The 115,343-nt window shown below is 47.9% G+C and carries 101 protein-coding genes, 2 pseudogenes and 3 riboswitches (2 of these 106 running past the window's edge); of the genes and pseudogenes, 83 read left to right on the forward strand and 20 right to left on the reverse strand.

All coding sequences use genetic code 11. From position 1 onward, the window contains the following. The 6 genes from K0036_RS07880 to K0036_RS07905 form a co-directional block, all read left to right on the forward strand. Window positions 1-233: the final stretch of an ATP-dependent Clp protease proteolytic subunit gene (locus tag K0036_RS07880; protein ID WP_173693140.1), read on the forward strand. It extends 358 nt beyond the left edge of the window; 233 of the gene's 591 nt are visible here — the last part of the coding sequence; its start codon lies off the left edge, out of view; the stop codon is at window positions 231-233. Window positions 234-354: 121 nt separating this feature from the next. After that, on the forward strand, window positions 355-696 hold the full coding sequence (locus K0036_RS07885) for an antibiotic biosynthesis monooxygenase (RefSeq protein WP_025643881.1): 342 nt from the start codon (window positions 355-357) through the stop codon (window positions 694-696). Between the two features lie 23 nt (window positions 697-719). Beyond that, on the forward strand, window positions 720-1,136 hold the full coding sequence (locus K0036_RS07890; RefSeq protein ID WP_220431097.1) for a pyridoxamine 5'-phosphate oxidase family protein: 417 nt from the start codon (window positions 720-722) through the stop codon (window positions 1,134-1,136). 35 nt (window positions 1,137-1,171) lie between these two features. Then, window positions 1,172-2,005, forward strand: coding sequence for an AraC family transcriptional regulator (locus K0036_RS07895; protein WP_220431098.1), 834 nt, complete (start codon window positions 1,172-1,174; stop codon window positions 2,003-2,005). Window positions 2,006-2,094: 89 nt separating this feature from the next. After that, the gene (locus tag K0036_RS07900; RefSeq protein ID WP_259283414.1) at window positions 2,095-2,688 is read left to right on the forward strand and encodes a DUF1062 domain-containing protein; all 594 of its coding nucleotides are present in this window, start codon (window positions 2,095-2,097) and stop codon (window positions 2,686-2,688) included. A 123-nt stretch (window positions 2,689-2,811) separates the two neighbouring features. After that, window positions 2,812-3,573: a nitroreductase family protein gene (locus tag K0036_RS07905; RefSeq protein ID WP_259283415.1), complete on the forward strand. Its 762-nt coding sequence runs from the start codon at window positions 2,812-2,814 to the stop codon at window positions 3,571-3,573. 84 nt (window positions 3,574-3,657) lie between these two features. Here K0036_RS07905 and K0036_RS07910 read toward each other — a convergent pair whose 3' ends face one another. From K0036_RS07910 to K0036_RS07925, 4 genes are all read right to left on the reverse strand, one after another. Further along, on the reverse strand, window positions 3,658-5,004 hold the full coding sequence (locus tag K0036_RS07910) for an MATE family efflux transporter (protein ID WP_220431099.1): 1,347 nt from the start codon (window positions 5,002-5,004) through the stop codon (window positions 3,658-3,660). 334 nt (window positions 5,005-5,338) lie between these two features. Further along, window positions 5,339-6,082, reverse strand: coding sequence for an ABC transporter permease (locus tag K0036_RS07915; protein WP_220431100.1), 744 nt, complete (start codon window positions 6,080-6,082; stop codon window positions 5,339-5,341). Next, the gene (locus tag K0036_RS07920; RefSeq protein WP_173693145.1) at window positions 6,075-6,803 is read right to left on the reverse strand and encodes an ABC transporter ATP-binding protein; all 729 of its coding nucleotides are present in this window, start codon (window positions 6,801-6,803) and stop codon (window positions 6,075-6,077) included. Before K0036_RS07920 ends, K0036_RS07915 begins: the two co-directional genes overlap by 8 nt. A 132-nt stretch (window positions 6,804-6,935) precedes the next feature. Next, complete coding sequence (locus K0036_RS07925; protein WP_025643867.1) at window positions 6,936-7,688, reverse strand: MerR family transcriptional regulator; 753 nt, start codon at window positions 7,686-7,688, stop codon at window positions 6,936-6,938. 212 nt (window positions 7,689-7,900) lie between these two features. On the opposite strand from K0036_RS07925, the gene K0036_RS07930 reads away from it, so the two are divergent. From K0036_RS07930 to K0036_RS07940, 3 genes are read left to right on the forward strand one after another with little or no spacing between them, the layout of a single operon-like run. Further along, window positions 7,901-8,764, forward strand: coding sequence for an AraC family transcriptional regulator (locus K0036_RS07930; protein ID WP_173693146.1), 864 nt, complete (start codon window positions 7,901-7,903; stop codon window positions 8,762-8,764). A 31-nt stretch (window positions 8,765-8,795) separates the two neighbouring features. After that, the gene (locus K0036_RS07935) at window positions 8,796-9,296 is read left to right on the forward strand and encodes a GyrI-like domain-containing protein (protein ID WP_220431101.1); all 501 of its coding nucleotides are present in this window, start codon (window positions 8,796-8,798) and stop codon (window positions 9,294-9,296) included. 36 nt (window positions 9,297-9,332) lie between these two features. After that, window positions 9,333-9,824: a hypothetical protein gene (locus K0036_RS07940; protein ID WP_220431102.1), complete on the forward strand. Its 492-nt coding sequence runs from the start codon at window positions 9,333-9,335 to the stop codon at window positions 9,822-9,824. Here K0036_RS07940 and K0036_RS07945 read toward each other — a convergent pair. After that, the gene (locus K0036_RS07945; protein ID WP_220431103.1) at window positions 9,816-10,259 is read right to left on the reverse strand and encodes a MarR family winged helix-turn-helix transcriptional regulator; all 444 of its coding nucleotides are present in this window, start codon (window positions 10,257-10,259) and stop codon (window positions 9,816-9,818) included. The two genes, K0036_RS07940 and K0036_RS07945, sit on opposite strands and share 9 nt — an antisense overlap. Before the next feature lie 165 nt (window positions 10,260-10,424). Between K0036_RS07945 and K0036_RS07950 the strand changes: the two genes are divergently transcribed. The 8 genes and pseudogenes from K0036_RS07950 to K0036_RS07985 all read left to right on the forward strand — a co-directional run bounded on the left by K0036_RS07950 (window position 10,425) and on the right by K0036_RS07985 (window position 20,269). After that, the gene (locus K0036_RS07950; RefSeq protein WP_220431104.1) at window positions 10,425-12,125 is read left to right on the forward strand and encodes an FUSC family protein; all 1,701 of its coding nucleotides are present in this window, start codon (window positions 10,425-10,427) and stop codon (window positions 12,123-12,125) included. Between the two features lie 109 nt (window positions 12,126-12,234). Further along, the gene (locus K0036_RS07955) at window positions 12,235-12,921 is read left to right on the forward strand and encodes a response regulator transcription factor (protein ID WP_220431105.1); all 687 of its coding nucleotides are present in this window, start codon (window positions 12,235-12,237) and stop codon (window positions 12,919-12,921) included. Next, entirely contained in the window at window positions 12,908-13,897 is a 990-nt protein-coding gene (locus tag K0036_RS07960) for a sensor histidine kinase (protein ID WP_220431106.1), read from the forward strand. The genes K0036_RS07955 and K0036_RS07960 overlap by 14 nt, the downstream gene beginning before the upstream one ends. Window positions 13,898-14,193: 296 nt before the next feature. Continuing rightward, window positions 14,194-14,922 carry a ribose-5-phosphate isomerase RpiA gene (gene rpiA, locus K0036_RS07965; RefSeq protein ID WP_220431107.1) on the forward strand — a complete coding sequence of 243 codons (729 nt, stop codon included), beginning with the start codon at window positions 14,194-14,196 and terminating at the stop codon, window positions 14,920-14,922. Beyond that, window positions 14,912-15,898 (forward strand): beta-propeller fold lactonase family protein, encoded by a 987-nt coding sequence (locus K0036_RS07970; protein ID WP_220431108.1) that lies wholly within the window; start codon window positions 14,912-14,914, stop codon window positions 15,896-15,898. The genes rpiA and K0036_RS07970 overlap by 11 nt, the downstream gene beginning before the upstream one ends. 31 nt (window positions 15,899-15,929) lie before the next feature. Continuing rightward, a pseudogene (gene gndA / locus K0036_RS07975) lies at window positions 15,930-17,346 on the forward strand (NADP-dependent phosphogluconate dehydrogenase). Next, window positions 17,339-18,730 (forward strand): glucose-6-phosphate dehydrogenase, encoded by a 1,392-nt coding sequence (gene zwf, locus K0036_RS07980; protein WP_220431288.1) that lies wholly within the window; start codon window positions 17,339-17,341, stop codon window positions 18,728-18,730. Before gndA ends, zwf begins: the two are co-directional and overlap by 8 nt. Before the next feature lie 174 nt (window positions 18,731-18,904). Beyond that, the gene (locus tag K0036_RS07985) at window positions 18,905-20,269 is read left to right on the forward strand and encodes an MATE family efflux transporter (RefSeq protein ID WP_220431109.1); all 1,365 of its coding nucleotides are present in this window, start codon (window positions 18,905-18,907) and stop codon (window positions 20,267-20,269) included. 3 nt (window positions 20,270-20,272) lie between these two features. On the opposite strand, the gene K0036_RS07990 is transcribed toward K0036_RS07985, so the two are convergent. The 4 genes from K0036_RS07990 to K0036_RS08005 are packed head-to-tail and all read right to left on the reverse strand — an operon-like array spanning window position 20,273 to window position 22,387. Continuing rightward, complete coding sequence (locus tag K0036_RS07990; protein WP_220431110.1) at window positions 20,273-20,695, reverse strand: DUF2871 domain-containing protein; 423 nt, start codon at window positions 20,693-20,695, stop codon at window positions 20,273-20,275. Window positions 20,696-20,701: 6 nt separating this feature from the next. Then, window positions 20,702-21,373: a hypothetical protein gene (locus tag K0036_RS07995; protein WP_173693158.1), complete on the reverse strand. Its 672-nt coding sequence runs from the start codon at window positions 21,371-21,373 to the stop codon at window positions 20,702-20,704. Continuing rightward, window positions 21,345-21,812 (reverse strand): hypothetical protein, encoded by a 468-nt coding sequence (locus tag K0036_RS08000; protein WP_025643846.1) that lies wholly within the window; start codon window positions 21,810-21,812, stop codon window positions 21,345-21,347. The genes K0036_RS07995 and K0036_RS08000 overlap by 29 nt, the downstream gene beginning before the upstream one ends. A 17-nt stretch (window positions 21,813-21,829) precedes the next feature. Then, window positions 21,830-22,387 (reverse strand): TetR/AcrR family transcriptional regulator, encoded by a 558-nt coding sequence (locus K0036_RS08005; RefSeq protein ID WP_025643845.1) that lies wholly within the window; start codon window positions 22,385-22,387, stop codon window positions 21,830-21,832. A 184-nt stretch (window positions 22,388-22,571) separates the two neighbouring features. Here K0036_RS08005 and K0036_RS08010 point away from each other — a divergent pair, with 184 nt between their 5' ends. The 24 genes from K0036_RS08010 (at window position 22,572) to K0036_RS08120 (ending at window position 47,348) form a co-directional block, all read left to right on the forward strand. Then, window positions 22,572-23,018, forward strand: coding sequence for a MarR family winged helix-turn-helix transcriptional regulator (locus K0036_RS08010; protein ID WP_173693159.1), 447 nt, complete (start codon window positions 22,572-22,574; stop codon window positions 23,016-23,018). Beyond that, entirely contained in the window at window positions 23,011-24,420 is a 1,410-nt protein-coding gene (locus K0036_RS08015) for an MDR family MFS transporter (protein ID WP_220431111.1), read from the forward strand. Before K0036_RS08010 ends, K0036_RS08015 begins: the two co-directional genes overlap by 8 nt. Window positions 24,421-24,512: 92 nt before the next feature. Beyond that, window positions 24,513-26,006, forward strand: a complete 1,494-nt coding sequence (locus K0036_RS08020; RefSeq protein WP_025643840.1) for an IMP dehydrogenase — start codon at window positions 24,513-24,515, stop codon at window positions 26,004-26,006. Continuing rightward, window positions 25,978-26,112, forward strand: a complete 135-nt coding sequence (locus K0036_RS19095; protein WP_256147848.1) for a hypothetical protein — start codon at window positions 25,978-25,980, stop codon at window positions 26,110-26,112. The genes K0036_RS08020 and K0036_RS19095 overlap by 29 nt, the downstream gene beginning before the upstream one ends. 28 nt (window positions 26,113-26,140) lie before the next feature. Then, on the forward strand, window positions 26,141-28,315 hold the full coding sequence (locus K0036_RS08025) for a GGDEF domain-containing protein (RefSeq protein WP_220431112.1): 2,175 nt from the start codon (window positions 26,141-26,143) through the stop codon (window positions 28,313-28,315). A gap of 213 nt (window positions 28,316-28,528) precedes the next feature. Beyond that, window positions 28,529-29,704: a DUF6070 family protein gene (locus K0036_RS08030; RefSeq protein WP_220431113.1), complete on the forward strand. Its 1,176-nt coding sequence runs from the start codon at window positions 28,529-28,531 to the stop codon at window positions 29,702-29,704. Window positions 29,705-29,853: 149 nt separating this feature from the next. Beyond that, window positions 29,854-32,682, forward strand: a complete 2,829-nt coding sequence (locus K0036_RS08035; RefSeq protein ID WP_220431114.1) for an ATP-binding protein — start codon at window positions 29,854-29,856, stop codon at window positions 32,680-32,682. Window positions 32,683-32,718: 36 nt separating this feature from the next. Next, a complete protein-coding gene (locus tag K0036_RS08040; RefSeq protein WP_220431115.1) occupies window positions 32,719-33,546 on the forward strand; it encodes a deoxyribonuclease IV in 828 nt (275 codons plus the stop codon). Window positions 33,547-33,561: 15 nt separating this feature from the next. Beyond that, entirely contained in the window at window positions 33,562-34,272 is a 711-nt protein-coding gene (gene tsaA, locus K0036_RS08045) for a tRNA (N6-threonylcarbamoyladenosine(37)-N6)-methyltransferase TrmO (protein ID WP_220431116.1), read from the forward strand. A 104-nt stretch (window positions 34,273-34,376) separates the two neighbouring features. Then, window positions 34,377-34,505, forward strand: a riboswitch (FMN riboswitch). Window positions 34,506-34,569: 64 nt separating this feature from the next. Next, window positions 34,570-35,232, forward strand: coding sequence for an ECF transporter S component (locus K0036_RS08050; RefSeq protein WP_025643830.1), 663 nt, complete (start codon window positions 34,570-34,572; stop codon window positions 35,230-35,232). Window positions 35,233-35,245: 13 nt separating this feature from the next. Beyond that, window positions 35,246-35,731: a pyridoxamine 5'-phosphate oxidase family protein gene (locus K0036_RS08055; protein WP_025643828.1), complete on the forward strand. Its 486-nt coding sequence runs from the start codon at window positions 35,246-35,248 to the stop codon at window positions 35,729-35,731. A 144-nt stretch (window positions 35,732-35,875) separates the two neighbouring features. Continuing rightward, the gene (locus K0036_RS08060; RefSeq protein ID WP_025643826.1) at window positions 35,876-36,178 is read left to right on the forward strand and encodes a metal-sensing transcriptional repressor; all 303 of its coding nucleotides are present in this window, start codon (window positions 35,876-35,878) and stop codon (window positions 36,176-36,178) included. Between the two features lie 10 nt (window positions 36,179-36,188). Then, window positions 36,189-38,714: a heavy metal translocating P-type ATPase gene (locus K0036_RS08065; protein WP_220431117.1), complete on the forward strand. Its 2,526-nt coding sequence runs from the start codon at window positions 36,189-36,191 to the stop codon at window positions 38,712-38,714. Window positions 38,715-38,829: 115 nt separating this feature from the next. Next, window positions 38,830-39,267: a MarR family winged helix-turn-helix transcriptional regulator gene (locus K0036_RS08070; RefSeq protein ID WP_025643825.1), complete on the forward strand. Its 438-nt coding sequence runs from the start codon at window positions 38,830-38,832 to the stop codon at window positions 39,265-39,267. 1 nt (window position 39,268) lies between these two features. Next, entirely contained in the window at window positions 39,269-40,039 is a 771-nt protein-coding gene (locus K0036_RS08075; protein ID WP_025643824.1) for a sulfite exporter TauE/SafE family protein, read from the forward strand. Between the two features lie 60 nt (window positions 40,040-40,099). Beyond that, window positions 40,100-41,341, forward strand: a complete 1,242-nt coding sequence (locus tag K0036_RS08080) for a [Fe-Fe] hydrogenase large subunit C-terminal domain-containing protein (protein ID WP_025643822.1) — start codon at window positions 40,100-40,102, stop codon at window positions 41,339-41,341. 63 nt (window positions 41,342-41,404) lie between these two features. Then, complete coding sequence (locus tag K0036_RS08085; RefSeq protein ID WP_025643821.1) at window positions 41,405-42,325, forward strand: tRNA dihydrouridine synthase; 921 nt, start codon at window positions 41,405-41,407, stop codon at window positions 42,323-42,325. 54 nt (window positions 42,326-42,379) lie between these two features. Then, window positions 42,380-42,486, forward strand: a riboswitch (TPP riboswitch). A gap of 212 nt (window positions 42,487-42,698) precedes the next feature. Beyond that, window positions 42,699-42,899, forward strand: coding sequence for a sulfur carrier protein ThiS (gene thiS, locus K0036_RS08090; protein ID WP_025643820.1), 201 nt, complete (start codon window positions 42,699-42,701; stop codon window positions 42,897-42,899). 3 nt (window positions 42,900-42,902) lie between these two features. Then, window positions 42,903-43,559, forward strand: coding sequence for a sulfur carrier protein ThiS adenylyltransferase ThiF (gene thiF / locus K0036_RS08095; protein ID WP_025643819.1), 657 nt, complete (start codon window positions 42,903-42,905; stop codon window positions 43,557-43,559). Between the two features lie 15 nt (window positions 43,560-43,574). Continuing rightward, window positions 43,575-44,354, forward strand: coding sequence for a thiazole synthase (locus tag K0036_RS08100; RefSeq protein ID WP_025643817.1), 780 nt, complete (start codon window positions 43,575-43,577; stop codon window positions 44,352-44,354). Window positions 44,355-44,363: 9 nt separating this feature from the next. After that, window positions 44,364-45,581 (forward strand): 2-iminoacetate synthase ThiH, encoded by a 1,218-nt coding sequence (gene thiH, locus K0036_RS08105; protein ID WP_025643815.1) that lies wholly within the window; start codon window positions 44,364-44,366, stop codon window positions 45,579-45,581. After that, window positions 45,574-46,200, forward strand: coding sequence for a thiamine phosphate synthase (locus K0036_RS08110; RefSeq protein ID WP_044955497.1), 627 nt, complete (start codon window positions 45,574-45,576; stop codon window positions 46,198-46,200). Before thiH ends, K0036_RS08110 begins: the two co-directional genes overlap by 8 nt. A gap of 85 nt (window positions 46,201-46,285) precedes the next feature. Beyond that, entirely contained in the window at window positions 46,286-46,840 is a 555-nt protein-coding gene (locus tag K0036_RS08115; RefSeq protein ID WP_004605009.1) for a helix-turn-helix domain-containing protein, read from the forward strand. Window positions 46,841-46,856: 16 nt separating this feature from the next. After that, a complete protein-coding gene (locus tag K0036_RS08120; protein ID WP_004605010.1) occupies window positions 46,857-47,348 on the forward strand; it encodes a prolyl-tRNA synthetase associated domain-containing protein in 492 nt (163 codons plus the stop codon). 685 nt (window positions 47,349-48,033) lie between these two features. Here K0036_RS08120 and thiT read toward each other — a convergent pair. Beyond that, window positions 48,034-48,597 (reverse strand): energy-coupled thiamine transporter ThiT, encoded by a 564-nt coding sequence (gene thiT, locus K0036_RS08125; protein WP_025643808.1) that lies wholly within the window; start codon window positions 48,595-48,597, stop codon window positions 48,034-48,036. After that, window positions 48,594-48,696, reverse strand: a riboswitch (TPP riboswitch). It overlaps the preceding gene by 4 nt. Before the next feature lie 121 nt (window positions 48,697-48,817). Here thiT and K0036_RS08130 point away from each other — a divergent pair. The 8 genes from K0036_RS08130 to tsf all read left to right on the forward strand — a co-directional run bounded on the left by K0036_RS08130 (window position 48,818) and on the right by tsf (window position 61,567). Next, window positions 48,818-49,801, forward strand: a complete 984-nt coding sequence (locus K0036_RS08130) for a CPBP family intramembrane glutamic endopeptidase (protein ID WP_227035887.1) — start codon at window positions 48,818-48,820, stop codon at window positions 49,799-49,801. Window positions 49,802-49,928: 127 nt separating this feature from the next. After that, window positions 49,929-54,464: a glutamate synthase large subunit gene (gene gltB / locus K0036_RS08135; RefSeq protein ID WP_173693175.1), complete on the forward strand. Its 4,536-nt coding sequence runs from the start codon at window positions 49,929-49,931 to the stop codon at window positions 54,462-54,464. Window positions 54,465-54,477: 13 nt separating this feature from the next. Continuing rightward, window positions 54,478-55,977, forward strand: coding sequence for a glutamate synthase subunit beta (locus K0036_RS08140; protein WP_025643804.1), 1,500 nt, complete (start codon window positions 54,478-54,480; stop codon window positions 55,975-55,977). 147 nt (window positions 55,978-56,124) lie between these two features. Next, entirely contained in the window at window positions 56,125-57,210 is a 1,086-nt protein-coding gene (locus K0036_RS08145) for an NlpC/P60 family protein (RefSeq protein ID WP_220431118.1), read from the forward strand. A 33-nt stretch (window positions 57,211-57,243) separates the two neighbouring features. Continuing rightward, on the forward strand, window positions 57,244-58,314 hold the full coding sequence (locus K0036_RS08150; protein WP_220431119.1) for an NlpC/P60 family protein: 1,071 nt from the start codon (window positions 57,244-57,246) through the stop codon (window positions 58,312-58,314). A 144-nt stretch (window positions 58,315-58,458) separates the two neighbouring features. Continuing rightward, on the forward strand, window positions 58,459-59,658 hold the full coding sequence (locus K0036_RS08155; protein WP_252998019.1) for a C40 family peptidase: 1,200 nt from the start codon (window positions 58,459-58,461) through the stop codon (window positions 59,656-59,658). Window positions 59,659-59,846: 188 nt separating this feature from the next. Further along, window positions 59,847-60,593 (forward strand): 30S ribosomal protein S2, encoded by a 747-nt coding sequence (gene rpsB / locus K0036_RS08160; RefSeq protein ID WP_025643796.1) that lies wholly within the window; start codon window positions 59,847-59,849, stop codon window positions 60,591-60,593. 38 nt (window positions 60,594-60,631) lie between these two features. Continuing rightward, the gene (gene tsf / locus K0036_RS08165; RefSeq protein ID WP_025643794.1) at window positions 60,632-61,567 is read left to right on the forward strand and encodes a translation elongation factor Ts; all 936 of its coding nucleotides are present in this window, start codon (window positions 60,632-60,634) and stop codon (window positions 61,565-61,567) included. 624 nt (window positions 61,568-62,191) lie between these two features. Here tsf and K0036_RS08170 read toward each other — a convergent pair. The 6 genes from K0036_RS08170 to K0036_RS08195 all read right to left on the reverse strand — a co-directional run bounded on the left by K0036_RS08170 (window position 62,192) and on the right by K0036_RS08195 (window position 68,157). After that, complete coding sequence (locus tag K0036_RS08170; protein WP_025643792.1) at window positions 62,192-62,878, reverse strand: ABC transporter ATP-binding protein; 687 nt, start codon at window positions 62,876-62,878, stop codon at window positions 62,192-62,194. A 20-nt stretch (window positions 62,879-62,898) separates the two neighbouring features. After that, a complete protein-coding gene (locus K0036_RS08175; protein WP_220431121.1) occupies window positions 62,899-65,361 on the reverse strand; it encodes an ABC transporter permease in 2,463 nt (820 codons plus the stop codon). 22 nt (window positions 65,362-65,383) lie between these two features. Beyond that, window positions 65,384-65,758 carry an FMN-binding protein gene (locus K0036_RS08180; protein WP_220431122.1) on the reverse strand — a complete coding sequence of 125 codons (375 nt, stop codon included), beginning with the start codon at window positions 65,756-65,758 and terminating at the stop codon, window positions 65,384-65,386. A 100-nt stretch (window positions 65,759-65,858) separates the two neighbouring features. After that, window positions 65,859-67,271: a sensor histidine kinase gene (locus tag K0036_RS08185; protein ID WP_220431123.1), complete on the reverse strand. Its 1,413-nt coding sequence runs from the start codon at window positions 67,269-67,271 to the stop codon at window positions 65,859-65,861. Continuing rightward, window positions 67,272-67,976 carry a response regulator transcription factor gene (locus K0036_RS08190; protein ID WP_330627278.1) on the reverse strand — a complete coding sequence of 235 codons (705 nt, stop codon included), beginning with the start codon at window positions 67,974-67,976 and terminating at the stop codon, window positions 67,272-67,274. It lies immediately after the preceding gene. Next, window positions 67,966-68,157 (reverse strand): helix-turn-helix domain-containing protein, encoded by a 192-nt coding sequence (locus K0036_RS08195; RefSeq protein ID WP_173693183.1) that lies wholly within the window; start codon window positions 68,155-68,157, stop codon window positions 67,966-67,968. Before K0036_RS08195 ends, K0036_RS08190 begins: the two co-directional genes overlap by 11 nt. A 163-nt stretch (window positions 68,158-68,320) precedes the next feature. Here K0036_RS08195 and K0036_RS08200 point away from each other — a divergent pair. Beyond that, window positions 68,321-68,609: pseudogene (locus K0036_RS08200) on the forward strand (transcriptional regulator). 573 nt (window positions 68,610-69,182) lie between these two features. On the opposite strand, the gene K0036_RS08205 reads toward K0036_RS08200, so the two are convergent. Next, on the reverse strand, window positions 69,183-70,973 hold the full coding sequence (locus K0036_RS08205) for a BlaR1 family beta-lactam sensor/signal transducer (protein WP_220431125.1): 1,791 nt from the start codon (window positions 70,971-70,973) through the stop codon (window positions 69,183-69,185). A 5-nt stretch (window positions 70,974-70,978) separates the two neighbouring features. Next, window positions 70,979-71,362 (reverse strand): BlaI/MecI/CopY family transcriptional regulator, encoded by a 384-nt coding sequence (locus tag K0036_RS08210; protein WP_025643783.1) that lies wholly within the window; start codon window positions 71,360-71,362, stop codon window positions 70,979-70,981. A gap of 140 nt (window positions 71,363-71,502) precedes the next feature. Between K0036_RS08210 and K0036_RS08215 the strand changes: the two genes are divergently transcribed. From K0036_RS08215 to mobB, 16 genes are all read left to right on the forward strand, one after another. Next, window positions 71,503-72,759 carry a DUF6070 family protein gene (locus K0036_RS08215; protein WP_220431126.1) on the forward strand — a complete coding sequence of 419 codons (1,257 nt, stop codon included), beginning with the start codon at window positions 71,503-71,505 and terminating at the stop codon, window positions 72,757-72,759. Between the two features lie 137 nt (window positions 72,760-72,896). Beyond that, window positions 72,897-74,756, forward strand: coding sequence for a glycerophosphodiester phosphodiesterase family protein (locus K0036_RS08220; RefSeq protein WP_220431127.1), 1,860 nt, complete (start codon window positions 72,897-72,899; stop codon window positions 74,754-74,756). 103 nt (window positions 74,757-74,859) lie between these two features. After that, the gene (locus K0036_RS08225; RefSeq protein ID WP_220431128.1) at window positions 74,860-76,395 is read left to right on the forward strand and encodes a serine hydrolase; all 1,536 of its coding nucleotides are present in this window, start codon (window positions 74,860-74,862) and stop codon (window positions 76,393-76,395) included. A gap of 94 nt (window positions 76,396-76,489) precedes the next feature. Then, on the forward strand, window positions 76,490-78,544 hold the full coding sequence (locus K0036_RS08230) for an FAD-dependent oxidoreductase (protein WP_220431129.1): 2,055 nt from the start codon (window positions 76,490-76,492) through the stop codon (window positions 78,542-78,544). A gap of 16 nt (window positions 78,545-78,560) precedes the next feature. Further along, window positions 78,561-79,853 (forward strand): aconitase X, encoded by a 1,293-nt coding sequence (locus K0036_RS08235; RefSeq protein WP_330627279.1) that lies wholly within the window; start codon window positions 78,561-78,563, stop codon window positions 79,851-79,853. After that, complete coding sequence (locus tag K0036_RS08240; protein WP_173693191.1) at window positions 79,850-80,308, forward strand: aconitase X swivel domain-containing protein; 459 nt, start codon at window positions 79,850-79,852, stop codon at window positions 80,306-80,308. Before K0036_RS08235 ends, K0036_RS08240 begins: the two co-directional genes overlap by 4 nt. Beyond that, a complete protein-coding gene (locus tag K0036_RS08245; protein ID WP_220431130.1) occupies window positions 80,301-81,179 on the forward strand; it encodes an MBL fold metallo-hydrolase in 879 nt (292 codons plus the stop codon). Before K0036_RS08240 ends, K0036_RS08245 begins: the two co-directional genes overlap by 8 nt. 211 nt (window positions 81,180-81,390) lie before the next feature. Further along, on the forward strand, window positions 81,391-82,215 hold the full coding sequence (locus K0036_RS08250; protein ID WP_220431131.1) for an acyltransferase domain-containing protein: 825 nt from the start codon (window positions 81,391-81,393) through the stop codon (window positions 82,213-82,215). A 77-nt stretch (window positions 82,216-82,292) separates the two neighbouring features. Next, window positions 82,293-83,600 carry an ABC transporter substrate-binding protein gene (locus tag K0036_RS08255; RefSeq protein ID WP_025643775.1) on the forward strand — a complete coding sequence of 436 codons (1,308 nt, stop codon included), beginning with the start codon at window positions 82,293-82,295 and terminating at the stop codon, window positions 83,598-83,600. Between the two features lie 66 nt (window positions 83,601-83,666). Then, window positions 83,667-84,545 (forward strand): carbohydrate ABC transporter permease, encoded by an 879-nt coding sequence (locus tag K0036_RS08260; protein ID WP_173693194.1) that lies wholly within the window; start codon window positions 83,667-83,669, stop codon window positions 84,543-84,545. Further along, window positions 84,542-85,378, forward strand: a complete 837-nt coding sequence (locus tag K0036_RS08265; protein WP_173693195.1) for a carbohydrate ABC transporter permease — start codon at window positions 84,542-84,544, stop codon at window positions 85,376-85,378. Before K0036_RS08260 ends, K0036_RS08265 begins: the two co-directional genes overlap by 4 nt. Window positions 85,379-85,413: 35 nt before the next feature. After that, a complete protein-coding gene (locus K0036_RS08270) occupies window positions 85,414-87,093 on the forward strand; it encodes a DUF4091 domain-containing protein (protein WP_220431132.1) in 1,680 nt (559 codons plus the stop codon). Next, a complete protein-coding gene (locus K0036_RS08275) occupies window positions 87,090-89,180 on the forward strand; it encodes a molybdopterin-containing oxidoreductase family protein (protein ID WP_220431133.1) in 2,091 nt (696 codons plus the stop codon). Before K0036_RS08270 ends, K0036_RS08275 begins: the two co-directional genes overlap by 4 nt. Beyond that, the gene (locus K0036_RS08280; RefSeq protein ID WP_220431134.1) at window positions 89,167-89,586 is read left to right on the forward strand and encodes a 4Fe-4S dicluster domain-containing protein; all 420 of its coding nucleotides are present in this window, start codon (window positions 89,167-89,169) and stop codon (window positions 89,584-89,586) included. The genes K0036_RS08275 and K0036_RS08280 overlap by 14 nt, the downstream gene beginning before the upstream one ends. 20 nt (window positions 89,587-89,606) lie before the next feature. Next, window positions 89,607-91,385, forward strand: coding sequence for a gephyrin-like molybdotransferase Glp (gene glp / locus K0036_RS08285; protein ID WP_259283417.1), 1,779 nt, complete (start codon window positions 89,607-89,609; stop codon window positions 91,383-91,385). Beyond that, window positions 91,367-91,798: a molybdopterin-guanine dinucleotide biosynthesis protein B gene (gene mobB, locus K0036_RS08290; RefSeq protein ID WP_220431136.1), complete on the forward strand. Its 432-nt coding sequence runs from the start codon at window positions 91,367-91,369 to the stop codon at window positions 91,796-91,798. The genes glp and mobB overlap by 19 nt, the downstream gene beginning before the upstream one ends. Window positions 91,799-91,846: 48 nt before the next feature. Here the strand turns inward: mobB and K0036_RS08295 are convergent, their stop codons facing one another. Next, complete coding sequence (locus K0036_RS08295; RefSeq protein WP_220431137.1) at window positions 91,847-93,934, reverse strand: EAL domain-containing protein; 2,088 nt, start codon at window positions 93,932-93,934, stop codon at window positions 91,847-91,849. A 150-nt stretch (window positions 93,935-94,084) separates the two neighbouring features. On the opposite strand from K0036_RS08295, the gene K0036_RS08300 reads away from it, so the two are divergent. The 8 genes from K0036_RS08300 (at window position 94,085) to rseP (ending at window position 103,159) form a co-directional block, all read left to right on the forward strand. Continuing rightward, window positions 94,085-96,487: a hybrid sensor histidine kinase/response regulator gene (locus K0036_RS08300; RefSeq protein ID WP_220431138.1), complete on the forward strand. Its 2,403-nt coding sequence runs from the start codon at window positions 94,085-94,087 to the stop codon at window positions 96,485-96,487. A 153-nt stretch (window positions 96,488-96,640) separates the two neighbouring features. Further along, the gene (locus K0036_RS08305) at window positions 96,641-97,984 is read left to right on the forward strand and encodes an MATE family efflux transporter (protein ID WP_025643767.1); all 1,344 of its coding nucleotides are present in this window, start codon (window positions 96,641-96,643) and stop codon (window positions 97,982-97,984) included. A gap of 86 nt (window positions 97,985-98,070) precedes the next feature. Beyond that, window positions 98,071-98,769, forward strand: coding sequence for a UMP kinase (pyrH, locus tag K0036_RS08310; protein WP_025643760.1), 699 nt, complete (start codon window positions 98,071-98,073; stop codon window positions 98,767-98,769). 19 nt (window positions 98,770-98,788) lie between these two features. After that, on the forward strand, window positions 98,789-99,340 hold the full coding sequence (frr, locus tag K0036_RS08315; RefSeq protein WP_004607195.1) for a ribosome recycling factor: 552 nt from the start codon (window positions 98,789-98,791) through the stop codon (window positions 99,338-99,340). A gap of 58 nt (window positions 99,341-99,398) precedes the next feature. Then, window positions 99,399-100,130, forward strand: coding sequence for an isoprenyl transferase (locus K0036_RS08320; protein ID WP_259283438.1), 732 nt, complete (start codon window positions 99,399-99,401; stop codon window positions 100,128-100,130). Next, on the forward strand, window positions 100,123-100,929 hold the full coding sequence (locus K0036_RS08325) for a phosphatidate cytidylyltransferase (RefSeq protein ID WP_025643756.1): 807 nt from the start codon (window positions 100,123-100,125) through the stop codon (window positions 100,927-100,929). The genes K0036_RS08320 and K0036_RS08325 overlap by 8 nt, the downstream gene beginning before the upstream one ends. A 47-nt stretch (window positions 100,930-100,976) precedes the next feature. Next, complete coding sequence (locus tag K0036_RS08330) at window positions 100,977-102,119, forward strand: 1-deoxy-D-xylulose-5-phosphate reductoisomerase (RefSeq protein WP_173693204.1); 1,143 nt, start codon at window positions 100,977-100,979, stop codon at window positions 102,117-102,119. Between the two features lie 8 nt (window positions 102,120-102,127). Further along, window positions 102,128-103,159, forward strand: a complete 1,032-nt coding sequence (rseP, locus tag K0036_RS08335; RefSeq protein ID WP_025643752.1) for an RIP metalloprotease RseP — start codon at window positions 102,128-102,130, stop codon at window positions 103,157-103,159. 85 nt (window positions 103,160-103,244) lie between these two features. Here the strand turns inward: rseP and K0036_RS08340 are convergent, their stop codons facing one another. After that, window positions 103,245-104,510, reverse strand: coding sequence for a peptidoglycan-binding protein (locus tag K0036_RS08340; protein WP_025643750.1), 1,266 nt, complete (start codon window positions 104,508-104,510; stop codon window positions 103,245-103,247). 166 nt (window positions 104,511-104,676) lie between these two features. On the opposite strand from K0036_RS08340, the gene K0036_RS08345 reads away from it, so the two are divergent. From K0036_RS08345 to K0036_RS08385, 9 genes are all read left to right on the forward strand, one after another. Then, window positions 104,677-105,885: a transglutaminase domain-containing protein gene (locus tag K0036_RS08345; RefSeq protein ID WP_220431140.1), complete on the forward strand. Its 1,209-nt coding sequence runs from the start codon at window positions 104,677-104,679 to the stop codon at window positions 105,883-105,885. A 202-nt stretch (window positions 105,886-106,087) separates the two neighbouring features. Continuing rightward, window positions 106,088-107,158: a carbamoyl phosphate synthase small subunit gene (locus K0036_RS08350; protein ID WP_025643747.1), complete on the forward strand. Its 1,071-nt coding sequence runs from the start codon at window positions 106,088-106,090 to the stop codon at window positions 107,156-107,158. Further along, a complete protein-coding gene (gene carB / locus K0036_RS08355; RefSeq protein WP_025643746.1) occupies window positions 107,158-110,355 on the forward strand; it encodes a carbamoyl-phosphate synthase large subunit in 3,198 nt (1,065 codons plus the stop codon). Before K0036_RS08350 ends, carB begins: the two co-directional genes overlap by 1 nt. A gap of 162 nt (window positions 110,356-110,517) precedes the next feature. Beyond that, on the forward strand, window positions 110,518-111,036 hold the full coding sequence (locus K0036_RS08360; protein WP_025643745.1) for an RNA polymerase sigma factor: 519 nt from the start codon (window positions 110,518-110,520) through the stop codon (window positions 111,034-111,036). Continuing rightward, window positions 111,033-111,830 (forward strand): hypothetical protein, encoded by a 798-nt coding sequence (locus K0036_RS08365; RefSeq protein WP_220431141.1) that lies wholly within the window; start codon window positions 111,033-111,035, stop codon window positions 111,828-111,830. The genes K0036_RS08360 and K0036_RS08365 overlap by 4 nt, the downstream gene beginning before the upstream one ends. After that, on the forward strand, window positions 111,811-112,698 hold the full coding sequence (locus K0036_RS08370; protein WP_025643741.1) for an ABC transporter ATP-binding protein: 888 nt from the start codon (window positions 111,811-111,813) through the stop codon (window positions 112,696-112,698). The genes K0036_RS08365 and K0036_RS08370 overlap by 20 nt, the downstream gene beginning before the upstream one ends. Continuing rightward, window positions 112,695-113,930, forward strand: coding sequence for an ABC transporter permease (locus K0036_RS08375; protein ID WP_220431142.1), 1,236 nt, complete (start codon window positions 112,695-112,697; stop codon window positions 113,928-113,930). Before K0036_RS08370 ends, K0036_RS08375 begins: the two co-directional genes overlap by 4 nt. A gap of 144 nt (window positions 113,931-114,074) precedes the next feature. After that, window positions 114,075-114,713, forward strand: a complete 639-nt coding sequence (locus K0036_RS08380; protein WP_025643737.1) for a cell wall hydrolase — start codon at window positions 114,075-114,077, stop codon at window positions 114,711-114,713. 92 nt (window positions 114,714-114,805) lie between these two features. Then, on the forward strand, window positions 114,806-115,343 hold the 5' portion of the coding sequence (locus K0036_RS08385; protein ID WP_025643735.1) for a response regulator transcription factor. The gene runs 137 nt beyond the window's last position; only the first 538 of its 675 coding nucleotides appear in the window; its start codon is at window positions 114,806-114,808; its stop codon lies off the right edge, out of view.

The raw sequence follows: 115,343 nt of genomic DNA on the forward strand, positions 1-115,343 counted from the left end.
TTATGATCCATCAGCCGGCTATGCACGGCAATGGGATTCAAGGGCCCGCCAGTGACATCAAAATTATGTCAGACTATATGCAAAACAGTAAGAAACGGTTAAATCGCATCTTAGCAGAAAATACAGGCCATACGGTGGAAGAGATTGAACGGGATACAGATCGGGATCATTTTATGAGTGCTGATGAAGCCCTAAAATATGGCCTGATTGATACGATTATATCAAATAGATAGAATATGGAACGCCATAAGAGTGCGTTCCTTTTTTAGTTTCAGATATATTGATTGACAACTTGATATCCCGATATCTATTATTGTAAGAGAGGCTTTATAAATACCTAGAGGAGGTCTGATTATGGACAAAACTTTCTGCGAAGTTAAATTATTTCAGGTAAAGCCTGATAAGCTAGATGAATTTGAAAAATTGATTGCTGTTGTTGCTAAAGAGCAAAAACAGCAAAAGGGTTGTATTGATATTAAATATTTAAAAAGGTTTTATGTATTTGATGACATCAAAGAGCAGCCAAGAGAACTCACCAGAATCGTTAAATGTGTAAAATATTATTCTTACTGGGACTTTGACACTTTGGAAAATTATTCAAATGCAACTCATTGGCTTTTTGAAAAATATTCGAAGGAAATATTTAAGCTGCTGATTATGCCTTTTGACATAAATTGCGGATATTCAATTAGCTGAACTGAAAACATAAGGAGATAATAATGATAAAGTTAAGCCAGGAAGCAGAAAAAATAATGCTTGAGCGTTTTGGAAGAGATTCTATTGTTGCTTTGGCAACAGTAGAAAATGAAATTCCATATGTGCGAAATGTAAATGCTTATTATGAGAATGGTTCATTCTATATTATTACATATGCACTTTCAAATAAGATGAAGCATATAGAAAACAACCCAACTGTTGCAATAGCGAGTGATTGGTTTACCGCACATGGTAAAGGCATCAATTTAGGATATTTTGGCAAAACAGAAAATCTTGAGATTGCTGAAAAAATGAAAAATGCCTTTAGCGAATGGATTGACAATGGGCACAATAATTTTGATGATGAGAACACAATAATTCTATGTGTAGAATTAACGGATGGCTTGTTACTTTCGCATGGCACAAGGTATGAGTTTTAATTAAGAATTAATGGTACAGATGTGAATGGAGATATATGGATAGAAATCAACTGGTCAATCAGAGTATTGACTATATTATGCAGCATTTAGATGAGGACTTGTCGGTGGAGTCGGTGGCTGGCCAGTTTTTTATATCGAAATACCACTTTTCCCGCATATTCAAAGCAGTGACTGGCGAATCTGTCTATGCATTTATGAAACGCTGCAAGGTAGATCAAAGTGCGGTTGATATGAAATTAAATCCGGAAAAATCGATTACAGACATTGGCCTGGACTATGGATACAGTTCTTCCAACTATAGTTCGGTATTTAAAAAGCATCATGATGCTTCACCAGTGAAGTTCAGGCAGTCCATACCAACCTCTGACATGCCGGTTCCCTTTACCCCGGAGCGTACCGCCCATTTCAAGACTGCGCAGGAATATGCCTCCAGAATCGAGATTCAGGAGTTGTCTGACTTTTTTGTGCTCTATGAGCGGTTCATAGGGAATTATGTAGAACTGGAAAAGCACTGGTACCGGTTCTTGGATCTGTATCAAGCCTATTTGCAGGAAGAAACCATTTTAGTGGAACGTTTTTTCAATGATCCGGCCATCACAAATTCATCGCAGTGTATCTGTGATATCTGCATGACAGTGGGAGAAGAGTGTGGATTGGATAATCTTATGCGGATTCAGGGCGGAAGATGGGTTGTATATCACTTCGATGGAGAAATCAAAGATATTTTTGAGACGCTGCAGGGGATTTTCAATGTCTGGCTGCCACGAAGCGGCTATCGCATGGCACAGCGCTATGGCCTGAATATTTATCGCCACATCGACCGGGAGAAACACAGAGTTCGTATGGATCTGTGCATTCCAATTTCATAAGAGCAAGAATTCAGAAGCCAGCAGGGCGGCCTTCTTTCTATAATCAAGAGGTATTTTAGAAATGCTTCGAAAGAAAGGAGGCCATTTTTGTGTCCGATAAAATAGCCGAAGAAAACCATGTCATTTGGAAAATAGAGTATTGCGCGCCGCCTGCCGTGCTGCGTTACTGTAAAAAATGCGGAAAAAAAGAGGAGTATCTATGTTCCGGAGAGTTTCGCGTCAATGCACAGCAAAAAAACCTGGACATATGGCTGATCTACAAATGTATCCACTGCAATACAACATGGAACAGCGCGATCTATTCCCGCGTATCACCACAGAAGCTAGGTGCAGATCTGCTTGAGAGATTCTACAAGAATGATGAATCATTGGCAATACAGTATGCGATGGATCTTTCACTGTTACATAGAAATGGCGTGGAAGCGAAAATGCCAGAGTATACGATTATTGGGGAGGATGTTTCGCTGGAGAAGACTGTTAATATAAAAATTCAGAGCAAATACCGTCTGCCATTGAAGATATCTGCTATTTTGCGTAAGAAGCTTGGCATCACGCAGCGCGAGCTGGATGAACTCATCTTAAGCAACCGGATATGGAGCAGCACGGGGCAAGACATAAGAAAATGCAGGCTATCATCTCAAGAAACCACGATTACGATATCGAATGGAACTAAGAGGAATTAATAATGCAAACTGATTTTTTAAAAATATCATGATATAATAGGACTAATCAAGACGATAGGATAGTGCTTACCGATATTAACGATTAAAATTAGAATTCGATAGAGGAAAGGAACTCCAATTTATATGAACATGAATAAAGAGTTATACAATATGATCTTTAAAAGAAAATCATTCCATCTTTTCCGCAACATTGGAGAGGAGAGTATTTCTACAAATGAAGTGGAACAGATTGAAAGGGTTTATCGCACATTGATACCGCTATGTCCTGAGATTAAGACTGCAATCAGAATTGTACCTGCGGCTGAAACGACTTGCAAGCGTGAACAACAGTACTGCATTTTACTTTACAGTGAGAAAAAAGATGATTATTTACAAAACATTGGATACCTGGGAGAGCAATTGGATCTATATCTTGTGTCACAAAACATTGGGACGCTTTGGTTTGGTATTGGAAAGACAGACGAACCCTCCTATGAAGAACTTGATTTTGTGATTATGATTGCAATTTCGAAAATTGATGATGAGAAGAAATTCCGCAAAGATATGTATAAGAGCAAGCGAAAACCCATCGATGAAATCTGGATAGGAGAACCAATCAAGGGGATTAGCGACATTGTAAGATTTGCACCAAGCGCTTGCAATACACAGCCCTGGATTGTAGAGCACGCAGATTCTACGCTCAAGGTCTACCGATATAAGAAACAAGGCAAAAGAGGAATCATGCCAGCGGATAAGGTAACCTTCTATAATCAAATTGATATTGGAATATTCTTATGCTTTCTGGATCTCTGCCTGCAGCATGAGGCAATACCATATGAAACGCAATTATATACAGATAATGGTTTAGATCATGAGAAAACAATGAATGCAGTATATAAAATGTAGGGAACCAAACATGGAATGCTATAATGTGCATTCTTTTAACGACGCTGGCCGGACTGCTGTTTGCTTATAGCAGCCCGACAGCGTTTAAATTTTCTTCTTTTCCCAGTTCGTGCTTTTAAAATAGGCCCAGCCGACGATGAAGGGTAAGAGCGGGGAAAGGGCCTGCCCGATATATACGCCGGGGAATCCGATGGGAACTAGAAAGGCCAGGAGCCAGCTGACAGGAAGCCGGACGATGGCAGCGTCTAACAGCGCATTTATCATGGCTACATTTGCAGATCCTATGCCGATGGCAAAAGAATCGAAAGTATACATTGCCGCATATATCAGACTGTTGATTCCGCAGCATATTCTTAGGTAAAGGATTCCGGCCTCAATCATTTCCGGACTTGCCGGATCAAACAGCATGATGATCCGTCCTGCGAATATCTGTACAAATATTACTAAGGCAAAAGTAATCGAAAGATTCAGGCACAGTCCGATCTTTGTCGTCTTTTTTACTCGATCGATATGATGCGCACCTATATTCTGTCCAACCATGGCGGTTACGGCCTGGCCGATCGCCCAGCAGGGCATCCCTGCAAAGGTATTGACTTTCAGCCCGATTCCGGATGCGGCGGCAACGGACACGCCAAAATTATTAAGCATGCCTGTGATCAGAAGATAAGAGATATTGACGACTGCCATTTGAATCGCCGTGGGCAATCCGACTCTTAAGATGGCAGTCAGTTTATCTGGCTTAATGGCAAAGTTTTTCAGCCTGAATTGGAATATAAAGTCTTTTCCCTTGAGATGGATCAACGATATTGTAAGGGAAATGCCCTGCGAGAAAATGGTGGCATATGCCGCTCCTTTAGTTCCCATGCCGAAAGGCCCCACCAGGATGATGTCCAGCAAAATATTGACCACTGTCGCTACAGCGATAAAGTAAAGCGAGCTTTTCGAATCTCCAAGCCCTTTCATAATAGAGCAGACAGCATTATAGCCAAACACAAATACCGTGCCGCAGCAGATGATCTTCATATAATCGCAGGCGTCCTGCATGGAACTGGCAGGAACGTTCAGCACTTGAAAAAGGGGCTTATATACAAGCAGCCCTAGGATGGTGACAAGCAGTGAAGCAATGAAGGCGATCGAGAATAGCGTCCCTATGGTTTCACGCTGCCCCTGTTCATCGTCTGCTCCTTTGTATTGGGCAGCCAGTACGGTACCGCCCATGGTAACGCCGATACATATGGAATTGATGATAAAGCTTATCATGGAAGCATTGCTGATTGCGGCAAGCCCTGTCTTTCCTACGAATCTGCCTACAGCCAGCATATCTGCGATACTATAAAAGGACTGCAGCAGATTCGCAAACAGAAGCGGAAGCGCAAACCGGATTAATTTTTTTGAAACACTTCCTGTTGTCAAATCGTGTTCTTCTTTCATTGGATTATTTCCTTTCTTTTTTACGGGTAAAATACAAAAGGCAGCAGACAAAACATTGCCTGCTGCCGAAATCGCATACATACTTAATTTATGAAACCGTACCAAAACAAATCCCAAACAAAGGAGTCGTCTCGGAGTACGTTATTTCATAAATTAAATTCTTTATTAGGCTCCGCACAATGTCTTGGAATATACAGTTGTTCGGAGCTGCCATCAATACAAAATTTTCCGTATAGCTTCATCGTGCTCACCCTTTCCTTTGTTTAATAGTTTCATTATAGACAATCAAGAGAATACTGTCAATACGGCAAGAAATGTGAAAACTCTCACCGGCTTATTCCCATCTGAAGAACTTTATGGAAACACCTCCGCAAATCAGTAAAAACGTAAGCATGACGATGATGGGAAGCCATACAGATTCTATGGGCAGGCCGAGGGATATCGCTTTCAGAAGCTTGATTCCCTGGGTCAATGGCAGAAAATCAGATGCTTTCTGCATCGCGGAAGGCATAACTTCATAGGGCAGCGTTGCGCCTGAAAAGATCAGCATGGGAAAATACAGGACACAGGCGGCAACGCTGGCTATTTTTTCATTCGAGGATATGCCGCCCACCATCATGCCAATGCTGAATGTAGACAGCATGACCAGGAGATAGGACGCGAAAAACAGTCCCCAGGATCCGGGAAAACGGAATCCGAAAAACAGTGCTGCTACAAGGATGAGCAAGGCCAGCGATACCAGAGAATACAGGGCATAGATCGCAACCTGTACCGCCAGGAGCAACGCAGGGCTTGTGGGCGTTACCTTGAAGCGTTTCAGAATTCTTTTCTGACGGTAATCAGAGATGACCAGAGGCAGGCCCATGATGCCGCCTGCGCAAATCGCGATCGTAGACAGAGCCCCGAAGGATTGCTGTAAAAATGTGTACTCCGAGCCGGGAGCAGCAGGCTTATTTCCATAAATGACGCCCAGAATCACGACCACGACCACAGGCATGCAAAGTGCGAAAATAATCATATCCATCCCACGAATGGAAAGTTTCAGTTCTGTTTTGAGCATAGTAAAAAATTTATTCATCGTCTGCCTCCTCTCCAGTAAACCATAGATACGCATCCTCAAACTTTTCGCAGCAGCTTTGCTCCATCGCTTCCTGCACCGTCCCGGTAAAGACAAAGCGACTGTCTCTTAGAATGCTGATCCGGTCGCAAAGCATTTCTACCTCGTCCATAAAATGAGAGGAAAGAAAAATGGTCAGTCCTTGCTCTTTTAATTCCAACAGACTTTTCCACACATTCCGCCGGGCTTTTGTATCAAGGCCGGTAGTAAGCTCGTCCAGGAAAACCACTTTAGGATCAGCGATCAGGGCAAGAATAATAAAAAGTTTCTGCTTCTGCCCTCCGGAAAGTTCAGTGACAAAGGCATTTTTCTTTTCTGCCAGGCCAAATCTGCTAAGAAGTGGCTCATATTCCGCCGGCTGCCTGTAAAGGCAGGCAGTTTCCTCGCATAATTCCTTTACCCGGATTTTATCCGGATAATTGGACTCCTGAAATTGGACGCCCACCTGTTCAAAGATCGGCTTGCGGTCCTTATGCGGATCTAAGCCCAGAATACGGATTTTCCCGGCATCCGCCTTGCGTGTGCCCAATATGCATTCTATGGTGGTGCTTTTGCCCGCGCCATTTGCGCCAAGCAGGCCATAAACTTCGCCTGATGAAACCGTTAGGCTGATGTTATCAATTACTTTTTTCCCAGCGTAGGATTTACTTAAGCCGGATATCTGGATCGTTGTCTCATCCATGTTTGATACCTCCCTTTTGAAGTGTTGGATCTTAGGCTGCGCAGCGCGTGCCTGTTTGCAGGACATGGATTTTGGATGTCCTGTGGATACAGGTTAGCACTTCTTCCCAGGCTGGTGGCTAAATGTAGGCTTTTATCCAGACATTTTCTTCATGATCTCGATCTGACCGGCCACATAGATGGCGTTCTCGCCGGCTTCTTTTAAAGATGTAAGCAGCCGGTCGCAGGCGGTAATGATATCATCATTCTCGCTTGGCGTATCTATGGCTTCCCGGATATTGACCGCTGGATCATCGGACAATGCCCGCAGCATTCGTAGTATGGCGGATAGGGAATAATTCGCGCAGCGTAGGGAACGGATGATTTTTAGCCTCTGCAAGTCCTCCTGGCTGTATATTCGATATCCATTTTGGGATCGTTTAACAGTAAAAAGGCCGTTTAATTCCCAGTTCCGAAGCGTATCTATCGTTATATGGAGATAATCAGCAGTCTCCTTCCTGTTCCAATACCGGTCTGTCTGGGCGTGTTTGTTCCCAATGCCGGATAGAATATCGCGGGTGATTCTTATCGCTTCTTCCGCATTTTCTTTTTCCAGCTCAATCTGTTCCATGTACTTCTTTGTCAATGCCGCGGCCTTTTCATAATCGCCGGCGGCGGACACCTTGATGATTTGGACGGCCTGCTTGCGCAGCCCGTTTTGCAGCACCTCTACCTTAAGCGCCGCACGTGCCAGTTTAAATTGCTCCACATGCAGATCTGTAAAAACCCGATACCCATTTTCTAATCGTTCTGGCTTGGGTATTAAGCCGCATTTTTCATACAGCCGGACTGTATTTACATGAATGCCGATCATTCTGGCAACGTCGATCGTCCTATACTGATTCAACCTGCTCACCTCCTTGTTAGATTATCGCATACCATATAACCCTGGTGGAATAGTGTAGGCTTATAAATTTATGGAAATAAATCCCTGCTGAATAGGTGGAACGAGAATGATAGAATAGATTATCCGAACTATCCAGACAGTACGCTAAAAGAGAGGAAATATCCTGTCAAATCAGTTATAATTAGGAAACGTAAGAAGAAAGGGGAGCAGACATGGAGTGGGATGAAAAATTGCAGCTGATCGTGGACTACATAGAAAAACATTTGCAGCGGATGCAGGAACCGATCAATCCGCAGGAAGTTGCAGAGATTGCAGGATGTTCCTTTGGATTTTTCCAAAAGGTATTCTCGTATATGAATGGCATTAGTTTTTCAGAATATGTACGGTCCAGAAAACTTACGTTAGCGGGATATGATCTAAAAAGCACGGATAAGAAGGTGGTAGATATCAGCTATCAATATGGGTATGATTCTCCCACCTCGTTTACAAAGGCATTCCAGCAATTTCATGGCTTAACGCCAAAGGAAGCGCGGAGAGGAAACGCGAGACTACGGGTAGTGCCTAAGATGCAGATGTCCGTAAAACAGCAATATTCCTGGAGGCTGGAAGAAAAGCCGGCCTTCCGGCTGATAGGAAAGAGCATCCGGTGTTCTGATGGAGAGCAGTATAAAAAAGTACCGGAATTCTGGAGCGACTGTCAAAAAAATGGCACGTTTTCCAAATTAGTCACTCTGGATAACATGGCACAGGCCGGACTGTTTGGCATATTCCAATATGTAAAGCCTGGTTCTTCAAAGGAAATAGAATATTCTATCATGGCAGCATCGGATGGAGAGTTGCCGGAGGGGTTCCGGGAGATATGGATACCCGAATCCGTATGGGCCGTATTTGACTGCAAGGGGGCCGTCCCCCAGGCGATTCAAAATGGGTGGAAGTATCTGGAGGAGGAGTGGCTTGCGAAATATCCTTTTCCACATGCAAGCTGCCCGGAACTGGAATGGTACAGCAGTGGAAACTCTTATGACAGGGATTATCTGAGCCAGATTTGGATCCCAGTGATAGACGAGTCACTATAAATGTGAAAATCAAAAGCAGGAGGACAGACATATGGATTTACCTTTTTATATAGAAAACAGAGACAGCTTTCGCGTTGTCGGATACTTGATGAAGACGACAAACCAGAAGGGGCAGGGGAGAAAAGAGATTCCGCTGCATTGGTCAAACTTTCGCAAGGACAACCTAGAAACCCGTATGCTTGCATTAGCAGAACAGAAGGCTGATGGATTATTCGGCATTAATCTCTATAATAAGGATTTGGCGGATTCCAGGAAATTCGAGTATATGATAGCGGTTCCAAGCGATGAGGAGGCACCGGAAGAACTTACCGAATATACCGTACCAGCCATGACTTGGGCAGTATTTCCGTGCACCAGGGAAACCATCGGGAAAACCGAAGGTCAGGCAATCACGAAATGGCTGCCAAAATCGAAATACAGGCCGTTAAACAAAGGCTATATCACAGGCAGGATGAAGTCCAAAGCGCCTGATATTGAGTATTATGGCAAGGATGGCTATGCAGAGGTCTGGATTGCAGTAAGAGAAAAATAAAGATATCATGAATCAATTATTGGAGGATGAATTGCTATGAATAAGATAATAGAGTTTGAGGAGTTTCTTGCTTCGGTTTCCGAACAGAATCAGGAATTCGTGAAGGAATTACATAATCAATTAATGGAATCTGGCTGTAAGATCGAGATAAAGTCAGCAAAAAGCGGTTATATGGTTTCTTACCTGTATCATAAGAAGACAATTGCTAATTACGTGTTCCGCAAAAAAGGAATGCTTGCCCGCATCTATGGAGTCCATGTCAACGAGTACGAAGAGGTTCTGGAAACGCTGCCGGATGAACTGATCCGCGCAATCCAGGCTGCGCCGATCTGTAAGCGTCTGGCTGATCCAGATGCCTGCAATCCCAAATGCGCGAAAGGGTTTGAATTCTGGCTAAGGGGCGAGCACTACCAGAAATGCCGTAACAGCGCGTTTATGTTTTTGGTCTGCCCTCAAAATAATCCGTCGATCCGGCTATTGCTGTTGAAGGAGGTAGAGGCATGGAAAAAATCCCCAAATTTATTTTAGTTTGGGCAGAATCTGGCTTAGCAATTCCATCGCGCTGTTTAACTGGCTCAGTTCTTCCCCGGTAAGCTGTTCTTCAAGCATATGGATAAAGGCTGTATTTTTAAGATGATATTCGTCAAGGTAGGATACAGCCTTGGGGGTAAGGCGGATCTGGATGGATCTGCGGTCTTTTTCATTATGCGCCCGTTCTACAAACTGGTGGGAACAGAGGGCATCGATTAATTTCGTGGCCTGCTGCTTTGGCACTTTCAATTGTTCCGCAAGCTGCGTCATAGACATCGTCCCATTCATTCTCAATGTCTGGAGGCAGTAATATGTTTCCAGGCTCATCTCCCGGTTCAGGGTATCTTTAAAAGGGCGCACCAGTTTCGAATGCCAGCCCGGCATAACCTTTAGCAGATTCTGTACGAATTTCTCCGATTTCTTTCCCATCATCTTTCTCTCTCCATTGACAAACGTTTGTGAAAATGTTATTGTTTAAAATTAGTAAATAAAATATGACTATCATATTTGAATAACTAATCTGAGTATATAATATTTGAACAGAAAATGCAATAACTTATGGCAGGTTATTGCTAATCAAAGGAGGCAGTTCGCTTAATGAAGCATATCAGTCTAAAAGTTCCCGAAGTAATCCGCCGCAATTTCCGTTTCAGCACGCTGGATTTTTTATTTATTATTCTATATGTAAATGTATTTCAATTCATCTTCGGTCCCGAAAATTCAATCGTCGGCGTCATCTTTACTATCATGATGTCGGCTTCCATGGCACGGGATCTCACAGCCACCCCCTTCAGGCATCTTGTGATACAGGCGTTTATTTTGATCTGGATGGCGCTTGCGTCTTATTGGGTGGTCCTCTTGCCTGCGCCGATTTCATTTACGATAAATTTTGTCACGTTACTGATCATTTTGTATGTGTTCACTTATGAGTATTCCAGTCACTTATATTTTCCTTATATATTGTCCTATCTGTTCCTGGTGTTTATCTCGCCTATCAATGCGCAGCAGGTTCCAAAGCGTCTCGCTGCCATGCTGGCGGGAGCGCTCTCCATTATGCTTTATCAATGGTTTATGGGGAGGAATAAGGTGGTGGAGACGGCCAGAGATGTTCTTACGGAAATGATCGACGAAGTATGCAAGGCTTGCACATACGCAACGGGAGAAACTTCGGAGAAAGGTGATAGAGGAATCATGCGGCGCAAACTGTGCCGGCTGGGGCATACGGTATATGACCGAAGGAAGAAGGCGCTTTGCATTTCTGATGCCAGTTTCTCTATGATCGCAGCGGGGCGGGGGCTTGAACATTTGCTGATTCTTATAAAGGAACTGTCGGAAACTCTCTCTGAACAGGAAAAATCTTCACTTCTATATATATCCGGACAGCTTAAGATATATCGTGGCTTCCTGAGTCAGGAGACGGATAGCCTGCCTCCTGTGGATACGACAATGTTTGCTGGAATTGAGGAGGGCAAAGCAGCTTTACGGTTGTATCATGCGCTTTTCTATATCCGTGACAGGCTGCTGCATATGACAGATCCGGAGAACAAGGGCCGTTACAAAAAAACGGCTCTGTCTTTGAAAACGCGTCTGGAAACGGCCCTGGACTTTAGTCCTGTGAGGGCCATATATGCAGTCCGAACGGCGCTGCTTCTATCCCTGGGTACCGTGCTGGTACAGGCAATGGCGCTTCCCCATGGGAAATGGCTGCTTTTTACCCTGGCCTCCGTCTCGCTGCCCTATGCAGACGACGTGCCAGTGAAAATAAAGAAACGTGTGTTGGCTACCATTGCCGGAGGATTGGCCTCTGTACTCATTTACTCTTTCATTCCCTGGCCGGCGGGCCGCACTGCAGCCATGATGATCTCTGGATACATATCCTTTTATTTTACAGACTATGCACAGACCTTTGCCTGTTCCACCGTCGGGGCGATAGGCGGGGCAGTATTTATGCATGCCTTCGGGCTGCAGGATGTGGGCAGCATGTTCCTGATCAGGATAGGGTATATTTTGATCGGGGCTTCCATAGGATATCTGGCCAACTGTCTGATATTTCCTTATAAAAGAGCACGGGCTACAAGGCAGTTGTGGAAAAAATATACTTCCGTGACAGAATTGCTATCAAGAATTACCCGGAAACAGCAGATAGACTCCCAATTATACTATAATCTGGTGGTTCAGTCTTATCTGCTGGAAGAAAAATTAGGCCAGAATGCTAATTTTGAGAAGTGGGAGGAATTTCCCAAGGTTCTTTCGGCCCATCAGAAGAAAATTCTCTATGTCCACAAGAATTCAAATTAAGATATCAATATGGAGGATGTTTCAGACTCTTTGGCAAAAAATAAAAGCGAGAGTGGAATTTATTCTGCATTATGTTATACTAAAAAGATCAGAAGAATGGAGAGATTAAATGAAACGAATTTTTTTGGTCGAGGATGATAAAGAAATTGCCAAGAACCTTGCGCTCTTGCTTCGCACGGAAGGATTTAACGTTACCCACGCCTCTTCGCAGGGCGAAGCCATATCCGTTCTTGACGGAAACCGGTTTGATCTGGCGCTGGTAGATATTTCTCTGCCGGATGGAAATGGTTTCACGGTCTGTACGGAGATTAAGCAGGCGCAGAATATTCCCGTTATTTTTCTTACGGCTTCCGGCGATGAGGCGAGCGTGGTAACAGGGCTTAATATGGGAGCGGATGACTATATTATCAAGCCTTTCCGCCCACGCGAGCTGACTGCGCGGATACGTACGGCCTTGCGGAAATACGGAAGCTCGCCATCGGCTTTTGAAATGTGCGATCTACATGTGGATACCGCCAGCGGCGTTGTGAAAAAGGGCGGGCGGGAGGTCTTTTTATCCGCCTTGGAATATCGGCTGCTGCTTATATTTATCAACAACCCTAATGTGATCATTACGCGGGACCGGCTGTTGGACGAATTGTGGGACGCGGCAGGCGAGTTCGTCAATAACAATACCCTTACCGTTTACATTAAGCGTTTGCGGGAGAAGATTGAGGATGACCCCGGAAATCCGCAGATCATTCTCACCGTCCGGGGGACAGGATACCGGCTGGGAGGCAGTTATGTTTCGGAATAGAGAAATACGGTGGTTTGCTGTTTTATTTATTTTTATTACCGTGGCCTTAGCTGCGGCAGGATTTGCCATCCATCCGGCAGCAGGGATACTGGCCTTTGTCTCTGCCGCTGCTTTTGGCGCGGCATTTTTTGTATTTACCAGATCCCGGTATAAAAGCATTGCTCAGATATCAGAACAGATCGATCTGGTGCTTCATAATGCGGATCATCTGTTTGTCAGCGAGGCTCAGGAAGGCGAACTATCCATTCTGCAAAGCGAGATCACCAAGATGACCGTGCGTATCCGGGAGCAGAATAATGCGCTGAAAGGAGAGAAGAAGCATCTTGCTGATTCTCTTGCCGATATTGCGCATCAGCTTCGCACGCCGCTTACTTCTGCCAATCTGATCCTGTCGTTGCTTAAAAATACTCCGGATGAGAACGAGAGGAAGAATCTGCTGCGGGAAGTGGAAGGCTTGTTCGTGCAGATGGACTGGCTGGTCACATCTCTGCTGAAGCTTTCCCGGCTGGATGCAGGCATCGTTGTATTCCAGCGTGAACAGATGGACGTCGGCAATCTGATAGATGCCTCTATCCGGCCATTGCTCATATCAATGGAACTTCATAATATTGACTTACAGACAGATATACCGGAAGGGGTAGTCATAGAAGGGGATTCTGGGTGGCTTTCGGAGGCAATCCAAAATATCCTTAAAAATTGTATGGAAAGCGCAGGCGATAACGGGAAGATTGAAATTATGTGCGAGGATAATGCACTGTTTACCGAGATTACTCTGCATGACAGCGGGCCAGGCTTTGAAAAGGAAGATCTGTTCTGCCTGTTTGACCGGTTCTATCGCGGGAAAAATGCGGGCGCGGTAGGCTATGGAATCGGACTGGCGCTGTGCAAGACGATTATCACCCGGCAGGGAGGCACGATTGCCGTAAAGAACCATCCGCAGGGCGGCGCAGTATTTTCCATTCGCTTTTCAAAATGATGAATTTATATATGAAATGTCTCCCCTAATGGCTATCGAATTTTCGAAGTTGATCTAGGGCAAATATTTAAAGAGGAACAGGAACATGGATTATGGAAAGGGCCTGTTCCTTTTTTATTTCCGGGGCAGTTTGGCTATAATATCTGTTTTTTTCATGAAATTGTACATAATACTAATGGAGAAGTCTGGATGCATCCACCTATCAGAGATATTCTTCAAAGATTTACTTGACTCTTTTAACTGTAACATTTATAATTACATTTATAGGGAACATAGGAAAAGAAGGGTAGGATGATATGGAGGAAAAAGAGAAGCAGAAGCAAAGAGCGGCAGAGGCAGCAGCAAGGCATCTTCAGGATGACATGACGATTGGGCTTGGAACCGGGTCTACAGCCTATTATCTGATTCTGGAGGCAGGAAGAATGGCGAAGGCTGGGATGCGGCTAAAGGCAGTGACTACATCGAAAGCAACGGAAGAACTTGCACGGTCACATCACATTTCCGTAATCCTCCCGGAAGAGACGGATTGTGTTGATCTTGCCATTGACGGCGTGGATGAGATTGACCGGGAGTTTCGGGCAGTAAAGGGAGGGGGAGGAGCGCTCCTTCGAGAGAAGATTGTAGCGTCCAAGGCAAAGGAAGTGATCTGGATCATGGATGAGAGCAAGCTGGTGGAGAGGCTGGGAGCATTTCCGCTTGCAGTAGAGTTACTGCCATTTGGATACGCGTGGACAGCGAATGCGATTCTGGATCTGGGATGCGCGGCAAAGATCAGAAGCCAGGAAGGACAGCAGTTCCATACTGATAATGGAAATCAGATACTGGATGTGACCATTCCAAAGGAGTTGGATTATGGCAGGGTGGCAGAGACAATCAAGGGAATTCCCGGCGTGCTGGAGACCGGCTACTTTGACCGCGCATGCAGCCGTATTATTATCGGTACCAGCCAGGGGACAGAGGAACGTGTCAATCCTGCCAGAAAGGGAAGTCTGCTTCGAATAGGAGGAATCATAAATGAGGAATAAAATAGATAAGTCGGAAGTTTATGCCGGGACATATTATTCGCAAGACAGCCTGGGGGTCTATCATTTGATATTGAATGAAGAGACCGGGGAGATGTCAAAGCCGGAACTATGCTATGAAGCGCCCAATGCCAAGTGGGTATCTCTCTTGGAAGATCGTATGGCAATCCCGGTTGAAAGAGCGGGAGCGTCAGGAACTTGTTTTCTGGAACTTGAGAAAGGAAGGCCAAAACTACTCGGAGAGATTCTGGAAGAAAAGCAGACGCCCTGCTATATCCTGCAGGACGAGGATGGCATCTATACTGCTAATTACCATGAAGGCACGGTAATGGCATATAAGTTCAAGGATGGAAAGCCTTTTGTGATAAAGAGAATAGAAAATGGAGAGGAGGCCGGCTGCCATCAGATCTTGCGGCATGGCAGCGATCTGCTGGTTCCCTGCCTTACCAGAGACCGGATACGGTTCTTTGACATAGAGCAGGGGTATGTTCCTTCAGGGGAACTGGTCTTTCCGGAGGGCACGGGGCCAAGGCATGGGGTGTTCAATCGTGATCACAGCCGCTTCTATGTGACGAGCGAATGGAGCAATGAACTTTTTGCATACCAGGTGCAAGGCAGGGAGTTTTGGCTGGTGCAGGCTCTGTCGGTGCTTCCGGATGACAGAGGGAAAAGGGAGGCGGCCTGTGCGGCGATTCGAATGACAGCAGATGAGCGCTTCCTCTATATTTCCATACGTGGACTGGATCTTCTTGCGGTAGTGGATATCAGCCGGGAGCAGGCAAAAATAGTGCAGCATGCTTCCTGTTACGGGATACATCCCCGGGACTGCATCCTCAGCCGGAACGAGAAATTCTTGCTGGCCATCAACCGCTATGCGGGTGGAATCGTAAGCATCAGGCGGGATGAAAAGGACGGAAAACTGCGGGAAAAGGCCGGACAGGCGATTCTCCCTCAGGGTGTATCTTTGGTACTAAAATAAGGAACCTGTTAATTGAAATGGAGGTAGTGGCATGTATAGAACAGATATAGGAGTCATCGGGCTCGCAGTGATGGGAAGAAGCATCGCGCTTAATATGGCAGATCATGGATTCAAGGTTGGCGGATATAACCGGAGCAGACAAGTGACAGAACGTCTGATAGAGGAACATCCTCATGAGAATCTGGTTCCCTTCTATGAGTTGAAAGAACTTGTGGCCTCCCAGGAGCGGCCACGCAAGTTCCTGATCATGGTAAAGGCCGGTAAGCCGGTGGATCTTGTGATCGATCAGCTATCCCCTTTGCTGGACGCGGGAGATATGATCCTGGATGGAGGAAATTCTTTTTTTTGAAGATACGAGAAGGCGGGAACAGCAGCTGCGGGAAAAGGGAATCTATTATTTTGGAACCGGCATATCCGGCGGAGAGAAGGGGGCCCGTTTTGGACCATCGATCATGCCAGGCGGAGATGAGGCGGCCTATGCGCATATTGCTCCGATTCTGGAGACCATAGCGGCCAAGGCAAAGGGCGAGCCATGCTGTGCCTATATGGGGCCGGATGGTGCCGGACATTATGTGAAGATGGTGCATAATGGAATCGAGTACGCAGACATGCAGCTGATTGCAGAAGCGTACCTTTTGCTTAAATACGCCGGTGGATTTTCCAATGAGGAACTTGCGGATATGTTTGCCCGGTGGAATCAGGGGAAGCTTAAGAGTTATCTGATCGGAATCACGGCGGATATCTTCCGGGAAGAGGACGATTTTCAGGATGGACAGCTGATTGACTATATTCTGGACAGCGCCGGGCAGAAAGGCACCGGGCGGTGGACCAGCCTGGAATCATTGAAGCAGGGAGTCAATGTATCTTTGATTACTGCCGCCTGCAATGCCAGAATTATGTCAAACAGGATTGAAAAGAGAAAACTGGCCAAAGAGTTGATTCCTGAACCCAAAGGAATATCTGCACCTGAGAAGGCAGTCATGAAGGAACTGGTCGAGCAAGGTCTGTATACGGCTAAGATCACAGCCTATGCTCAGGGGTTCGAACTGCTTGCCCACGCGTCAAAGGAGTATGGATGGAATCTGCGATATGGCAGAATTGCCGCGATATTCCGGGCAGGATGCATTATACAGGCGGAATTTCTGGAAGACATCACAAAGGCCTTTGAGAAAAATCCCGAATTAGATAATCTGATGCTGGATTCATTTTTCCTGGATGGCATCAGAAAGGGGCAGGAAAGCCTGAGGGAGGCTTTGTGCATTGGCATCAAGAATGGAATTCCTCTGCCGGCGATGAGCCAGGCAGCTGCATATATTGACGCATTCAGGGGCGTTCCCGCAGGAGCCAATCTGATCCAGGCGCAGCGAGACTGCTTTGGAGCGCACACGTATGAAAGAATCGACAGAGACGGAATATTCCACCACGATTGGGGGCAGGACCATGAATAAAGAAAAGACATTTACCATATTCGGAGGAACCGGAGACTTGACGTTTCGAAAACTCCTTCCCGCGCTTTATAATATGGAAGCGGCGGATAAAGAGGGACTTAGCACGCAGATCGTCATTGTCGGAAGACGGGATTATACCAGCGAGACCTACAGGGACCTGGCTCGGGAGTGGGTGGAGAAATTTGCGAGACTTGCTTATACTGTGGACGTATATGAGAGGTTTTCCAGACGGATCATCTACTACCGCATGGATATTACGGAGGAAGAGTCGTATGAAGGATTGAATGAATTCTATAAGAAAATAGAGGCGAAAGAGCATATCTTCTACTTTGCGGTGGCACCGCGCTTCTTTGCAGGGATTGTCAGCGGGCTAAAGCATATCCGGGGAGCCTGCGAGGGAAAGGTCGTGATCGAGAAGCCTTTTGGGGAGGACCTTTTGGCTGCAAAAAGTCTGAATCGGACGATGGAAGCCTTCTTTACGCCGGAGAATATCTATCGGATCGACCATTATCTGGGAAAGGAAATGGTGCGGAATATTCAGACGATCCGCTTTGCCAACCCTATATTCCAGAATGTCTGGAATGCCGAGTATATTGACTGTATCCAGATCTCTGCGTTAGAGGAAGCCGGGGTAGAGACAAGAGGGGGCTATTATGACCATAGTGGAGCGCTAAAGGATATGATGCAGAACCATCTGTTCCAGATCTTGACCATCGTGGCTATGGAGCGGCCGCAAAGCCCCGCCGTAGAAGAGATGCATCAGGAGCAGATGAAGGTGCTGGCTGCGCTTAAGGCTCCGGAGGAAATCGCAGAGAATATGGTGCTGGGACAGTATGAAGGCTACCGTCAGGAACCTTCCGTGAAGGAAGACTCTGTGACTGAGACCTATGCGGCGGTACGGCTGTTCATAGACAATGACCGATGGAAAGGCATGCCTTTCTATATTCGTACCGGCAAGAAGCTTGGAAAGCGGGAGATGCAGGTGGCGGTCGTATTTAAAAGCCCATTGCCGGGGCTGGAGCCGAATATCCTGAATATAAAGATACAGCCTACAGAAGGAGTCTATCTGCAGTTCAATATCAAGAAGCCGGGAGGGTCGGACGATACCATCCAGGCGAAGATGGACTTCTGCCAGAGCTGCTTGCAGATCAATCAGATGAATACGCCGGAGGCCTACGAGCGTCTGATCGGCGCCTGCATTCTGGGAAACCGCGCGTGGTTTTCCCAGTGGGACCAGATCGAGACCAGCTGGAACTATGTGGATACTATTCGCAAGATGTACGCGGAGCGCGGGCTCTTTGCCTATCCGTATCCGGCAGGGAGCAATGGGCCTGTGGAGGCAGACCGCCTGCTTGAAAAATATGGTCATGCGTGGTTTGACTAATCCATGCAGCCGGGGATATCATGCTTGACAAATGAGCAAGAGAATGCTATTCTAATTGAGTTCAAGATTTAAAAGTGCCAAAAAGGCTATAAGTTTTTCTGTTTCTGAGATAAACAGAAGGGGCTTATAGTCTTTTTTTGTACGAGAAGAATTCAATATCAGGAGGTTTTTATTATGGATAAAAGTATAGAGGCTATGGGGAAGCGGCCAATCTTTCCGCTGCTTCTTTCTATGTCCTTTCCGCCGATGCTGTCGATGCTGATACAGTCCATGTATAACATAATTGACAGCATCTTTGTGGCAAGGCTGGGGGAGGAAACTCTGACAGCGGTATCTCTTGCCTTCCCGCTTCAGAATCTGGTCCTTTCTGTGGCAGTAGGACTGGGAGTAGGATTAAATGCGCTGATGGCAAGAAACCTGGGAGCAGGCGATGTAAAAAAGGCCGAGGATGCGGCGGCCCATGGAATCGTGCTGACGACGATTCACTCCCTGGCATTCGTCCTCATTGGATTGTTTCTGACTAAGCCATTTTTTCATATGTTTACGCAGAATAAAGCGGTATTTAACATGGGCTGCCAATATACATATCTGGTAATCTGCTTTGCGGCGGGAACGCTGTTCCACATTGCTGTGGAGAAGATGTTCCAGGCAACAGGCAATATGATCATCCCAATGCTGATGCAAGGATTGGGAGCAATCATCAATATTATACTGGATCCGATTATGATCTTCGGACTGCTTGGGTTTCCTGCGATGGGCGTGACCGGAGCGGCTGTGGCAACTTTGATCGGACAGTTTTCTGCCTGTACGCTGTCCATTGTCCTGTTCGTGAAAAAGGGGCAGATCGCGCTTCGCATCAAGGGATTCCGATTTGACAGGAACATAGTCAGAGGCATCTACTCCGTGGCTGTGCCATCCGGTGTTATGTGTGCCCTTCCATCCATTCTGATCGGCACGCTGAATGGACTGCTGGCATCCGTATCCCAGAGGGCAGTTGCCGTCCTGGGCATCTATTTTAAACTGCAGACCTTTGTATACATGCCGGCAAATGGGGTGGTGCAAGGAATGCGCCCGATCATCAGCTATAACTATGGGGCAGGGGATCAGAAGCGGATGAATGAGACGATCCGCACAGCCTGCTTTGTGATCGGGGCGATCATGTGCCTGGGGACTTTGCTGTTCATGGGATTCCCTGGCGCGATCATGCAGATGTTTGATGCAGGAGATGGCATGCGTTCCATGGGAATTGTGGCTCTGAGAGTCATCAGCACAGGATTCGTCGTGTCTACGCTGGGAGTCGTGTTTTCCGGGACGTTCGAGGCGCTTGGGATGGGATTCAAATCTTTGATCATCTCGCTCCTTCGCCAATTCGTCATAACGGTTCCGCTGGCAATTATCTTTATAGGACCGTTTGGGGTCAGCGGAGTCTGGGCCGCATTTCCAATCGCAGAGGCAGCCGCCGCTGCTGCGGCGACAGGACTCTTTCTATCTGCCCGCCGGACATTGCGCGGCAGGGTTCAGAAGGACGGAGATAATTAATGGCTATTGGCGCGGGGAGGCGTATTCGTCTCTGAGCGCGAGAAACAGGAAGACAAGGGCAATTGTTATAATGATATGCGCGATGCCGGCAAGACCGGATATGGCGGCATTGGCTGCCGGGCCAAGGGAGGCTGCCGATACCTGGGCGATGCCGCGGACATACAGCATAATCACCATGAAAGGAAGCCCGATATTATATAATACCAGGAATACCTTGAATTTCCGGCTGTCAGCCAGGCCAGTCTGTCGGCAGAACAGCATCAGGATCAGGAAGAGCATCATGCCGAGGACCAGCAGATGAAGATGGGTATAGGCAAGGGCTGTTCTCCCTTCAAAGCCCATATGCTTCGTATACTCCCGGTAGAATACGCCGCTTGCGATACCCAGGATAAAGTAGGTAAAAGAAAGGTTCCATAATTTTTTCATAACAGATCAACTCCTTTGTAATTGTGCCTGCATGTCCCGAAAGCCTATGACGATTGTCCATACGTAAGCGCAAGTCTTAGGAATCATCAGCATTCCAATGGCTGGCATGGTATCCGCGAACAGGACTACAGGTATATAAAATGCAAAACTTAAGACAATGGTAAGCCACATGTGGCGGAACGAACGGTCATTTCTTTTTTTTGCCTGCTGATAGAAGAGGAGGATGACAGCAAGTCCCAGCATAGCAAAGGGAATATTCCGGTAGATGCCCCAGGATAAGGGAGCCTCTGGACTGGTCCATGCATTCTGGGGGAAGAGGCATAACGCGATTCTTAACAACGCCATAATATAGATCAGAAAGGTCAGCGTATTCTGACCCTTTATCTGATAGCGGAGCCTCCATACATAATAGAGCAGTATGTAGAAAAGGGTCATGGTAATAGAAGTGATGAATTTGCCAACTCCAAGGGCGGCCGTGTAATCCGCAAGGCCTGTGGTACACAGCGCGTATGCCCGGGGAACCAGATGGAAGGCATCGCCGGCCCCTAAAGTGACTGCCATGATTCCAAATAGCAGATACTGTGGGTTTCCATGGCTTTTGCGAATCATAAGAATTCCCAAGGTGATAACAGTAACCAGATAAATGACATCAAAGGATGTCTCCATAATTGCTTGCATTCTTTTGCTCCTTTCGCCCGGTACGACTGTGCTTGACGTACGTAAAATAGTTATAAGTAAATGCAATTCCTGCCAGAAGCAGGGCTGCTCCAAGGCCAGAATAAAAGACCGCGATGAAGATGAGAGGACATAGATGTAAAGTGCGCAGGCCGATTCCGAAAGTCATCATAAAGGCCATGATGCAAAAGGACTTGCCATCAAAGAACTTTAGAAAAAACTGCATCTCTTCTTCATAATGGATAATTCGTCCGGTATGTTTCCTGACGAGTTTTCCAAAAACCAGAAACCAGAAGACTGCGAAGATCACGCAGGATATCAGGATGTTTATGGCTGTCAGATAATCCTGGTAGGAAATGACGCCGATGCGCAGGATATTGAATCCGGCCAGAGACCATATCATGCCTGCCAGAAGCAGCAGGTTTTTCTTTCTTATTTTCAAATCGGATACCTCTCTTTCTAATAGATGCAGCGAGCCGCGATTTCTGCCAGCGGACGTAAGTCATCCTTGCCATTTAGCAGCATGGATGTAAATGCGGTAAAGATAAATTCTATAAACTCTTCTTTCGTCAGGCTTGCGTTAAAAGCATCCTGACGAATATCCGGGTCCTGGTCCAGGACGCTTAAAAGTCCCATTTTCATATGGCCGAAGTAATGTTCCATAATCTGGCGGCCCTTATCCTTATCTCCAGCAGCAAAACTGACGGAATGCAAAGTAAAGAATCCAGGGTACTTGGCACAGCCTTTTTGAACACTTTCAAAAAGCCATGCAAGACAGTCCGTGAATGACTGAAAGGCAAAAGGAGTGCCTGACATATGGAAGATATCTCTCCAGACCTCTTCGACGGCAGCACCGATCAAGTCAGCCTTTGACGGAAAATAATTATACAGAGAGCCTACGGCGACGCCGCAGGCAGCGGCAACCGAACGCATATTAATGGAAGATATGCCTTTTTCCATAACGATTGCGCGGCACTCTGCCAGAATGGCCTCTTTTGAGGTGACGATCGTATTCATAAGATTACCTCCTTAAATTGAACATTGTTCATTATATGCGATTATGCAAAGTTTGTCAAGCCTGGCACAGGAAAAGGAGGATAACAGATTGGGGAAATTTGACAATTAAGAGGTACCTCTCTATAATTAAAGAGGTACCTCTTGAAATGAATGATACGACAAAAGTCGAGGATAGGAGAGTTAGATGAGTATCAATGATGAAGACATTATAGAACTATTTATCGAAGTAGAAAAGTTAGATAAGAGATTCGCCCGCAGGCTTTCTAATAGGACACAGCATTGCGAGGGACAGCACAGATGCATCCTTATTCTGGAAATGATGGGATCTATGAATCAGAGAAAACTGGCGGATGCCCTGCATATCCGTTCGACATCCTTAAGCGAATTGCTGTCTAAGCTGGAACGGAAAGGGCTGGTAGAAAGAACGCCGGTTCCGGATGACAAGAGAAGCCTTATAGTATCTTTGACGAAAGAGGGCGCGCAAAAGGCAAAGGAATATAACCGGCGACGGGCCAAGACACGTCATAAGATCATGGATCATATCTCCGATGAGGAGAAAAGACAGTTCTACAGCACTCTTAAAAAGATTAAGGAAAATTACCTGGAGATGGAGGCAGAAGAGAATGAGTAATGCATGCAGGCTTACAGATCGAAAGCGTACGCTGATATTTTTAAATATTATGATTAGCTGCATCGCGTCCAGCATGCTGGCTACGGCGCTTACGACAGCGCTTCCTCCGATTATTCAGGACCTGCATGTCAGCGTCTCGACGGGACAGTGGCTGACAAGCGGTTATTCCCTGGCAATGGGGATTACGATGCCGCTGACGGCGTTCCTGATTACCAGATTCCCTACTCGCAGGCTTTACCTTGCAGGACTTGGGATTTTTATGATAGGGCTTCTTACTTGCGCTGTCGCGCCTAATTTCTCAGTCATGATGACAGCAAGAATCCTGCAGGCATGTGGAAGCGGCATCCTTACTTCCATGTCCCAGGTCGTCCTGCTCATTATATATCCTTTGGAAAAGCGGGGAACGATTATGGGCTGGTATGGACTGTCTATTGGAGCAGCCCCGGTGATCGCGCCTACGCTGGCAGGAGTCATCGTTGACTTATTTGGATGGAAATACATCTTCTATATTGTTGCGGCAATCATCGCAGTGTCATTTCTGTGCGCGCTTTTTGTATTTGACGATGTTTTGGATGTTACGAAAAAGAAATTCGATGTCCTGTCATTCGTTATTAGCGCGGCAGCTTTTGCAGGAATCACTCTGGGAATCGGCAATATCGGCACGTATCCCATATTGGACTGGAAGGTTCTGCCTTTGCTGGCAGTAGGATTGCTGGCGGGCTATTGGTTCGTGCGCCGGCAGCTTAAATCTGAGCAGCCTTTTCTTGAACTGCGGGTTTTGAAGAGCAAGGAATACGCGTTAAGCGTTATTGGCAGCATGCTGCTGTACCTGGTCATGATGGGCTCGGCCGTAATCATGCCCCTTTATGTCCAGTCAATTTTGGGATATTCTGCCACCGTCTCAGGACTGGTGACGCTGCCAGGCTCGCTGGCAATGGCAGTGGTCAGCCCGTTTGCAGGCAGAATCTATGACCGGCTGGGGATGAAGAAGTTGTTTGTTACAGGCGCGTTATGCATGCTGGCCAGTAATCTTGGCATGGCCTTTATCACGATGCAGATGCCGGTGTGGACAGCCGGGGCATTCTATGTCGTAAGATGCGCAGCAATCGGGTGTCTGATGATGCCTTTTGTAACCTGGGGAAATAGCCATGTGGAGAAAAAACTGATGGCTGACGGGACAGCGCTTTTAATCTCTCTTAGAACAATAGCAGGTGCCATTGGAACGGCGGCCTTTGTCGGAATCATGACGACCGTTGCCGAAAAGCAGGGAGCCCGGTATGGAGAGAATGCGGCTATCCATGGCTTGAATGTGGCATTTCTTTCAATGTCATTCGCAACATTAATCTTATTGCTGATAGCTGTTTTCCTGGTAAAGAATAAGAAAACAAATCATGACTCCTAAACCAAATAGAAGGTTTGTATTTTACCGTTTTTGTGGTATAGTTACATTAATGAATTCGACTGTGGGAAACGGTAGAAAAAAGGAGGATTAACATGGCATTTTATTATGAGGAGCCATCCAGGACATTCAGCGAGTATCTTTTGATTCCAGGCTATTCTTCTGTGGAATGTGTTCCATCGAAAGTAAGCCTTAAGACGCCGCTGGTGAAGTTTGAGAAGGGGAAGGAGCCGGAACTGTCGATGAATATCCCGATGGTTTCGGCAATCATGCAGTCGGTCTCTGACGACAGGCTTGCAATTGCCCTGGCCCAGGAAGGCGGCCTGTCTTTTATCTATGGATCGCAGCCTATAGAATCTCAGGCGGGGATGATCGAAAAAGTCAAGCGGTACCGGGCGGGGTTCGTAGTGAGCGATTCCAATGTATCGCCGGAGATGACGCTTCAGGATGTGCTCGGGCTGACTGAGCGGACCGGCCATTCTACTATAGCGGTAACTCAAGATGGCAGTCCCAATGGAAAACTGCTGGGAATTGTAACGAACAAAGACTACAGGGTAAGCAGGATGACTCCTGATACAAAGGTCAAAGATTTCATGACCAAGCTGGATGACCTTGTATATGCGCAGGAAGAGACCACGCTGAAAGAAGCGAATGACATTATCTGGGAGCATAAGATTAACTGCCTTCCTCTGGTCAATAAGGACCAGGAACTGGTATATCTGGTTTTCCGCAAGGATTACGATACCCATAAGAAGAATGAGTATGAATTGATAGACAGTTCCAAGCGGTATATGGTAGGCGCTGGAATTAATACCAGGGATTATGAAGAACGGGTGCCCGCGCTGCTTAAGGCCGGCGCAGACATTCTGTGCATAGACAGTTCAGAAGGATTTTCAGAGTGGCAGAAATTGACGATTGACTATATCCGCAAAAATTATGGAGACCGCGTGAAAGTAGGGGCAGGCAACGTAGTGGATGCGGAAGGATTCCGATTCCTCGCTGAGGCTGGGGCAGATTTTGTCAAGGTAGGAATCGGCGGCGGAGCGATCTGTATTACCCGCGAGCAGAAGGGCATCGGAAGGGGACAGGCTACAGCACTCATCGAGGTGGCAAAAGCCAGGGATGCCTATTATGAAGAGACGGGAATCTACGTTCCAATCTGTTCTGACGGAGGCATTGTGCATGATTACCACATTACCCTTGCGCTTGCTATGGGAGCAGACTTTATTATGTTGGGCAGATATTTTGCAAGATTTGATGAGAGCCCTACAAAAAGAGTAAATATTAATGGAAGCTATATGAAGGAATATTGGGGCGAGGGAAGCGCCAGAGCCAGGAACTGGCAGAGATATGACATGGGGGGAGATAAGAAGCTGTCTTTTGAAGAGGGCGTAGATTCTTTTGTCCCGTATGCCGGAAGCCTGAAGGACAATGTAAATCTTACGCTGAGCAAGGTAAGGTCAACGATGTGCAACTGTGGAGCGATCAATATACCCGAACTGCAGCAGAAAGCCAAGATTACGCTGGTGTCTTCCACAAGCATTGTAGAAGGCGGCGCGCATGACGTCATGCTCAGAGATAAGAGATAGGAGCGCCAGGACGGGCGAAAATGCGGCTGCCAGTGAAGAACTGTCTGCCCAGGCCCAGTTATTAAAGGAATTGATAGAAAAATTCCAGATTGATAGAAATGAGTAAGCAAAAAGCCTGAATTGGAGGAAGTCTAATGACTGAGGACAGCAGGACAATTAGCCGCTTAAGACGAATGATCCATAAGGTGCTGATCGTAGCGATTGCTCTGACAGCCATGCAGGTACTGCCAATACAGGCGCAGGAGAGCAGGACTATCAAGGTGGGCTGTATCGACATCGAAGACTTTCTGGTTGTGGACCAGGATGGGAATGTCAGCGGCTATGCATCCGAGTATCTAGAGAAAATATCAAAGCATACAGGCTGGACATACGAATATGTAAACGGTTCTTGGGCAGAATGCCTGAGTTGGCTGAAGGAGGGAAAGATCGACCTTCTGATGCCTGCGGAATATTCAGAGGAACGGGCAAAAGATTATCTGTTTAGCCAGGATTACTGCTGCATGGATTATGCAGCCTTAATAGGGCGCAAAAACAATGACAAGATTTATTATGAGGACTTCGAGAATTTTGATGGCATGACGGTGGGAATAATTGAAGGCAATTATCTGAACGATGTATTTGACCAGTATGCAGCAAAGCATGATTTTGCGGTAAATAAGAAGTCGTATGCGAACAGCGAGTCCCTTGAAGCAGCATTAGAAGAAGGAGAAGTAGATGCTATCATCAATGGCAATATGAATTATTATGATACGCAGAAGCTTCTGGCTAAGATCGATTATATGCCAGCGTATTTTATTACCTCCGTAAACCAGCCGGATCTGATGGAGGAATTAGATCGCGCCCAGTATCTGATCCATCTGGAAAACCCCTATTATGCTGCGCAGCTGCATGAAAAATATTATGGGGAGATTGAAAGGCAGGCCGTGGGATTCACCAGGGAGGAAGCCGAGTATATCGAAAATGCGGATGAAGTGAAGGTGCTGTGCAAGGCAGACAACTATACCTTATCCTGGAAGGATAAAGAGACGGGAGAAATGAAGGGAATATACCCTGATTTTATCAAGCTGCTGGAAAAGAAAAGCGGAATGAGATTTAAGATCAGCGGCTATGGACCTCAGAGAAGCGCATTCCAGCTGCTTGAGGCTGGCAAGGCAGATGTCCTTCTGGATGCGGTATCCGCATCTTCCTTAAAGAATAAAGGACGGCTGGCGCTGTCGGATAGTTTTTATGATATGCCATATGTAGTGCTGGCCTATAAAGGAGCGGATAACCTGCAAGGGAAGCATTTGAAGGCCGCACTGCCGATGCAGGAGGAAAACACAGAGGCATGGATTGAAAAGGAATATCCGGACTGGGATGTGAAGTTCTATGATTCCTGGGAGGGGTGCGTCAAGGCGCTTAAAAAGGGACAGGTCGACATCGTACCGGTCAATACTGCCGCATGGCAGACGCTGTACGTATTCCGGGATGAGACAGAACTGATGAATATCACGACGTCATCATTCCAGGTACCGCTATGCGTGGCAATGTCCGAAGAGAATCCGGAACCATTGATTTCCGTGATGAACAAGCTGATACTGAAACTAGATTCGGAGGAAGTATCGGAATGTATATTGGAGAATACGCTTCGCGGCGCGCAGAAGGTGACCTTTAAGGAACTAGTGCGGCAATATCCTGTCCAGATGATTGTGATTGGAATATTTATTGCTGTCCTGGTGGCGCTTTTTATCGGGCTGGCCTATATTTATCGCCTGAAAGCCCGCCAGAACCGAGCCTTGGAAGAGAAGAACGCGCAGTTGGAAGAAGCGCATAGGCTTGAGAAAGAACTGACGCATAAGATGGAAATTGATAAGTTGACAGGCCTGTTTGATAAGATCACGGCTGAAAATAGCTGTCGGAAATACCTTGTGGAAGGAGGAACCGGCGTTTTACTGATCTTTGATATTGATAATTTCAAAAAGGTGAATGACTGTTGCGGACATTCGAAAGGAGATGATATTCTCCGGAATGTGGGAAAGATCCTTCGTCTGTTCTGCCGTTCGGATGATATTGCGGGGCGGGTAGGAGGAGACGAATTTCTGGTATTCCTCAAAGAGATGAAAGACAGGGAGACGGTAAGACAAAGACTGGAAGTATTAAAAGGGCAGATAAGAGAACTTGGAAAAAGCAGGGAAGTTGACATCAGCTGCAGTATCGGAGTAGCGTTTGCGCCGGAAGATGGCGGAGATTTTGACAGCCTGTTTAATTCTGCCGACCAGGCTATGTATAAGGCAAAAGGCCAGGGCAAGGACTGCTATAAATTCTATTGACACAGGGATATGATGGACTTGGCGGATAACAATATGCGAGTAATCCGGCTGCGTGTGCGCCAGCCGCTTGAAAGGACAGACTTCTGCATTTGCAGGGGCTGTCCTTTTTGCGTGCAGGAAAATAAAGGAGATTACAAAGACAAGGCTTGACATAGAAATCTTACAAGTGTAATATTAACAAAAGATTACATTTGTAAGAAAAGGGGACGGAAGATGAAAAAAACGATTTTGGTTATTGCATTCTTACTGCTTGCCGCGGCAGGCTGCGCTGGCAAAAACACGAAGGATGGTTCAAAGGAGCATGCAGATAGGAAGTCGGTTGAAATTGCAAAGAGTTACCAGGATATATATGAGAAAGCCTGCAAGGATGGAACGTTAGAGGATCTGGCTACTATCCGCCAAATCGTAGAACGTCTGGGGGAGGATGGACTTGTGGCAGTGGACGCTGAGAATCAGGTTGATATGGAAAACGCGGCGCAGGCGGAAGCGTTCTGCAAAAGAGCCGGCGAAGGAAAGGAGGCTGTCCAGACGATCATCGCCGTGAAGGATGATGGAGGATTTATGCGGTATGACCTGGAGGCTTCGGAGGGAACGTTAAAAGTGAGGCAGGGGTATGTCGCATGGAGCAATGGCGAGCCAGTGGAAAAGGAGACGGATGAATATCAGGCATATGCTTGGAACTACTCTGGGAAAGGGTACCTGTTTTTTGAAAAGTACCAGCCACCCGGGTATGATGGATTTTCAGGGCATACGGCTATAAGAGTGAAGCCCCTGGATCAGGACTGCCGGGAGTTGAACCAGAAGTATATCATGCCGGTGGGGTATCGGCTGAATAATATGTTTCTGGAGGACTGGAGCGAGAATGACTATGGCAATTTGAACTTCTATGACATCTTCGAGCCTATGTATCAGATGAAGTATGGAAAGAGGCTGGATGTGGAATTTGCCTTTACAGGAAAGACATACGATGTGCCGGAAGAAGAATTCGAAAATGTCTTCCTGGCATTTTTTCAGATTGACCCTTCCGTGCTGCGGCAAAAGACCACCTATCAGGAAGGCAGTCATACTTACCAGTACAGGCCCAGAGGAATGTTTGACTTTGGCTCTACTCCGGATATTCCCTACCCGGAGGTGGTATCTTATGAAGAACAGGAAGATGGGACGATCAAACTCGTCGTGGACGCAGTATGGCCTGACCGGAATATGGAGAAGGCGTACAGCCATGAAGTTGTGGTACGTCCGCTTGATGGCGGCAGGTTCCAGTATGTTTCCAATCATGTAATTGACTCCAAGGATAATGCTGATCCTGTCTGGTATAGGGAGAGACTGAGTGATGAAAAGTGGAAGGATTATTATGGGGGTAGATTTAACGGGAAATGTTGCTTATGACGCGTATTATATATGTAATAAAGGGGAGCGGAGGAATAAAAATTATATCTAAAATAAATTTACGGTAATAGTATTATTTTTAAAAAGATTTTATGTTATACTGAATCCATGCGTTAGATATATAATAAAGTTACAAGGATGGATAAAGCATGGCATATGGTAGATCAAATATAAAAAAGAATAGAAGAATACAAGAAAAATGCATGGCAGTCATAATGGCGTCTGTCATTTTTCTTTGCCTGTTTCTTTCACCGGCGGGAGATCGCCAGGTCGCGGCCTCGGAGGAGAGTGCGGATAAGACAGGGCGCGTGGTCCGGGTCGGGGTTGTGGAAGCGCCAGGCCTAAGCGAGATAGACAAATATGGCAACCATACCGGGCTTATCATAGATTACTTGAATGAAATTGCCAAGTATACAAACTGGGAGTACGAGTATATTGATGTAGGAGCAGAAGAATTGATTGGCGGATTCCTTGATGGGGAGTATGAACTGATGGGCGGCACCTATTATTCTCCTGAATTAGAACAATACTTTGCTTATCCGGATTACTCTATGGGAGGCGGCCGGGTGACGCTTCTATGTATGAAAGACAATGACGAACTTAGAAGTTACGATCTTCAGTCCCTTAATGGCAAAGTAATAGGCGTCTATGAAAAAGCCGGAGATAAGATAGAACGGCTGAAGGAATATCTTAGGATAAATGGGATTGACTGTACCTTAAAGTACTATACCAGCGCAGAGATGGAAAAGGAGAAGAATCTCTACGACTATCTGGAGAACGGGGATGTAGACCTTCTTATGGGGAATGACCTTGACTTGGATGACGAATTCAGGGTCGTGACATCTTTTGAAGCCCAGCCCTATTATATCGTCACTCAGCCTGGAAACGAAGAACTCCTGGACGGACTTAACATGGCTATGGAGAATATCCTGGTTGCGGATCCGAATTTTGCAGTAGAGAAATATGAAGACAATTATCCGGACCTTAAGACGGCGGACATCCGTCTGGATAGCGAGGAACTGGATTATATAGCGAAGAAAAAAACGGTGTCGGTTGCTATTGTTAAAGACTGGCATCCGTTTTACTGCATTGATAATACTGCCGATCATCATAAAGGCATGATTCCGGACTTCTTAAGCGAGATATCCGATTACACAGGATTGAAGTTTGAGTATGTATTTGCGGATTCCTATAAAGAAGCTTTAGAATTGCTGAAAAGTGGAAAAGCGGATATTATGGGGGGATTTCTGGATTCCAAGGAGGAGGCGTTCGCCGACGGAATGGCGTTGACCAAGTCCTATGTCAGCTTGAATAGTATTATTATAAAAAATAAGTCGGCTGACTATCCCGATTCCGGGCTGGTAGGCGGAATTCTGGAAGGGCGGACTATGCCCAAGGAAATACAGGCAGATAAAGTGCGTACTTTTGGAACATCCAGAGAAGGAATGCAGGCGGTCAACAACGGAGAGATAGATTTCTATTATGGACTGTCGGCGCATATGGATCAGGAGATGCAGAATCACCGCTATGTGAATCTTGTGCCAGTCACGAGAGTAAATAACAGCACGCAGATATCCTTTGCCATGAGACGTCCCGTGGATACGAAACTTTTTGTAATATTGAATAAGGCGATCGGAAACATATCTACCAAGACTACAAACACTATCCTGGATAAGAATCTGGTGTCTATGGGATATACCCAGATGCCGCTGTCGGATCTGATATACGCGAATCCATTTGCGTCTATTGTGATTATCGTTTTGTTCTGCCTGATGATCCTGGCCGGGATCTTCATGATTATGCGTTCAAAATGGAAGAATCGCATGATGCAGGCGGAACTGGAAAAGTCGGAGGTGAAAAGCCAGGCTAAAGGCGAATTCCTGTCAAAGATGAGTCATGAAATCCGAACGCCGATGAATGCGATTGTGGGACTTGCGGATCTGGCGGAGATGGAGAAGGATGTGCCAGCCCCCGTCAGAGAGAGGCTTAGGAAAATACATTCATCTTCCAAGTATCTTCTGTCCTTGATTAATGATATTCTGGATATGTCAAAGATTGAGAATGGGAAGATGGAGATCAAGGCTGTGGACTTCTTGATGGGAGACCTGCTGGATGAGATCGAAGAAATGGTGGAACACAAGGCACAGGAAAATAAGGTTGCATTCCGCCATAATGTGGATATCCAGCACTTCTGCCTGAAAGGCGATCCTCTCAGGCTTCGCCAAGTACTTTTGAACCTTCTGTCCAATGCGATCAAGTTTACGCCTGAAAATGGAATTGTAACCTTGACAATCAAGGAGCAGTCTTCTACCAGTGAAGAAGCAAGATATTATTTTTCTGTGGAAGATACCGGTATAGGGATTGCGCCTAAATTCCAGAATATAATATTCTCTTCTTTCGAGCAAGTGGGCACGAATATGGCGCAGAATGAGGGGACCGGGCTTGGACTGCCTATCAGCGACCAGATCGTACAGACTATGGGCGGAAAGATACAGGTTGAAAGCGTGCAGGGAGAAGGATCCAATTTTTATTTTACAATTGACTTGAAATTGGGCGAAGAAAAGGATATTGAGAAGAATCTTCAGGCGGAAGACATTGATTTGAATGGAGAAAGAATTCTTCTTACAGAAGATAATGATTTGAATGCAGAGATTGCAAAAGATTTGCTGGAGTGTAAGGGAGCATCTATAGAACGCGCATCCAATGGCGAGGAAGCCGTAAGGATGTTCCTTCAAAGCAGCAAGGGATATTACAATGTGATACTGATGGACATAAGAATGCCTGTAAAGGATGGCCTTACGGCATGCCGGGAGATTCGTGCCAGCGTCCATCCAGATAGTAAGACCATACCTATTATCGCTATGACGGCAAATTCATTCAAAGAGGATGAAGAAAGGGCTATGGAGGCAGGCATGACGGCTTTTGTACCAAAGCCCATTGATTTAGCGTGTCTGTATGGAGTGCTCAGAAGCGTATAAAGGCATGCAGAAGAATAGAAATGTGTGGAGGAGAAGATGCTGACAATAGGAACGCATATGTCGATTGCCAAAGGAATTGCCAAAACAGCTGAAAATGTGGTAGAGATGAAGGCCAATACCATGCAGATATTCAGCCGTAATCCCAGAGGCTCGAATTATAAAACCTATACAAAAGAGGAGATCGGAAGATTCCAGGAGATCCGTCGCAAAAACCAGTTTGGCCCCTTGCTGGCTCATGCGCCTTATACGATGAATCTGGCAAGCGACAAGGAGAAGGTCTATGAATTTGCCTGTACGGTCATCCGTGAGGATATTGCAAGGATGGATGCCCTGGGAATTGAAAATATTGTATTTCATCCGGGAAGCCATACGGGCATCGGCATCGAGGCAGGAATCCGCAATATTATCGCAGGACTTGACCAGGCAATTACCGGGGAAGAGAACATCACGGTGCTGCTGGAGACTATGACTGGAAAAGGGACGGAAATTGGAGCGAAGTTCGAGCACTTAAGAGCAATCCGGGACGGGGTAAGACATCCGGAGCGGATTGGAATCTGTCTGGATACCTGTCATGTGTTCGCCGCAGGGTATGATATCGTCGGAAATCTGGACGGCGTATTGGAAGAATTTGACAGGGTGATTGGCCTGGATTTGCTCAAGGCAGTCCACTTTAATGACAGCATGATGCCCTTTGGCTCGCATAAGGACCGCCATGCCACGATAGGGTCAGGCGAGATTGGCCTGGAGCCGCTGCTTAGGGTCATGAGGCATCCGGCGCTTAAGGAACTTCCGTTTTACTTGGAGACGCCGCTTGAGGATGCAGAGCACAAAAAAGAGATAGAGATGATACGCCAGAAACTCTAAGCGTGGAGGAAGGAAATGGGAGCGACGTTAAAGATAATAGCACGTATACACACGGATTTTCCATCCAAATTCGGCATTCCACGCCAAAGCGGGCTGGCGGATACGCATGGATTCATAATATTTGAGCCAAAGTTCAGAAACCCGGATTCCATTAAAGGAATCGAGGAGTATTCAAGGCTTTGGCTTCTTTGGGAATTTTCAGAGAATAAAAGAGAAGCATGGAATCCCATGGTCCGGCCTCCCAGGCTGGGAGGAAACAAGAGAGTGGGGGTATTCGCCTCGCGCTCCCCATTCAGGCCCAATCCAATCGGGCTGTCCTGCGTAGAACTGGAACGGGTGGAGGCAGAGACGCCCAAGGGCCCTATTCTCTATATTAAGGGGGCGGATCTGATGGATGGAACGCCCATATACGATATTAAGCCTTATCTTCCTTATGTGGATGCCTATCCCCGGGCCGAAGGAGGCTTTGCGGATCGGGTAAGGGATTATTGCCTGACGGTGGAATTTCCGGAGGAGCTGCTTAAGCGGGTGCCGGTAGAGAAAAGAGAAGCGCTGAGACAGATACTGGCCCAGGATCCACGGCCATCCTACCAGGAGGATCCAGAACGAATGTATGGAATGGAATATGCGGGGCTTGAGATTTGCTTCCAGGTAGAGGCGGGACGGCTGGCCGTACGGGATGTCTATGCAAAAGCGGACAGGAAGGGTATTGATTCCGGCGTGTGAATGGAGGAATTTGTACTAAAAATGGGTTTACACGAACAGGATACAGGTATATAATGGTAACCAGCAGATGATGTTACTGCAATCACCTATTCAAAAAAGAATATAGAAGTCTTTGTGGCAGGGTGCAAGTCCCTACCGATGGTATAGTCCATGACCCGCGCAAGCGGCTGATCTGGTGACCTTTTTGAGGAATTCCAGAACCGACGGTATAGTCCGGATGAGAAAAGACATTTTCTGCGTAATTACGCCCGGGACATAAGTATATGTGCCGGGTTATTTTTTTGAGGAGGATTCAGTATGAACCAGATGAAAGAAACAACCAATGTAACTACAGGAGAAAACCTAAAAAGCCGTGATGACGCCAGGATGAAGGTAAAGAAGATTGCGTTTATCGGTCTGATGGGGGCGGTCAGCGCGGTGCTGATGCTATTTCGCTTCCCGATCCCGTTCATGCCCCCGTTCTTATCCTTTGACCTGTCCGGGCTTATGGAGATGCTGGGCGGATTCATGTTCGGCCCTATGGCGGCCGCATGCATCATTGTCGTGAAGATCCTGCTGCAGCTTGTGATGCAGGGAAGTTTCTCCCTGGGAACCGGAGAATTGCAGAATCTGATCTTAAGCTGTTCTTACGTGCTTCCGGCCCTGATTATCTATCACAGGAATAAGACGAAGAAAATGGCGATTACTGGTATGGCGGTGAGCACCATATTCGTATCGGTGATGGCGGTATTTACCAACCTGTATCTGATCATTCCGTTCTATGTCAAGTTATTTGGCATGTCCATGGACGACATCATTACGATGTGCCGGACGGTAAACCCGGCGATGAAGAATGTAACCAGTATGGCAGTGTTCGGGCTGCTTCCATTTAATCTGATCAAATACGGCGTTACGTCTCTGGTGACGTTTATCGTCTACAAGAGGCTGAGCCGTGTAATAAAAGGAATTATAAGCAAATAAAGGAGAGAATATCATGAAATTTACATTGGACAAAGACATTACTTATGAGCAGGCGGTGGGACGCATGTTTGAAATGCTTGGCAACAGCCAGATCATGGCGCTGGCATCCAGCCTGAACGACTACGTTATGGTGCGCAATGTTAGCTGCCTGTTCTATGACGAGAAGATCTATTTTAAGACGGACAAGAACTTCCGCAAGACGAAGCAGCTGCTTGAGAATCCGAATGTAGCCATGTGCTGGAGCGGCGTACAGGTAGAAGGAACGGCAAAGAATAAGGGGCTCGTGGTGGATGAGCCGGGACAGAGATTTGCAAAGGGCTATGAGAAATACCTGTGGCAAAGCTACAACAAGTATAGCCACGAGGATACGGAGATTCTGATTGAAGTGTCGCCCAAGTATGTAGAGATATGGGACACCAGCGATGACGGGTATGCATTCCAGCTCTTTATCGATTTTGAGAAGAGGCAGATTGAAGTAAAGCCGTATGATCAGAAGTAAAAGAATCGCAAAAAGTATAGGGAGGCTCTATGTTAGGACCGGGAAACCGGAATCCTAAATAGGGCCTTTTTTATTTCTTAAAAAATGCACTTGCAATATACCCCATATGGGTATATAATGTGCCTGTAAAGCGAGGTGGTACAGATGGAAGAAATAAAAGAATGCTGTCATAAGAAAAAGGAGCGTTCTGAGAAAGAGTATAAAGATTTGATTCACCGCCTGAACCGTATTGAGGGCCAGGTGCGTGGAATAAAAAAGATGGTTGAGAGCGATACTTACTGTACGGATATTCTGGTACAGGTATCAGCGGTCAATGCAGCATTGAATAGTTTTAACAAGGTGCTTCTGGCAAATCATATCCGAACCTGCGTGGCGAACGATATACGGGAGGGAAAGGAAGAAACCATCGATGAACTGGTGGCGACGTTACAGAAGCTTATGAGATAGGAGGCAGAATATGGAACAATATACAGTGACGGGCATGAGCTGTGCTGCGTGCAGCGCCCGGGTGGAGAAAGCAGTTTCCAAGGTGCCGGGGGTTTCCTCCTGTTCGGTGAGCCTATTGACAAATTCCATGGGCGTGGAAGGGACAGCGGGGCAGGCAGACATCGTGGCAGCGGTGGAAGAGGCTGGCTACGGCGCTTCGCCGAAGGCTTCCGAGGCGAAGGGAAAGGCCGCTTCCGGGACATCGGCGGCGGATGATTTCCTGAAAGATAAGGAAACGCCGCTGCTTAAGAAGCGGCTGATCGCGTCTTTGTGCTTTCTGGTGCCGCTGATGTACGTGTCCATGGGGCATATGATGTGGAATTGGCCGCTTCCGGCCTTTCTGGCAGATAATCATGTGGCGATGGGATTATACCAGCTGATATTTACGGCCGCAGTCATGGTGATCAACCAGAAGTTTTTTATCAGCGGCTTTAAGAGCCTGTGGCACCGCTCTCCCAATATGGATACCCTGGTAGCCCTGGGGGCAGGAGCATCCTTTATCTACAGCACCTATGCCTTATTCGCGATGACGGATGCCCAGATGCATGGCGACATGGCAAAGGTAATGGATTACATGCATGAATTCTATTTTGAATCCGCCGCAATGATCCTGACGCTGATCACCGTAGGAAAGATGCTGGAAGCCCGTTCCAAAGGGCGGACGACGGATGCGCTCAAGAGTCTGATGAAGCTGGCGCCGAAGACTGCGACGATCATCAGAGACGGCATGGAGGCAGAAGTATCCATAGACCAGGTGAGAAAGGGAGACGTCTTTGTAGTAAGGCCGGGCGAGAATATTCCCGTGGATGGCATGGTGATCGACGGCAGCAGCGCGGTCAATGAATCTGCGCTGACCGGGGAGAGCATACCGGTGGACAAGGAAGTGGGAGACACGGTGTCTGCGGCAACCTTGAATCATTCAGGATTTCTTAGGTGCGAGGCCACCAGGGTGGGGGAGGATACGACCCTTTCCCAGATCATTCAGATGGTCAGCGACGCGGCAGCCACCAAAGCGCCTATTGCCAAGGTGGCAGACCGGGTATCCGGCGTTTTCGTGCCGGCGGTAATAGGCATAGCGGTGGTAACCATCCTGGTATGGCTGGTTGCGGGACAGAGTATAGGATTTGCACTGGCAAGAGGAATCTCGGTGCTGGTAATCAGCTGCCCTTGCGCGCTGGGCCTGGCTACGCCTGTAGCGATCATGGTAGGAAATGGAATGGGAGCGAAGAACGGGATCATGTTCAAGACCGCCGTTTCCCTGGAAGAAGCAGGCAAGATGCAGATCGTGGCACTTGACAAGACTGGGACGATCACCAGCGGGGAGCCAAAGGTAACGGATATCATTCCGGCATCCGGGATCACAGAAGAAGAAGTGCTTCGGATGGCCTACGGACTGGAGCAAAAAAGCGAGCATCCGCTGGCCCATGCAATCTTGGCACTGGCGAGAGAAAAAGGTCTATCCCATGGGCACGAAGTGGAAGATTTCCAGGCGGTTCCCGGAAATGGACTTACCGGACGGATGGGCGCGGATGCGCTGGCCGGAGGAAACCTTAAGTTTATCGGTGATAAAGCAGCGGTGACCGAAGAGATGAAGCAGAATGCAGAACAGCTTTCGGAAGATGGAAAGACGCCGCTGTTCTTTAGCAGGAACGGTGAATTGGCAGGAATCATCGCTGTCGCGGACGTCATCAAGGAGGACAGCCCGCAGGCGATCAAAGAATTGCAGAACATGGGCATCCACGTAGTCATGCTGACTGGCGACAACGAGCGCACGGCTAAGGCGATCGGACGGCAGGCTGGTGTTGACGAGGTGATCGCAGGCGTGCTTCCGGATGGAAAGGAAAGCGTGATACGGTCGCTTAAGAGAAAGGGAAAGGTTGCCATGGTGGGAGATGGGATCAATGATGCCCCGGCTCTTACCAGGGCGGATATTGGAATCGCCATAGGGGCAGGCACGGATATCGCCATTGACGCCGCTGATGTGGTGCTGATGAAGAGCAGGCTCAGTGACGTGCCGGCAGCCATTCGGCTCAGCCGGGCGACCCTTCGCAATATCCATGAGAATCTATTTTGGGCATTCTTCTATAATGTAATAGGAATACCCTTGGCGGCCGGCGTGTGGTACCCGCTGCTTGGATGGAAACTGAACCCTATGTTCGGGGCTGCGGCCATGAGCCTGTCCAGCTTCTGCGTGGTCACCAATGCGCTGCGCCTGAACTGGTTCAAGATGCGCGACGCAAGCAAAGATAAAAAAATTAAAGCCAAAAAGAAAGAGGAGGAAACGACGATGGAAAAAACCATGAAGATTGAAGGAATGATGTGCGGACACTGCGAGGCAAGAGTAAAGAAATGCTTGGAGGCCCTTGAGCAGGTGGAGGAAGCAGCGGTAAGCCATGAGGAAGGAACCGCGGTTGTAAGGCTGAATGGAGAACTGGCAGACGATGTGCTGAAGAAGGCGGTGGAAGATCAGGACTACAAGGTGCTGGATATCCAGTAGTAAAAGGCATTTCTAAAAATTAAATAAACAGTCAGACAGTCATATTGACACAAAAGCATTTTCTTGCTAGGATAGCCATATGGTTCAAAATAGAACTAAATATGGAGGCGAGAAAATGCTTTTTGATTTGTGGGATGGATTATCCCTGTTTAAAAAAATCTATGACCAGTCCTTGGAGCCGGTCTGCAAAAAATACCAGCTGACGCGCATGGAACTGGACATCCTTTTGTTTCTGGCCAACAACCCGGGCTATGATACTGCCAAGGATATCATCGAGCGCCGGCGGCTCACCAAATCCCATGTATCCATGTCGCTCAAGGACTTAGAGAGGCGGGATCTGGTGCAAAAGGAATATTATCCGGGCAACCAGAAGACGGCGCATCTGAAACTGTCTTCGGCATCCGTCCAGATGGTGGCAGAAGGGCAGCAGGCCCAGAAGAAGTTTTTCCAGACGGTTTTCCGGGATTTTAATCCGGAAGATCTAAGCCGGATGGAGGGGTACTTCGAAAGAATGCGTAAGAATATGCAGAATGCGCTGAAGGAGGAATTATAGAATGCTTACGAAATTGATTGTATGCTTTATCGCAGGGATCGGGGCAGGCCTGGGAACCGGGTTTGCCGGAATGAGCGCGGCGGCGGTGATAAGCCCGATGCTGATTACCTTCTTGCATATCCCCGCCTATGAGGCTGTGGGAATCGCCCTTTCAAGCGACGTTTTAGCCAGCGCGGTCAGCGCTTATACTTATGGGAAGCATAAGAATCTGGATATCAAAAATGGAATCGTCATGATGATTTCCGTGCTGTGCTTCACCCTGGTGGGAAGTTATATATCCAGCCTGATCCCAAGCCACGCTATGGGCGGTTTCTCCGTGTTCATGACGCTGCTTCTGGGAATCAAGTTCATTGTAAGGCCCGTCATGACGACAAAGGATTCTATGGAGGCTGTCAGCCCGAAGAAGCGGTTCATACAGTCCATACTCTGCGGTATGCTGATCGGATTCATCTGCGGATTCGTAGGCGCGGGCGGCGGCATGATGATGCTTCTGATTCTCACCAGCGTGCTAGGATATGAACTGAAGACTGCGGTAGGGACCAGCGTATTTATCATGACGTTTACGGCATTTACCGGAGCGGTGAGCCACTTTGCCATCGGTGGCGCGCCGGATTGGTGGAGTATGGCTTTCTGCATCCTGTCTACATTTTTATGGGCAAGGGTGGCCGCCAAATTTGCGAATAAGACGAGCCCGATCATCTTGAACCGTGCGACAGGAGTCGTGCTGTCCGTTCTTGGCATTTCAATTATTGCGGTGAATTACCTGGCTTAAAAATGCCTCTTTTGGTCAATAATGTCAGTAAAGACATTGATTGAGGAAAGAGGAAGAATAATGAAGACATTTGAAGAACTGTATAAGGATGTTCTTAGCAGGAAGATATCCCTTAAAGAGCCGCTCCCCTCGGAATATAACCCGCGGCATCTGGACTGTCTGCTCCATCCAAAGAATTATGCCCCGGTCATACCTTCTGTCGAGTGCGAGGAATGTGCCTATGAGCGCGCCTGCCAGAGAAGCTGCATCTTTGATGCCATCGAAGAAGGAGAAGACGGAAAACTGCGGATTAATCCCTCGCTTTGTACAGGCTGCGGCGTGTGCATGGATGCCTGCAAAGAAGAAAAACTGACTGCCAGCAAGGATGTACTACCTGCCATGAAGGCAGTCCGGGAGGCCAAAGGGCCGGCTTATATGATGGTAGCGCCTGCATTTCTTGGGCAGTTTGATGAGACGGTAACGCCAGGAAAGCTGCGCAGCGCGTTCAAGGCCCTTGGATTTACAGGAATGGTAGAGGTGGCGCTTTTTGCGGATATCCTGACCTTGAAAGAAGCCTTAGAGTTTGACAGCCACGTGAAGGAGAAAGGGGATTACCAGCTGACCAGCTGCTGCTGCCCGGTGTGGATCTCCATGATCCGCAATATCTACCATGAACTGATGCCCCATGTCCCGGGAGCCGTATCGCCTATGGTAGCATGCGGGCGTATGATCAAGAGGATGCATCCGGATGCGGTGACCATATTTGCAGGGCCGTGCCTGGCAAAAAAGAAGGAGGCCCGGGAGCCGGATATCGCTGACGCGGTGGATTATGTGCTGACATTCCAGGAAGTGAAGGACATCTTCGAAGCGGCTGATATACATCCGGAAGAACTGGAAGATGACCAGAAGGAACACGCTTCCAAGGCCGGGCGGCTTTATGCAAGAACCGGCGGGGTCAGCCGGGCGGTGTCGGAGATGGTGGAACAGTTAAGACCCGACCGGAGCATAGCCGTTCATGCTGAGCAGGCCAATGGCACCAAGGAATGTATGGCAATGATCAAACGGATCCAGAATAAGGAGACGGATGCCAATTTCTTTGAAGGGATGGGCTGTATCGGAGGATGCGTAGGAGGCCCGAAAGCGATCCTTCACAAGGAAGAGGGAACAAAATTTGTAGATGAATACGGGCAGGAGGCGCCTTTTAAGACCCCGCTTGAGAATCCTTATGTACGGAAAGTCCTGAAGGAATTAGGGTTTGAGACGGTGGAGGATCTGGTGACAGACGATTCTCTTCTGACTAGAGATTTTTCGGCTGCCAGGTAGGTAAAATGTAAAAGTTGTGGTATGATATAGGGGCACGCATAAGAGAAAGGACAATGAAGGAAGATGAACCGATACTATCTCGCCCCGCTGGAGGGCATTACCACGCACATTTACAGGCGGGCGTATCACGCCTGCTTCCATCCTATGGATAAATATTTTACGCCGTTTCTGGTGCCCCACACAAAGCGGGGATTCAATACAAGGGAATTAAATGATATCCTGCCAGAGAATAATGAAGGGATGAGGCTGGTTCCTCAGATTCTGACCAATGATGCCAAAGGGTTCCTGCAGACCGTCGAGAAACTAGAAGATTTTGGATACGAGGAAGTCAATCTAAACCTCGGCTGTCCTTCCAAGACGGTAGTATCCAAAAACAGGGGATCCGGATTCCTTGCCATGCCCGATGAACTGGACCGGTTTCTGGATGAAATCTACCGTGGGACTCAAGTCAGGATATCCATCAAGACCAGAATCGGGAAGCATAGCCCGGATGAGTTTGGAAGGCTGCTTAAGATCTACAACCAGTACCCGGTAGAAGAATTGATCATCCATCCCCGCCTGCAGCAGGACTTTTATAAGAATACGCCGAATCTGGAAGTATTTGCGGAGGCGGTGAGAGAAAGCAGGAATCCGCTCTGCTATAACGGAGACATATTTTCGGTGGCGGATCGGGACAGGATAAAGGAGAGATTCCCGGATGTAAAGACCTACATGATGGGACGAGGAATCCTTGTGAATCCCGGCCTGGCAGGAGAACTGGCGGGCGAAGAGCCGGCGGATTGGAAACGGATTCGAAGGTTCCATGACCAGATCTATGAAGATTACCAAAGGATCAGCATGGGAGATAAGAACGTGCTGTTCAAGATGAAGGAACTCTGGTGCTATCTGGGGCATCATTTTCCAGGCTGCGAAAAGCAGCTTAAGAAGATTCGGAAGGCGGAGCGGCTGGACCGTTATGAAGCCGCGGTGGCGGAAATCCTGTAAGAGGCTGCCGCTGCATCTTGACAAATCGTGAAGGATACGGTATATTTAATAGCGTAAATTGAACAGGGGAGCCTATGGATAGGCTGAGAGGAAGTTGCGAACTTCGACCCATATACCTGATTTGGATAATGCCAACGTAGGGACGGATGTGAATTGATTGCGGAAGATGCCCTGGCATTTTCCGTTTTTTTCGTATCATGGGAAGTTCTGCTTCTTTGTTCATTTGCAAAGAAAATGATATAGCAATACCAATGTGAGTGAACGAGAGTTCATGAAGGGGTACACCACCGCGGGTGTATTTCTTTCATGAACTCTTTTTTGCTGTAATGGAGAGAACTGTTGCGCAAAGACATGAACTTTGGAAGGAGGGCAGATGATGGTAAGAATAAACGGAACCGAAAGAGAATACAAGCCCGGCATGTCGGTCTTACAGCTGCTGGAAGAGACAGGATATTCCATCTCGCGCGTGGCGGTAGAAAAGAACGGGGCAATCGTGCCAAAGGGCAGGCTGGCGGAGACGCTCCTTGAGGATGAAGACAGCCTGGAAGTCGTAAGTTTTGTAGGAGGGGGCTAGGAGATGGAGGAAAAAAGACTGACCAAAGAAGAGATCAGGCAGGCGCTGATCGAGCGCCATACGCTGCCGGTCCAGGAAAGGCTGGAGCGTGCCAGGGTGGCAATTGCAGGCCTTGGAGGCCTGGGGTCGAATGTGGCGTTTTTCCTTGCTAGAATCGGGGTCGGACATCTCCACCTGATTGATTTCGACCGGGTGGACATCACCAACCTGAATCGGCAGCAATACTTTATGCGGCATATCGGCATGTATAAGACGGATGCGCTGAGAGAGGAACTAGAGCAGATCAATCCGTATCTGGAGATCGTGACAGACCGCGTCAAGGTATCCCAGGAGAATCTTGCCTCCTTATTTGCCGAAGACGGGATTGTCTGCGAGGCCTTTGACGACCCGGAGGCGAAAGCCATGCTGGTTAATGGAATCCTGGAGCATTATCCGGGGAAACTGCTGGTGGCGGCTTCCGGGATGGCAGGATATGGGGCCAGCAATGAGATCCATACCAGAAAGGTGGGAAACTGCTTTTACCTGTGCGGGGACGAGGCCTCGGAAGCAGGCAGAGATCGGGGGCTTATGGCTCCGCGGGTGGCTATCTGCGCGGCCCATGAGGCTAACCTGATCACAGAATATATTATCAATCAAGAAATTTTCAATGAAGAAGCTTAGTAGGAGGAGACAGACATGGAACATATGGCAAACGATGCATTTGTCCTTGGAGGACATACATTTGAATCAAGGTTTATCTTAGGCTCCGGGAAGTATTCCCTGGAACTGATCCAGGCGGCAGTCGAAAAAGCGGGCGCGCAGATTATCACGCTGGCCCTTCGCCGCGCCAATGAAGGGGGGATGGCAAACATCCTGGACTATATTCCAAAAGGAGTGACGCTTCTGCCTAATACTTCGGGGGCAAGGAATGCCGAGGAGGCGGTGCGCATTGCCCGCCTGTCCAGAGAATTAGGCTGCGGCGACTTCGTGAAGGTGGAGGTGATCCATGATTCCAAATACCTGCTGCCGGATAACTATGAGACTATAAAGGCTACCGAGATTCTGGCAAAAGAAGGGTTCGTAGTAATGCCTTACATGTACCCGGACCTAAACGCCGCCAGGGACATGGCAAACGCAGGGGCTGCCTGCATTATGCCGCTTGGCGCGCCGATTGGCTCCAACAAAGGAATCTGCACGAAAGAATTCATTCAGATACTGATCGATGAGATCGACCTGCCCATCATCGTGGACGCCGGAATCGGCAGGCCCTCCCAGGCCTGCGAGGCGATGGAGATGGGGGCGGCTGCCGTGATGGCGAACACGGCGATTGCCACGGCTGGGGATATACCGGCTATGGCGGAAGCATTCAAGAAAGCAATTGAGGCCGGAAGGACGGCATATCTGTCAGGCATGGGAAGAGTTATGGATAAAGGCGCCAGTGCATCTTCCCCATTGACCGGATTCTTGCAGGATTAGGAGGCAGTTATGAGTACAGACAATCATGTGAACGAAAGTATTTTAAACAGCGATATCAAGGAATGGCAGAAAAAGAACCGTATCGACCACATGGCCTATCTGCCGGGGATGGAAGTCCTGGAATCAGAGGTGCAGGCACAGGTGATCGAATCGATGAATGCCTATGATTATACAGGATATACGGAAAAGGACGTACGCCGGGCGTTGGAGCATGACAATCGTACGCCGGAGGATTTTGCGGCGCTTCTGTCCCCTGCGGCGCTGCCGCTTTTGGAGGAGATGGCGCAGCGTGCCAGAATCGAGACCAGAAAGCATTTTGGCAATGGCGTCTATATGTTCACGCCCATCTATATAGCCAATTACTGTGAGAACTTCTGCATATACTGCGGATTTAACTGCCACAACAAGATTAACCGGGCACAGTTGAACGAGGAGGAGATCGACAAGGAAATGCGGGAGATTGCCAAGACGGGCCTGCAGGAAATTCTCATTCTTACCGGCGAGAGCAGGAGCAAGTCTACCGTGGAATATATCGGCGAGGCCTGCCGGATTGCCCGTAAATATTTCAAGGTCATCGGGCTTGAAGTGTATCCGATGAATTCGGATGAATATGCCTATCTGCACGAATGCGGCGCGGACTATGTCACCGTGTTCCAGGAAACCTATAATTCGGAAAAGTACGAGACGCTTCATCTGGCCGGACATAAGCGGATATTCCCTTACCGCCTGAACGCCCAGGAGAGGGCGCTCAAAGGCGGCATGCGGGGCGTGGGATTTGCGGCTCTTTTAGGGCTGGATGACTTCCGAAAAGACGCATATGCCACCGGAATGCACGCCTACCTGCTGCAGCGGAAATATCCACATGCCGAGATCGCATTTTCCTGTCCCCGTCTGCGCCCGATTATCAATAATGATAAGATTAACCCTATGGATGTGCACGAGCCCCAACTCTTGCAGGTGGTGACGGCGTACCGCCTGTTCATGCCGTTTGCAAGCATTACCGTCTCCACCAGGGAATGCGCCCGCGTCAGGGACAGCCTGGTAAATATTGCTGCCACGAAGATCTCCGCTGGCGTAAGCACCGGAATCGGGGAACATGTGGAAGATCTTGAGACGAAAGGGGACGACCAGTTCGAGATCTCCGACGGACGTTCTGTGAAAGAGGTGTATGAAGATCTGCTGCATCTGAATCTCCAGCCGGTGATGAATGACTATGTCTATGTGTAGAACTGGGCCTGAGGAGGGACGAAAGGATAGGGGGATTCTCAGTAATAGCCAGGACTTTTATAGCCGGGTGATCGCCGTGACGAACCGGCATCTGTGCGCCAGGCCATATCTGGAACAAATAGAAAGAATCTGCCGGAGACAGCCGGGGGCAGTTATCGTACGGGAAAAGGATATGGGGCCTGAAGATTACGAACTACTGTATCGCCAGGTCCGGGAAATCTGTCAAGCCTATGGCGTGGCGTGTATTGCCCATACCTATGCGAAGGCAGCGCTGCATGCAGGAAGCCGGGCGATTCACGTTCCTTTGCATTTGCTCAAAGAAACGCCTAAGATCCGGGGACAGTTTGATATAATCGGAGTCTCCATCCATGGGAAGGAGGAGGCGCTTCTGGCGGAAAGATTGGGTGCCTCCTATCTGACGGCCGGACATATCTTTGCGACAGACTGCAAGAAAGGCCTGACTCCAAGAGGCGTGGAATTCCTTGAGAATGTCTGCGAGGCAGTCTGCCTTCCCGTATATGCCATCGGGGGGATGAAAGGGGAAATTGCCTGCGTGGAGGAGATGATGACCCATGGCGCCCGGGGAATCTGCGTGATGTCGGAATGCATGGGGTGGTAAAAGCGGGTTTGGACTTTACTTTTTTCTCTGTATGCAATATAATAGAAAAAAATTCCATATACAGGAATTTTAAGGAGGAGTCCTTTTGGAGAGATTAAATCAAATCATAGCCGAGAATCTGAAAGAGATACGGAAAGGAAAAGGATTGAGCCTGGAGCAGGCATCTGCTCTTACGTCGATCAGCAAGAGCATGCTCAGCCAGCTGGAGCGGGGGGAAGTAAACCCTACCATTTCTACCGTGTATAAACTTTCACTGGGCTTAAAAGTTCCGGTGACCGCGTTTACGCTGGATAAGCCCAAGCCGTTTTCCAAGACCGGCAAGTCCGAGGTCGTGCCGTTAAGCGGCGATGACGGAAGATACAGGCTCTATCCCATCTTCAACTTCCGGGACGGACAGGACTTTGAGATATTCGATCTGGAATTTGACGAAGGAGGGATGATGCCCGGGAACCGGCAGATGAACGGAACCAGGGAATTCATCACCGTATACTCGGGACAGCTTACCTTAAGCTTCCAGGATCGGGAATATGTATTGGAAGCCGGGGAGGCAGCCTCCTATAACGCTTTCGACGATTATATCTATAAGAACACAGGAACCGGGATGGTGACTGCCAGCATCGTAGTCCATTACCCGAATTAGAAAGGAGCATTGCAGCATGGAGAATCAAAAGCAGCGCGTATATGACGCATTGGACAAGTTGAAAATCAAGTATGAGGTGGTAGAGCACGAGCCGGTGCACACCATGGAAGACATGGACAGGCTTGGCCTGCCGGAAAAGGGAACCCTATGTAAGAATCTGTTCTTAAGAGATTCCAAGGGAAAGAGGCATTTCCTGGTGACTTGCGAGGAAAGCAAGAAGGTAGATTTAAAATCACTGGGAAGGCAGCTGGGAGGAGGGAATCTTAGCTTCGCTTCAGAAGACCGCCTGGAAAAATATCTGGGCCTTAAGCAGGGCAGCGTGTCTCCCTTCGGCCTCATGAACGATACCGACCATGCAGTAGAGTTCTTTATCGACAAAGACTTAAGCAGATGCAAGAGTCTGGGTATCCATCCGCTGGAAAATACGGCCACGGTATTTTTGTCCTTTAAGGATCTGGATAAGTTTTTGTGGGATCTGGATGTAGATGTGGTGAAGATTAAGTTGTGATTTTGGGGAAGTAGTGACGGCTTGGAGGCGGGCAGGAGGGATTCTTCCGACGCTTCTGTGGCTGCGACTCATGCACTGAGATGTAAGCCTGCGAAGGAGTCGCCGAAAGCGGCTCCTCTTTCGCGGGCTAACATCTCAGGCATGGATTCTGCGCCCCATTCGCTTCCCTCCAGAATCTCTCCTGCCCGCCTTCAAGCCGCCCGGTACTTCGCTGGCAATCCCGCGAGGTGCAGGCGGTTCGGTACACCTTCTGCAGGGACGGAAGGTGTAAGAGATCAGATGGGCAGGGATGCGGATTCTAAAATAGTACAAATACTTCAAAGAAGATTCAAGAAAATATCATCTTTAATACGAAAAAGGCCCTTGAAGGGCCTTTTTATTTGCCAATACAATGAAATCATTCTGCTAAACTCTATACAACGCCTTGGCAGACGCTCCTGCGTAAAGTGTACAGAAACGCCGGCACTTACCGCAGAATTGCCAGTAAATTGTTGGTAGCCCGGGAGGGAGGGGTTGCGATTCCGGAGGTAAGCGGCGGCGTCCGGAATATCCTTGCCGGAACTGTTAGTGCGGCAAAGAGGAGTCACCCGACGACTCTTTGCGGGACTTACAGTTCCGTGCAAGAGATGGAGGCGCCAGAGCGTCGCAGGAATCGCAACCCCTCCCTCCCGGGCGCACCACCAACTTACCGAATTCCCACACCAACCTGCTTCAAAGCCTTTGCAACCGGGGGAATGGAGATGATCGCCAAGGTGATGACTGCCTCGGCGCCCAGATATCCGCCCTGGTACATCGCGGAATATGCCCAGGGATTCATGCCTTTCGGAGCAAAAGAAGCGAAGAAGATAACGCCGGATAAGGTCGAGCAGAGGAACCGTCCCAGGACGCCTGCAAAGTATCCAATCTGAAGGCCATATTTTCGGTTGCTGAAAAAACCTGACAGGCCAAGAGCGCCGAAAGCCAGGGGATAATCCAGGATTACCTGGGGGATGGTCAGCATATAGGGATCAACGATGAATTGAAGCAGGCCATAGGCGGCACCAGCCAGCAGACCATATTTTGGGCCGAACCAGTAGCCGATCAGACAGATGAACAGCATGGACATCAAAGTGATAGAGCCGCCCATTGGCATTTCCCATACTTTGATGTAGGATGTTACCATTGCAAGAGCGATTCCCATAGCAGAAAAAACGAGTTTCTTCGTTGCGGCGTGTGTTGCGCCGCTTTTTGTGATACTTGATTTTGACATATTATATTCTCCTTCCTTACGCCGGCATTACCCGGATCAAGTTCAAGGGTCTGCGCGTCTTCGCGCATCTCAGCCATATCGGCGCCCCATATGGGTCTTATGATAGGAGCCATGCCGGAAATTGTCAAGTAGGAGAGAAAGTTTATACTTTTTTTATTGCAAGTTAGGGGAATGAGAAGTAGAATAGAGAAGGTATTGATAGATGAAAGTGAGGAAGCGTATGGAACAACAACAGAACAGACAGGGGCAGGGCGGCCAGGTGCCACCTATGAAGCCGGAAAGTTATGGCAAGCGGCTGTGGCACCTGTGGGGACCGGTCGTAATATGGCTGGTGATCGGGATACTCGTAAGCATGATTGCAGAGTATGCTTTGACTTCTGTGTATATAGTAAGCCATTATGGCAATGAATTGAATCAAGGAGGCAGTTTCAGCCAGATGATGGAATTGATGGAAAAGGACGGGGCTTCGATTATGGACGCTGTCGTCAAGCAGATGAATGCCTATTCTACTCCGATCAATGGAGTGCGGGCTCTGATCGTGATTCCGGTTATGGCATTCCTGTTCCATAAAGACAGGACAAAAGAGAAGGCAAGGGGATTCCACCCCAATAAAAAAGCGCCTATCTGGAAATATTTTGCAGTCATTGTCATTGCCGCTGCTATGTGCCTGGGGCTGAATAACCTGATTACCATAGGGAATTTCTCGGCGGCCAGCGAGACTTATACAGAGACGCTGGAAGGAATGTATTCCGCGCCGCTTGCTTTACAGATCGCGGTATTGGCAATCATTGTGCCCATCAGCGAGGAACTGGTATTTCGCGGGCTGCTTTTCAAGCGTTTTAGGGAAAGTGGGGGATTCATGCAGGCAGCGCTGCTGTCGGCATTCGTATTCGGATGGATTCATAATAATATCGTCCAGATGATATACGGATTTGTAATTGGAATGATGCTGGCTTATCTGTATGAGAAGTATGGCTCGGTGAAGGCGCCGATTCTGGCGCATATGTCTATGAATCTATTATCAGTGCTGGCAACGAAATACAAACTGCTGGAATGGCTGGCAGAAGATGTTCTGCGTATCGGAATCGTAACGGTTGCGTGCGCGTCCATAGCCGCCACCATGTTTGTGTTCATCCAGAGAATAGAAGAGAAACCAGATATCCCGGGGAAATCCGAAGAACATGAGAATCTGGCAGCTGTATAAGCTGCCAGATTTTTTGCTTTCATAAAGCAAATAGTCTGATTGTCTGACAATTCGAGAAAAGTTACGGTTTACAAGCCGGGGAAAATGTAGTATAGTAATAAAAAATTAAAATGAAAGGACTGAATATATGAGCGGACAGAGCGCAAGCGGTCAATGTGGCTTGTACCGTTCCGGGTTTGAACATGATAACTGCGGAATCGGTGCAATCGTCAACATTAAAGGGCAAAAAAGTCATAGTACTGTGGCAAATGCATTAAAGATTGTAGAAAACTTAGAACATAGAGCTGGCAAGGATGCCGAAGGTAAGACAGGTGACGGAGTTGGAATCTTATTACAGATATCCCACAAGTTTTTCTCCAAAGTCTGCAAGCCTCTCGGCATCCTTTTAAGTTCACAGAGAGATTACGGAGTCGGGATGTTTTTCTTCCCTCAGGATGAACTGAAGAGAAATCAGGCAAAAAAGATATTCGAAGTAATCGTAAAAAAGGAAGGCATGAATTTCCTGGGCTGGAGGGAAGTGCCGGTTAAGGCGGAAGTCCTGGGAAGCCGTGCGCGGGAATGCATGCCCTGTATTATGCAGGGATTCATCGAACGCCCGAAAAAGGTGGAGCAAGGCCTGGATTTTGACAGGCGGCTGTATGTGATCCGGCGGGTATTTGAGCAGAGCAGCGATGACACTTATGTGGCATCCCTGTCAAGCCGAACGATTGCCTACAAAGGAATGTTTCTGGTAGGCCAGCTGCGTTCGTTCTTTGAAGACCTGCAGGATGCGGACTACGAGTCCGCGATAGCCCTCGTGCATTCCAGGTTCAGCACCAATACGAACCCCAGCTGGGAAAGGGCGCATCCGAACCGGTTTATCGTACATAACGGGGAGATCAATACCATTCGCGGCAATGCGGACAAGATGCGTGCCAGGGAAGAGAACATGGAGTCAGAGTACCTGAAAGGAGAACTTCACAAGGTGCTGCCGGCCATCAATATCGCAGGATCTGACTCTGCCATGCTGGATAATGCCATTGAATTTATGGTGATGAGCGGGATGGACCTGCCGCTTGCCGTCATGATCGCGATTCCTGAACCTTGGGCCAATACGAAGAATATGTCCCAGGAGAAGAAGGATTTCTATCAATACTACGCCACCATGATGGAGCCGTGGGACGGGCCCGCGTCTATTCTTTTCTGCGACGGGGACTGCATGGGAGCCGTCCTTGACAGGAATGGCCTTCGTCCTTCCAGATATTATATCACGGATGATGACACGCTGATCTTGTCCTCCGAGGTGGGCGTGCTTGATATTGACCCGGGCAAGGTTGTTGTAAAAGAGCGCTTGCATCCCGGGAAGATGCTGCTTGTAGATACCGTGCAGGGGAGGGTGATCGACGATGAAGAACTGAAGGAGAGATACGCAAGCCGTCAGCCTTACGGAGAATGGCTGGACAGCAACCTGACAGAACTTAGCAGCCTTAAGATTCCAAACCAGAAGGTCCCATCCTATACGCCGGAAGAATGCAAGCGCCTCCAAAAAGCCTTCGGCTATTCCTACGAGGAAGTGAAGACATCCATCCTGAACATGGCAAAAAATGGAGTGGAAGGGACGGCAGCCATGGGAATCGATGCCCCTTTGGCAGTGCTTTCGGACAAGCATCAGAATCTGTTCGGGTACTTCAAGCAGTTGTTCGCGCAGGTGACCAATCCTCCCATTGACGCGATCCGGGAGGAAGTAGTGACTTCCACCACCGTCTACATCGGCGCGGATGGCAACCTGTTGGAAGAGCGGGCTGAAAACTGCAGGATGCTGAAGGTGGAGAATCCGATTCTTACCAGCACGGATCTTCTAAAGATCAAGAGTATGAAGGCAGACGGATTCCGGATAGCGGAGATTCCCATTATCTATTACAAGAATTCCAGCTTGGAGAAAGCGATCGACTACTTGTTCATCGAGGTAGACCGGGCAATCCGCGAAGGCGCCAATATCCTGATCCTCTCGGACCGGGGCGTGGATGAATATCATGTAGCCATGCCGTCCTTGCTGGCATTGTCGGGATTGCAGCAGCACTTGGTGCGGACGAAGAAGAGGACTTCCGTCGCAATTATTCTGGAGACTGGAGAGCCGAGGGAAGTACATCATTTTGCAACCCTTTTGGGCTACGGCGCTTGTGCGATCAACCCTTATCTTGCCCATGAGTCGATCCGGCAGCTGATTGATACGGATATGCTTCAGAAGGACTACTATGCGGCCGTGGATGATTATAACCATGCGGTGCTTTCCGGTATTGTAAAGGTTGCGTCCAAGATGGGAATATCCACCATCCAATCTTATCAGGGAGCAAAAATATTTGAGGCGATCGGCCTGAAGGAAGCGTTTATCGATAAATATTTTACCGATACCGTAAGCCGTATCGGCGGCATCGGAATCGAAGAAATTGCCCAGGACTATGTGGCGCGCCATTCGCAGGCATTTGACCCGCTGGGGCTGGAAGTGGATCTGACCTTGAACAGCATCGGGCAGCATAAGTCTAAAAGCGGCGGAGAAAAGCACCTTTACAATCCGCAGACCATCCATATGCTGCAGCAGTCCGCCAGACGCGGCGATTATGAAATGTTCAAGAAATATACGGATATGGTGAATGAGGAAGGCGCGCACATCAATCTGCGCGGCCAGCTGGAATTCAAGTATCCGAAGAAGGGGATTCCTATAGACGAAGTGGAGAGCGTGGATTCGATCGTCACCAGGTTTAAGACGGGAGCCATGTCTTATGGCTCCATCTCCAAGGAAGCCCATGAGACGCTGGCCATCGCTATGAACCAGCTGCACGGCAAATCCAACAGCGGCGAAGGCGGCGAGGAGATTGAACGTCTGGATACAAACAGATGCTCGGCGATCAAGCAGGTGGCTTCCGGCCGATTTGGCGTGACGTCCAGATATCTGGTCAGCGCCAGGGAAATACAGATTAAGATGGCGCAAGGAGCCAAGCCGGGAGAAGGCGGACACTTGCCGGGAGGCAAAGTATATCCATGGATAGCCAAAACCCGTCATTCTACGCCAGGCGTAAGCCTGATTTCCCCGCCGCCCCACCATGATATTTACTCCATCGAAGATCTGGCGCAGTTAATCTACGACTGTAAGAACGCCAATAAAGACGCAAGGATCTCGGTAAAACTAGTGTCAGAGGCGGGCGTGGGAACGGTTGCTGCAGGAGTAGCCAAAGCAGGCGCGGGCTTGATCCTGATCTCAGGCTATGACGGCGGTACCGGAGCGGCGCCAAGAAGCTCCATCCATAACGCGGGCCTTCCCTGGGAACTGGGACTGGCGGAGACGCACCAGACACTGCTTCAAAATGGTCTTCGGGAGCGGGTGCGGATCGAGACGGACGGCAAGCTGATGAGCGGCCGGGATGTAGCCATTGCCGCAATCCTCGGGGCGGAGGAATTCGGCTTCGCAACAGCGCCTCTGGTAACGATGGGATGCGTTATGATGCGGGTCTGCAACCTGGATACTTGCCCGGTGGGGGTTGCCACCCAGAATCCGCAGCTGCGGAAACGATTCACGGGCAAGCCGGAATATGTCGTGAACTTTATGCGCTTCATCGCCCAGAATCTGAGAGAATATATGGCAAGGCTGGGAGTACGTACCGTGGATGAACTGGTTGGAAGGACCGATCTTCTGAAAGTCAGGGAAGATGCCACCTCCGACAGGGCGGCCACGCTGGATCTTAAGCAGATTCTGTATAATCCATATGAAGGGACGAAGACGCCGGTCACATTTAACCCAAAGAAGAGGTATGACTTTGAACTGGAGAAAACGCTGGATGAGAAGGTTTTGGTCAAAGAATTGCTGCCATCTCTGGAAAAGAAGCAGAAGAGAAGCATAGAAGTGGATGTTACCAATACAAACCGGACGTTTGGAACTATTTTTGGATCTGAGATTACCAGGAGGTATCCGGAAGGACTGCCGGAGGACAGTTACGTGGTAAAATGCAGCGGTGCCGGAGGCCAGTCTTTTGGCGCGTTCATTCCGCAGGGACTGACGCTGGAACTGATTGGCGACAGCAATGACTATTTTGGAAAAGGGCTTTCCGGCGGCAAACTTGTCGTATATCCGCCACGCAGCGCAAAATACAAGCACGATGAGAACATTATAATAGGAAATGTGGCGCTTTATGGAGCGACAAGCGGGAAAGCATTCATCAATGGAGTCGCAGGAGAACGTTTTGCAGTGCGAAACTCAGGCGCGACGGCCGTAGTGGAAGGCGTAGGAGATCATGGATGCGAGTATATGACGGGTGGACGCGTGGCGGTTCTTGGAAAGACCGGTAAGAACTTTGCGGCAGGAATGAGCGGCGGCGTGGCATACGTACTGGATATGGACAGCAGCCTGTACAGGAATGTGAATAAGCAGCTGGTGAATATCGAGCATGTGACATCCAAATTCGATGTAAATGAACTGAAAGGCATGATAGAGGAGCATGTATCCTATACCAATTCCCAGATCGGGAAAGAGATCCTTGGTCATTTTACCGGATATCTGCCAAAGTTTAAGAAGATCATTCCGGTTGACTATGAGCGCATGCTCACCACCATCCTTCAGATGGAAGAGCAGGGCATGAGCAGCGAGCAGGCAAAGATTGAAGCATTTTATGCAATTAAAGGCGGAAGATAAGAGGCGCAGGAAAGTGGGAAAAGCAACAGGATTCATGGATTATGAAAGACAGGATAAGGCAGCGGAAGCGCCAAGAGAAAGAATTCGGCATTTCAACGAATTCTATACGCCGCTGGCAAAAGAAGAGCAGGAACTGCAAGGGGCAAGATGCATGTCCTGCGGCGTGCCGTTCTGCCAGTCCGGGCAGATGATCATGGGAATGGCAAGCGGATGTCCCCTCCATAATCTGGTGCCGGAATGGAACGACTTGATCTATCATGGCAACTGGGAAGAGGCATACTACCGGCTGAAAAAGACCAACAACTTCCCGGAATTTACCGCCCGCGTGTGTCCGGCCTTGTGCGAGGCGGCCTGTACCTGCAGCCTGAACGGGGATGCAGTCACGACAAAGGCAAATGAATATGGGATCATTGAAAATGCATATGAAAAAGGGTATGCATCAGCGCGTCCGGTGAAGGTGCGTACCGGTAAAAAAGTGGCTGTCATTGGCTCTGGCCCTTCCGGGCTGGCCGCTGCGGACATGCTGAATCGCAGAGGACACAGCGTCACGGTGTTCGAGCGGGAGGATAAGCCAGGTGGACTGCTTCGGTATGGCATTCCCAATATGAAGCTGGAGAAACAGGTGATCGACCGGAAAATATCGATACTGGAAGAGGAAGGAATCGAATTTGTGACAGGGTGCAATGTAGGCAAAGACCGGAAGGCATCCACGCTCCTTCGAGAATATGACAGAATCATCCTCTGCTGTGGCGCTTCCAATCCCAGGGATATTAAAGTGCCGGGGAGAGACGCGAAAGGAATCTACTTTGCGGTTGATTTCCTGAAATCCACCACCAAGAGCCTTTGGGCGAATGAAATGCAGTTAAAAGACGGCGAATATATTTCTGCCAAAGGCAGGAAAGTCATGGTGATCGGCGGAGGCGACACGGGAAATGACTGCGTGGGAACCTCCATGCGCCACGGCGCGAAATCCGTGCTGCAGCTGGAGATGATGCCAAAAGCTCCGGATGAACGGACGCAGGATAATCCATGGCCGGAATGGCCCAAGATCTGCAAGACAGACTATGGACAGCAGGAGGCCAAGGCAGTCTTCGGCCATGATCCGAGGGTTTACCAGACAACAGTCAAAGAATTCAAGAAAGATAAGGAAGGCAGAGTGTGCCAGGCTGTTCTGGTGAAACTGGAAGCAAAGAAGGACGAGAAGACCGGCCGGATGATGATGGCAGAAGTAGCGGGGAGCGAATATACTGTAGAAGCGGACCTGGTGCTGATCGCTGCCGGATTCATCGGCAGCGAGGACTATATTACCAAGGCATTCAAAGTAGAAGTGAATGAACGGACCAATGTGGCAACGCCGGCAGGGGAATATGGAACCAACGTTGCGAATGTATTTGCCGCAGGGGACATGCACAGAGGCCAGTCCTTGGTAGTCTGGGCAATCCGGGAAGGCAGAGAAGCGGCCAGGGAGGTGGATATAAGCCTGATGGGCTATACGAATATGGACATACAATAAGGAAAATTGTTCCTGCAAGATGTTACAAAAGTGTTAAAAAATGTTGCAAATTTTAGTGTAATAGAGTATAATCGAATCTAGATGTAGGGGTACTATGTCAAATGAGGGTAAAAAAGAGTATAAGAATAAGTAAAAAGGATGATTAAAATGAAAAAATTTGGAACGAGGCTGCTGACTGCTGTCGTTGCTAGTTCAATGATTGTGACACCAGTGTTCGCAGCGCCATCAGTCGATGACTTGAAGGAAAACAAGGCAGCCAAGGAAAGCGAAGTGTCATCGCTGCAGGAACAGTTGACGGATATCATGTCCAAACTGGGAGACCTGGAGGAAAGCCTGATTGAAAAGGGCGAGGAGATTACAAAAGCGGAAGAAGATCTGAAAGAGGCTCAGGAAAAAGAGCAGGAACAATACGAGGCCATGAAGAAGCGTATCAAATTCATGTACGAAGAGGGAGATACGACCGCGCTTGAGACGCTGGTGACGGCAGAGAACTTCTCAGATCTTGTGAATAAAGCGGAATATGTACAGAACGTACATACATATGACAGGAAGCAGTTGGAGGAATACGTAGAGACAAAACAGCAGATTGCAGATCTTAAGACGACGCTGGAAGACGAACAGAAGAATATGGAATCTATGCAGGCTGAATACGAGGATAAGGAAAGCGAATTGAGTTCTACCATCGTATCCAAGAAGGCGGAAGTCGCGGACCTTGACTCTCAGATTCAGGCAGCAGCCGAGGCGGCAGCGGCAGAGGCTCTTGCGGCACAGCAGCAGGCAGCGGCAAACAACAACGGCAATAATAACAATAATAACAGCAACCGTAATAACAACTCCTCTGGAAATAATAACCATGCGAACAACAGCAATAGTGCAAGCACGGGCGGCGGCACAGGCAACACGTCCACTGCACAGGCTATCGTAAATGCGGCATATGGCCAGTTAGGCGTGCCTTATGTATGGGGTGGAACGACTCCGGGAGTAGGGCTTGACTGCTCAGGGCTTACACAGTATTGCCACAGAGTTGCGGGGATTAGCATCGGACGTACTTCAGAAGTGCAAGGAGGCGGCGGAAGGGCTGTCAGCAATCCGCAGCCGGGAGATCTGGTATGCTACGGAAGCCATATCGGCATCTACATCGGCGGAGGCCAGATGATCCATGCGCCTCATAAAGGAGATGTAGTAAGAGTTGCCAATGTATATGGATCCCCGTGGTATAGACGTTACTGGTAAATGGTAAACGAGGGAAAGTAAACAGGAGAACTTATGAGAAGAATTAAGAGTGCTTTGTTGGTCACGGTACTGACATGTGGATTGGTTGTAACACCGGTTTTTGCAGAACCATCGGTTGATGATCTAAAGAAAGACAAGGAAGCAGCACAGAGCGAAGTTGATTCCTTACAGAGCGAATTGACGGATCTGTTATCCAAGATCAGCCAGCTTGAGGGAGACCTGATTTCAAAAGGTCAGGAGATTACCCAGGCGGAAGAAGACTTGGCCGCGGCTCAGGAAAAAGAAGAAGAGCAGTATGAAGCCATGAAGCTTCGCATAAAGTTCATGTATGAAGAAGGCGATACCAGTGCTCTTGAGACATTGGTATCTGCAAAGGATTTCTCCGACTTGGTGAATAAGGCCGAGTATGTGCAGAATGTTCATTCCTATGACAGAAAGATGCTGGAAGAGTATGTTGCCACAAAGCAGCAGGTTCAGGATCTGAAGTCTACTCTGGAGACGGAGATGGACAACCTGGAAGACATGCAGGCGGAATTCGAAAGCGATAAGGAAAATCTGGATACGACGCTTGCAAGCAAGCAGGAAGAGTTAGGCAGCCTTGACGAGCAGCTGCAGGCAGCAGCCGAGAAGGCGGCCGAAGAGCAGAGACGTCAGGAAGAAGCGCAGCAGGCGAACAATAATGGTAACAACAATAATAACAATAATAATGGCAACAAGAAGCCGAGCGGCGGCGGTGGCGGCGGAAACAATCCTTCCTATGCCGGACAGGGAAATACCGCGGTAGCCCAGAAGATCGTGCAGGCGGCGTACAGCCAGCTTGGCGTGCCATATGTATGGGGCGGGGACAAGCCTTATGTAGGACTAGATTGTTCCGGACTTGTGCAGTACTGCCATGCGGTTGCGGGAATCTCACTGCCGCATTATTCCGAGTCCCAGTATGCCGGAGGAAGAAAAGTGTCCAGTCCGGAACCAGGAGATATCTGCTGGAAGCCAGGCCATGTGGGCATCTATATCGGCGGCGGTATGATGATCGAAGCGAAGCAGACGGGCACCAATATCATGATCAGCCCGGTGAGGGCGCAAGGCTATGCAAGATACTGGTAAGGAAGTATCTGGAAATTGTTGAATTATATTGAAAATAACTGAAAAATGTAGTATTCTGACCTTAAGATATGCAGGGGAGCATATGATCCAATCGGTTGTATTAGGAACTGATAAGATGAATAATTGATAAGGATGGGTGAGAATATGAAGAAAAGATTTGTACAGACACTCATCACAGTTTTTGTGATGAGTTCTTTAATTGTAACGCCTGTTTTGGCTACGCCGCAGGAAGATGCCCAGTCTCTGGAGACGCAGAAGGAAGAACTGGAGGGGCAGGCTGCAGATGTAAACAGCCAGCTGGTGGGCCTTCTGGTAAGTTATGATGCCCTGCAAAAAGATATGGCTGACCAGGAGCAGAAGATTACCCAGGCGCAGTCGGATCTGGAAGAGGCCCAGGCGAAGGAACAGGAACAGTATGAGGATATGAAGCTTCGCATAAAATACATCTATGAGCAAGGCGACACATCCGCTTTTGAAGCGCTGGTGACCGCCAAGTCCTATGCGGAACTGGTGAACAAGACGGAATACGTCCAGAACGTACATAGTTATGACAGAAAGAAATTAAAAGAATATGTGGAAACTAAGGAGAAGGTAGAAGCGCTTAAGACGGAACTGGAAGCAGGACAGGCGGATATGGAAGTGATGGCCGCGGACTTAGGCCAGCAGCAGACGAATCTTGAAAATACTCTGGCAGATATGAGAAGTCGTATTGCTGACTTCGATTCCCAGCTTGCAGACGCAAAGGCTCAGGCGGCGGCCCAGCTTGATCAGCTGACGGAAGCCACGCAGAATGTAGTTGCTTCGGCGCAGACCGGGAATGGCGGGGGAGGAAAGCCTTCATCCCCAGCAGGAAATTCTACGCAAAAGCCGAATAATAATACCAGCAATAATGTGGCTAACAATGGAAACTCCGGAAATCATTCTAACTCTCAGGGTGGGGGCTCTTCAAACAACAGCGTTCCGCCGGCTTCAAAACCGAGCAATGCTTCTCTGGGCCAGCAGATCGCGAACCGGGGATGCGAATATGTGGGAAATCCTTATGAATATGGAGGGACGAGCCTGACTAACGGAATTGACTGCTCTGCTTTCGTGCAGGCCATTCATCGGCAGTTCGGCATATCTACGCCAAGAGACTCATGGGGGCAGTTAAGCGCCGGAAAGGCAGTGGCTTATTCGGACATCATGCCCGGCGATGTAGTCGTCTACAGCGATCATGTGGCAATCTACATCGGAGGCGGCAAGATCGTGCATGCTTCTAACAGCAAGCCATACCCCGCGGGAGGCATTAAGATCAGTTCTCCGTGGAACTACAGGACGGTTCTGGGAGTGCGCAGATACTGGTAATATCGGACATGGATTATGAATATGGATTGTATAAAAAGCCTTGCATTTGCGGGCTTTTTGTGCTATTATACTATGGTCGCAAAAAATCACGCATTTGTTTGTCCGAGATGGTGCCAAAGCTTGGCGACAAGCCGGTTTCAAGGATTTACACATATGCGGAAGCAAAAAACCAAATGGAGGAAAGAAACATGAGCGTTATTTCAATGAAGCAACTTTTAGAAGCAGGTGTTCACTTTGGACATCAGACAAGAAGATGGAACCCTAAGATGGCTCCATACATCTACACAGAGAGAAACGGCATCTACATCATCGACCTGCAGAAGTCTGTAGGAAAGGTAGACGAGGCATATCAGGCAGTATCTGATATCGCTGCAGATGGCGGAACAATCCTGTTTGTTGGAACAAAGAAGCAGGCACAGGATGCAATCAAGGTAGAATCTGAGCGTTGTGGAATGTATTATGTAAATGAGAGATGGCTTGGAGGAATGCTTACAAACTTCAAGACGATCAAGAGCAGAATCGCACGTCTGAAAGAGATCGAAAGAATGTCTGAAGACGGAACATTCGACGTACTGCCAAAGAAAGAAGTTATCCAGTTAAAGAAAGAATGGGAGAAGCTTGAGAAGAACTTAGGCGGCATCAAGGAAATGAAGAAACTTCCGGATGCAATCTTCGTAGTTGATCCTAAGAAAGAAAGAATCTGCGTACAGGAGGCACACACCCTTGGAATCCCGCTTATCGGAATTGCAGACACGAACTGCGATCCAGAAGAGCTTGACTATGTAATTCCAGGAAATGATGATGCGATCCGTGCTGTTAAGTTAATCGTATCTAAGATGGCAGACGCTGTTATCGAGGCAAACCAGGGAATGACAGGCGATGAAGTATATGAAGAGGCTGCTGAGGAAGCATACGAGGAAGCAGTAGAAGAATAAGCGATTCATTTCAATACTAATATATGGAGGAAATTAAAATGGCAGTTACAGCTAGTATGGTAAAAGAATTAAGAGAAATGACAGGCGCAGGAATGATGGACTGTAAAAAAGCTCTTAACGAGACAAACGGCGATATGGACGCAGCCGTAGAGTTCTTAAGAAAGAACGGACAGGCTAAGGCTGAGAAGAAGGCTGGAAGAATTGCGGCTGAAGGTATCGTTATGGCTGAAGTAAAAGATGATAAAGTAGCAGCGATCGTTGAAGTTAACTCTGAGACAGACTTCGTTGCAAAGAATGCGGAGTTCCAGGGATTTGTAAAGGCTGTCGTAGAGCAGGCAATGGAGACGGAAGCAGCAGACATGGATGCATTCATGGCTGAGAACTGGAAGGAAGATGCATCCAAGACTGTAAAGGATGCCCTTACAGAGAAGATTTCCGTAATCGGAGAGAACTTAAGCATCCGCAGATTTGAGAAAGTCGTATCCGATGGATGCGTAGTTGCATACATCCACGGCGGCGGACGTATCGGCGTTCTTGTAGAGGCTGACACAGACGTAGTCAATGATGAGATCAAGACATGCTTGAAGAATGTAGCAATGCAGGTTGCGGCGATGTCTCCGAAGTATGTATCCCGTGAAGAAGTATCAGAGGAATACATGGAGCATGAAAAGGAGATTCTTCTTGCACAGGCAAAGAAGGAGAACGAGGAAAGCAATAAGCCAAAACCGGACAACATCATTGAGAAGATGATCGTTGGACGTCTGAATAAGGAACTGAAAGAGATCTGCCTGCTTGACCAGGTATATGTACAGGACGGAGACCTGACGGTTGCCAAGTATGTAGAAAAGGTTGCGAAAGAGACAGGCGCGAACTTAAGCGTTAAGAAGTTCGTTCGTTTCGAGACAGGCGAAGGCCTTGAGAAGAAGAATGAAGACTTTGCAGCTGAAGTTGCGGCTCAGATGGGTGGAAACTAATCTGGATCTTCTGAGACAGTGAAAAGCACCGTATTCCCTTTATTAGCAAGGGTTTCGTAAGGATGTTTTTTAGATTTAGGATATGCGGTATAGCATTTGAGGTGCTATACCGCTTTTCTTTTCCAAAGAGTAACCTTTTTCCGTTGCCTTGCGTATTCGTTCAGAATACGGCAGACTTCGTTCTTCAAAACCTTGGTACAAAAACCGCCAAACTGATTATGAACCCGCTGCTCGTAGGAGTCTTTCATTTTCTCACCCCCCCCTTTCGCAGGGGTAATCATGGAAACTGCAAATTGGCAACCGCTGAAAAATCCAATCGGGCATAAATGATGTATTGACTATTGTGTGTTGATATATGTGTTCATCTTGATAGCCGGAGTACCCCGTTGGTGGGTACAGGCTTTTTTTGATAAGTTACTGATAGTCGGATATTGTCGATATAAGTCTTTCACGGCGATACCTCCTTAGATACCGCCGTGGTCTTGCAAGTCGTCACAATTATGTTAAGTGCAAAAAAAACGGCGGCTCTGATTATTCAAAGCCACCGTTTTACGGGCGTGAGAAAAAGTCTGCTGTACGACGGCTTTTTTTCTTTTACCGTCGTGCGGCTGATACTATATTGATTTAAGCAATCATTCCATCCATCACGGTGATAACTCTGCTGCTACATTTTGCAGCCTCCGGCGAATGGGTGACCATGACAATGGTTTGCCCGCTTTTTTGATTAATCTCTTGAAGTAAGCTCATAATTTCAGCCCCGGTTTGGCTATCAAGGTTTCCTGTTGGCTCATCAGCAAACAGGATTTCTGGATTTGTAATTAAGGCACGGGCGATTGCTACTCGCTGCTGTTGTCCTCCCGATAATTCCCGTGGGGTATGCTTTCGCCTATCCGATAACCCCACAATATTCAGAATGTGGTTAAGCTGTTTTTTATGGTCTTTCATTTTTTTACCGTCCAAAAGCAAAGGGAGCATAATGTTTTCCTCTACATTCAGATTGGGGATAAGATTATAAAACTGAAAAACAAAGCCTATTTTTTGTCGCCTTATTTTGCTCATCTTCTCGTCACCCCACTGGGAAATATCTGTACCATTTATATGAACAGAGCCTCCAGTGGGAGTATCCAGCCCACCGAGGATATAAAGCAGTGTGCTTTTACCAGAGCCGGACTGCCCCATAATAGAAACAAATTCCCCTTGCAGAACCTTTAGCGATACACCTTTCAAAACCTTTGTGGTGGTGTCACCTATTCTAAAATCTTTTACAATGTCTTTTCCCTCAATGGCAATTCTATTGGCAGATGATTGCATTTTGTATGTCCTCCATTCTTTTATTCAAATTTAATTTCTTCCACGAGTTTCATTTTTCTGCTTTTTAGGATAGGAACAATAGAGCCGAGCAGGGTAACCACCATGCCGAGTGTGCCTGCCGCTATGAATGTGCCTGCATCCAATTCTGGTGTCATTGCAATTTTCGGACCTGCTACAAGGAAAATTGTTTGAATTTCCATATAGGAAACAAAAATGGCAATGACCGCACCAATAAGCCCCGAAGAAAATCCCTCAATCAATGTCATTTTCATGTTTTGGCGATTACTGAGTCCCACCGACTTATACATGGCGATGCTACGCCGCCTTTGAATATAGTTAATCAGCAGATTATTGATAACCCCAACGGTTGCAAGCAGTAAAATAAAGTAGGTCATGCTTTGCATGGGTTTCAGAAATGCTCCCACAGTAGATAAAGCATCAGCATTAAATTCCGCTACTGTTCGGCTCCAGTTAGAGTGTTCTCCGAATAAATCTCTGATTTGAACCATAACAGCATCGGGGTCAGCAGCAGTATAGGCAAGGAAGCCATAGGCTTTTGCACCAAAATCCGAAACGGCATAATCACTGGGAATGACTGCCTCCACATCTGTTGCTCTTGATTTAAAGCTGCCTACCACTCTATAAGAATTTTCGGTATTTCCATTTGACAGAGTGATGGTATCGCCTACGGAAAGTCCTATGCGTTTCATAGCACTATTACTTAGGATAATAGACCGTTCCCCCGAATCAAAAGCTGAAACTGCCTGCTCCTGCATGGCTTCTTTTGTATAGTTAAGTGCAAGCATAGAATTGTACCATTCCAAATTATCGGTAGCCTCCATGCGTGAGAAGGTCGCACCGTTATTGAATACATAGAGAGGTAATACTTTTTCAATTCCGTCCATATTCTCTACTTGTTCTATAAAACTCTGATCCATTTCTCCATCTGCAAAGCCCTCAAGTTCTGCACCATGAAAAACATCACTGATATAAGTAGTGACAAAGTTCCCCACAACGCTAATGACGATGATAGCGGAAATGCTGATAAAAAGCAGCGTGATATTCTGTGTGATATTTTTATTTCCCCTCATATTTCTGGCGGCAAGTTTGCCCTCGTTTTGAAATACCACTCCATATAAGCGTTCCAAGACTGTGGCAATCCCATTGGTGAACAGTGGGATAATCAGTATCGTGGCGGCAATCAGACCTAAGAGAGAAAAACCACCTGCCAAGTAAAGCATATTGCCGGAGGCAATTTTTGGTAGCAGTACAGAAATAATGAAAAGGGCAATTCCCGTTCCGATAATCAACCGATGGGGAGTGTGTTTTTCTTCCACAGTGCCAAGTACAACATCCTTTATGGGTAAACGGCTCGCCCTGCGTACAGGCAGCCATGCGGAAAGCAACGAAACAATTACTGCCACAGAAAAAGAAAGAAAGATGCCGGAAACAGAAACAACAATGGGGATTTCTATTCCTTGCGATAACGATTTATCCATGCCTTGCAAAATTATATTGAGTATTAAAATCCCCACAGGGATGCCTGCTACTCCCCCTACACAACCGTACAGCAGACTTTCCAACAGCAAAATGCGAGTAACATTCTTTTCCGTTGCACCAATGCTACGGAATGTCCCGATGATGGGCAAGCGGTCTAATGTAATCACTTTGTAGTTGCTATAAATAATGAAAACACTCATAGTCAGTGCAAAAAAACTAATGAGGAAGAACGGCATAGATTTCTGCCTTGCATCAGCAGCTATCTGTGTTTCGTTGACGATCTGAGAGATTTCATACTCTCCATTGGTAAGTGACTTGTTCAGCTCTGCAATGAGGTCGCTTGTTCTAGTTCCCTCGGTAGGTTCAACCAAAATTTGACTGTATCCGTCTGCTTGTCCTAAGATTTCTGCTAAGGTGGAATACGGCGAAAGTGCAGTTGCTCCCCTTGTATGCCGAAGAAAAACCGTATCGTAGGCCGCAATTTCAGCCACTTCAAAAGCAGTAGGAGTACCGCTTATTTGCAGGGTTATGGTGTCACCCTTTTGAATATCGTATTTTGAGGTAAACCGATCCGGCAAAATAATTTGATTGCCGGAAAAATCAGATATTTCACCGCCATTTTGCAGGCGAGGTTTATTGATCTGCCCCAAAGCATCAAGGTCAGCAGCAATTAAATCCACGGTTTCATAGTATCCGCTTTCATGGTATAGGGCAGTACCTTCAAGCATACCGACTTTTGCTTTTATGGGTGATAAATCGGGAATGTCGCTCAAACTGATGTTTCCATCTTTCATTTGGACGGAAACGGTTGCACTTCCCGCCATACCTCGAGCCATTTTTCGCTGTGCACTTTCGTAGGATACTCCGATGGAAAGGGATACAAACAGCAACATTGTGGATAGAAGAATGGATAAGAGCATGACAGCGGTTCGTGCCTTTCGCTCTTTTACATTGGTTAAAATGTACTTAAAAATTATTTTCAAATTTGCACCTGCTTTCTGTGAGTTATTTCTTTAATGCGTTTTCGATTGCCTTTAAGACGGTATCGCTTGTTAGGGTAGCACCGGATATTGCATCCACTTCCAGTGACTGTCCCGAAAGCACCTTGCCTGCAATCTGTTCTGCTTGCTCCATGTAAGATGGTTTATGCTCCAAAACCTCAATAGCAATTATTTTGTGGTCTTGCACATCTACCTTGACCACGGCAAACAAAATCTCATTTTGACAGAACCCAATATATTCGCCATCTGAAACAGTATTCAAATCAACCGTTCCAATATCGAGTGGCTGTGGCCGCAACAGAAAAGCCACAAATGCAAACCCGATAAGGAGCGTTATTACCGCAGTAAGAATGATGGGATAAACCTTTCTCAACTTCATTTTCTCACCTCCCCAAACAATAGAAAAAAGGTTGGCAGCTATCATACTTAAATGATAAGCTGTCAACCTTAAACTATCTTTCTCTAAACCTTAATTAACCTTAATTCCTGGGAAAGCACATAAGAAAAGTGGTTCCAACAGTGGGAACGCTGGAAACAGAAATATTTCCCCCATGTAGCTCTATAATATTTTTTGCAATGGCAAGTCCCAATCCAGTACCCTCCGGCTTTTGGTCAGTGCTTGCACCTCGATAATAGCGTTCAAATAACTTTTCTGTCTCTTTTTCGGTCATGCCTTTTCCGTTGTCGCTTAATGTGATGTTTATTTCATGCACAGAAGTCGATATTTGCATGGTGATTTCGGTATCTTTATCACCATGCACAAAAGCATTCACAATCAAATTCTGAAATGCTCTAATCAGAAGTTTCTCATCAAAGGAAAATAAAATTGTTTCTTCCGTGCTATCAAACTCAATACAGCGGTTTTCATATTCTGGGCGATTGAGTATATCAATGGTCATTTCCCTTAAAAAGCGAACAAGGTTTTGTTCTTGCCGATTGATGGGAACCATTCCGCTTTCAAGCCTATATGTCAGTTTTAAATCGTCCATCAAGTTTTCCATGTAGGCAGCATTTTTCAGCATAATACCTGCATACCGTTTGCATTGCTCATCTGTCTTAGGCGTATCATTCAGTAAAATTTCAGAATATCCCTTAATTGGTGAGAGAGGTGTTTTTAAATCATGCGTGATGTTTGCAATCCATTCTCGCCGCATATTCTCTGTTTCTTCCCGAAGTCTATCACTTGTTCTAATTTCCGTATCTAAAGAATTTAAGCTGTCATACAAATCCCTAAAAGTTCCGTTATTTTTGCATGGCAGATAGGAGCGTTTTGATATATCTCTCACGGACATGGCCAAGCGGCTTATCATTTTTGCTGTCAAAAATCCGTATGCAATTCCGGCAGCAAGTATCACAAGCAAGAGAATGCCCACGGTGGAAAATACAATGGTCTTGCCGCCTGTAAATCGTTCTCCGTTTAAATACATGGTGACTTTTCTAATATCCATCGGGAACTGTGTGATGTAAGTATAGTCCGTTTCCCCATAGGTTACTGTACCAACAAAAGAAGTGCTTTTCTCCGAATTACTATATCCCTTTTTGGCAAGTTGCAAAAGATCTGAAATTTCATAATGGGTAACGCTATCTTCTGTTGTTTGAAAACCGTAAATCTCATTACCTGCATCATCTAATATTTGCAATCCAATTTGATTATCCCGTAGCAGCTCAAGACCTGCCTGTTTTAATTGTGGCTTATCATCAATAAAAATAATTTGTTTCTTTAGGTCTTCTGTAAATGTACTGGGCCAATCACTTCTTACGGTTTCTCCATTTGGTTTCCCAATGGTAATCAGCAACATAAAAAGACCAATCGCAGCAAGGATTGTACCAAGCAGAGATAGGAAGAAAATGAGGTAAATATGAAACACTGTGCGATAACCGGATTTCTTCATTTAATTAGTCCTTTTCTTTAGCTTATATCCAAGTCCTTTTACCGTAACAAGTTGTGTTGGACTCGATGGAGTATCTTCAATTTTTTCTCGAATATGCCGAATATGAACCATGATTGTGTTGTCGCAAATACTGCTGTATTCGCCCCAAACCTGTTCATACAGCCGTTCCTTGCTGATAATCTTATTCGCATTTTCCATAAGGTAGGAAAGCAGAAAAAATTCACGCCCGGTTAGTTCAATTTCCTGTCCTGCCTTATAAATGCGAGAACTTTCCTTATCAAGTGTGAGCGTTCCTACAGTCAACAAATCATTACTATTTGACTGTGCGGATGATTGATACTGTTGGCGGCGGAGCTGTGCCTTTATTCTAAAGACGATTTCACGTGGGCTAAATGGCTTTGTTACATAGTCATCACCGCCGCAGGAGAGACCGAGAATTTTATCCACATCATCATTTTTTGACGAGAGGAACAGAACAGAGCAAAGGGAGAACTCTCGTAGTTTTTTGCAGACCTCAATACCGTCTATATCCGGTAGCATAATATCAAGCACTACTACATCGGGTTTAAACTCCCTGCAAGCCTGTAATGCTTCCATGCCGGTATGTGCTTTTTGAATGGACTGAAAGCCATCTTGCCGCAGAGTTTCCTCTATTAAATCTGCAATATCTTTTTCATCGTCAACAAGCAATATTTTACCGTTCAATAGTTTCACCTGCTTTCCGTTTTGTTCTTCCGTCAATAGGCTTTTCGGCATCCTTAGGAATAAGCCACATATATCCTATTTTTGAAATGTCGGGAATACGGCTATCTGCACAGAGTTTTTGCACTCGTCTTTCTGAAATCCCCCATTTTTTAGCTGCCTCCGGGGCTGATATATAATCCATTTGCCGACCATCCTTTTTAACTTTTTATCTAATTATATACGGACACACGAATAATAACAACAAAATTCCAGCAATTATATGCTCTATCACAGTCAATACTATGTATGAGTAATCATATCCAAAGCACATGGGTGAATGGTAAAATGTAATAGGGTGAAATATTATGAAGGAAGCAAAAGAAAAGTTTAATTTTAAGGCGTTCGGATTGGCTATAAAAGAGGCACGAAAGGCAAAGGGATATTCAAGGAACGCATTGGCAAATGAGCTATGAGCTTGTCACTCTTTTGGATGTTTCGGTAGACACATTCTTTTTTCCCAATAAGGAAACAGACAAATCCACGCAGCGCAGACAGCTTGACAGTCTGCTGGATGAAGTCAGCGACCAGGGATTACGAATAGTCACCGCCACGGCAAAAGAGATTAAGGAAGTCGAAACAGAGGGCAAAGCATGAGCCTGAACATACAACTGAATATGGCATGAGGAACGCTATTAGCCCATATGGTTTATAGCGTTTTTCTATTGAAGATGGTAGCCAAACCGTTCCTTTGGGGATTACCTAAATACGAGAGAACTAAGAACAGCAAGCATAGCAAGCGAGTACCCGTTTGCTATTTTTCCTGTTTTCAGGTCCCTTGCCCGAAAATGAAAAAGGCTTATTGGGAGTTTCCCAAACCCTTATAAGAACGGAGGAACACTTTGGCGAACAGAAAGAGAAAAATCCAAATGAAATTTGTGGTGACAGCCGAGGAAAAAGAGCTGATAATGGTGATTTGCCATTACGGTATAATCACGGGTTTTCTCTATTCGGAAAACTGCCATGTATGGTTGCCACCATAAAATAATGAAGGGCGAAAAGTCTTAAAAATAGGCTTTTTGCCCTTGCTTTATATATAACAGTTACAAAAAGATATGTCAATTGTAGGCGGTAAATCCGCCTGTTATTCGGTCATGCTAGACTACTTCGAAAGTCGCCCCTCATACAGAAAAAGTTTTACATTCTCGATTTTTTCTTGAATTGACAGTTTCAGATTGTGATAGAATTTAAAATCTCTACGGTTATCTCGGAGGCATTGCTGCCGGTAGCATTATCGGCATTTTGCAGGTTTGTGGCAAAGCAGTAAACTCGTTCGCCGCGTTCAAGAAAGCCGATAAACCACCCATTTGAACTCTGCCCGTTCACTACCCCTGTGCCAGTTTTTCCATATAATCTTCCGATGGCAGTATCAGAAATAAATAAAGAATTCTTTATCGCCTGAACATTCTCTTCTTCAAAAGCCCACTTGTTTTCCAGCAGATTTGATAAAAGCATCACTTGTTCTACTGGGGATATCTTTAAGGAAGATTCCGCCCAATAATAGTTAATACCAGCAGTCAGATCGCAGTTTCCATAAGAGATTTTTTTATAATAGGAATAGAGTTTCTGATATCCTAACTGTATATCCAGGTTTTGAAAATACCAGTTTACGGAATTTTGCATGGCGGTTGCAAGGGTTTGATCTTTATTCCATGTATCAAAGGAATAAGTAGTTCCATCCCATTTTTGACCAGAGGCATCATAATGGATGATGTCTTCCTCCAATGCAAAGAGTCCGCTATATATTTTAAACGTAGAATCAGGAGAGATGCGTTTGGTGCTCAATTCCTGATTGTATATCTGATATTGATCGCTAACTGTATCATATAAGACGAATGTTCCGTCCGTTCCTTTGAAATAGGAGGACAGATCCATGGCTTCTACATTTTGAGACTGAAAATTATAGGACGCATCTTGCGAAGCGTATACGGTCAGCAAAGGGCTTAGGCAATAGACCATTGTGCAAATCAATAGTAATAATACGGCACTTTTCCGTCTTTGCTTTGGAGTATTAGATTTATAGCTGGCAATTTCCTTGATCCGCTGAATCATTACCTTCTTTTCTCCGCCCAAACGGGATAGAGGGGAGAGAAAGGCATTGTGCGGCATCCTCTGGGCATATCTGATTAATGTATAGCCATAATTTGTAGATTGGCTTTTTCCAACAATATGAATCACGGAATTATCACAAGCAATTTCCCGATCTTTTTGCAATACCCGGAATCCATACCAGATAAATGGATTGAACCAATAGATAACTTGCAGGATACAGGTAATGTAATTCAATGCGGCATCTTTATGCCTATAATGCAGCAACTCGTGCAAGAAAATGAACCGTACATCTTCATCCGATAAAAGTATGTCCATGTCTTGCGGAATAATAACCCTTGGATGGAGCAGGCCATAGGATACCGGGCTGGATATATTGCAGGAAGCATAGAGAGAAACCTTGCGCCTGATACGAAGTTCATTCAAGCATTCAGAATACTGTCTATACAAATCGGGTTCATTTTCTTCCGATATTAAATACGCAGATTTTCTGATGGAATAAATCTTTATAATGTGATATGCAAAATATAACGTGGTTATCAAACAGCCTATGATCCATATAGAAATGAAGATGCTGTTTAACTGACTCAGGGCAGAACTGTCATAGGATGCCGCAAAATCAGATATACCCAGCTGAGCAGGCAAAGCCGCATTATCTAATGGTTTCACAGAACTTCCAAGCGTACTAGCAGCCTCTGGGTAGAATAAATATTGTATTCTTTGAAGCAGTGAAGCAGGAGGAATGCTTTTAAGAGGTATAAAGGGAATTATCGCTGCACAGACAAAAATATACCATAGATGATACTGGCTGCTTATAGTAAGATGCTTTTTAAAAATCTTTTTCACCGAGAGGATCAATCCCAGCAAAATAGTAATTACAAGATTACACAATAGAAAATGTAGTGCAAACATCAGATTTAATCACCACCATTCAATTTTGAATCAAGCAAATGGTACATAGTTCTTAAATCCTGATCAGATAACTGTGCGTTTGATAGCAGCGATGACAATAGCGGGGCTGCCTCGCCATCATAAAAACGCGTTAAAAATGAGCGGTTTTCCTGTGATAAATATTTGCTTTTCGATATGATCGGAAAGTAGTAGTACATGCGCCCTCTTTGTTCATAAGAAATAACATGTTTTGAGACTAAGCGGGATAATAAGGTATGAACCGTTTTGGAACTCCAGTTATGAACGGCAGGTACTTTTGCACAGATATCATTCGTGCTGATAGGAGAATCCTCCCATACAATTTTCATGATTTCATATTCAGCTTCTGAAATTTGAGGTAATTTTTCCATGATTTCTGCTCCTTTAATCTTACTTATGTAGTAATTATAAAAGATAGAGTTGTAAACGTCAAGAATTCTATTGACAAAAAAGTTGGGAAAGGAACATAATATTATATACTACGATTGTAAGACTTAAATGGGAGACTATTATGAATACAAAAAGAACAGGAATTATGCTGTTGATTTTATTATCCCTGTCTGGGTGCGCCGCGCCGGAACAGGAGGAAAGCACTTATATTGCCGAATCATCTGATCATAAGGATGATTTTGGGAGTGGGGAAGAACAAGATGAAAATGAAGATTATGAACTGAAGAATATCAAGATGAAGCCAGAAGAAGTAGAGGAACTGTCAAAATCGGTTTTGGAAGTCGCAGAAAAATGCCAGGCAGCTTACCGCAAAGCGGGTAAGAATGATGCATCGGATATTGCGCTTCAAGAAGAAACTGTACATCAGATGATCGAAGATGCGGCTAAAGGCGGGCTGTCAATCACCTGTGGAGGAACCGACTACAACATGCAGAATTATGAGAAAGTGGATCAGGAGTTAAATAAGGCGAAAAAAGGGAAGAACGCAGAGACAGAATTTTACGAAATAAATACCAGTGGAATCTTAAGATATATCCGGCTTCAATTTAAAAAGCAAAAGTTGTATGTGACATCTGTGAGTGCAATACTGAATGATAATGCGAAAGCCCAGATCCAGCAAGTAGAAAAAATACAGGCGTATGACTGGGAATATACGCAGAAAGGATGGCTCATATGGGAAAAAGCGTTGTCAAGGAATCAAGAGATGGATATGCATGTGTTTTATAGAGTTCTGCCGTTAGACGCAAAATGCAGGGAACTTGGAAATAAATGCATTATACCGGTGAGTTACTTTTGCAATAATTTATTCCTGACAGATTGGGATGTGAACAGCATGGGAAATCTGGAATTTAATGATCTGTATGAATTCTTATACCAGATGAAATATGGGGAAAAGATGGATGAAGAAATATATGAGGGAGGCATTCCCAAAATAGAATTTGAAGAGGTGGTACAGTCATTTTTTGATATTTCAACAGAACAATTAGAAACATTTGCCCGATACGATAAAGAAAGAGGCGTTTATCCTTGGGAATCAATTAAATGCTGGAACCGTATTCCGCAATTCCAACCGTTTCCGGAAGTTGTAAACTATATAGAAAATGAGGATGGATCCTTGACTTTGCTCGTAGAAGCTGTTTTTACGGAAGGAGGTAAGGATTGTTCTTTTAAACACGAAGTAACAATAAAAGAGCAAGGGGAGGGCTGGATCTATCTTGGAAATATGACTGAAAAAGACGAATCCTATAGGATTTTGCAGTACCGGCCAAGGAGAGCGTTTTACAATACCAATAAAGAGCGGACAGACTTAGACCAATAGATTTGCATAGATATAGTTTAAAGGACATGATATACTATAAGCAGTCAGAATATGTCAGATTACGGCTTGCAGAACTCGGGGTGAGGAAATCTGCAAGCTTTTTATATAAAGAATAGCCAGGAAAGGACGGCCTTAGGATGGAGAGAGAAAAATCGTATGCGGTATATCTGAAGCGGGGTTGCATTGCGGTACTGAAAGTAGAAGTGTTTTTTAAATTGATTGCCTTTTTCGTGATAGGGCCGCTTTTGGACTGGGCTTTTACTACCTGGGTTCTGGATGATATTCCTGTATTTAACGAAGCAATGTTTTTAAGCATTCTTTCACCCGTCAGCCTGGTGCTTGCGGTCATAATATTCCTGGCTGTTGCACTGTGGTGCTATTATGAAATAAGCTGCCTTATTACTGCGGTGTATCTTAGCAGAATGAGGGAAAAACTGAGCCTGGAGGATATTTTAAAAAGTTCTAAGGAGGCGATGAAGGGAATGAGGCATTTTTCCCTTCCGCTATCAGCCATATATTTTGTATTATTCTTGCCTTTGGTACATGCAGGATATTTAAACTCCCTTGTCCCTAAAGTTGATATTCCAAGATTTGTAGTGGGCGAACTGCAGAGGACAAGCATGGGAAATCTGGGGATCCGGGCGATACAGGCAGGGTACATCGTGGTGTTTCTTATATTGCTCTTAGTACCATTTGCCATGGTTCTAAAGCGGGAGAGTTTCCCAAAGGCCGTAAAGCAAAACTTTATCTGGTACCGTCAATTCAGTTGGAAAGATAGATTTCTGCTGTGGGCAATTTTTATATTCTGGATATTTCTGGAGAACTGGATTCTGGATTCTTTACAGGGAAAGCTGATCCAGGACCAGGACTTTAATCTATCTGTGCTGAAATATTTTTTGCGGTCCCATACCTACAGGGTAGGGCTTGCGTGCTGGATTGTTCTTGCTCTGATTCAATGTGTGGCAATCGTGCTGGTGTTTTTATGGATCACCCGATTGCTGGATAAATATAAAGCGTTGCCTTATTTGCCAGAACAGGCGGGCGGGAAAGAAGGATTAAAGAAAGGCTTGCCTGCGAAGGCTGGAAAAGAAAGACGTATAGCCAGACTATGCAAGAAAATCTGGAGTTCCAGAAGTTCTAAAAAGATCTGGGCCGGCATGCTTCTTATAGCAATTGCAGCAGCGGCTACGGATTATTTTAACGAAGCGCCTTTGGTGCATGAACCATGGGCAATCGGGCATAGAGGATGCATATTTGAAGCGGAAAATACGATTGCGGCAGTGGAGAGGGCCTCGGGACTTGGGGCGGATTATGCGGAAATTGATGTACAGCTTTCAAAAGACGGTGTCCCTATGGTGATTCATGATGAAGATTTGCAGAGACTTGCAGATATGCCGGAGAAGGTAGAGAACCTGACGGCAGATCAATTACAGGAACTGACAGTTATTTCCAATGGGGAAAAGGGGAAGATACCAACGTTTCAGGAAATGGTTGAAGCAGTCAAAAATACGAAAGACAAGACCGGGCTGCTGGTTGAGCTAAAGCCTACAGCAGAGAATCGGGATGAACTCGTCAGCAAGATAATAGAGACTGTGGAAAAATGTAATGCAAAGAACCAGTGCATCTTTATGTCGCTTGATTATGAAAGCGTATACCAGCTGCAGGCGGAGCATCCTGAATGGTGGATAGGCTACTGCATATATGGAGACGTGGGAAAGATGGAGGATGCTGTATGGGAATATAACATTGATTTCCTGGCAGTGGAAGAAGGACTGGCAAGCAATAAGTTTATGGAAAAGGCTAGAAACAGCGGGCTTGCGGTGTATATCTGGACCTCTAATAACTTTGATGATATGGAAAATTATCTTGAGATGGGGGCATCCGGGATTATTACCGATCTTCCGGATCTGGCCAGAGATACGATAGACAGATACATGAAAGACCATCAAGAATACTATGCGTATGATGGAAAGGGATATCCGAAGAAAAAGAATTGAAAAATTGTTCAGCCAGGTAAGAAATACTTGACAGATCTAAATGTAACCTATATTATTACAGTATAAACTGTAACCGTATAAGTAACAGAAAGGAGCATGTCATATGAATACAAAAGAACATGAAGTGATGAAACTGAGAGGAAGTGCAGATGTTTCTTACCTGGGGAGGACCGTGGATAAGATGATATGGGATTTCATGGAAGAAGAAGGGATTAAAGGCTTGACGCTCGCGATTGTCCAGGCGCCCTATATTCCAAGGGTTGTGGGGTATGGATATTCAGATGAAAAGCAGAAGCGCCTGGCTTCCGTGAATACGCTGTGGCCGGCAGGCCCTATTTCCCAGGGGTATGCAGCCGTAGCAGTTATGCAGCTTTATGAGGCGGGAAAACTGGATTTGGACGATCATGCCGGGAAATGGATACAGAATGTTCCGGAGGAATGGAAAAAGATTACGGTGCGTCAGCTTCTCCATCACGCGGCAGGGATCCCTGATTACAGAACAAGGGAAGCCTTTGATTCAGAGCGGGAGTGGACGTTTGGGGAACTGCTTGAACTGATAGAAGATCAGTCTTTGGAATTCGAGCCTGGAACAGAGGTAAAGCAGAGTGCGTCAAATTTCCTTCTTCTGACTGAAATAATTGAAAGAGTTTCAGGAACTGCCTATCAGGAATATGTAAAGAAGCACCAGTTTGAACGGCTGGGGCTTTCACATACTTCCTTTACTGGGGATTTAAAACAGTTCAAACAGGAAGATTTGAGTTTAAGCGAATATGTTCATCAGATCTTTAAGAAAGATGAAAGGTATATTGACCCAGCGGAGACAGCAGCCAGCTATCGGGATGATGGCAGCAAATATCCGGTGATCCCCTCTTCCGCGCTTCGGGGATTTGGCGATGTGTGGGCATCTGCGCAGGATATTTCCTTTTGGGATATCGGGCTTGCCGGGGGCGTGCTGATACAGGAACCTCAGAATCGCGCGGTGGTATATGCGCCATGGAAACTGCCGGATGGGAGAACTGTACCGGCCAGTGCGGGATGGCAATTTTATAATCACAGGGGACTTATGGACATCAAGGGCTCGATAGCGGGCTACTCCTCATTTTTAAGCCGTTTTACGCATCCGGAGGAATTAGTCTGCGTGACATTGATGGCAAATAAGGAGGGCGTGGATTTTACCAATCTGGGCAGGAAGATCGCCGGAGCCTTTGGGGATCTGCTGTCTACAAATTATGATGATACCCGCTTGTATCTGCTGGAAGGGCAGTTATCCGTTAAGGAGACGGTGCAGCGTCTTGAAAAGCAATTGAATGCATTGGATATTCCGGTATTTGCGAAATTTGATCATGCAGAAAATGCAAAAGAGGCAGGACTTGAACTGCGTCCTACCACAGTACTGGTATTCGGCGCGCCAAAGGTAGGTACGATTCTTATGCAGGCTGACCAAAGTATTGCGCTTCATCTTCCGCTTAGGATTGCTGTTTGGGAAGATGAAGCAGGAAGCACCTGGCTGGCCTTTCCGAAAATGAAGCCTTTGGCAGAAGAATATGGACTTGGAAGCCATCCGATCGTAGAAAAAATGCAAAAACTTTTAGAATCACTTTTAAAGAAGGCAGCAAATTATTATGAACTTTCGTTATAAATAGCGTCCCATTCCTTCCTATGGTACAATGGATACAAGACATAGAATGTACCAGCCCCGTTCATGCGGGGCCGGAGAAAAAGGAGGCATGGGAATGGACGCAAGGCTAGAACCACTATTTACGCCATGGAAGATTGGAAACTGCGAGATTAAGAATCGTATCGTCTTGACCTCCATGGGAGGAACGAACCTTCTGGGGTGGATGGAAAAGAACCATTTTGACAAGGAAGGGGCACGCTTCATCATGGAGGCTGCCAAGAATAATGCGGGGCTGGTATTGCCAGGATGCCAGCCGGTGTACAATCCAATGTTCGGGCAATGGCTATATAAGAACAAGAAGATGTACGAGGATTTGAAGGCCTGGATGCCTGAGTTTCACAAGACAGGGGCAAAACTATTCGTCCAGCTGACGGCCGGATTTGGCCGGTCTTTTACGATCAGCAAGATGATGGAGAGCCTTTACGCCAACAAGTTTTTAAGGGTGGTCTCCAAGCCGTTCATGGATCTGGACAAGATCACGGCTACGGCAAGCCCTTCTCCAAACCGGTGGTCAGACAAGGTTCCTTCGAGAGAGATGACGGTGGAGGAAATCCATGAATTTGTGGAAGCTTTCGCCAAATGCGCGAAACTGCTGCAGGAGGCGGGCGTGGACGGCGTTGAGATCCATGCGGTTCATGAGGGCTATCTGCTGGACCAGTTTACTTTGAAGTATGTGAATCACCGCACGGATGAGTATGGAGGATCTTTTGAAAACCGCTACCGCTTTGCGGTGGAGATCGTGCAGGCTATTAAGAAGGAATGTGGAAAAGAATTTCCAGTATCCTTAAGGTACAGCGTCCGCTCTATGACAAAGGGATTCCGGGAAGGCGCGCTGCCGGGAGAGGACTATGAGGAGGCAGGAAGGGATATGGCGGAATCCGAAAAGGCGGTGAAGTATCTTCAGGATGCAGGCTACGATATGCTCAATTGCGATAATGGAACATACGATGCCTGGTATTGGGCGCATCCGCCAATCTACATGCCGGAGAATTGTAATCTTTTGGATGTGGAGCATATCCGGAAGTTTGTGGATATTCCGGTTGTATGCGCAGGGCGGATGGATCCGCTTGCAGCGGCAGAGGCAGTCGCAGAAGGCAGGATCGACGGCGCGGGATTCGCCCGGAGGTTCCTCGCTGATCAGGCATGGGTGACCAAGCTGATGGAAGGACGAGAGGAAGATATCCGTCCCTGTATCCTGTGCCACAACGGATGCTTTAATATGTGCCATTACAAAGGGGTACCCAATGACCAGGAATTATCGGACAGCCTGCATCTGGCACGCTGCGCGGTAAATGCCGAGACCATGCAGTGGGATAAGCACTATATTAAGAAAGCGCCGACCTCTAAGAAAGTACATATTATCGGCGGCGGCATTGGCGGGATGGAGGCTGCCAGGGTTCTGAAGCTAAGAGGCCATGAACCGGTCATCCATGAAAAGAGCGATGTCCTTGGCGGTACATTTATACCGGCAAGCGCGGAATCTTACAAAGACAAGCTGAGGGATCTGCTTGTCTGGTACAGGCGGCAGATGGAAGTGCAAAATATCGAAGTCCATCTGGGCGAAGCGGTCAGGGACATGGCTCAGTTTGGCAGTGACCCGGTGATCGTCGCAACGGGCGCGGTTCCAAGGATTCTGAAAAATGTGCCCGGCCATGAGCGGATGATCGAGGCCTGCGAGTACTTAAACGGAGCCAAAGTCGGAGACGTGGTGGCGGTGATCGGCGGAGGCCTGACGGGAAGCGAGATTGCCTATGAATTGGCGCTGAAAGGAAAGAAGCCGGTGATTGTGGAGATGAAGGATGATCTGGTCTCCCAGACGGGCGTCTGCCTGGCGAACAGTTCCTATCTGCGGGAATGGTTCGCTCTTCATCAGGTTCCGGTCTATCTGGAAACCACGCTTAAGGAAGTAAGGGAAGACTCTATCATCTGCGCCACGAAGGAAGGAAAAGAAGTGGAGATTGCCTGTAATTCGGTCATCAGTTCTGCGGGCTATATACCCAATCCTCTGCAAGGAAATGGAAAAGGGGTGCAACTGGTAGGAGACTGTCTGAAAGTAGGAAATCTCAGGTCAGTTATCTGGAGCGCATACGAGGCGGCGATGAAGGTCTGATAGGGGGCGGAGAACGATGATGAATGATAGAATGAAACTGTCAAAAGAGCAGGAAGCGATCCTCAACGGCAGTCAGGGCGAGGTGATGGCCAAGGTGATGGAAACCCTGGTCCGCTACGGCGAATTGTTCGGGGCGGACGGGATGGTGCCGATTACCAGCCAGTATAATCACCTGGTAACTTCTTTCGGGCTGAAAGCGCTGGGACCAGTCTATGACTTGATGGAGAAGTTGATCCATGCCGGGTGCGCGTCTTCACAGAAATTTACTGCGGATCCAAGGCCGATGGATAAGAATGTGCCTAGTTCTTTTCTGCAGAATATCGTATTCAACCATTTTATGTACAGCAAGCAGGAGTACTATGAAGGCCAACTGGAGAAATTAGGCCTGGTTGAGAAAGATGCGTTTACCTGTACCTGCTATATGGACGAAGTGGGAAATACGCCTAAGCAGGGAGACATTCTTTCCTGGTCAGAATCTTCCGCGGTAGTATACGCGAATTCCGTGCTGGGAGCCAGATGCAACAGAAATTCCGGGATTATCGATCTGATGGGCTCCGTCGTGGGCTACGTGCCCCATTTCGGACTTCTGACCGATGATGGGCGCAAAGCCAGATGGATTGTTGAGATCAGGACCGCCAAAAAGCCGGAGGCCCAGCTCCTTGGCTCTGCCATCGGCATGAAAGTGATGGAAGATGTGCCCTATATCGTAGGCCTGGATAGGTGGCTTGGAACATTGGATGAAGGGACCAAGGCCTACCTGAAGGATTTTGGAGCGGCCACGGCGTCCAACGGCGCGGTAGGGCTGTATCACGTGGAAGGAATTACGCCGGAGGCCATACAGCAGGGGCGGGAACTTCTTGTGGAAGAGCCAAACGTATATATCATTGACGATGCGGAATTGAAGCGGGTGTATGACAGTTATCCGGTGATCTGGAAGAAGAAGGATGCCAGGCCAAAACTATGCTTTATGGGCTGTCCTCATATGAGCCTGGATCAATTGACGCAATGGACGGAGAAGATCGAGCAGGGACTAAAGGAAGCCGGGAAGGAACGGGTGGCCATTCCCACCGTCTTTACTGCTGCGCCGGCAGTCCTTAAGAAGTTTGAGGAGACGCCTTACGCCTCCAGGCTTAGAAAGGCAGGGGTAGTTATCTCCTATATCTGCCCGCTGATGTATATGAATAACCCGCTCAGTGCCAGCATGCCTGTCATTACGTCAAGCAATAAGCTTCGGACTTATACAAGTGCCAGGTATTATACGGATGAGGAGATTCTGGAACAGATTACGAAGGGAGGGAGCGCATCATGAAGCGTTTTCAGGGAAGAGTCGTTACGCCGGGAAGTATTACCGCAAAAGCCTTAGTATCCCATGAGGGCCTGAATACATTGGCCTCTTTTCAAAAGGCGCTGCAGTTTGGCGATAAGAAAGCCACCTGCGGAGACCAGAATAATGCGGACCTATATGGCAAGCAGATGGCGGGAAGAGCGCTTTGCCTGCCGAGGACGATCGGTTCCACGACTGGCGGGCTGGTGCTGTACTGTGCCTGCTCTATGAAACGGCAGCCTGCCTGCATGCTGTTCTCCGAGCCCATTGATTCTCTGGCCGCGGCGGGGACGATTCTTGCGGATGTGTGGCTATCGGATGTGAAGATGCCGGTGATCGACTGCCTGGGCGAAGAGTTTCTTCAATATGTGAAGGATGATATGGCTATTGCGGTCAAGGACGGTGGAATTGTGGAGGTGGAGGATAAGAACAATGTATGAACTGGTACAAGCAAAGGGAGACAGCTACTATATTCAAAGTCCAGCGAAGATTGGCGTTTTCCGATTGAATGAGACGGCTGTATGTCTGATTGACAGCGGAAATGACAAGGATGCAGGCAGGAAGGTGCGCCAGATTCTGGAAAGGAATCACTGGACTCTGGCCGCAATCTACAATACCCATTCCAACGCCGATCATATCGGAGGGAATAAATACCTGCAAGGCCAGAGCGGCTGCCGGATATTTGCGCCTGGGATTGAATGTGGATTTACCAATCATACGGTGCTTGAGCCCGCCTTTTTATATGGCGGGTTTCCTCCTAAGGATTTAAGGCATAAGTTTCTCATGGCGCAGGAGTGCAAGGCCGAATATCTTACGCCGGATACGCTTCCGGATGGAATGACAGCGATTCCTCTTCCCGGACATTTTTTTGACATGATGGGATTTCGAACCAAGGATGACGTGGTATATCTTGCAGACTGCCTGTCCAGCAGGGAGACTCTGGAAAAGTACCAGATCAGCTTCCTCTATGATGTCGGGGCATACCTTGATACCCTTGACAGGGTAAAAGAGATGAAGGCCGCCATGTTTGTTCCGGCCCACGCGGAAGCGACGGAGGATATCGCGCCCCTGGCCCAGGCAAATATTGACAAAGTGCACGAGATTGCAGAGAAGATTCTGGGTGTCTGCAAGGAGGCGCTGTGCTTCGAGGATATATTGCAGCGGCTTTTCAATGATTTCTCCTTGTCAATGAATTTTGAGCAGTATGTACTAATCGGAAGCACGGTGCGTTCTTATCTTTCCTGGCTTAAGGATACTGGACGGCTGGACGTGGCTTTTGTTCATGGGAAACTGCTGTGGAAAGCGAATTGAGGAAGGGAAAGCCTGACAATCTATAAATATGGAGATAAAAGAAGTCCGCTGGCATAATTGCCGGCGGATTTTTCATTTATAGATTTTGACTATATGTATATTGAGGAAATCAATTAGGAATAGCCAGATGGTTATGATAACATGATAAAGAATAAAATCTTAAGGAATGAAATAGATCGAATAGATTAAGAGGAGAACAAAGTCAGACAAGATGATAGGTATAGAAGAAGTAATGCAGAGGATCAGCCTTCCGGAAGAGGCAAGAAAAACCGTACGGCATATGGACCTGACGCAGGTTGCGCTTGAAGCGTGGAGGACGTTGTTCTATGAAGACATGGAGGAATTCCTTGCGCGTTGGAATCAGCTGCCGGGCAAGCACGCGTGGGCGTTGGGATTCTATATCCGCCTTGCGGCCGAAGTACATGACAGATATCGCGAGAAGGGAATAAAAGAGTGCGTTTATGACCAGACCTTCTATGATATTACCATCTGGTGCAAGGAATGCTATCGGAAGCACGGCGTGTATGGGCTGGAAGAACTTTGGTGGCTGGGCCAGTCCGTGAAAATGCAGCTCTTTCGGCTGGGAAGGCTCCAGTTTGAACCGATTGTCATAAATAAGCCCTTACAAGGAAAGAATAGAACCATACCGGCAGGAACGCATGTCTTGAATGTGCATATCCCTGCGGGAACTCCCTTGAATTATGAGGAATGCAAAGAATCCTTTGCATGGTCCGTACGATTCTTTGAAGGAGAATATGAGGCATATATCTGTGATTCCTGGCTGCTGTCGCCTCATCTTAAGGAAATGCTGCCTCCGGACAGCAATATCATAAGATTTCAGGAGAGGTTCGAAGTCGTCAAGGTACACTACGATTATCCCCAGGCGGAGCAGAGGATATTTGGGGAGGTGCTGGAAGATAAGGAGAGATATCCGGAAGATACCTCCCTTAGAAGAGCGGCAAAACAGTATCTGATGAAGGGAAACGATGTAGGGATTGGAATTGGTGTTATAGATGTTCCCTATAGGAATATATAGATTATCAATTTGTGTGCCTTTGCGGTGTCATATATAATGTCTTATAGACAAAAGAATATATAGGAGAGGAAGATCTTATGAAAAAGAAACTGTTAAGTGTATTATTATGTGCCGCTATGGTTGGCTCTCTTGCCGCCGGATGCGGATCAAAGAATGACAAAAAAGATGCCTCAGACGGGGATGGCAAGACGGTGCTTACATTCTGGTGCCATGACAATGCCCCTTGGGTAAAGGCTTACAAAGAGATGGGCAAGAAGTTCGAGAAAGCAAATCCGGATTACAAAGTAGAGGTGCAGGAGTACCCCTTCGAAGTCTACAATGACAAGATTCAGACAGCATTGACTTCCAGCACGTCCGGCCCTGATATCATAGCGGTATGGGGAGGCCTGGCGCCTTCATTCATCCAGTCAGACGCCCTGTCCGAAGTGCCGGAGGATCTTTCCAAGGAATTAAAAGAAGACTATCTGGCGCCGACGGTTGGAATCTATCAGAAGGAAGGCAAGTATTATGGCGTTCCGATGGAATTCAATCTGGAATATGGCGGTATGATCGTTAATAAGAAGCTATTTGACGATGCGGGAATCTCATATCCTAAGACCTGGGAAGACCTTCGCAAGGTGTCCAAGGAAGTATCCAGGCAAAACGGCGAGGTCGTAGAGATGAAGGGCTTCGAGATGATTGATACGGATGCGCTGATCTGCAACTATCTTGCAATGATCCTTCAGCAGGGAGGCCAGTATCTGCAAGAAGATGATTCCATTAATTTTGCCACGCCGGAAGGCATCAAGGCAATGGAAGAGATCCTGAGCATGGTGAAGGACGGCGAATGCGATCTGGACAACCTGACTGCCGGAGAATATTGCTACAACGACGTCTATCAGGATAAGGGCTACATGTCTTCTGTCGGCTCCTGGGCAATCGGCGAGGGAACAGATTCCTATGATCTGACATATGGAGAAGACTTCGAATATGTGCCGGTTCCGCAGTATGGCGAGAAGATGGCATTTGCATCCGAGACGGGATGGGGAATCATGGTTCCGGATAACGGAAAGAACAAAGACGCTGCCTGGGAATTTGTCAAGTTCTTCAGCGAGCCGGAGAATCTGGTACAGCACAATATCGCATGCAACCAGCTTCCGCCGAGAAAATCCTTGCTGGACAGCGAAGAGTATAAGGAGGCAATGCCGAATATCGCGTTCCTGCTGGATATTCTTCCTAGCGGACAGTGGATGGGACCTTATAATACCTCCGATATGCGTGAGATCTTCGACCAGATGTTTATCGGGCTTTGCCAGTCAGACAATCCGGATATCGAAGGAGCGTTAAAGGAAGCGTCTGAGAAGATAACAGAGGAATGCCAGATAGGCTATTCGATGGATGAATAGATAAGAGGCAGGGAATTCTTTGGGGGGATTCTCTGCCCCTTTCATATGACGGAAGGAAATGAACCAATGAAAAATAATCGTTTTGTAGCTGCAGTACTGATTCCCGGATTCGTTTTTATGCTTATCTTTGCAGTCTTTCCGGTGGCATACGGCCTGGGGATATCGTTCTACGACTATAATCCTGCCAGCACGCACAATCTGTTTCTGGGAATAGACAACTATAAAAGGCTGATCCAGGATGAGACGTTCTGGAAAGCGGTGCGAAACACCGTCTTTTTCTGTGTGATTGCCGTAGCTGGAAATATAGTGATCACGCTGTTTCTTGCGAAAATCATCTCTGTGCTGCCATCCAAAGGATTAAAGACTCTTTTTCGGACGATCCTATTTATCCCATGTATCGCGCCTATGGTAGGAACCTCTATGGTATGGAAGTATGGAATCGTAGGCACGGATGGGGGGATGATCAATCAAATTCTGGCATTCTTCGGAAGAAGCCCCAAGAACTGGTTTCTGACTACGCTACCGCTTATGATCATCATTATCGTTTATACGCTGTGGGCGGATATCGGATATAACGTGGTGCTATTTACGGCAGGGATCGAGAACGTGCCAAAGGAGTTCGATGAGGCGGCTGCCATAGACGGCGCAGGCCCAATCCGCAGATTTATCTCCATCAAGCTGCCTCTGATGGGACGTACGTTTGCGTTTGTGGCTATTATGACGATGGCCAACTATTTCCAGATGTTTGCACAGTTTCGCATATTTGCAGCCAAGGGCGGGATTGACAATTCTGCGATGGTGCTTACGAACTATATCTTTAAGACCAGTTTCCTAAGTTTTGATATGGGATACGCCTCTGCAATCGCAACCGCGTTATTCCTGATCGTATTCGTAGTCGCCCTGGTACAGAATAAGATGATGCGATCAGATTGGAGTTATGAATGATGAAGAGAAGCAAGAACGTATATAAAAGGTATCATTACCTGATTATCGCATTTATGGGCGTGTTTTCTGTGATCATGATGTACCCCATGGCATGGATGCTGGTGACTTCCTTTAAAAGCAATGCGGACATCCATAAGAATAAGGCGAAATTCTTTCCGGCAGAGTGGACGGTGGAAGGGTACCGCAGCGCTTTTGAAAAGGCGCCGATTGGAGACTGGCTTGTCAACAGCATCGTAATAACAGTTGTAATTACCTTTGCCGTAATCCTTACCAGCACATTGATTGGATATGTGTTTGCAAAATACGAGTTTAAGTTTAAAAGATCCCTGTTTCTTCTGATGCTGGCGACTATGATGGTTCCGCCCCAGGTGACGATGATACCAAGATACCTGATGATCCAGAAGATGCATCTGTTCAACACAAGATGGGCGCTGATCGTGCCCGGGCTTGTAAGCGCGTTTGCCATCTATCTGGCCAGGCAGTTTATCACGGATGTGCCGGACAGCCTGTGCGAGGCGGCTAAGATGGACGGAGCAGGGCCGCTTAGAATCTATTGGAGCGTGATCCTGCCGAATATCAAGCCGGCGATCGGCTCGATCGGAATCTTTACTGCCATGGCAAACTGGAATGATTATCTGAATCCGCTCCTGATGCTCAACGATATTGATAAGATGACGCTTCCGCTTGGCCTGGTGATGTTTGACAGCCAGCGTTCGGTGGATCTGGCGGCGACCATGGCCGCGGCTGCCATGATCATGATGCCGATGATTCTTATATTCGTCCTGTTCCAAAGACAATTTATCAAGGGAATGACCATGAGCGGCATAAAATAAAGCACGTGCGAATAGTAAATGAGAGGGAAATCAGAATGAAGAAAAATACAGAGATACATTATGAAATGAAGCTGCTAAGCTCGCTTGTGAAGGTATTTCCGGATGAGACGCCCGTATACAGGCCGGAATGCCTGCTTCTAAGCGCGCTGTGGGGAGAGACGGTATCCTTTCAGGCCGCGTATACCGGGGATTTTTTTATGCGGGAACGCCTGGACGTGAAGATTACATCACCGCTGGAGAAATGGATCAGGGTAAGGAGCGTGGAGCAGGTTCCGGTGGGACGGGCCACCAATGGAATTGTGGATGACAATTATCTAAGGACAACCTCGGGACTGTATCCGGATCTATTAAGGGACTTAAAGGACAAAAAAGCAATCGTGTGCTCCAACCAATGGCGAAGCCTGTGGATTGACGTGGAGGTAACAGAAGAGATTGCGCCCGGAGAGTACGCAATCGAAGTCAGCCTGCAAAAAGAGGGCCATGCAGTATGCTCCTGCGTCATGAAGATTACCATCATCGGCGCCAGCCTGCCACAGCAGAAGATCATACATACCGAATGGATGCATGCGGATTGCCTGGCAGATTATTACCAGGTTGACGTATTTTTGGAAGAACACTGGGAGATCCTTGAGAATTATTTCCGCCAGTATGTGAAAAGAGGCTGTAATATGATGCTTACGCCGCTTTTCACCTCTCCTCTGGATACGGCGATAGGACTGGAAAGAACCACGACTCAGCTGATCGACGTGGAAGTAAAGGACGGGGAATACCTGTTTGGCTTTGATAAGCTTAAGCGATGGGTGGATCTGTGCAAGAAATGCAGGATCAAGTATTTTGAGATGTCCCATCTGTTCTCCCAGTGGGGAGCAAAGTACGCGCCAAAAGTCGTGGCAATGCGCGACGGGAAGGAAGAGAAGATATTCGGGTGGCATACGCCTGCGGTGGGAGAGTATACCAGATTCCTCCAATGCTTCCTTCCGCAGTTGATTGAGAAGTTACGGGAATGGGAGATCGCGGACGTCACATATTTCCACATCTCAGACGAGCCAAGGGAAGAAGATCTTAATACCTACCGGGCTGCCAGGGAATCTCTGGGAAATCTGCTGGATGGATTCCAGACGTTTGACGCATTGTCGAGTTATGAATTCTACCGTCACGGCCTGGTTGAAAAGCCCATACCCGGCAATAATGAGATTGAGGAATTCCTGGAGCATGGGCTTACGGACATGTGGACCTACTATTGCACCGGACAGTACTATGAAGTAAGCAACCGGTTCATGTCCATGCCATCTGCAAGAAACCGTATCTATGGGGTGCAATTGTATAAGTACGATATTGTTGGAATCCTGCACTGGGGATACAACTTCTATAACAGCCAATTTTCCATCGAGCACATCAATCCCTATGAAGTGACGGATGCAGGAAATGCGTTTCCGGCGGGAGATCCATTCCTGGTGTACCCGGGGGCGGATGGGCATCCGGAGGAGTCCATCCGAATGATGGTGCAGGATGAGGCAATGGCGGATCTGAGGGCGCTTGAACTACTAGAATCCCTGACCAGCAAGGCGCATGTGATGGAACTGATCGAAGGAGAACTATTTGAACCCCTTACTTTTTGCACCTATCCCAAATCAGAGATGTACCTGATTACGTTAAGAAACAGGATCAACCGCGAGATTGGCAGATACCAGTCGGAAGGATGTGTAAGAAAATGAGCAAGACAAGGATCGTAAAAACAACCTGCTCCACCTGCGGCCCGTGCTGCGAAGTAGACGCCTATGTAGAAGGCGGAAAACTGGTAGGCGTGGAAGGCGCCAGAAATACGCCGGCCCAGTCAGGAGGCCTGTGCGCGAAAGGGGCGGCAGCGCTCCAGTATGTCTATAACAAAGAAAGAATCCTCTACCCTATGAGACGGGCAGGGGAAAAAGGAGAGGGGAAATTTGAGCGGATCTCCTGGGATGAAGCCTATGAGATGATCGCAGAGAACCTGCTTCGAATCCGCGAGTCTTATGGAGCCAGATCTACCGTTTTCTATGCAGGCTATCCCAAGTGGTTCCGTCCGGCGCTGCTGCGGATGGCCAATGCCTACGGGTCGCCGAACTTCTGTACCGAGTCCAGCACCTGCTTCCAGGCTGCGGCGCTTGCCTGGCGCTCCATATATGGCAATGGAATCTGCGGGCCGGATATGCCCAATGTCAAGACGCTGATGCTATGGAGTTCCAACCTTTATCATTCCAATACGCCCATGAGCGGCATGTATAAAAGCCTGAAAAAGAGGGGCGTCAAGATAATCGATGTGGATCCGAGGCATACGGTGACTGCCCATGACGCTGATATTCATCTGCAGCTGATCCCTGGCACGGATGGGGCGCTGGCTCTGTCTATGGCGCAGGTGATTATAGAGGAAGATTTGTATGACAAGGAGTTTGTAGAGCAGTATGTCTACGGATTTGATGAATATAAAGCCTATGTACAGGATTTTACGCCGGAGAAGGCGGAGAAGATTACAGGAGTTCCCAAAGACATGATACGTCTGGCGGCCAGAACCTATGCAGGCGAAGGCCCGGCCGGAATCATGTTCTCGGCATCTCCGGTGGTCCATCATTTGAATGGAGTACAGAATTACCGGGCCGTATTCTCATTGATCGCCATTACCGGAAACTATGATGTGAAAGGGGGCAATCGGCAGCGTCCCGCCCCTTCCTGCCCGGTAAATGAGTTTGGGAAAGTCCGGCGCTATGATCAGGAAGAAGCCATCGGACAGAAGGAATTTCCGGCCTGGTTTGACCTGTCCTGCGACGAGGCGCAGTGCACCAGGCTGGCAGACTACATACTTGAGGAAGACCCTTACCCGATTAAGGCTGTATTTGCCATGGGACTGAACCACCGCATGTGGCCGCAGCCGCAGAGGCTGAATGAAGCGCTTGGGAAGCTGGACTTCTATGTAAATGTGGAATTATTCATGTCCGAGTCAAGCAAGATGGCGGATCTGGTACTTCCGGCATGCACTTCCTATGAGAGGGAAGAGGTGCATGTCCTAAGAGGCGGAAGATTCTTCTTCTCCAACCAGGCGATCCAGCCGCTGGGCGAATCAAAGAACGATATTGAGATTATTATGGGAGTAATGAAGAAGATGGGCCTTAAGGACGAAGTGCTTTTACAAGGATATGATTCTTACATGGAGCATATCCTTAAGCCTGCGGGGATTACACTGGAAGAATTAAAAAGCCATCCGGAGGGCATGCAAGGGAAGAATCTGATTCCTCCGGCAGAAAAGACTTATGAGACACAGCCTTTTTACACCCCCTCTGGAAAAGTAGAGTTAAAATCCCTGGTGCTTGAGAAATACAAGGCAAGCCATGGCTATGACGGCTTGCCGGTTTACCATGACTACCGCATAGAAAGCAGCATTGACCGGGAGGACTATCCACTTATCCTGAATACGGGCAGCCGGAAGCCGCAGCTTTTCCATGCCAGGCTATACCGTATGCCATGGCTGGCAGGCATTGAGAAGGAGCCGCTGGTAGAGATCCATCCGGAAGATGGCAAACGCTATGGCATAGCGGATGGCAGTCCGGTAAGGCTGATTACTCCGGCTGGGGAGGCGAAGGGAATTGCAGCCTACGATATAGCCGGGCAGCCGGGCATTGCCTACATCTATCACGGAAGTTCCAAGGGAGACGCCAATGAGCTGATCGGAAAGGATTATCTGGATCCAATATCAGGATTTCCGGGATTCAAAGGCTATTTTTGCAGGATAGAGGCGGTGAAGGAGGAAGAGTGCCAGTATGATAAAGTTTAATGAAGATCTATGTATTGGGTGCTATGCCTGCTACGTGGCATGTATAGCCGAACATAACCCTCCCGAGGCAGAGAATGCATATAGTTTTCGCAGCATCAAAAAGACGCTGTCTGAGGATGCAAAGATGCAGAAAAACGTCTGCGATGGATGCAGCCACTGCGGGAAATGCTTGGAAGCCTGTCCGTTTGGAGCGATATATAAAGATGAGCAGTATGGGCTGATACTGACGGATCAGGATAAATGCCGGAAGTGCCGGAAGTGCCAGGAAGTCTGCCCAAATGACGCCATTCGCTTCGATGCGGATGGCAAGATGGAAAAATGCGACGGATGCATCGATCGGCTTAAGGAAGGCAGAGAGCCTGCATGCGTAAGAGCGTGCCATGTAAAGGCCATACAATGGCAGTAATAAAGAAGAAGGATCGTATCATGGAGAAAGAGATTGCAGGATATATATTGGCAGGCGGCGATAACCGAAGGATGGCAGGCAGGAAAAAAGCCTTGCTTACCTACCAGAATCAGACATTCTATGCTCACATCAGGGAACGCATGCCTGCTTTCAAGAATGTCTACCTGTCGGTGGAACAGGCAGCCCCTTATGAGGCATTGGATGCAGATCTGGTCATTGACCAATATGCAGACATGGGTCCCTTGGGCGGAATCTTAAGCGGCCTGGAAAAATGCGGCGAGGATGCCTTGCTGGTAGTGCCCTGCGACATGATTCCGTTTCCAGGCGACATGGCTTTGTGGATGGCAGAGCAATATAGAAAGACGGGGCGACCGGTAATTCCATGCGAGAAAGGAAGAAACTTATCATTTCCGGGAATCTATACGAAGGAAATGTGGCCGGCATTAAAGCAGATGGAAGAAGCGAAGGATTACCGGATAAGGAAGGTGTGGGAGTCGTTACGGATTCCTTACGAGAAGGTCCCTGTGGAGGATCATGGCTGGAAGATTGCCAACATTAATTCTGAGGAGGATTATAGCCTTCTTACCGGCGCGAAGATCAATATCTCCCTGGAGGAGGCTCTAAAGATATTAGAACAGCACATTACAAGGATCACGGACACCCAGATGGCTGGATTGATAGAGGCAGTTGGACGTCGGACGGCGCAGGACTTGTATTCCCCCATCGATCAGCCGCCTTTTGCAAGATCTCCTCTGGATGGATATGCGCTGCGGGGAGAGGACGTTAAAGGCGCGTCGCCTGAGAATCCGGCAGAACTGAATGTTGTAGACGAGATTTTTGCCGGAAGCTATTCGCTACGAAGGATAGGGCCGAAAGAAGCAGTGCGGATCATGACCGGAGCCCCTATTCCGGAAGGGGCAGATGCAGTGATCCGCCAGGAAGATACGGATTATGGAGAAGAAAAGGTACATATCTTTAAACCGGTAAATCCATATGATAACTATTGCTTCCAGGGAGAGGATTACAAGGCCGGCGCCTGCCTGGTGCATAAGGGCGAGCGGATGGATGCGGCTAGTACCGCCCTTGCTGCCAGCATGGGATACGACAGCGTAGCCGTGTTTCGCGAGCCGAGGATCGCGATCATAGCCACCGGAGACGAACTTCGGATGCCGGGAGAGGATCTGGAGGCAGGCCAGATCTATACATCCAACCAATTCCTTCTTGCCGGGCGGCTTAAAGAATTAGGAATCACGCAGCTGACGGTCAGAAAGGTGCCGGATGCTCCGGCCCAGGTCGCAGCCTGCATCAGGGAACTGGCAGGAAGCCATGATCTTATTATTACGTCCGGCGGAGTATCGGTGGGAAAGAAAGACATCATGCATGATGTGGCAGAGAATCTGGGCTGCCGGAAACTGTTCTGGAGGATCCGCTTTAAGCCGGGCTCTCCGGCTATGGCGTTCATGTATGACAGCACCTGCGTGCTGTGTCTGTCAGGAAACCCTTTTGGGGCAGGGGCAGGGATGGAACTTCTGGTCCGTCCGGCCTTGTCTTATCTAACGGGAGATGCAGGGTTTCTGGCGAAGGAAGAAAGTGCTGTAATGTCAGAAGATTTTCCAAAACCCAGCAAGATGCGAAGATTCCTGCGGGCAGTATTAACGGGAGAGGAGGTCCGGCTTTCAAAAGGCCTTGCTTCCTCGGGGGTCTTAAGCACCTTAAAAGACTGTAACTGTATAATCGACATCCCGGCAGGAAGTCCGGGACTTAAGAGAGGTGAGGAAGTATGCGTGAGGATTCTGTAAAAGACGATAGGCAGCTGATATTTGCGATAAGCGGATATAAGAATTCCGGGAAAACGACACTGATCGAAAATCTGATCCCTATTCTCACGGGATATGGATATAAAGTGGCGACTATTAAGCATGATGCCCATGACTTTGAGCCGGATGTGCCAGGTACGGATACGTATCGGCATAGAAAGGCAGGAGCCTTGGGTACGGCCATATTCTCAGGCCACAGATGGAGGATTGAAAGGGATGCCAAAGAAAAGATCAGCGTGAAAGAGTTGATAAAGGCCTTCCCTGACGCGGATATAGTATTATTAGAAGGGTTTAAAAATAGCGAGTATCCCAAATATGTCTGCAGCTGTCCTGAGGAAAATGCAGACGCGTCAAAGATCGCGGAGGTCATCCTGGATATGATAAATAGCAAATAGTAAGAAACAGGCAGCGCTGCCACATGAAAGCGTTCTGCCTGTTTCTTATTATTTGAGATAATCAAGAAATGCGCCTAATTCAATTGGACGGCTGTAATAATACCCCTGATAAATCGTACAGCCTAGCGAAAGGAGCATATCCCGCTGCTCTTTCGTCTCTACAAATTCTGCTACCGTACGGCAGTTCAGGCTATTGGACATGCGAAGGATGCTGGAGATAATATCCTTGGAACGCTCATTGCCGGGCAGCTGGGTGACCAGGCTGCCGTCCAGTTTTACCTCGCAGTAGGTATTTTCCTGGAGCTGGAGGATGGAATTATGGCCCATCCCGAAATCATCCAGGCTGAATTCGATTCCCAGGTTTTTCAGGCGCTCCATCCCCTTATCCAGGGCGTCGGACATTTCCATTGCAGCCCGCTCGGTGATCTCAAGATTCAGATGGATATGCCGCAGCTCATATTGATTCAGGATATCCGTTACCCTGTCAAAGTATTCGCTATCCAGCATCTCCTTTGGAGAGACGTTGACGGACAGATGGATGTCGTCTTTTAAGTACGAATCCATCAACTGCGCATCCTTACAGGCCCTGTTCAGAAGATAGTAGCTGAGTTCATTGAGGAAGCCATCTTCATATGCCAGGGCGATCGCCAGGGGAGGAGCAATATAGCCGGCAAACGGATGCTTCCAGCGCATCAGCGCTTCAGCCCCATGCAGCGTATCCTGCGCGGTAATCTGAGGCTGGTAGAATAACTGTATCTGCCCGCGCCGCATGGCGTTATGCAGATCCATGGCAAGGGTCTTGGCGTAATGGCTGGTGGAAGATTCCCGGTTTAAAAAGCGCGGGATATGCCCATTCTTTTCTCCAGCTGCCATATCCCTTTCCATCTGCCAGATGGCCTCCTTAAACAGGCTGGTCTCTTTTAACTCCCCACGCCGGATAAAAGGCATGTAGATCAGCACGCCGACAAAGATGTTGAAAATCTGCAAAAGGCTGCCCGCAACGGAGCCGGTAGCTTTATAACCGCTGACAATGATGGGGACGGTCCAGTCCACCGACTGGGTGACCACTGGCACAAGTCCTGTCCAAGTGGCAAACGTGCTGATTAAAGTCAGTACGACCGGAGCCAGGATAAATGGAACGAGCATAGTAAAATTAAAAATAATAGGAAATCCAAATACAGCGATCTCGCTGATATTAAATAAAGCGGAAGGCAATGCCACATAGGCAATCTTGCGGTTGTGGCTTTTTTTGGAAGCAAGGCACAGCGCGATGACGAAACTCAATGCGCAGCCGCAGCCGCCCAGGAATACAAAAGTATCCAAAAATGTCTTTGAGAATATTTCCGTGGGAATCTTGCCAGAATTTACAAGCGCCTGATTAATATCTATGTTGTGCTCGAATAGGCTGCGAGATACAGCTTCCAGCGTATTGGTTCCATGAATGCCAAGAAACCAGAGGGCATGGGTAAGGATCACATAGAGCAGGATGCCGAAAATATTACCGCTGATTCCGTCGAAAAGTCTCAGGAACAGATAGGAGCCAAAGTTTACGATATTATTTCCGCCGCCCCAAAGGCGTAGAAGGTAGCCAATCACCGCGAAGAATACGATAACGGCGATCACAGGAAAAAGGCTCTGTATGGAAATGTTGAACAGGTACTCCGCGCCAGTCGTATGCAGCCTTTCAAAACGGCTTCCGATACGCAGGGAATACTGAAACAGTATGCAGGAGAGCAGAGTGATGCACATAGCGGTAAACACCCATTCTGCGTCAAAGATATAGTCCGGCTGATCCATTATGCCGCCGCAGAAGGCCAGATAAGAACTTATAGCGACCAGAGGGTACAGCATGAACGTGTCCGTCTCGGCAAGGAGGCCATAGGACAGGCTGATGGTTATAATAAGCACCAGGGCAAGAGAGCCAAGGCTGATGGAGTATACCGTAGTTAAAATATCGGTCAAAGCGCCATTCATCCATGCTTCCAGATAACGCTGGTATGTATCGCTTGGAAAGTTAAGAAAGAGCAGGGCAAAGGAACCCATAATAAGAAATGGGATTGCAAGCGTCAGCCCGCGCCGTATAGACTGGGCATAAATAGATTTTTGAAAACGGCTGATGTAGTTATGGGGATTCATGACTGCTCCTTATAATAAGAAGAATTCTTTTATTTCATTATATCCTTTGTTTTTCAGTTGCACAACATGTTTCTTAGTTTATTGAGTTTTAAGGCCAAATCCGATATAATGGAACTAATAATTGCTGGCCAGGCGGAAAAGAGGCAAAAGATGAAAAAAGAGAATCTTGCTACGGTTCTGGACTCATTGTCAGAACTGTATATTTATATTATCGAACAGGAAACTCATAGATTGCTGTATTTTAACCAGCGCGTGAAAGAGGCTAGCCCGGATGTAAAAGTCGGAGCATGCTGTAGCGAGTTATGGCATGAAAACTGCGAGGATTGTCCTTTGCTGAGTATGGGAGATCAGGATTATAGCCATGTCATCCATTATAACACGCCTTTTGGCAGGGTGGTGGACATCATTGCCAATAAGACGGTGTGGGATGGAATACCCGCTTATGTGATCACGATTACGCCCCATAAATTAAACTTTGAAGAGACTCATGCGATAGAAGAGATTGAAAACATGTACTCTAAGAGCCTGGTTACTGTTTTTAAGGAATGTATTATTGCAAACTTGTCTCAGGACTATTATGTAAACTGCCAAAGCGATATGCAGTGGACGAATATTCCCAAGCAGGGACAGTTTGGAAGGGAGAATCGTATCTACGCCAGCAAGACGATCCACCCGGATGACTTGGAACTTTTCAATGCCTTTTTTTCAAGAGAGGCAATGCTGCGGCTATTCACAGAAGAAAATAAGAGACAGATATCCAAAAAAATAAGGCGCATGGTAGATGACGGAACTTACCACATGGTAGAATTCACTGCCACGCGCATTGAAGATAAACAGGAAGACTGCTGGTGCGTCCTGGTATTTACGGACATCCATGAAGAATACCTTCATGAGATGGAGCGAAACGTAGAGATGAGCCAGCTGGCCACTGCCGCGAAGGAAGCCTACGAGATGCTGATCGCAGCGAATCTGACGAAGAATTCATACTATATGATGGAGTATGACCGGTTCAAGACCAAAAAGGCGCCGGAGGCAGGAAATTTTGACGACTTGATGCAGGTTGGCGCTTCTACCATGGATCCGGATTACAGGCAGCCGTTTCTGGATAGATTCTCCAGGCCGTCGATTCTGGAGGCGTTTGAAAGAGGCGAGCGGCATATTGTCATGGAGGTCCGCCAGTTAGGCGATGATGGGGAATATCACTGGAATTCCGTACAAGTAGTCCGGGTGGAAAGTCCTTATACGGATGATATCCTTGAAATTACGCTGACTAAGAATATTGATGAGGAAAGAAGGCAGCAGGAAGAATATCTGGAGAAAGAGCGGGCGGCAAAGAAACTTCTGAAAGAAGCCTTGCAGAAGGCAAAAGCGGCAAGCGAGGCGAAAAGCGATTTCCTTTCTAAGATGAGCCATGATATCCGAACCCCGCTGAACGCGATCATGGGCATGACGACGCTTGCAAAGGCGCACATTGCGGAGCCGGAGAAGATCGAAGGGTACCTTAAGAACATTGAAGCATCCAGCTCGCACCTGCTGGGACTGATCAACGACGTGCTGGATGTAAGCCGGATTGAAAGCGGAAAGACGGAGCCTCAGGAACAGGAATTCGAACTGGAAGATATGGTTGAAAGCGTGACAGCCATGCTTAGGACGGTTCTGGGAAAAAGGCGGCAGCAGTTGTCCGTGGAGATTGAAGATGGGATTCATATGTCGGTGGTAGGAGACCAGCAGAGAATCCGCCAGATACTCGTCAATCTGCTGGATAATGCGTCCAAATATACAAAAGAAGGCGGAAGCATCCGGCTGTCCCTGGAGGAATTAAAGAAGGATCAGAGGGATGTGGGGACTTACCAGTTTACGGTGGAAGATGATGGTATTGGAATATGTCCGGAAGATATTGCACGTATCTTCGAGCCTTTCTGCAGAGTCGCCGACAGCAGGATCAGCAAGGAGCCTGGAACAGGACTTGGACTTACGATCGTCCAGAACCTGGTCCAGATGATGAATGGGGAGATACGGGTGGCAAGCGAGCCTGGCAAAGGCAGCCGATTCACCGTGATCCTTTACCTGACAAAAAGCAGCGGGAAGCATAAGGCACAGACTTCGGTAAAGATCGAGCCGGATGAAGCATTTGCGGGCATGAAGGTCCTGCTGGTAGATGACAATGAGTTGAACCAGGTGATCGCGAAGGAGATGCTGGAGATGCTGGGAGCCGAGGTAGAAGTGGCAGTAAATGGACAGCAGGCCGTCGAGATGATCGAGAGGAATCCGGAGTTTTATTATGAACTGGTATTTATGGATATACAGATGCCGGACATGGATGGCTATGAGGCGACGAGACGAATCCGAAGGCTCGGCAAGGAAGGGATTGACGAACTGCCGATTATCGCCCTGACGGCGGATGCATTCTTGGAGGATGTAAAGAAATGCCAGAAGGCTGGGATGAACGGCCATATATCCAAGCCAGTTTCCCTGGACAAATTTAAGGAAATTCTAAGTTATGGAATTCACTGGGAAGAGAAGAACAAGCGAAAAAAGCGGCAGCCGGTATAAATGTGCCGAGGGATCAGCCGGATTTTCGCACATTTTTGGACAGAAGTGATATTGCAATTGATTCCTGCATTCTATATAATAGAAAAAGTTTTAAATGGCAAAGACCCTGATGACTGTCGGGGTCTTTTACACGTTCGGGCAGGAGGCAGAGAGATGAACAAGGAAATGACAGCGGGAAAGCCGGGAAAAATGATACTGAATTTTACGATTCCTATTTTTATCGGAAATATATTCCAGCAGCTCTACAGCATGGCAGATACGGTGATCGTAGGAAAATTCGTAGGAAATGAGGCTCTGGCAGCCGTGGGCGCATGTGGGACGCTGATGTTCCTGATCATCGGATTCCTGCTTGGCCTTACAGCCGGATTTACGGTGATAACGGCGCAGCACTATGGGGCGGGGAACCTGCAGGCCATGCGCCAGTCCGTGGCATCGGGGGCGATTCTGTCCGCGGCGGTATCCCTGATTCTTACCATTCTCAGTATGGCGATGATGAAGGACATCCTGCGCTGGATGCATACGCCAGCGGATATGTATGGCCAGGCATATGGGTATATTATGGTCATCTGCGGCGGAATTGCCGCCCAGACATTATATAACCTTCTGGCCAGCATCCTAAGGGCTCTTGGGGACAGCCGGCGCCCTTTGTATTTCTTGATCCTGGCAGCGCTTTTAAACATCGTGCTGGACCTTTTGCTCATTATCAAGTTCCGGATGGGCGCAGCCGGAGCGGCATATGCGACCGTCATATCCCAGGGCGTATCCGGGCTTTTGTGCCTGCTCTACATTATACGGAAGGTTCCTGAACTGCATCTTGGAAAAGAAGACTGGAAGATGAACTGGGATCTTGCAAAGTGGCAGATGAAGATTGGATTTCCTATGGCTTTCCAGTTCTCCATAACGGCAATCGGAACCATTGTGGTCCAGTCTGCCCTGAATATGCTGGGATCGGTAGCTGTTGCCGGATTCTCGGCTGCCAGCAAGATCGAGCAGGTGGTTACCCAGGCTTATGTGGCCCTTGGGACAGCCATGGCGACCTATTGTGCCCAGAACGTAGGAGCAGGCCGGATTGACCGTATACGCAAGGGATTCCGAAGCGCTGCCTGGATGGGTGCCGTCTATGCTGTGGCCACAGGAATCCTGATCTTCTTCTTTGGGAAATATATGACAGCCCTGTTTGTATCCCATAATGTGGGCAGGATCATGGAATATGTGGATATCTATCTGAAGTGCGTTGGCATCTCCTTTATCCCGCTGGCCGTTGTCAACCTGTATCGGAATGGGATACAGGGGATGGGATACGGCCTTCTTCCGATGACAGCGGGCATTGCGGAACTGATAGGGAGAAGCGGGGCGGCCCTTGCAGCCTCCCATTTTGGCAGCTATGCAGGCATCTGCCTGGCAAGCCCGGCTGCCTGGGTCCTGGCTGGAACGCTTCTGATCTGGATGTATGCCCGGATAATGAAGCAGTATAAATTAAAGGGAATGCTAAAGTAGCATATTCCCTTTTTCAAATTCCTATGCTATACTTTACTGTAAGTATGCGAAGGCATAAAGATAACAGAAGTAAGGAGCTTAAACTTATGAAAAGAGTACTATTAAAACTCAGCGGAGAAGCTCTCGCGGGGGAGAAGAAGACCGGATTTGACGAGGCCACCTGCATGGGAGTCGCCAGACAAGTGAAGCAGCTGGTGGATGATGGAATCCAGGTAGCGATCGTAACAGGAGGAGGAAACTTCTGGAGAGGGCGTACCAGCGAGACCATTGACCGTGTAAAGGCGGATCAGATCGGAATGCTTGCCACAGTCATGAACTGTATCTATGTATCTGATATTTTCCGCTATGCGGGGATGAAGACAGAGGTATTTACGCCTTTCGTATGTGGCGCGTTTACCACCTTGTTCTCGAAAGATGCGGCTGTGGAGGCTTTAAATGAAGGAAAGGTCATCTTTTTTGCAGGAGGGACCGGGCATCCTTATTTTTCTACCGATACAGGAGCTGTGCTCCGCGCCATCGAGATTGAGGCGGATGCGATGCTGCTTGCGAAAGCCATTGATGGGATCTATGACAGCGATCCGAAGGTAAATCCGCAGGCGAAGAAATATGACGAGATATCGATCCAGGAGATCATAGATAAGAAACTGATGGCGGTTGACCTTACGGCATCCATCATGTGCCTGGAGAACAAGATGCCTATGCTTGTATTCGGGCTGAACGAAGAGAACAGTATTGTGGAGACGATGACAGGAACCTTTACAGGAACGAAAGTAACTGTATCATAATAAGAGAGGAGAAGTAATTATGAATGAGAGACTACAGGTATATGAAGACAAGATGAAGAAGACGATGGCAAGCCTTGAAAGCGACCTTGCAACAATCCGTGCGGGACGCGCCAATCCCAACGTACTGAATAAGATTATGGTAGATTATTACGGGACTCCGACTCCGATCCAGCAGGTGGGCAACGTATCCGTGCCGGAGCCGCGCATGATTCTTATCCAGCCATGGGAGAAATCGATGGTAAAGGCAATCGAGAAGGCCATCCAGACTTCCGAGCTGGGCATCAATCCGACCAACGATGGATCCGCCATCCGGCTCGTGTTCCCGGAACTGACGGAAGAACGAAGAAAAGAACTGGTAAAGGATGTTAAGAAGAAGGGCGAGGGCGCCAAAGTGGCAATCCGCAATATCCGCCGTGACGGCAACGACGCGTTGAAGAAGCTGAAAGGATCAGAAGTGTCCGAGGATGAGATCAAGGATATGGAAGAGGAACTCCAGAAAGTAACGGACAAGTTCGTCAAAAAAGTAGACGAGGCAGTGGAGGCCAAATCCAAAGAAGTAATGACGGTTTAATGAGGATGGGGACAGGCCCAAAGTACACTGGGGCCTGTCCCCCCATTCATGGAAGGAGATCAGCCAAATGAATATACCGCAGCATGTTGCGATTATATTAGATGGAAATGGGCGCTGGGCCAAGTCAAAGGGAATGCCCCGCAATTACGGCCACGCTCAGGGAAGCAAGAATGTGGAGCGCATCTGCGAGGATGCATACCGGATGGGAGTAAAGTATCTTACGGTATATGCGTTTTCCACGGAGAACTGGAGCCGTCCGCAGGATGAAGTGGACGCGCTTATGAAACTTCTCAGAAACTATATGAAGACCTGCCTAAAGACCGCAGCGAAAAATGATATGAAGGTACGGGTGCTTGGGGACATCAGCCGTCTGGATGAGGATATCCGCAGCAGGATCCAGGAACTTACCGAGGCCACGAAGGATAATGGCGGGCTTAATTTCCAGATAGCCATCAACTATGGAAGCAGGGATGAGATTTTAAGGGCCGTCAGAAGACTGGCGGAAGACTGCGTGGAAGGAAGGCTTGCTCCGGCACAGATTGATGAGGCGGTTTTCGAAAGTTATCTGGATACCCATGATATACCCGACCCGGATCTGCTGATTCGCACCAGCGGGGAACTGAGGCTATCCAATTATCTGCTGTGGCAGCTGGCATATACGGAATTCTATTTTACCGATGTTCCGTGGCCGGACTTTACGAAGGAAGAACTGGCAAAGGCGATCGAGCATTACAATGCCAGGGACCGGCGGTATGGAGGAGTAAAGGAGGAACAGAAAGAAGATGTTTAAGACAAGGCTGTTAAGCGGCATCGTACTGGTGATCGTACTGATCGTTACGGTCGGCTATGGAGGCAATCTGCTGTTTGCCTTTTTGGGAATCATCAGCCTGATCGGGCTTACGGAGTTATACAAGGTTGTAGAAGTGCAGAAGAAGGCGCTGGGAACTGCAGGCTATTTGGCGGCAATCGTTTATTATGGGCTGCTGCTTACAGGGCATATGGAATATATGACAATGCTCTCCATCCTGTTCCTGATCCTGGTGATGGCAGTCTATGTATTTACCTTTCCCGCATACCGGGCAGAGCAGGTCATGACGGTGTTCTTTGGATTCTTCTATGTGGCAGTCATGCTTTCCTTCGTGTACCAGACCAGGATGCTGGCTGACGGAGGCGTAGTCGTATGGCTGATCTTTTTGAGTTCCTGGGGATGCGATACCTGTGCTTACTGCGTGGGAATGCTGATTGGCAAGCACAAGATGGCGCCGAGACTAAGCCCTAAGAAATCGGTGGAAGGCGGAATCGGCGGGGTGGCAGGCGCTGCTCTTTTGGGCGTATTGTTCGCGCTTGCTATGAACCAATGGGGAGGCGCGCAGGCCAATCCGCTTCATTATGCGATCATCTGCGCCGCAGGAGGCATGATATCCCAAGTGGGCGATCTGGCGGCTTCTGCAATTAAGCGCAACCACGACATTAAAGATTATGGCAAGCTGATCCCTGGCCACGGAGGAATCCTTGACCGGTTTGACAGCGTTATATTTACGGCGCCTGTCATCTATTACCTGGCGGCGCTGCTTGCCGGAAATATTTGATACTGACAGAGAAAGTATTGCCATATAATATCTAAGAGAGGTAATTTATGAAAAGAATAGCCATATTAGGATCCACCGGCTCCATAGGAACCCAGACGCTTGAGGTGGTCAGGGAAAATGGGGATATTGAAGTCCTGGGGCTGGCGGCAGGAAGCAACATCACTCTTTTGGAGGAGCAGATCAGACAATTCCATCCAAGACTGGCGGCCGTATGGTCCGAGGAGAAAGCCAGAGAGCTGCGGACGCGTATTGCCGATACGGATACGAAGGTCGTATCCGGGATGGATGGACTGATTGAAGTATCAATCCTTAAGGATACGGAGATACTAGTGACAGCCATAGTGGGGATGATAGGCATTCGGCCTACCATTGAGGCGATCAAGGCGGGGAAAGACATTGCGCTTGCCAACAAGGAAACGCTGGTTACGGCAGGACATATTATCATGCCGCTGGCCGCCGAAAAGAACGTATCCATCCTTCCGGTGGACAGCGAGCACAGCGCGATCTTCCAGTCCTTGCAGGGAAATGAGCACAAGGCCATACACAAGATTCTTCTGACAGCTTCCGGAGGGCCTTTCAGAGGAAAGACGGAAGAGGAACTGCTGGATATCAAGGTGGAGGATGCCTTGAAGCATCCCAACTGGTCCATGGGGCAGAAGATTACCATAGATTCCTCTACCATGGTGAATAAAGGGCTGGAAGTCATCGAGGCAAAGTGGCTCTTTCAGGTGGATGTGGATCAGGTACAGGTGATCGTGCAGCCCCAGAGCATCATTCATTCTATGGTTGAATATGTAGATGGCGCGATCATGGCAGAACTTGGGACGCCGGATATGAAGCTTCCAATCCAGTATGCGCTCTACTATCCGCAGCGGCGTTATCTTCCAGGCGAGCGGCTTGATTTTTATAACCTTGGGAGGCTGGAATTCGAGAAGCCCGATATGCGTACCTTCTATGGGCTGGCTCTTGCCTACGAGGCCGGAAGGGCCGGAGGAACACTGCCTACGGTATTTAATGCTGCAAATGAATTGGCAGTCAGCCAGTTTTTAAACCGTCAGATAAAATATCTGGAGATCATGGAAATCATCGAGGACTGTATGCAGGCCCATAAAAACATAGAGAATCCGACCCTTCAGCAGATTTTGGATACGGAAGCGGCAACTTATGAAAGAATCAACAGCAGGAGGTAGTTTACAACTTGGGTATTATATTAGCAATATTGATCTTTAGCTTCATCGTGTTTTTTCACGAACTGGGGCATTTTGTACTTGCGAAGAAGAATGGGATAGACGTTGAGGAATTCGCGATCGGCATGGGACCGCTGCTGTATTCCCGGGAATACAAAGGGACGAAATACGCTGTCAGGCTACTGCCGATCGGGGGATTCTGCGCGATGGGAGAAGATGAGGAGGCGACAGACTCTCCGAACAACTTCAACAATAAATCTGTCTGGGCAAGGATCTCTGTCATAGCGGCAGGACCCATCTTTAACTTCATACTGGCCCTGGTATTTGCTGTTATACTGACCGGAATGATCGGATACGACAAACCCGTGATCGGCGAGGTAGAGCAGGGATATCCCGCGGCGGAGGCGGGGATCAAAGAAGGGGATACCATCGTAAGAATGGGAGATAAGAAGATCAACGTATTCCGGGAGATCAATACTTATAACCAGTTCCATCAAGGAGAGAAGACGAAGATAACATTTATCCAGGATGGAGAGACAAAGACAGCCACCCTGACGCCGAAGATGGATGAAGAACTGAACTATTACCGGTTCGGCATATCCTCCAGCGGCTATACCAAAGCGGGGGTTCTAAGCGCATTGCAATATGGTGCCTATGAGGTAAAGTACTGGATATGTACGACGCTTGAAAGCCTGAAGATGCTTCTGACCGGGAAGATCGGGCTCAACCAGCTCTCGGGCCCGGTAGGAATTGTAGATGTGGTAGATGATACCTACAAGGCAAGCAAATCTTATGGAGGGTTCGCGGTGAGCGTCCAGCTCCTGAATATCGCGATTCTTCTGTCAGCCAACCTGGGGGTTATGAATCTTCTGCCATTGCCGGCTCTGGACGGAGGAAGGCTTGTCTTCCTGTTTGTAGAAGCCGTGCGCCGCAAACGTATTCCTCCGGAGAAGGAAGGATATGTGCATCTGGTAGGGATCGCCCTCCTGATGGTGCTGATGGTGTTTGTCATGTACAATGATATCAGAAGAGTCTTCTTCTGATGAAGTCAATAAGAAGCCGGATGCCGGAAAAGACAGTGAGGCAAGACTTTCTGTCTTTTCCGGCATCCGGCTTCTTTTATATGGCTTACTGTAGTTCGGCAATGCGGGATACGCCCACATAGACTTCGGATATTTTGTACCAGGTCCTGTAATCCACGGTTCCGGTCTGGGGCAGGCCAAATATAGATTGAAACCTTTCCACGGAAGCGGCAGTCGCAGGCCCGTAGATGCCATCGGCGTCGACTCTGGGAAGGGCGGGATAGGCGCCGGCGATTACATTCAGCTGTTCCTGCATCTGCCGCACCTTGCTGCCGGAAGATCCGATTTCCAGCGTATAGCCGGGCCAGGACGATGGAATGCCGGAGATGGCTTCCGCCGTATTGATGTACATATCGTCCCCATAATAGTAGCGTAGGATTTCAATGGCAGAATAACCCTGATCGCCCAGAGCCTTCGAGCCCCACTGCGTCATCCAGTTGGGACACTGCACCTGCCTGCCGTCGCAGTACTGGGTGAGGATTGGCTGACGGACATTGGGACGGGAGAGATAGTCCGCAAATAATTCGTCTACAATGACGGATATGGTGTCGAAGATGTTGCGCTCCGGAATCCACTTGTGGTCAAACGCGGTGGAGGAGGTTATGGTGAAATCATAGCCCTGGTTGCGATACCATTCCGTATAGACCCGGTTCAGGGTGAAGGACATAATCGCCAGGATATTTGCGCGTATGGTATTAGTTGGCCAGGTGGCATAGATCTCGCTGGAGGCCACATTCTTAATATAATCCTTATATCTGACATAGTAGTTGCTGGCAGTGGTATCCCTGGGGCTTCCGTCATGGACGACGATAAACTCCGGTACGACGACGCGGCTCAGGACGATCTCGCCGGTCTCGGTTACTGGCTTTATCTCGTCTTCGGGTATTTTAGGAGGGTAAGTTCCATATAATGTATGTGCAGGTATGACGAATATCCGTTCAGAGGGCTGAGGCGAGTCCATGGGCTTTAGTGTCAGGTTCTGGACGGCAGTTACCGTAGGAAGTATCTCGGCGCCGGCAATGCTGACAGGCTCATATCCCGGAGCCTCTATCTGAAGCGTATATTCAGAATAGGGCTGTTCCTCGATCGCGGGGTTCAGACTGTAATCCAAAGGCGGGGCAGCAAGCTCGATCGTTTCTGTCTGTCCGGAAGAGTCGGTGGTCAGCTGTTCCAGCTGGCTGTCAGGGACTCCGGTATAGGAGATAGAGACGGTAGCGTCAGCCACAGGACTGGCGGTGACATCAGATGTAATATTAATCTGCAGCCGCCCTTTATCAGGAGTGTCTGGCTGGGTTGGATTTACGACATTCATATAAGTACCTCATAGAGACTCTATTACTGTTATCATATGAAATAAGGGAGAAAAAGTTACTCTATTGTACAATCAGGCCAAAGCGAATATAATGTTTTTAATGAATCGGCGGATACGTCGGCAAGACGGATGCAGGAAGGCAATAAAGAGCATATAAGGAGCATATATGGGAAGAAGGAAGAAAAAGGGATATCTACATATCGTGACGTGGGGAATGGCGGTTCTTTGCCTCTTTCTCGTGGCCGCCTGCGCTGCCTGTATCGGCAAGGACGTGCAGAAAGGAATCGAGAAAGGACTGAAGGAGAAGGGGAGCATTCCCTACCAGGAAGTGGGCATATCGGATGACGAGCTGAGTCGGAAATATTATTACCAGCAATTAGAAGATGGAGAGAAGCAGGCGTATAAAGAGATTGTCCAGGGAGTGAAGGAGAATGTAGAGGAGATCTATGTCCATGCATCCGATGCGGACAGGACGAATATGCTGTTTCAGTACGTATTGAAAGATTTCCCGGAGATATTCTGGTGCGACGGGATGACGACTTCGACTTCTTATGAGGGAAGCGAGGCCTATACGGTTCTTAAGCCGGTCTACCTGTATGATGCAGGGCAGAAGGAGGCAATGAAGGCCAAGATCGAAGCTTCGGTGAATGAATGTCTGGCATCCATGCCTGCGAAAGATACGGATTACCAGAAGATCCTATATGTCTACGAATATATTGTAAATACGGTGGATTATGACCTTGAGGCAGCAGACAATCAAAACATATACAGCGTATTTGTCAACCGCCGTTCCGTATGCGCGGGATATTCCAAGGCTACCCAGTATCTGCTGGAAAGGCTGGGCGTGTTCTGCACTTATGTGACAGGAACTACCTTGGATGGCCAGAGCCATGCATGGAATCTGGTCAGATGCAGCGGTAATTACTATTATGTGGACACTACGTGGGGAGATCCCGTATTCCAGGCAGCGGAAGGGGAAGAGGTGAACCAGCAGCAGATGATCAGTTATGACTACATGTGCTGCAATGATGAGGAACTGTTCAAGACCCATACGCCGGATCAGGATGTAGCGCTGCCGGCCTGTCAGTCCATGGCGGAAAACTATTATGTTGTCAATGGCATGTATTATGAATCTTATGACAGCAAAGAGGCGCTTCAGAAAATGAATGAAGTCATATCATCCAGGTCCAATCCAGTGGTCTTTAAGTTTGCCGACAGCGGATTGTACGGCCAGGCCCATGACTCCATCCTGCAGGACGTAGTGCGAAGAGCCGCCCAGAATCTGGCAGACTGGTATGGGCTTGGGGAGGTGAAATATCAATACATGGATGAGCCGGAATTGAATAAGATTACGATATTCTGGCAGTACGAATAAAAATTATGTTGAAAATCCATCCTTTTTGTAGTATAATTTTTACAATTTGTGAAGACAAGGATTGTCGACGATAAAATGGTAGAGGAACAGGCAGTTGTGTGCTCGCACAGACTGCCTGTTTTTCAAAAAGCGGCAGCCTTAGGCTCCCAGATACAGGAAGGGAGCCCGCAATAGCAGCAAAAGGAAGGGAAAGGGTGGATATATGAAAGCATTTCTAATACTAGAAGATGGAACCGTCTTTACCGGAACCAGTATTGGCTCCACGAGGGATATGATTAGCGAGATTGTGTTTAACACTTCAATGACCGGATATCTTGAGGTGTTGACCGACCCTTCTTATGCCGGACAGGCAGTGACAATGACCTATCCGCTGATTGGGAATTATGGCATTACGCCGGATATGGAATCGAAGAAGGCGTGGCCCGATGGCTACATTGTAAGGGAACTATCCCGAATGCCAAGCAATTTCCGCTCGCAGGGTACGATCCAGGAGTTCCTGGAAAAGCAGGACATTCCCGGCATCGCAGGGATCGATACCCGGGCGCTGACCAAGATCCTAAGGGAAAAAGGCACGATGAACGGAATGATTACAACCAATGAGGACTATGACATCGATGAAGTGATAACCAGGCTGAAGGCCTACATAGTTGGCGACGTCGTATCAGAAGTCTCATGCAATGAACCATACGTCTTAGAAGGCAATGGACCAAAAGTCGCTCTGATGGACTTTGGAGCAAAGAATAACATTGCCCGATCTTTAAGCCGGCGAGGATGCAAGGTGACGGTATATCCGGCCCATACTTCCGCCGAAGATATCATAAAAGCAGATCCGGACGGAATCATGCTGTCCAACGGTCCCGGAGACCCAGAGACCTGCGTATCTATTATTCAGGAAATCAAGAAATTATACAATTCAGACATTCCAATATTTGCTATTTGTCTGGGGCATCAGCTGATGGCTCTTGCGAATGGCGCAAAGACATACAAATTAAAGTATGGCCATCGGGGCGGAAACCATCCGGTCAAGGATCTGAGCAGCAACAGAGTGTATATCTCGTCCCAGAATCATGGATATGCGGTAGATGCGTCCACCATGGATCCATCCATTGCGAAAGAGGCGTTTGTAAATGTGAATGATGGCACGAATGAGGGGCTTTCCTATGAGGGAAAGAATATCTTCACCGTGCAGTTCCACCCGGAGGCATGCCCGGGACCGCAGGATTCCGGCTATCTGTTTGACCGGTTCATGGATATGATGAAAGGAGCGAGATAATGCCTAGGAATAAAGAGATAAAGAAAGTATTGGTAATCGGCTCCGGCCCAATCATTATCGGCCAGGCCGCAGAATTTGACTATGCCGGCACGCAGGCCTGCCGTTCCTTAAAGGAGGAAGGGCTGGAAGTGGTGCTTCTGAATTCGAACCCTGCCACCATTATGACGGACAAGGACATTGCGGACCGGGTATATATCGAGCCTTTGACGGTAGAAGTAGTCGAGCAGCTGATCTTAAAGGAGAAGCCGGACAGCGTGCTTCCTACCCTGGGAGGCCAGGCTGCCTTGAATCTGGCCATGGAACTGGAGGAAAATGGCTTCTTAAGGCGCAATAATGTGCGTCTGATCGGGACCACCTCCGAGACCATCAAGAAGGCGGAAGACCGTCTGGAATTCAAGACTACCATGGAGAAGATCGGGGAACCTTGCGCGGCATCCCTGGTGGTGGAAACTGTGGAGGCAGGCATCGAGTTCGCGGAAAAGATCGGCTATCCGGTGGTCCTGCGTCCGGCCTACACGCTGGGCGGCAGCGGCGGCGGTATTGCGCAAGACAGAGTGCAGCTGGTGGAAATTCTGGAGAATGGGCTTCGCCTGTCCCGCGTGGGGCAAGTCTTGGTCGAGCGGTGCATTGCCGGCTGGAAGGAGATCGAGTATGAAGTGATGCGGGACGGAAACGGCAACTGCATCACCGTGTGCAATATGGAGAATCTGGATCCGGTAGGCGTGCACACGGGAGACAGCATCGTAGTAGCGCCTTCGCAGACGCTGGGCGACAAAGAATACCAGATGCTGCGTACGTCTGCGCTGAATATTATCAGCGAGCTGAACATTACCGGGGGATGCAACGTGCAGTATGCCCTCCACCCGGAGACCTTTGAGTACTGCGTGATTGAAGTAAATCCGCGTGTCAGCCGTTCTTCAGCCCTGGCATCCAAGGCCACCGGCTATCCCATTGCCAAGGTTGCGGCCAAGATTGCTTTGGGCTATACGCTGGATGAGATACGAAACGCAGTGACCAGGAAGACGTATGCAAGTTTTGAGCCTATGCTGGACTACTGCGTGGTAAAGATTCCAAGGCTTCCTTTTGATAAGTTTATAAGCGCGAAGCGTACGCTCTCCACGCAGATGAAGGCGACAGGGGAAGTGATGAGCATCTGCGATAACTTTGAGGGGGCGCTGATGAAGGCTATCCGTTCGCTGGAACAGCATGTGGACAGCCTGATGTCCTATGATTTTACCCATTTGACGGATGAGGAACTGCAAGAGGAACTGGCCGTCGTAGACGACCGCCGCATCTGGAAGATCGCAGAAGCCATCCGAAGAGGAATGGGGTATGAAGAGATTCATTATATCACGAAGATTGATCAATGGTTTATCGACAAGATCGCCATTCTTGTAGAAATGGAGCAAAAATTGCAGAACCATTCTTTAAACGCACAGACATTGAGGGAAGCTAAGCGCCTGGAATTCCCGGACAGCGTGATCGCAAGGCTGACAGGCAATACAGAGCGCCAGATTCATGATATGCGGCTGGAGTATGGAATTACGGCATCCTATAAGATGGTTGACACCTGCGCGGCAGAATTCGCGGCAGAGACTCCTTACTACTATTCGGTGTTTGGCAGTGAGAATGAGGCGGTACAGACTTCCGGAAGGAAGAAGGTCCTGGTTCTGGGCTCCGGCCCGATCCGTATCGGACAGGGCATCGAGTTTGACTTCTGCTCCGTGCACTGTACCTGGGCATTTGCCAAGGAAGGGTATGAGACGATCATCGTCAATAATAACCCGGAGACGGTCAGCACCGACTTTGATATCGCGGATAAACTGTATTTCGAGCCCCTTACGCCGGAAGATGTGGAAAGCATCGTAGACTTGGAGCAGCCGGACGGGGCTGTGGTCCAGTTTGGAGGCCAGACGGCCATCAAGCTGACGGAGGCGCTGATGAAGATGGGCGTTCCAATTCTTGGGACATCCGCAGAGAATGTAGACGCGGCAGAAGACCGGGAACTATTCGACGAGATCCTGGAGCAGTGCCAGATTCCAAGGCCTACAGGCGGGACCGTATTTACGGCCGAAGAGGCCAAAGAAGTTGCAGGGAGGCTTGGCTATCCGGTTCTTGTAAGGCCATCCTACGTTCTTGGAGGCCAGGGGATGCAGATTGCCATCAACGACCATGATATCGACGAGTTCATCGGCATCATCAACCGAATTGCCCAGGATCACCCGATTCTGGTAGATAAATATCTCCAGGGAAAGGAGATCGAGGTGGATGCCGTATGCGACGGAGAGGATATCCTGATACCAGGCATTATGGAGCATATAGAACGGGCCGGAATCCATTCCGGCGATAGCATCTCCGTGTATCCGGCACAAAGCATATCGGAGAAGACTAAGCGTACGATTGAGGACTACACGAAGAAACTGGCGCGCTCTTTGCATGTCATTGGGCTGATCAATATCCAGTTTATCGTGTGCGGGGAGGATGTGTATGTGATTGAGGTAAATCCCAGATCCAGCCGTACGGTTCCGTATATCAGCAAGGTGACGGGAATCCCCATCGTTCCCCTGGCAACGAAGGTTATCATCGGACATAAGATCCGGGAGCTGGGCTATGAACCCGGACTTCAGCCGGAAGCGGATTATTTTGCCGTCAAGATGCCGGTATTCTCTTTTGAGAAGATCCGGGGAGCGGATATCAGCCTTGGGCCTGAGATGAAGTCCACCGGCGAATGCCTCGGAATTGCAAGGACCTTTGACGAGGCCTTGTACAAGGCCTTCCTTGGCGCGGGCATCAAGCTTCCAAAGTATAAGAATATGATCCTCACGGTGCGGGATGAGGACAAGGAAGAGGCGGTGGAGATCGGCCGCAGGTTTGAGCGGATCGGATACCGTATATTTGCCACCAGAGGAACGGCCGAAGCCCTGAAGGCAGGAGGGGTGAAGGCCAATGCGGTCAATAAGATCGAGCAGGAGTCCCCGAACCTTATGGATCTGATTCTGGGACATAAGATTGATCTTGTCATAGACACGCCGCCTCAGGGAGCAGACCGTTCCAGGGATGGATTCGTTATCCGCAGAAATGCCATCGAGACCGGCGTCAATGTGCTTACGGCCATTGATACGGCAAAGGCTTTGATCACCAGCCTGGAGAACACGGATATCAAGAAACTGACGTTGATCGATATCGCCAGGATATAAAGATAAAAGAACCGGAGTCTCAAACTCTCTTTCAGAGAAACAAGCGATATGACAGGCTTGTATTCCTGAAAGAGAGTTTTTTAAATAGTTTGCAGATGATCTGATCATTTTGCTTTCCTCACCCGTTATCTATATAGGGGACGCCCTTAAGGAGGATTGGTTTTGACGCGCGAAAATGAACTGTTACGGAAAATTGAAAAAGGCGATGCATCATGCTGGGAAGAACTGGCTGCCATGTACTACGACGACATCCTCCGCTACTGCCTGTACCACACCAGGGATCGGGAAACGGCAGAAGATGCCGTGCAGGAGACGTTTCTTAAGGTGATCCGCTATTTCCCAAGATATAAGAATAAGGGGAAGTTCCGGGCATTCCTATATAAGGTAGCTTCCAATACTTGCGTGGACACGTGGAGGCAGAGCAGGGAAATGCATCTGACGGAACAGATCGAATATCAGGAGGCAGGGTTTGCGCATTCTGAATCCGAGGAAGGGTTCCGGCAGATCGTGGAGATGCTGCCCGAAGACCAAAGGGAAGTCATATACCTGCGTTTTGCCCATGATCTTACCCTGCGGGAGACCGCCAAGGTGTTGGGAATCCCGATGCGAACGGTCCAATCCCGGCAAAGAGCCGGATTAAAAAAGATTGAAGAAAAGATCGGAAAGGAGGAAGCGCGTTGAGAAAAACGTTAGAAAAAGAACTGGCTGCGGCACTGAAAGCAAAACTTCCAGAGAATACAAACGCGCATAAAGAGCAGATGCTGGAATCCATCCGGCAGATGCAGGCGCTTAAGCAGAGAGGAAGAAAGATAGGATTTATAAGATTCCTCCTTCGACAGGTTCCGTTTGTAGCAAAAAAGCTCTGGGCGATGCAGGGACTTATGGCTATGGCAGTATTCGTAGTTTTATATAGTACGCTGGATGGGGATCTTGGGTATCTCGGCATCCGCCATATCCCGGCTTTGCTGGGAGGGCTGGCGGTATCTCAGATCATGCTGGCGATACCGTTCATGCAACGTTCATTCCAGTATCGCATGTATGAGATCGAAGCGTCTACCAGACTGTCCTATACAAGCCTTGTCATGGCGAATATGATCCTGATGGCAGCAGGCAGCATGGCCGTATTTTCCATCTGTGCCGTTGTGACCTCGATTGGCCTGAAACTGCCGGGCATGGATATGATGCTGTATTTCCTTCTTCCATTTCTCGTGGCAGGCAGCGGATGCTTCTGGATACTGAATGGAATTAGAAGGTCCGGAAATCAGGATGTGGGGACCGGAATCTGCGAAGGATATTGTGCAGGCCTTATGGCGGCATTGCTGCTTCTAGCCAAGGCGATGCCCCAGGTCTACGAAACGATGGCCGCGTGGCGCATAGCCATGCTGATCATGCTGCCGGCGTCAGCCGTATCTGTATACTGGTTTATCAGACAATCCTCGCCAGAAAGGAGTGCTTATGAAATTAGAAATCTGTGATATTACAAAGCAATACAAAGACAAGCGGGCAGTGGATCATGTATCCCTGACGCTGACGCCCGGCATATGGGGGCTTTTGGGAGCCAATGGCGCAGGAAAGACCACCCTTATGCGTATGATAGCAGGAATCCAAAAGCCTACATCAGGATGTATCCGGTATGATGGCATTGAGATTGGAACATTAAAGGAAGCCTACCGGGATGTCTTTGGATACCTGCCGCAGGAGTTTGGATTCTATCCAGGCTTCCATGTATGGGAGTATCTGGAATATATCGCGGCTCTCAAAGGCCTTGGAAAGGCGGAGACAAAGAAGAAGATTGAAGGGCTTCTGGAAATGCTGTCGCTTCAGGAGGTAAGAAAGAAGCAGATATCCAAACTGTCCGGAGGCATGAAGCGCAGGGTTGGAATTGCGCAGGCAATGCTCAATGATCCGGAAGTGCTGATCTTAGATGAGCCTACCAGCGGGCTGGACCCAGGAGAGAGAGTCCGGTTCCGCAACCTTCTCTCAGAATTTGCCAGGGGCAGGATCGTGCTGATATCTACGCATATCGTCTCAGATGTGGAATATATTGCTACCTGCAATGCGATCATGAAAGAAGGGAAGATTATTGCCACCGGGGAGACGGAAAAACTGGTGCGGGAAGTGGACGGGAAGGTATGGAATGCCCAGATCGATCCCAGGGAGCTTGCAGCTTTTGAACAGAGGGTGCCAATACTAAATGTCTATAATAAAGAGGATGGAGACTTGCAGGTCCGCTATCTGGCGGATTCGGCTGTTATACCAGGCTCAGTAAAAGCGGAGCCACGAATGGAAGACTTATATCTGTGGCTGTTCCCGGAACATGCAAGAGAGGAGGCAGTAAGATGAGACTGTTATGCTTAGAACTAAAGAGGCTTGTTAAGACCCGCTCAACCTGGATGCTTCTTGCTGCCGCCTTGATCCTGTCAGCGGTACTGGCATATTTTCCCATATCTTTCGTGACTTCCTATAAGACAGATGCAAATGGGAATACGGTGAAGCTTACAGGGATAGAAGCAATCCAGAATAAGAAGGAGCAGGAGCAGGCCATAGCCGGGTTGATAACGGAGGAAAAGGTGGCAAAGGCAGTCAAGGACTTTCGGGAATGCTATCAGGAATATGGAAGCGCTTTTCCTCCGGAGGTTCCGATGGAGGTGTATAATGAGAAGATAGCGCCCCAGTATCCGGTTCTGGAACAGGCAGCCAGGGTGCTTGCAGATTCTCAGGTGTACGTGGATACCATGACGGACGCGGATATTTCTCCCGAAGATGCCACCGGGTTTTATGAAAAATACCGAGAACGTTTGAAACAGATGGGAAAGGATGAGAAAGAGCAGGTAGAGATCGAAAGACTCAGCGCGGATATTGAGACGCCGTTTACCTATGTGCCGGGGTTTTCTTCGGAATCCTATGATTATCTGGTCTTGTATCTGTTTCTTCTGATGTTTATCTTCGCGGTTATCGCAGCGCCTGTGTTCTGCGCAGAGTATCAGACCGGCGCTGACAGCATCCTTCGCTGCGCTAAGTATGGACGCATGCGGCTGGCCGCTACAAAGATCGGGGCCATGCTGATCATTTTCCTGGCGACGTTCTGCGCGGGAACCGCGGTCTTCCTTCTGATTACGAATCAGGCCTTCGGATGGGAAGGACTTCAAACTTCCCTGCAGATGCTGCGGTCAGCATTCGTGATGCCGCAGATGACGCTGGGAGAGGCCTGGACAACTGTCGTGCTGGCAGGCTTATGCTCCCTTCTTGCCACAGTCTGTGCTGCCCTATATCTGTCTTCCAGGTGCAGGAACGTGCAGTCTGCCATCATAGGAAGCATTGTACTGTGCATGCTGCCGACCATCATTTATATGGTGTCAAGCAGCAATGTGGCAGACATTCTAAGATGTATATTCCCATCAGGGGGAATCGGCTTGACGAATAGTTTTTTCTATGAATTGATGGGACTGCATTTTATCCACCTTGGCACTGGATATATCTGGACGCCGTATCTGATCATGGGCGCCGCAATCCTTGAGATTCCGCTGTTTCTGGTGTTGACCGCAGTGACTTACTGCCGTCGGGAATCTATTTAGATTTGACAGAAATGTGAAGATATGTTACGATACCCACTGTTGCAAATGTAACAAATTTGTAATAATTGTAATAAAGTTGAAATTTTTGAATATACTTTATTAAGACAATGTTCATGCATTGCAACAATAGGAGGGTATAAATTCATGATAAAAAATAAGAGACTGAGTTCGATGTTCGCGCTGTTTTCAGCCTGTTCATTGATGACAGTAGGATTTACCAGTCAGGCAGCCTCTTTACAGCCGGAAGTAAAGACTGCGGTAAGTACGAAGGAGAATATAGCGTCTGAAATACAATTGAATGCCTTGCAGGCAGTTCCGGCCAATATAGTAACATGTGCCAATTCGGCAGTAGACGAAGAAGTGAAAATAGCAGCCGAGGAAGCGGCAAGAAGGGAGCAGGAGGCGAGAGAGCAGGCAGAGCGCGAAGCCGAGGCTCAAAGAGCCGCGGTTCTTAAGCAAAGCCAGACGCTTCTTGCGTCCATCATCTTCTGCGAGGCCGGAAACCAGCCTTATGAGGGACAGGTAGCCGTAGGAGCGGTGGTTATGAACCGCGTAAACAGCGGCATCTATCCGAACAGCATAGAGGAAGTCATCTACCAGCCCGGCCAGTTTGGCCCGGTATCCACAGGATGGCTGGACAAAGTCAGAAGTTCCGGCGGCTATACCGATTCGGCCATGCAGGCGGCGGCAGACGCGCTGTCAGGAGCCAATCCGGTGGGCGGATGCCTATATTTTGACCAGGGCGGCTATGGCATGAGGATTGGAGACCACTACTTCCATTAATTTGACAAAACCACAAGAATTGTATAGGATGAAAGAGCAGGGGATATTAAGTCTTCTGCTCTTATTTTAACTTGCAGGATGGAGGAAAATCCGTGTATAGAATATTAGTGGTTGAAGACGACATGACCATCGCAAAAGCGCTGGCATCCCATTTGCGTAAATGGGACTATGAAGTGGCATGCGTAGAAGACTTTAAAAACGTAATGGAAATATTTGCGGAATATGATCCGCAGCTGGTGCTGCTGGACATCGTGCTGCCATTTTTTAATGGGTTTCACTGGTGCCAGGAGATCCGTCAGCTGTCAAAGGTGCCCATCATCTTTATCTCTTCGGCGGGGGATAATATGAACATTGTTATGGCGATGAATATGGGCGGGGATGAATTCATTGAAAAGCCCTTTGACCTGAACGTGGTGACGGCGAAAGTCCAGGCAATGCTAAGGAGAACCTATGCATTCCATGGCTCTGCCAATATCATTGAGCATCATGGGCTGCTGCTGAACCTGGGGGACGCATCTCTATCCTACCAGGGCGAAAAGATCGAGCTGACTAAGAATGAATTTAAGATATTCCAGACCCTGCTTGAGAATGCGGGCAAGATAGTCCCGCGGGATGATCTGATCACCCGGC

Source organism: [Clostridium] scindens (assembly GCF_019597925.1).
Classification (GTDB): Bacteria; Bacillota; Clostridia; order Lachnospirales; family Lachnospiraceae; genus Clostridium_AP.

Excerpts from the sequence above, each read along its gene's own strand:
- glp (WP_259283417.1), top strand. The coding sequence starts at position 89,607 with ATGGAGAAAGAGATTGCAGGATATATATTGGCAGGCGGCGATAACCGA.
- K0036_RS07945 (WP_220431103.1), bottom strand. The coding sequence starts at position 10,259 with ATGATGGGAAAGAAATCGGAGAAATTCGTACAGAATCTGCTAAAGGTT.
- rpsB (WP_025643796.1), top strand. The coding sequence starts at position 59,847 with ATGAGCGTTATTTCAATGAAGCAACTTTTAGAAGCAGGTGTTCACTTT.
- K0036_RS07985 (WP_220431109.1), top strand. The coding sequence starts at position 18,905 with ATGGATAAAAGTATAGAGGCTATGGGGAAGCGGCCAATCTTTCCGCTG.
- K0036_RS07970 (WP_220431108.1), top strand. The coding sequence starts at position 14,912 with ATGAGGAATAAAATAGATAAGTCGGAAGTTTATGCCGGGACATATTAT.
- K0036_RS08230 (WP_220431129.1), top strand. The coding sequence starts at position 76,490 with ATGGACGCAAGGCTAGAACCACTATTTACGCCATGGAAGATTGGAAAC.
- K0036_RS19095 (WP_256147848.1), top strand. The coding sequence starts at position 25,978 with ATGACGTCATGCTCAGAGATAAGAGATAGGAGCGCCAGGACGGGCGAA.
- K0036_RS08180 (WP_220431122.1), bottom strand. The coding sequence starts at position 65,758 with ATGAAGTTGAGAAAGGTTTATCCCATCATTCTTACTGCGGTAATAACG.
- mobB (WP_220431136.1), top strand. The coding sequence starts at position 91,367 with ATGCGTGAGGATTCTGTAAAAGACGATAGGCAGCTGATATTTGCGATA.
- zwf (WP_220431288.1), top strand. The coding sequence starts at position 17,339 with ATGAATAAAGAAAAGACATTTACCATATTCGGAGGAACCGGAGACTTG.
- K0036_RS08120 (WP_004605010.1), top strand. The coding sequence starts at position 46,857 with ATGGAGAATCAAAAGCAGCGCGTATATGACGCATTGGACAAGTTGAAA.
- K0036_RS08005 (WP_025643845.1), bottom strand. The coding sequence starts at position 22,387 with ATGAATACGATCGTCACCTCAAAAGAGGCCATTCTGGCAGAGTGCCGC.
- tsaA (WP_220431116.1), top strand. The coding sequence starts at position 33,562 with ATGGGAGCGACGTTAAAGATAATAGCACGTATACACACGGATTTTCCA.
- tsf (WP_025643794.1), top strand. The coding sequence starts at position 60,632 with ATGGCAGTTACAGCTAGTATGGTAAAAGAATTAAGAGAAATGACAGGC.
- K0036_RS08050 (WP_025643830.1), top strand. The coding sequence starts at position 34,570 with ATGAACCAGATGAAAGAAACAACCAATGTAACTACAGGAGAAAACCTA.
- K0036_RS08345 (WP_220431140.1), top strand. The coding sequence starts at position 104,677 with ATGGGAAGAAGGAAGAAAAAGGGATATCTACATATCGTGACGTGGGGA.
- K0036_RS07890 (WP_220431097.1), top strand. The coding sequence starts at position 720 with ATGATAAAGTTAAGCCAGGAAGCAGAAAAAATAATGCTTGAGCGTTTT.
- K0036_RS08185 (WP_220431123.1), bottom strand. The coding sequence starts at position 67,271 with ATGAAGAAATCCGGTTATCGCACAGTGTTTCATATTTACCTCATTTTC.
- K0036_RS08100 (WP_025643817.1), top strand. The coding sequence starts at position 43,575 with ATGGAACATATGGCAAACGATGCATTTGTCCTTGGAGGACATACATTT.
- K0036_RS07960 (WP_220431106.1), top strand. The coding sequence starts at position 12,908 with ATGTTTCGGAATAGAGAAATACGGTGGTTTGCTGTTTTATTTATTTTT.
- K0036_RS08055 (WP_025643828.1), top strand. The coding sequence starts at position 35,246 with ATGAAATTTACATTGGACAAAGACATTACTTATGAGCAGGCGGTGGGA.
- K0036_RS08070 (WP_025643825.1), top strand. The coding sequence starts at position 38,830 with ATGCTTTTTGATTTGTGGGATGGATTATCCCTGTTTAAAAAAATCTAT.
- K0036_RS08375 (WP_220431142.1), top strand. The coding sequence starts at position 112,695 with ATGAGACTGTTATGCTTAGAACTAAAGAGGCTTGTTAAGACCCGCTCA.
- K0036_RS08245 (WP_220431130.1), top strand. The coding sequence starts at position 80,301 with ATGTATGAACTGGTACAAGCAAAGGGAGACAGCTACTATATTCAAAGT.
- K0036_RS08035 (WP_220431114.1), top strand. The coding sequence starts at position 29,854 with ATGGCATATGGTAGATCAAATATAAAAAAGAATAGAAGAATACAAGAA.
- K0036_RS08305 (WP_025643767.1), top strand. The coding sequence starts at position 96,641 with ATGAACAAGGAAATGACAGCGGGAAAGCCGGGAAAAATGATACTGAAT.
- K0036_RS08025 (WP_220431112.1), top strand. The coding sequence starts at position 26,141 with ATGACTGAGGACAGCAGGACAATTAGCCGCTTAAGACGAATGATCCAT.
- K0036_RS08030 (WP_220431113.1), top strand. The coding sequence starts at position 28,529 with ATGAAAAAAACGATTTTGGTTATTGCATTCTTACTGCTTGCCGCGGCA.
- K0036_RS08020 (WP_025643840.1), top strand. The coding sequence starts at position 24,513 with ATGGCATTTTATTATGAGGAGCCATCCAGGACATTCAGCGAGTATCTT.
- K0036_RS08255 (WP_025643775.1), top strand. The coding sequence starts at position 82,293 with ATGAAAAAGAAACTGTTAAGTGTATTATTATGTGCCGCTATGGTTGGC.
- thiH (WP_025643815.1), top strand. The coding sequence starts at position 44,364 with ATGAGTACAGACAATCATGTGAACGAAAGTATTTTAAACAGCGATATC.
- gltB (WP_173693175.1), top strand. The coding sequence starts at position 49,929 with ATGAGCGGACAGAGCGCAAGCGGTCAATGTGGCTTGTACCGTTCCGGG.
- carB (WP_025643746.1), top strand. The coding sequence starts at position 107,158 with ATGCCTAGGAATAAAGAGATAAAGAAAGTATTGGTAATCGGCTCCGGC.
- K0036_RS08250 (WP_220431131.1), top strand. The coding sequence starts at position 81,391 with ATGATAGGTATAGAAGAAGTAATGCAGAGGATCAGCCTTCCGGAAGAG.
- K0036_RS08295 (WP_220431137.1), bottom strand. The coding sequence starts at position 93,934 with ATGAATCCCCATAACTACATCAGCCGTTTTCAAAAATCTATTTATGCC.
- K0036_RS08040 (WP_220431115.1), top strand. The coding sequence starts at position 32,719 with ATGCTGACAATAGGAACGCATATGTCGATTGCCAAAGGAATTGCCAAA.
- K0036_RS08270 (WP_220431132.1), top strand. The coding sequence starts at position 85,414 with ATGAAGAAAAATACAGAGATACATTATGAAATGAAGCTGCTAAGCTCG.
- K0036_RS08340 (WP_025643750.1), bottom strand. The coding sequence starts at position 104,510 with ATGAATGTCGTAAATCCAACCCAGCCAGACACTCCTGATAAAGGGCGG.
- K0036_RS07920 (WP_173693145.1), bottom strand. The coding sequence starts at position 6,803 with ATGGATGAGACAACGATCCAGATATCCGGCTTAAGTAAATCCTACGCT.
- K0036_RS08210 (WP_025643783.1), bottom strand. The coding sequence starts at position 71,362 with ATGGAAAAATTACCTCAAATTTCAGAAGCTGAATATGAAATCATGAAA.
- K0036_RS07935 (WP_220431101.1), top strand. The coding sequence starts at position 8,796 with ATGGATTTACCTTTTTATATAGAAAACAGAGACAGCTTTCGCGTTGTC.
- thiS (WP_025643820.1), top strand. The coding sequence starts at position 42,699 with ATGATGGTAAGAATAAACGGAACCGAAAGAGAATACAAGCCCGGCATG.
- K0036_RS07905 (WP_259283415.1), top strand. The coding sequence starts at position 2,812 with ATGAACATGAATAAAGAGTTATACAATATGATCTTTAAAAGAAAATCA.
- K0036_RS08280 (WP_220431134.1), top strand. The coding sequence starts at position 89,167 with ATGATAAAGTTTAATGAAGATCTATGTATTGGGTGCTATGCCTGCTAC.
- K0036_RS07915 (WP_220431100.1), bottom strand. The coding sequence starts at position 6,082 with ATGAATAAATTTTTTACTATGCTCAAAACAGAACTGAAACTTTCCATT.
- K0036_RS07885 (WP_025643881.1), top strand. The coding sequence starts at position 355 with ATGGACAAAACTTTCTGCGAAGTTAAATTATTTCAGGTAAAGCCTGAT.
- thiF (WP_025643819.1), top strand. The coding sequence starts at position 42,903 with ATGGAGGAAAAAAGACTGACCAAAGAAGAGATCAGGCAGGCGCTGATC.
- K0036_RS08015 (WP_220431111.1), top strand. The coding sequence starts at position 23,011 with ATGAGTAATGCATGCAGGCTTACAGATCGAAAGCGTACGCTGATATTT.
- K0036_RS07895 (WP_220431098.1), top strand. The coding sequence starts at position 1,172 with ATGGATAGAAATCAACTGGTCAATCAGAGTATTGACTATATTATGCAG.
- K0036_RS08075 (WP_025643824.1), top strand. The coding sequence starts at position 39,269 with ATGCTTACGAAATTGATTGTATGCTTTATCGCAGGGATCGGGGCAGGC.
- K0036_RS08130 (WP_227035887.1), top strand. The coding sequence starts at position 48,818 with ATGGAACAACAACAGAACAGACAGGGGCAGGGCGGCCAGGTGCCACCT.
- K0036_RS08300 (WP_220431138.1), top strand. The coding sequence starts at position 94,085 with ATGAAAAAAGAGAATCTTGCTACGGTTCTGGACTCATTGTCAGAACTG.
- K0036_RS08240 (WP_173693191.1), top strand. The coding sequence starts at position 79,850 with ATGAAGCGTTTTCAGGGAAGAGTCGTTACGCCGGGAAGTATTACCGCA.
- K0036_RS08265 (WP_173693195.1), top strand. The coding sequence starts at position 84,542 with ATGATGAAGAGAAGCAAGAACGTATATAAAAGGTATCATTACCTGATT.
- K0036_RS07995 (WP_173693158.1), bottom strand. The coding sequence starts at position 21,373 with ATGCAAGCAATTATGGAGACATCCTTTGATGTCATTTATCTGGTTACT.
- K0036_RS08275 (WP_220431133.1), top strand. The coding sequence starts at position 87,090 with ATGAGCAAGACAAGGATCGTAAAAACAACCTGCTCCACCTGCGGCCCG.
- K0036_RS08110 (WP_044955497.1), top strand. The coding sequence starts at position 45,574 with ATGTGTAGAACTGGGCCTGAGGAGGGACGAAAGGATAGGGGGATTCTC.
- pyrH (WP_025643760.1), top strand. The coding sequence starts at position 98,071 with ATGAAAAGAGTACTATTAAAACTCAGCGGAGAAGCTCTCGCGGGGGAG.
- K0036_RS07990 (WP_220431110.1), bottom strand. The coding sequence starts at position 20,695 with ATGAAAAAATTATGGAACCTTTCTTTTACCTACTTTATCCTGGGTATC.
- K0036_RS07910 (WP_220431099.1), bottom strand. The coding sequence starts at position 5,004 with ATGAAAGAAGAACACGATTTGACAACAGGAAGTGTTTCAAAAAAATTA.
- K0036_RS08235 (WP_330627279.1), top strand. The coding sequence starts at position 78,561 with ATGATGAATGATAGAATGAAACTGTCAAAAGAGCAGGAAGCGATCCTC.
- K0036_RS08220 (WP_220431127.1), top strand. The coding sequence starts at position 72,897 with ATGGAGAGAGAAAAATCGTATGCGGTATATCTGAAGCGGGGTTGCATT.
- K0036_RS08150 (WP_220431119.1), top strand. The coding sequence starts at position 57,244 with ATGAGAAGAATTAAGAGTGCTTTGTTGGTCACGGTACTGACATGTGGA.
- K0036_RS08380 (WP_025643737.1), top strand. The coding sequence starts at position 114,075 with ATGATAAAAAATAAGAGACTGAGTTCGATGTTCGCGCTGTTTTCAGCC.
- K0036_RS08080 (WP_025643822.1), top strand. The coding sequence starts at position 40,100 with ATGAAGACATTTGAAGAACTGTATAAGGATGTTCTTAGCAGGAAGATA.
- K0036_RS08225 (WP_220431128.1), top strand. The coding sequence starts at position 74,860 with ATGAATACAAAAGAACATGAAGTGATGAAACTGAGAGGAAGTGCAGAT.
- K0036_RS08350 (WP_025643747.1), top strand. The coding sequence starts at position 106,088 with ATGAAAGCATTTCTAATACTAGAAGATGGAACCGTCTTTACCGGAACC.
- thiT (WP_025643808.1), bottom strand. The coding sequence starts at position 48,597 with ATGTCAAAATCAAGTATCACAAAAAGCGGCGCAACACACGCCGCAACG.
- K0036_RS08195 (WP_173693183.1), bottom strand. The coding sequence starts at position 68,157 with ATGGATTATATATCAGCCCCGGAGGCAGCTAAAAAATGGGGGATTTCA.
- rpiA (WP_220431107.1), top strand. The coding sequence starts at position 14,194 with ATGGAGGAAAAAGAGAAGCAGAAGCAAAGAGCGGCAGAGGCAGCAGCA.
- K0036_RS07955 (WP_220431105.1), top strand. The coding sequence starts at position 12,235 with ATGAAACGAATTTTTTTGGTCGAGGATGATAAAGAAATTGCCAAGAAC.
- K0036_RS08205 (WP_220431125.1), bottom strand. The coding sequence starts at position 70,973 with ATGTTTGCACTACATTTTCTATTGTGTAATCTTGTAATTACTATTTTG.
- K0036_RS08215 (WP_220431126.1), top strand. The coding sequence starts at position 71,503 with ATGAATACAAAAAGAACAGGAATTATGCTGTTGATTTTATTATCCCTG.
- K0036_RS08155 (WP_252998019.1), top strand. The coding sequence starts at position 58,459 with ATGAAGAAAAGATTTGTACAGACACTCATCACAGTTTTTGTGATGAGT.
- K0036_RS07940 (WP_220431102.1), top strand. The coding sequence starts at position 9,333 with ATGAATAAGATAATAGAGTTTGAGGAGTTTCTTGCTTCGGTTTCCGAA.
- frr (WP_004607195.1), top strand. The coding sequence starts at position 98,789 with ATGAATGAGAGACTACAGGTATATGAAGACAAGATGAAGAAGACGATG.
- K0036_RS08370 (WP_025643741.1), top strand. The coding sequence starts at position 111,811 with ATGAAATTAGAAATCTGTGATATTACAAAGCAATACAAAGACAAGCGG.
- K0036_RS07950 (WP_220431104.1), top strand. The coding sequence starts at position 10,425 with ATGAAGCATATCAGTCTAAAAGTTCCCGAAGTAATCCGCCGCAATTTC.
- K0036_RS08085 (WP_025643821.1), top strand. The coding sequence starts at position 41,405 with ATGAACCGATACTATCTCGCCCCGCTGGAGGGCATTACCACGCACATT.
- K0036_RS08060 (WP_025643826.1), top strand. The coding sequence starts at position 35,876 with ATGGAAGAAATAAAAGAATGCTGTCATAAGAAAAAGGAGCGTTCTGAG.
- K0036_RS08325 (WP_025643756.1), top strand. The coding sequence starts at position 100,123 with ATGTTTAAGACAAGGCTGTTAAGCGGCATCGTACTGGTGATCGTACTG.
- K0036_RS08145 (WP_220431118.1), top strand. The coding sequence starts at position 56,125 with ATGAAAAAATTTGGAACGAGGCTGCTGACTGCTGTCGTTGCTAGTTCA.
- K0036_RS08170 (WP_025643792.1), bottom strand. The coding sequence starts at position 62,878 with ATGCAATCATCTGCCAATAGAATTGCCATTGAGGGAAAAGACATTGTA.
- K0036_RS08065 (WP_220431117.1), top strand. The coding sequence starts at position 36,189 with ATGGAACAATATACAGTGACGGGCATGAGCTGTGCTGCGTGCAGCGCC.
- K0036_RS08260 (WP_173693194.1), top strand. The coding sequence starts at position 83,667 with ATGAAAAATAATCGTTTTGTAGCTGCAGTACTGATTCCCGGATTCGTT.
- K0036_RS08010 (WP_173693159.1), top strand. The coding sequence starts at position 22,572 with ATGAGTATCAATGATGAAGACATTATAGAACTATTTATCGAAGTAGAA.
- K0036_RS07930 (WP_173693146.1), top strand. The coding sequence starts at position 7,901 with ATGGAGTGGGATGAAAAATTGCAGCTGATCGTGGACTACATAGAAAAA.
- K0036_RS08330 (WP_173693204.1), top strand. The coding sequence starts at position 100,977 with ATGAAAAGAATAGCCATATTAGGATCCACCGGCTCCATAGGAACCCAG.